Raw genomic sequence first — 115,343 nt, forward strand, 5'->3', positions numbered from 1 at the left:
ACAGCTGGGCGAAGATTAGAGAAAAGTCCAAGTTCTTTACGAATACCGAGCAATCCAGTCTCAGGTCGAAGTTCCTTAGGGTTGTTATCCCATTGAGGTCCGCCAACTGCTCCCAGTAGAACAGCATCTGCATTCTTACAAACATCCAATGTATGTTGTGGAAGCGGTGTTCCCAATTGATCAATCGCGATTCCACCGAATAATGCATGCTCCGTTTCGAAAGAATATCCAAACAGTTCTTCTGTACGTTTCAATACCTTTTCTGCTTCTGCAACAACTTCAGGTCCAATTCCGTCTCCAGAAATAACCGCTATTTTCTTTACTTCAGACATTATTATCGCTCCTCTTTTATCATCTGCACTGTTGTATTTCACCTATATATTGTTGTATCATACTTCATATTGATTTGACAAAGATATAGAATCTATGAGATTGATAGTTTATGCCTATAAGACACACGAAGATGCAGCTCCTGTCGATGATAAGCCATGACAGAGCCGCATTTATCGTGTCTTAGTTCAATGCAATGACTACAGGTTCACATTTTCACGATTACTAAAGGTCTTACGTTTATCTAACAGTTGATTCAATGCATCCACATAAGCACGCGCACTGGCCTCTAGAATATCTGTGCTCAATCCTCGTCCCTGTGCAGCAACATCATTTTGGGTTAGTAGCACATGCACTTCTCCAAGTGCATCCTTCCCATGAGAAACTGACTTTATCGAATAATCTGAGAGTGTTACATCTTCCTGTGTTGCTTTATCGATGGCATTATAGATCGCATCTACAGATCCATTACCTTCTGCCTCTTCGATAATTACTTGATCCTGTTCCTTCACGATACGTACTTTTGCGGTTGGAGTCGACTCATTTCCGTATGTTACATAAAGTGTTTCAAGCTTAAATACTTCTGGTGTATCCACAAGTCTTTCTTCTAACAGAGCAAGTAGATCATCATCAGATACTTCCTTCTTCTTATCTGCAAGGTCTTTGAATTTAGCAAAAGTATCATTCAAGCGTTGATCATCCAACTCATAACCTAAGTCGATTAGCTTCTCCCGGAATGCATGCCGCCCTGAGTGCTTACCAAGAACGAGCTTACTCTCCTTCAGACCAATGGATTCTGGCGTCATTATTTCATAAGTAGTTTTCTCTTTGAGCATACCGTCTTGATGGATTCCTGATTCATGAGCGAACGCATTCGCTCCTACAATCGCCTTGTTTCCAGGAACAACCATGCCTGTTAATTTACTAATTAAACGACTTGTACGAGCAATCTCAGTCAATTGAAGACCCGTTGTAGCATTAAAGAATGATTCACGTGTAGCTAACGCCATAGCCACTTCCTCAATGGCCGTATTCCCTGCACGTTCACCAATCCCATTAATCGTCCCTTCAATCTGGTCTGCACCGTTCTGAATGGCCGCCAATGTATTGGCCGTAGCCATACCAAGATCGTTATGACAATGCGCACTCAATTGAATCTTCTCAATATCCGGAACATTTTCTTTGAGAAACTTGAAGATCGCTCCATATTCAGATGGATTCAAATAGCCGACCGTATCTGGAATGTTAACGACAGATGCGCCTTCTTTAATGGCCATACTAACCATCTCAGCCATGAAGTCATATTCCGTGCGACCCGCATCCTCTAGTGAAAATTCAATCTTGGAGAAATACTTACTAGCATATCTTAGCGCAGATTGTGCAGTTTCTAGTACTTGTGACTTTTCCATCCGTAGTTTGTACTTTCTATGAATCGGTGAAGTTGCTAGGAAAATGTGTATACAAGGATCCTGAGCTCCGATCAACGCTTCACGAACAGCATCAATATCTGTTTCCCGTGAGCGGCTAAGTCCGATGACCGACACATCCTTAACGGCTTTAGCGACGGCATTTACCGCTGCAAGATCACCAGGGGATGCGGCTGGAAAACCTGCTTCCATTCGATCGATTCCTAACCTTTCAAGTTGGAGGGCAATTTCCACCTTCTCACGCGCATTCAAATTCACACCTGGAGACTGCTCACCATCTCTTAGCGTGGTGTCAAAAATATAAATTTTCCGCATAACCGACACCTCCTTCACAAGTATAAATCGTAACTATGAAAGAAATTCCAATGCGGATCACGCATATGTGCACGACCGCATTGGAATACCTTTATCACTTTATTACTCCAATGCCTTAAAGCATATATCTAGCACAAGGCATGCAGTTGCTGTACTATTTCTTACTCCAGTGCATCATTTCACGCAACTGCGATCCAACTACTTCAATTGGATGATTAGCTTCATTGCGACGTGTTGCATTCATGAACGCATTATTAGATTGGTTCTCAAGAATAAAGTCACGTGCGAATTTACCTTGTTGGATATCATTCAATACTTCCTTCATTGCCTTCTTCGTATCTTCTGTGATTACACGCGATCCAGTTACATAATCACCATATTCTGCAGTGTTCGAAATCGAATCACGCATACTAGCCATACCACCTTCATAAATCATGTCTACGATCAATTTCATTTCGTGTAGACATTCGAAATAAGCCATTTCAGGTGCATACCCAGCTTCAGTTAAAGTTTCAAATCCTGCTTTAATTAATGCTGTCACTCCACCACATAGAACAGCTTGTTCACCGAATAGATCTGTTTCTGTTTCTTCACGGAATGAAGTCTCGATAACACCAGCACGTGTACAACCAATTCCTTTAGCATAAGCTAAGCCGATTTGTTGTGCTCTACCTGTTGCATCTTGCTCAATAGCGATCAATCCAGGAACACCAAATCCTTCTTCATAAGTACGACGAACCATATGACCAGGTGATTTAGGTGCTACTAGAAGCACGTCATTTCCTTCTGGAGCAACAATTTGTCCGAAATGAATATTGAAACCATGAGAGAACATTAGTGTAGCGTCTGATTTAAGATTTGGTTTAATCTCATTATTGTATACAGAAGCTTGTGTTTCATCAGGCATAAGAATTTGTACGACATCTGCACGACGAGTTGCTTCAGCTACTGAAAGAACCTCGAAGCCATCATTTTTAGCTTTCACGGATGATTTACCTTCACGAAGTCCGATAACCACATTCACGCCACTATCGCGTAGGTTTTGTGCTTGTGCGTGTCCTTGGCTACCATAACCAATCACCGCTACCGTCTTTCCTTTCAATACGTTAAGATCTGCATCTTGCTCATAATAAGTTGTAACTGCCATGTTTATTAGTCCTCCTTTAATTTTTAAAGAACCCTCTATGATGAATTCAAAATTGTCATATATCAATTTTGAATTCAACTTTAAAGAACGGGTGTTTCAAAGATTCACTTCCAGTGACCCCTGTGAACCTCTCAAACGCCCGCTCTTTAAAAGCGGGTCTCTATTTTTTCATACTCATACTACACGTTTCCACGAGTCATTGCTGTAACGCCAGTTCGAGATAGTTCACGGATACCATAGGGTGTTAACAATTCAATCATAGCATCTATTTTACCCGAATCTCCAACCACTTGGACCATCAAACTATTCGAACCAATATCTACTACGGATGCACGGAACGTCTCCACTACCCCTAGAATTTCCGGGCGTTCAGATGTTTCAGCTTTCACTTTAATTAGAGCTAGTTCACGACCCACCATTGGTTTGGAACCCAAATTAATAACTTTGATGACATCGATTAACTTATATAACTGCTTCTCAATCTGTTCAAGTGTCTTGTCATCGCCAAGTGTTACAACAACCATACGTGATAATCCAACTTCTTCCGATTGTCCAACGGTGATACTTTCAATATTGAACCCCCGTCTTCCAAAAAGTCCAGAGACTCTTTGCAATACGCCTGGTTGATCATTTACAAGTATTGAAATCGTATGTCTCATACTCATATTCACTCATCCCCCATCAACATTTGATCAATGGTCGATCCTTGAGTAACCATCGGATATACATTCTCATGCTTGTTAACTACGAAATCCAATAGAACTGGACCTGGAGTATCAAGTGCTTCTTGCCATGCAATCCGTGCTTCCTCTTTAGTCGTTGCCCGAAGACCCTTCACACCATAAGCTTCGGCTAATTTCACAAAATCAGGGCTTCCAGCAAGGTCAATGTGACTATACCGGTTATCGTATATTAGCTCTTGCCATTGTCGTACCATACCGAGTACCTGATTGTTAATGATTACAATTTTAACAGGAATATTATTTATAGCACAAATCGCTAGTTCCTGCGAACACATTTGAATACCTCCATCTCCGTTTATGGAGATAACGAGACGTTCTGGTTGGGCCATCTGTGCGCCGATCGCTGAAGGAAGACCGTAACCCATCGTACCAAGTCCACCTGAAGTAATCCATGATCTTGGCTTATTAAATTTGTAGTACTGCGCTGCCCACATTTGGTGCTGTCCTACATCTGTTGTAACTATTGCTTCACCTTTGGTTGTTTCGTTCAACATTTCGATAACCCATTGTGGCTTCAATACATCTTCTGAATCCGTATATCTAAAAGGATATTCTAATTTCCATTGTTGAATTAGAGTTCTCCAAGCGTCCGCTTTATTAGCACGACTCACCATTGGATTGATCAGCTCAAGAACAGTCTTCACATCGCCGACAATAGGAATATCTACCGCCACATTCTTACCAATCTCCGCAGGATCAATGTCAATGTGAACAATTTTGGCATGTGGTGCAAAACCATTCAACTTGCCTGTTACCCGGTCATCAAACCGAGCTCCAATATTAATCAGAAGATCACATTGTTGAATCGCATTATTCGATGCGTAGGTACCGTGCATTCCTGGCATCCCCGTCCATAATTCATGGCCGCTTGGAAATCCACCAAGTCCAAGAAGTGTCGTCGTAATTGGAATACCAGTGCGGGTTGCAAATTCATACAGTTCATCGTGAGCCCCTGAGTAGATTACGCCTCCACCTGCTAATATATAAGGACGTTCTGCTTCACTAATCGCTTCCGCTAGCTTCTCTAATTGTAACTTATTAGGTACAGTGCGTGGGCTATATCCACGTACATTGGTAGTTTCACTTGGCTTGAACATCGTCATAGCCGCTGATACATCCTTAGGAATATCAATCAACACTGGACCTTTACGTCCTGTATTCGCTATATGAAATGCTTCATGAATCACTCTAGGCAAGTCTTCTACATCTCTTACTAGATAACTATGTTTGGTAATCGGTAGCGTGATACCTGTAATGTCAGCTTCTTGAAAAGCATCCGTTCCGATTAAAGTTGTAGCAACGTTCCCCGTAATAACTACCATAGGCACAGAATCCATATAAGCTGTAGCAATTCCTGTCACCAGGTTAGTTGCTCCTGGTCCAGATGTTGCAATACACACACCTACCTTACCGCTAGCACGTGCATACCCATCTGCTGCATGAATCGCTCCTTGTTCATGACGAGTCAATAAGTGCTTGAACTCTTTGTAATTATACATGGCATCGTAAATGTAAAGCACTGCCCCTCCTGGATAACCAAATACACATTCAACATCCTCCAGAAGAAGGCTACGTAGCAATATTTCCGAGCCGCTAATGACTTCCGGTTTCATCCATTTCTCTCGTAATTGCTCGATCGACGTCAGTTCAGGGTTTTTCTCGCTCATCAGTCATCCTCCTAATCAAGATTGTTATTATTTTGAAACAAAAAAACCTTCCATCCTCCACTACAGACTTATCTCTGTGTGAGGGACGAAAAGTTAGATTTTCCGTGGTACCACCCATGTTTGCCCTGTATTTCGCAACACAAAGCCTTGTCAAGTATACTTAAATATACCTGTAGCCCTATAACGTGGACCAGTCGATTCTCCCTAATAAGCATTCCTGCCTTTCAGGAGAACAGCTCCGAGGTGAGCTCGTATAAAAGGGGTTTTGGTGGAGGTTGCAGCAATTCCTCTCACTCTCTGAACAAAAGAGCCCTTAAAACTTCGTCCTCTTCATTGCTGATTAAATATACTCGTTAAAATGTTACAAGTATTATATGATTCATCTACCCGTATAGTCAATACCCTTAATTTATTAATTCATTTAATTCCGTCATCTTATCCCATTTCTACCCTCCAATTGTAGCACACAATCCCTGATATAGCACATATGATGAATTGGATTAACTCATCATAAACTGCATAGCGAAGGGAGAACATGTTGGATGATCCGATACAGAAGACCCAAGCAAGATGATGCTATTATTATACATTTAATTGAATCTGAACTTGTCCCATTATCTAGTATGAGTACTACACAAATTATTGAGATCAAGAATCATATTCCACAACGATTAACCCAAGGAGTAACTCTTGTAGCTTCTGTTTACTACGAAGATGACCCCGTAGGATTTGTTCATTTCATGTTACACGGCGACCTTCTTTATATCGATATGTTGGCCGTTGCACCCGCTGCGCAGCGTAAGCGCTGGGGGAACATACTAATGGCTCACGCAGAACGCTTTGCGCAATCACGTGGATGCAGACGGTCTAAAGTCATGGTAGACATTGTTAATAAAAACGGACTTGCTTTTTATAAAAAATTAGGATACTCCATTACCAAAGTACACTCATCAACGAAATATTATGAAATGGAAAAGTTACTACTCCATTAGGCAGGATCAAAAGAAATACCCAGGTGGATAAACTCCGCCACCTCAATAGTTATTTCCATAATTACCATAGTTAACGTAATTTCCATAAGGACTATAGTTGCCATAAGGACTATAGTTGCCATAAGGGCCATTTCCTACACCGTTTACACCGTTCACACCGCTCACACCATTTCCAAACCCGGTCACGTATGGTGATATTCCAATGGCCAATAAATCAAATAGCACCAAAGGAATGATAGCTTTAGTCTGCATTTTTTTTCTAGCATTACGCTGCAATATGAGACGATTCCCCGAAATCCTCAGCAATTTACCAGTAACGAGAGTTCCGTCCTTTTTGGTAGCTACAATATTTTTCCCTACCCATCTTTGCGCCTGAGCCTTCGTTACAGAATGTTTCATGTATTCCCTCCTCCTATGGCTTCCAATTCAGTGTATTCTTATAAATACTCTAACGCTTGTTCATTAGCCCTAATTATGTATTTCCTTAGCTATATTCCTTTTTGTGTGAACGCAAAAAAAGGATCACGCTAACTACACAGAATGAACAAGTATTTCTCTAGTTCAATCCAAATAGCTCTAGTTGTCCCTTATAGGTTCTTCATCTCTTCTGCGTTGCAGGTGCTTAAACATAGAACCCAATGCCATGTAGGCATTGGGTTCTATGTTTATTGTTACAATAAACTACGCGTTAATCTTTTCTTTAGCAACCGCTGCAATAGAGTTAAATGCAGTGATATCATGAACCGCTAGATCAGCAAGCATCTTACGGTTAATATCAACACCAGCTATTCTCAAACCATGCATTAACTTGCTGTAAGACAATCCGTTCAAACGTGCAGCCGCATTGATACGTACAATCCATAGTCTACGGAAATTACGCTTTGTTTGACGACGATCACGGTATGCATAAACCAATGATTTCATTACTTGCTCATTTGCTGTTTTAAAGATACGGTGTTTCGATCCGAAATAACCTTTAGCGAGTTTCAATACCTTTTTATGTCTACGACGAACGACAAATCCGCCTTTTACTCTTGCCATATTAGTAAACCTCCCGAATAAATGTTGTTAATTACTTCAAATTGGATAGACCTTGCTTCAAACGTCTAACGTCCCCTGCTGCCATTACTGGGTTTGTGCCAAGCACACGTTTTTGACGTTTGGATTTATGTGATAAAAGATGGTTTTTGAACGCTTTATAGCGCATTACTTTACCTGTTCCGGTAATCTTGAAGCGGCCTTTTAGACTGCTATGAGTTTTCATTTTAGGCATTATAGTTCCTCCTTAGGATTATTGAGTTTTAGGAGCCAATATCATAATCATACTGCGTCCCTCAAGTCTAGGGTGACGCTCAATAGTTGAAAGCTCAACTACCTCTTCTTTTACACGTTCAAGAATCTTCTGGCCAATGCTTGCATGTGCAATTTCACGTCCACGGAAACGCACAGAACATTTAACCTTGTCGCCTTCTTTTAAGAATTTAACGACATTACGAAGCTTCGTTTGGTAATCATGCTCGTCAATGTTAGCGCGGAACCAAACTTCTTTCGTATCCACGATCTTTTGGTTCTTACGAGCTTCTTTATCTTTCTTCTGCTGTTCATAGCGGAACTTACCGTAATCCATGATGCGGCACACCGGCGGTTTCGCCTGAGGCGCTACATTTACCAAATCGAGATTAAGATCCGTTGCCATCTGCAGTGCTTCACGAATCGGCGTAATTCCGATTTGTTCTCCCTCTGCTCCCACCAAGCGGACCTCTTTGGCCCGAATTTCGTCATTGATCATATGTTCCTTACTGATAACCGTCCACCTCCAAATTTAATTCAATTCCTATCTCCAAAATTCCATTCAAAAAAACAAATAAAGGGATGCTGGTTTTTCCTCCCAGCATCCCTATGATCAATTATTCATGAAATATCCCATTCATAAATCATCGGATCAAATACCAGCCAACATACGTTGGTCAGGTGAGAAGCTGGTGCCTCTGCTTAAATCCAAATATTCGTTTAACACGCTTGAATAATATATCATCTCACTCACAGTGATGTCAAGTATTATTGTTATACTTGCTTACTTTGTACTACCTCTTCCATTCTCATAACTCGAGTATGTTCCGTATGGCTCCACTGCTTGTTGTTCTGTGTAAAGAAAGCATAGACCGTAATAGGGTACCAAGAGATCAAGTAAATCGGAAAGAAGATTAGATATTGATAGACCTTTTTAAAAGTTACTTTCTCTAATACCAATGCAGCAAAGAATGTTAGAATATTAGCAGAAATAGCTACAACACTTAACCATATTGGTAAATAGCCATAGATATTGGCAATGTTAGGACCATTAAGAAAGGCCATATCCACCCACATCGTCGCTGTCATCAGAAACGTAAGAAGTACGATGTACACATTGACTCCATACAATGCTAAGTCAAATTTAACAAGGCTTCTTTCCTTAATACTTTGCCATAACAGTGGAAAGAAATATTTACGTGCCACTGTAAAGTGACCTTGCATCCAACGAAGACGTTGTCTTGATGAAGCTTTGAACGTGATCGGTTTCTCATCAAATACTTTGGCATCATAATTGAATTTAGGATAAACACCGTTTTGGACGCTACGCATTGTAAATTCTAGATCTTCAACCAAACTTGTCGCTCCCCAGCCCATTTCCTTTAACAATTTTGTTTCAAAGCACATCCCCGTGCCGCCTAGAAAGTTAGCCATATTCATATTGTGCCGAGATAGTTGCCACAAGCGATTGATGTACCAATATGAAATTCCGTACGCCGCAGTAATCCATGAATCTTCAGGATTCTTAGTATCAATATACCCCTGAACAACACGTGCACCTGAGTTCAAATCATCATTCATTTCACTCAAAAAGTTAGGAGCTGCCAAATTATCAGCATCAAACATAACAACTGCGTCATATTGACGCGGCAACTTCCAAAGCTCCTTCAACATCCATTCAATGGCATACCCTTTACCTCGAAGATTCTTGTTCGTACGCACACAAGCCTGCATACCATGCTCTCGCACGATAGCTGCTGTTCTGTCCGTGCAATTGTCGCAAATGACAAAAACATCATACAATTCTTTTGGATAATCTAAATTTTTCAGATTCTCCATTAGTGCCCCAACAACTTGTTCTTCGTTATGTGCTGCAACTAAGACAGCAAATGATTTGGTTGCTTGGAAAGATTCCTTTTTCTTTTTTCTGTGCAGACCTAATAAAGAAAAAGTAAATTGGTACAGACCTACAAAAGCCAAAATGATCTGAATCGCAACAAAAATAGTATCTAACAACATTCTTTAAAGCCCCCTTTTTTAACCCTTAGCACCTTTTTCTCTAATGATGCTATTTACTCTTTTCTTTATCTCTATTTGAAACTGTATTAATATTGTACGTTTTTGTTTCTTTTGTCAAAAAGTGTTTAGCTCATTCTTGCCCATTATTAATATAAAAATCGCTATTTACCGTTATAATAAGGTCACTATCTCATCTTCATGAAGATTTACTTCTTATTTTCGTCCATTTGCTTCTTAAATTTTGTTTCACATCCTAAATTTATTATTCTTTAATTGTTTAATTATTAAGTAGCTTATCCTATCTATACAGAGGTAACCAGTAACGACAAAATTGAAACATATTTGAACCTAGTATGTGAATATAATTATAAGTGTACTTTTTTATGAGGGCGGAAGTCAAAATTCACTGGACTTTATCATAGCTAGTTAAAAAACTTATCACAAAATATAACAGAAATTAAAAATATGATACAATGAATGTTGTCCGCATTAATTCATAAGGATGACCGCTTTCAAATAAACGCCATGGCCTCGAGCCATAGGGGAGAAATTACATGAGAGAACTCACCTATAAACTTCTAAAATTGGATCAACAGATATTTCAATGGATTAACGGTCGACTTCATAATCGCATCCTAAACTTTTGGCTATTTTATCTTACGAATTTAGGTGGAGCTACATTTACTATTGGTATTAGCTTATTAGCTTGGGTATTCGCACCACTGCCATGGAGTGTCGCTGGTTCACAGGCGGCTGTTGCACTTGCCATTAGTCATATTCCCGTTGCTATTGCCAAGAAACTATATCCACGAATCCGACCTTATCTCGCTATTCCAGAGACGCGCACATTCCGTAATCCTTTGAGTGATCATTCATTCCCATCGGGTCATACGACTGCAGCATTCTCTACAGCAGTTCCTTTCATCATAGCTTTTCCAGAAATGATGCCATTATTTCTTAGTCTCAGTGCAGTAGTCGGTTTCTCAAGAATTTATCTTGGGCTTCATTACCCTTCAGATGTCCTTGCAGGAGCAGTTATTGGTACTTCCATAGCGGCAATTACTGTTGCAATATGGTCTTAAAGTCGCTATGGTGATGATATGGAAAACCTTGCAGGAATAGGTGAGTTTAAATTGAATAAAAAAAGAGTATTGTTGTTATCAGAAGGTTTTGGTGCTGGGCATACTCAAGCGGCCTACGCACTCTCGAGCAGTCTGCGCAAACTATCTCCTGATGTGAACACAAAAGTAATCGAACTTGGAAGTTTCTTGAATCCCAGAGTTGCTCCCTTAATTATAACAGCATATAAAAAAACGATTACTTCCCAACCTCGGTTGATCGGGATGATGTATAAATACCAATATAAGAAATCACTTAATCGCTTGACAACATTAGCACTTCATCGTATTTTTTATACTCATACTAGAGTTGTTGTGAAGCAACTTCGACCTGATATCATCGTCTGTACTCACCCCATCCCAAGCGCTGTCATTTCTCGTCTGAAGCGTTTAGGCGTTACCGTTCCGTTATGCACCGTGATTACAGATTATGATGCACATGGCACTTGGATTAGCCCTGAAGTGGATCAATTTCTTGTTTCCACTCCTGAGGTGAAGTATAAACTAATGAGCAGAAATGTCCCGTCATCCAAAATACAAGTAACTGGAATTCCGATACATCCTAACTTTTGGGAACATCCAAGTAAGGAAAGCATACGGCAGAAATTCCAATTAAATGATATGCCTACGGTATTAGTTATGGCAGGTGGATGGGGAATCATTAGTGATGATGTTATCAATGACTATCTCGTACAGTGGAGCGATCGTATTCAAATCATATTCTGTCTTGGAAGTAACGATAAGGCTCTTCATAAAATGATGTCTAATCCTCAGTATAAGCATCCTAACATTCATATATTCGGTTTCATCCGAGAGATCGACCAACTAATGGAGATTTCAGATGTGCTTGTGACTAAGCCTGGTGGAATGACATGCTCAGAGGGATTATCAAAGGGTATCCCGATGCTCTTCCATCTCCCTATCCCCGGTCAGGAGGAAGAGAATTCTCAATACTTCACTTCGCTGGGATTAGGAGAAACCATTACCTCCGTCGGTGTTATGGAGAAATGGGTACATAAACTGATATATGAGTATCCAAAAGTCAGTACCGATAGACAGGAGAATCTCAAGACCATCGATAAGTATCATCCGATGCAAAGTGCTAAAAGTATCATCGAAATGCTTGAACAAACGGGTTGTCCCATTAGTCATTAATCATGGCTAGGGACAACCCGTTTGTTTGTTGGTGTAGGATACCGCTACCAGTGGTTATCAATCACTTATTTTGTATGATATTAAGCTTCAATATCGGGCTTGTTCTCTTGGAGACGGTATTTCTTCAATCGCTCCGCCTGATATCGCTGTAGCGATTGCTCCCCAACCATAACCTCACAGCGATAAATATTCATCCCTTGACCTACAAATTTCGATTCATACTCCGTCATGACGTTCCATTCCGGAATACCTTCACGGTGTAGATCAAGGGATATGTTGTTCATTTGCAATCCAACATCTGCAAATGAGTTTAAAGAAAATTCAAACAATGTTAGTGAATCCGTTTTGAGGTGGATTTCCCCATTTGAATTCAGAATCGAGGCATACTTTTCTAAGAAACGTGGATGTGTCAGACGACGTCTTCCGTGCTTAGCCTTTGGCCACGGATCACTGAAATTGAGATATACGCGCTCCAACTCATCTACTTCAAATACTTCATCAGCATACTCTGCATTAGCAAACGCCAATCGAAGATTAGGAGGAAGTTTAATTTGCTGCTCAGACCAAGCATCGATTGCTTTCTCACTCGCGCGTCGAATCAATTCATCGTACACATCAATACCTATAAAATTAATTTCCGGATTTTTTATGCTCATCTGACTAATAAATTGACCTTTTCCCATCCCAAATTCAACATGGATTGGATGATCATTTCCAAATAAGGATGCCCATTTCCCTTTATATTCTTTCGGATCCAGAATAACAAGTTCCTTCTGCTCTTCTAGATTTTCCCTTATACCTTTTCTACCACGTAAACGCATGTTTTCCCTCCGCTTTCAATATCTTCGCTATTGCAATATTGTGCCGAACTTCTAGCCAAATGTAAAGAGGTTGTCGAAAAAGGAACCCTATTTCTCTTGAGTTACAATAAAATACATAATTATCTATTATTTATATATGGAATTGGGGTCCAACAACTTCATAATTAACTTATTATGTTAACTTCCTTAGCATTGCTCACATTACTTTTATTCTTTTTTTTGATATAATAGTTGCGGCATGTCTTAATAATGTAAGTTCATAAAGGAGCAACTCATGAATCATTCAACAGCGGCTAACCCATTACTATGGGGGGATAAGAGATTTCATACATGGAACTACGAAATGCACCAACAGTTTAATGATAAAGTATTCAAAGTCATGCTTGATGCTGGTTTTACATGCCCGAACCGTGATGGCTCCATCGCTAAAGGAGGCTGTACCTTCTGTAGCGCTAGGGGGTCCGGAGACTTTGCAGGTAGTAGACGAGATGATTTAGTCACTCAATTCAATACGATACGTGATAAGCAACATCTCAAATGGCCTAACGCACAATATATTGGCTATTTCCAAGCTTATACGAACACTTATGCACCTGTAGAAGAGTTAAGGGAGTATTTTGAAGTTATTTTAAAACAACCAGGGGTTGTAGGATTATCCATCGCTACTCGTCCAGACTGTCTGCCAGATGACGTCGTTGAGTACTTAGCTGAGCTAAATGAACGAACTTATCTATGGGTCGAGATGGGGCTTCAGACGATCCATGATTCTACTTCTGAACTGATTAATCGCGCACATGACACACAAGTCTACTTAGACGCAGTTGAGAAACTGCGTAAGCACAATATTCGTGTTTGTACTCATATCATTTACGGGCTTCCGCAAGAAAACCATGAAATGATGCTTGAAACAGGGCGAGCTGTTGCTCAAATGGACGTTCAGGGTATTAAAATTCACTTATTGCATCTTATGCGCAAAACACCTATGGTCAAGCAATATGAAGCTGGTCTGTTACGCTTCTTAGAGAAAGATGAATACGTCAAGCTTATCATTGATACATTAGAAATATTGCCTCCCGAAATGGTCGTTCATCGGCTTACTGGAGATGCACCAAGAGATCTACTAGTCGGCCCGCTGTGGAGCCTGAAGAAGTGGGAAGTTCTGAATGCCTTCGATGCTGAGCTTAAAGAGCGAGATACTTGGCAAGGAAAGTATTGGAGGAACGTTTGATATGGGCTTTCTCTCCGTCCTCAGCTTCGCTCATAGATTAGTCTCCGAACGGCTACGACCAGGGGATATTGCTGTTGATGCTACTATAGGAACTGGTTCAGACACTCTATTTTTGGCGCAAGCAGCAGGCCTTAAAGGACATGTCTTTGGATTCGATATTCAGGCAGAGGCCGTTACCCTCACCGAGCAGAGACTAACTCAAAGTTCAGTCTCTGTCATAGCACCCGTCACTTTATTTCTTAAGAGCCATGCTTGCATGAATGATGTGATCCCACAAATCCATCATGGAAAGATTGCTGCCATCATGTTTAACCTTGGATATTTGCCTTCAAGTGCTTCTAATAAAGAGATTATAACGATGACAGACAGCACCATCACAGCACTTCAGGCAAGTCTTGAGCTGCTGCGTCCTGGAGGTATTATAACAGTCGTTTTATATCCGGGACATCCCGGAGGCGATTTAGAATCTGAGGCTGTACGACAATGGGCTTCCAATATCCCTCAATCTATCGCACAATCTATCATCTACCAACAACTACAGCGTTTAGATGCACCTTTTATCATAGCTGTAGAAAAGAAATCACATAACAAACTCAAATCGAGAGGATGATTTATTATGATTAAACCTTATCCATTACAATTCCAACCTGAATTTAAAGAGCGTGTATGGGGTGGTCGAGCACTCGAACAATTCGGTCTTGAGCTTCCAGACGGTCATATCGGAGAAGGATGGATGATCGCAGATCATCCAAATGGCACAAGCCAGGTCATGAATGGCGAACTTTCCGGATTAGGATTAGATCAAGTACGCGAACAATTGGGCAAGGAATGGTTCGGAAGCAAAGGGTTCTCCGAGGTCAACGGACGTTTTCCTCTACTTATTAAACTACTCGACTGTAATGACGACTTATCTGTACAAGTTCACCCAACAGATGAATATGAAGGACTACCAAAGGGTGAATTAGGTAAAACTGAAATGTGGTATGTGCTTGATGCCAAACCAGGTTCCAAAATTATATATGGATTAAACGATGGCGTTACACGAGAAAGCTTGCAACAAGCCATCACTAATGGAAACATTACAGATAGCCTCAGAGAGGTATCTGTCGCGGCAGGAGATACATTCTACATCCCTGCAGGCACAGTTCATGCGCTCTGTGCAGGCGTAGTCGTCGCTGAAATTCAGCAGAATTCGGACACAACATACCGTCTATATGACTATAATCGTCCAGGTCTCGATGGCAAACCACGCGATTTACATATTGAAGATTCCTTGAATGTTATAGCTTACGAGGGCTCAGGTGCCACAACCATGAAGACCGATTCTGCCGTACCTGGCGAATGGTTGGAGCTGGCCAATTCCCCCTATTTTATTGTTGAAAAAGGTATTGTATCTGGAAGTTGGCCCCTCACAACCACATCTGCTAGCTTTGCAATTCTTGTCATTTGTGAAGGCCAAGGGACATTGAAATGGAACGATGGATCTTTAGACTATAAAGCGGGACAATGTTTCTTATTACCTGCGAACTTACTTCATTATGAACTAGAGGGAAATGCAACAGTTCTACGCTCTTATCTTCCTTAAATCTTTAGAGGTACAATCGGTTATTGATTGATATTGTGGGGGTGGTATCTGTTGAACGAACGTTCATTTACGCTAATTAATCAGCAAGGAATGACCCTACACATCTACGAGTGGCTTCCTGAGGTATCCGTTCCATTAAAAGGTCTTATTCAGATTGTCCATGGTATGGCAGAAACGGCAGACCGCTATGCTAGAGTCGCTTCATCCCTTTGTGAATCAGGCTATGCCGTCTATGCTCATGACCAACGAGGTCATGGCAAGACTGCCAAGAGTATGGATGAGATAGGACATACTGGCGTGGATGGCTTCCATGGAATGGAGAAAGATATTCTTGAGGTAAGCTCTTTCCTTAAAGATAAGTATGCAGATATCCCTCATTATTTATTGGGACATAGTATGGGGTCATTTCTAACACAGCAAATCATCGAGAATCATGGCGAAGCATATTCAGGTTTTATATTATCGGGTACGAATGGCCCGAGCCCGAACCTTGGCATAGCTAAAATTTTGGCTCAGTTTCAGGTTAAACTCCAAGGTGCATCCCATCGTAGTCTGATGCTCAATGCAATCATATTCGGACGGTATGATCAAGGGATAACACCTGTACGCACCGCATTTGATTGGTTATCTCGAGATGAGGATGAAGTGGACAAGTATATTAATAATCCATATTGTGGTCAGGTATGTACCGCTGGATTCTTCCGTGACTTCTTCCAATTGTTACAGAACATACAGAAGCCAGCTAGTTATCGGAATATTCCTAGAGATAAACCTATCTATTTATTTGCAGGTGATCGTGACCCCGTTGGCTTGTATGGAAGGGGTGTCACTAAGCTTCATGAAATATACCTGAAGTTAGGAATGAAGGATGTCGAATGTCGACTATACCCTGGCGGAAGACATGAAATGCTAAATGAAATCAATCGTGATGAAGTTATTGCTGATCTGCTGGATTGGTTGGAACGACATACTTGATGAAAAGTTACTATTGTGGGTGGGAAGGAAGCTTATGCTTCCGATGCTAGCGATACTTCGTATCGCTTTCAGCTAGGGGCTACATCCGAAAGTCCCCACATCGATATGCTTTCTTATATTTTAAAAATAAAACAACGGCTGCATGTCCCTTAGGGAACATACAGCCGTTGTCTCATTCATAGCATATTCTTACGATAACGCCGCTGGTTCTAGCTTCCTCGTAAACCATCTAGGGCGCTGGCTCTCATCTTGCTGATAAAGAACAATCAACAATGTCTGCTGATCTCTTCTATCCGACACCACGCCATCCTCTTGCTGCAATAACTCATCCAGATCGAATGGGAGGACATCCATCACAGCATGTTTCAGTAGTCCTCGCTCATCTAACTGAAGTGCTTCAAATTCAGGGGATACTTGCTCTGGATACTCTACGAGTTCCTTCATGAACACCGACCATTTATCTTTGGTCAATCGAGAATCCCACCAAATGGTACGTGGCTTGTATTTGTGATTCAGGAAATAATCTAGCTTCATTAGGCCTAATATAATGTCCATCCGTCGGACGCCCCGGTGTTCGAGAAACTTATGAAGACGGAGGAACAGATCTTCCAGTTGATGTCCTATCTTCTGCCAACCTTGTCCTTCCCAGTAATCACCAAAGTCCTGGAAGAAGTCAAATGGAGAGTCGAATTCATTCTTCATAAGATACTTCAATGTGTGATCCATACGATGCGCATTCCAGTATTTCTCTAGCACATCTTCAAGTCGTTTCAAATGGATAATATCAGCAAAAGAAAGCTTATTGCTACTTAATATTTCATAAGGTGCGTATTCCATATACTTATACTCATATTTATCCGCATCAATCCGGAGTCCTGTCCCTCTTAGCATTTTGAGGAATCCGAGTTGTAGTTCTTCCGGCTCCATAGCAAATACATCATTGAACGTTGTACGGAATGTATCGTAATCCTCATCTGGTAATCCAGCAATAAGATCGAGATGCTGGTCAATATTGCCGCTAGCTTTGATAGTGTTCACCGTACGCGATAGCTTCGTGAAATTCTGACGACGCTTCACAAGTTCATTCGTAATATCGTTCGTTGATTGCACGCCAATCTCGAAACGGAATATTCCTGGTGGTGCATTTTCAGCTAAATAATCTAATACCTCTGGTCGCATAATATCAGCGGTAATCTCGAATTGAAATACACAACCCCGGTGGTTATTCATAATAAATTCGAACATTTCCATCGCATAGTTACGATTAATGTTAAACGTGCGATCCAGAAATTTAATAATCTTCGCACCATTGTCGATCAGGTAAAGAATATCTGACTTCACCCGTTCAATATCGAAATAACGCACACCAACCTCTATGCTGGATAGACAGAATTGGCAACTAAATGGACACCCTCTACTCGTCTCAAAATAGACGATGCGCTTGCCTAAATCCGGAATATCCTCAGCGAAACGATATGGTGTTGGGAGTGTATTCAAATCACTCTTCGGACGTCCAGGATTAATAATAATCTCATTTCCCTTACGATAGGTTGCACCATATACGAAATGAAACTTCCGATCACCTTGAATCGTCTGTAACAAGTGATGCAATGTCTCTTCGCCATCGCCCATAACGATGTGATCGACATTCTGAATACGCTCCATCCAGTGCTGGGTATCATAAGAGACTTCTGGTCCACCTAACACAATCGTTACCTCTGGCATGACTTGTTTAACAATATCAACAACCTTAATGGTCTCTTCAATATTCCAAATGTAGCAAGAGAACCCGATAACGTCAGGCTTCCTTTGATATAGATCAGATACGATATTTATTACGGGATCTTTAATCGTATATTCAGCAAGTTCGATATCAAACTCTTTCTGGCTATATGCTTTTAACAACCTGATCGCCAGTGACGTATGAATATATTTAGCATTTAACGTAGATAAGACGACTTTCATTATTCACACACCCCTCATTTATTCGTAATCATCTATGAGTCCGTCCTGATTCAAGTTTTGAAAGAAATCTAGGAACGGCTTACCATATTTACGGAATTTCACTTCTCCAACACCTTTAATCTTTAGTATCTCTGACTCTGTCTGTGGACATACCACACTCATCTCACGCAGTGTTGCATCATTAAATATGATGTAGGATGGAACACGTTCCTTACCTGCAAGTTCACGACGAACGAGACGTAATTGTTCAAACACCGTCTCATTAACGGCCGATGGCGAGTCATCACGACCTCTATTCCTGACATATCCTCCTGCTGCTGTTCCGCTCGTCCGCGTTGGACGGGCTACTCGCTGCATGACCTGTCGTTGCCCTTTGAGTACTTCTGCAGCTAGAGGTTGTAGCTTCAATACGGGATACTGTCCTTCAGAGAGGGAGAGATATCCGTCCGAAGCCATCACATTAATCACTTCCGAAATATCCTTCTCCGTTCGATTGGACATCATCCCATAGGTTGGTAAGCTTTCGAAACCGTACTGCAATACTTTTTTATTCCGAGACCCTTTGAGCACAGAGGCTACCATGGATACACCAAATCGCTCACGCATACGGTGGATGCAGGAGAATATCTTCTGCGCATCCACCGTCATATCGACTAGCTCCCTCTCATCCGTACAAGAACTACATGTACCGCAGGGCTTGTCCTCATGTATCTCACCGAAATAATCTAACATCGCATTACGCAAACAGCGGTTAGTATAACAGTAATCTAGCATCTGCTGCAATTTGCGATAATCATTATGTTTGCGCTCATCATCCATCTGGTTCTGCTCAATCAGAAATTTCTGGGTCATGATATCCTGCCCACTGAACAAAAGGATACATTGGCTCGGTTCACCATCACGCCCCGCACGACCGGCTTCCTGTACATAGGCTTCCATATTCTTCGGCATGTTGTAATGGATGACGTAACGAACGTTAGATTTATCAATACCCATTCCAAATGCATTGGTCGCAACGATCACTCGAAGATCATCGTATAGAAATCCTTCCTGACTAGCTGCTCGATCTGCATCACTCATCCCCGCATGATAGCGGCCTACAGCAATGCCAGCGCTCTGAAGCCGCTCCGTTAGTTGATCTACATCCTTGCGTGTCGCTGCATAGATTATGCCTGTTTCATGGGCATGCTCAAGCGTATAAGTCATAACAAACTCACGTTTGTTCTCACCTCGTAGTACGGACATAGCCAAATTATCCCGTCCCAGACCCGTAACAAATACTTGTGGTTCCTCGAGACGCAGCAATTTCACAATATCATCCATGACTCCGGGAGTAGCTGTTGCAGTGAATGCAGCTACGATTGGCCGTTGTGACAAACCCTCTACAAATGGGGCAACAGCCAGGTAACTTGTGCGGAAATCATGCCCCCATTGAGAAACACAGTGTGCTTCATCTACTGCTACACAAGAAATGGGGAGATAAGACATTTCTTCACGGAACCAATCCAACTCTAATCGCTCGGGAGCCACATACAACAACTTAAGTTCTCCCTGCGCAGCAGCTCGAATTACTTCATTCACTTCTTTTCCACTAAGCGTACTATTAATAAATGCCGCAGAGATGCCCGCTGTTGTCAGTGCATCCACTTGATCCTTCATCAAAGAGATTAGCGGTGATACGACTATCGTCAGTCCGGGAAGCATCAATGCTGGGATTTGGTAACAGATGGACTTCCCTCCACCCGTTGGCATAACGCCCAGTGTATCTCGGCTATCTAATAGGCTTGATACAATATTTCTTTGACCTTCACGAAAATCCGGATAGCCATAATATTTCTGCAGATAATCCTGCGCTCGATCCAATGTCATTGCTTCCATTATCATCATGATTAACTCCTTACTATTTTGCTTGGTCTTGCAATACCGAACAAGCTATTTTCCTAGTTATACAAGTTTACTGGGGTTTGATGGATTGAGCAACCTTAGTTGAGGATTATGACGTTCTCTTGCATGGCATTACACCATTACTCATGGTATTATTGGACAGTAAACCACATGAGGATGGAGAATTCACGATATGAAGAATAAACAACGTTCTGGCCAAGGCCAACAACAATCTTATAATAAAACTAAACCCAAAGCATCACATCACAACAAACAAGCTCCTAACAAGCATTATACAGTGAATGAAAACTCTGAACTATTGGCATTCTTGCTAAATACGTTAACCAATATCGGACGTAACTCTGTTAAATCCATGCTTGCACGGGGACAAATCTTCGTGAATGGACGTGCGGAGACAGCTTATAATTTCCCCCTTCAACCGGGTCATACTGTAATGGTCTCTAAAGATAAGATCGAAGAAGAGATTCCACTTATTGGACTTCGCATTATGCATGAGGATGAGGACGTTATTGTCGTATACAAGGAAGCAGGCCTACTGTCTGTTGCATCATCGAAAGAAACTGAGCTGACGGCTTATCGCCAAATTACCGCTCATGTTCGAGAAAACAATCCAAACAATCGTATTTTTGTCGTCCATCGTCTTGATCGCGACACCTCAGGTGTCATGATGTTCGCCAAGAATGAGGAAGTGAAGCAGAAACTTCAAGATTCGTGGCAGGATATGGTCAAGGAGCGTACTTACATTGCATTGGTTGAAGGTAAGATTAAGAAGCCTGAAGGAACAATCACATCATGGCTCAAAGAAAGTAGCACATTAAAAATGTATTCAAGTCCTTATGCTAATGACGGCCAGTTAGCCATTACACATTATACAACCATTCAGACTAACAGCTACTTCTCCCTACTAAAAGTGAACCTCGAAACAGGGCGTAAGAATCAAATTCGTGTCCACATGCAGGATCTCGGTCATCCTGTCGCAGGAGATAAGAAGTATGGAGGTAAGACGAGAACGATCGGAAGAATGGGCCTTCACGCACAAGTGCTAGCTTTTGAACACCCAACTACAGGTGAGGTTATGACCTTCAAAACAGAGATCCCAAAAACTTTCCTTCATCCTTTCCGAGCTACACCCACTAATTAATTTCATTCATGAGAAACATTATCAATTAGAATAGAGATATGATACAATAGTGTTCGAATCCACCTGGTTGAAAAGGAGTAGAACATATGAATACTGTATCTGCGCAACACATCTCTTTGCAAATTGATGACTATTTAGACCTATTGAATCTCGCAAAAAGAGTCGAAGATCTTAAATGGCAAAAAGAAATCATTCGCAAACTCGAAAGAATGAACCATTCTACCTCTTTTTCTAACATACATCATTTCGAGCGCAATCATGTTAACCATTAATTGAGACTTTATACTTTTAAAATATGCTGATTCACAATTCCAATCTATAGAAAGGAGCATGCCGTTTGTATAGGCATGCTCCTTTTTTTGTAATGAATATGCTCCGACCCTACGTTGAATGACTATAAACTGACCAATAACTACTGATCGTATGTAACAGGCCCATCCCACTCCAACATGCCGCCTGACATATTTATCACCTTGTATCCTAGCTCCGTGAGATATTCGCAAGCTCTAGCGCTACGGCCACCGCTTCGGCATACTATAAGCGTTAATTGATCAGAGTCTAGCTCTGTATGACGTACTGGTAACGTCCCTAGAGCGATGTGTTTAGCTTGTGGAATATGTCCTGATTCCCATTCATCATCTTCACGAACATCAATAATCTCAAACTTATCACCTTCATTTAACTTTGCCAGAACCTCTTCAACATCCCATTCTTGGATGGGTAAATTATTCATATTTTTCACTCCTATTAACTCTTGTTAAATTACTGTATATCACCTTTATCATCGTAACACAATTTGTTCTCATTCCAAAAGAGGCAGACCATGATTGGTCTGCCCCTCTTAAAGTTTGCTATTATCCTTCGAGCAATAACGATTCAGGATCTTCAAGCAATTCCTTCACTGCAACTAAGAATTGTACAGCTTCGCTACCATCCACGATCCGGTGATCATAAGAAAGTGCGATATACATCATTGGGCGATTTTCCATTGTATCTTGGTCAATCGCAATCGGCCGTAGCTGGATTTTGTGCATTCCCAGAATACCTACCTGAGGTGTATTAAGTATCGGAGTAGACAATAATGATCCGAATACCCCTCCATTAGTAATTGTGAAAGTACCACCTTGAAGCTCTGAAATACTTAGTTTATTTTTACGCGCCTTGCCTGCCAATTCACTGATTTGTCGCTCAATCTCCGGGAACCCTAAACGGTCCGCATCACGTACGACAGGAACTACCAAACCTTCTTTGGCTGAAACGGCAATTCCAATATCATAGTATTTCTTAACAAGAATATCTTCCCCATCAATTTCTGCATTCAGAAGAGGATGTGCTTTCAACGCACCTACAACAGCCTTTGTAAAGAATGACATAAACCCAAGATTCACATCATGCTTCTCTTGAAAAGCTTGCTTACGACGTTTACGAATATCAAGAATTGCAGTCATATCTACTTCATTGAAAGTCGTCAGCATAGCTGCAGTTCTTTGAGCTTCCACTAGACGTTTGGCAATCGTAACGCGACGACGAGACATCCGTTCACGTACCATTGGCTTGGAACTTGCAACTACAAATTCCTGTGCCGAAAGATTCACTCCACCTGTACCACCTTGTCCATCTCCAGAACGCTTCACCTGATCACTCGGAACTTCTGAATGATTACGAACGTTTTCTTGATAAATACGCCCCTTCGAATCTCTATCCTGTACTTGTTCAAGTTCAATGCCACGCTCACGTGCTAACTTTCGAGCTGAGGGTGAAGCGGCTAGAAAGTTAGCACTTTCATTCACCTGAAGAGGTTCTACTGATTTACTAGCAACGGTAGCAGAAGATTTCTCATCTGCTACTACCTTTTTCTTCTCATCGATGGACGTAGATTCTTCAGAAGCTACCTCTGCAGCAACACCAGCTTCTCCACCTGATTGAATCCGCCCAATCACTTCCCCAATTTGGACGGTATCTCCATTTTGTCGAAGTACCTTCTCTATAACTCCATCTATTTCTGCACTCATCTCTAAATTAACTTTATCCGTCTCAAGCTCTAAAAGGACATCACCTAACTTAACGGCCTCTCCTTCTTTCACATGCCATTTATAAATCGTTCCCTCGGTAATAGATTCTCCCATTGCAGGTACAATAATATTATTCAAATCTTCTACCTCCTCTTATAAATATCAAAGTTAATTATTCTGAGATTGGTTTAAACGGAGTGCCAACGAAATAATCTGTTGTTGTTCAAATAAATGAACTTTCTGATAACCACTAGCCGTACTAGAACGCTCTGGACGACCGTTATAAGCAACCGAAATCCCCTTAGGTGCAATAGCACGGATACGTGGTTCAATATAACGCCACGCTCCCATATTCTTTGGTTCTTCCTGTACCCATACGATCTCTTGTAGTTTCGTTAAGCGGTCTAATACATTCTTGATATCTTGCTCTGGGAATGGATACAGTTGCTCTACACGTACAATGTGTAACCAACCAGGACGCTTATCCGTTTCATTATCTAACGCCTCTTCCATTTCAACCGCGATTTTCCCCGAGCATAGAATTAAGCGTTCAACATTCTCTGGTATTTCTCCTAACCCACTTTGCTCCAATATCCGATTAAAGGTCCCCTCAGTGAAGTCCTGACTAGGTGACGTTACTCTAGGATTCCGAATTAGACTCTTCGGAGACATCATGACAAGCGGTCTTGCTTCCTCTGTATTCGTCAGTGCCGCTTGACGACGTAATAAATGGAAGTATTGAGCTGCAGTAGTCAGGTTCGCAACAATCCAGTTATCATCTCCTCCAAGCTGGAGAAAACGTTCAAGCCTCGCACTAGAGTGTTCTGGTCCTTGCCCTTCATATCCATGAGGTAGTAACATCACTAAGCTTGATTTCTGTGACCATTTAGAACGTCCTGCTGAGATGAACTGATCCATGATCACTTGAGCACAGTTAGAGAAATCACCATACTGCGCTTCCCAAATGACAAGCGTCTCAGGTGAGAATACGTTATAACCATACTCAAATCCTAATACGGATGCTTCAGATAAGGGGCTATTATGAATCGCAAAGGATGCCTTCGCTTGCGGCAATTCATGTATTGGACAGAATGTAGCGCCTGAATCAGGATCATGCAATACGAGATTACGATGAGCAAATGTCGCACGTTCCGCATCTTGACCACTAATTCGAATAGGTGTACCATCCGCAATAATTGTTGCGAAAGCTAGCGTCTCAGCAAGTCCCCAATCTACCTTTTCACCTTCATCCAGGGAATTCTCACGACGTTCAAGTATTCGCTGTAATTTAGGATAGACCTTAAATCCTTCGGGGCGCTTCAATAGCCCTGCATTAATCTCTTGCAGTTCATCTAATGGTACTGCAGTATAAGTTATCTGCGCCGGATCTGGCACCATGACAGCGATAGTCCGATCTGTAGCATTCTGCACATCATCGCGTTTCATCTGCTCGTAAGCTTCCTTCAAACGATTCAAGACACTTTCCTTAAGCTGTTCAGCCTGTTCTTCCGAAATCAAGCCCTTTTGAGATAGCTCAGAACGGTATAGAACGCTAACTCGTTCGTGACTTTTCACTTTTTGATATATTAAAGGTTGCGTTGTTTCTGGGTCATCTGTTTCATTATGTCCATAGCGACGATAACCGATAAGATCAATCAGGAAATCCTTCTTGAACTTATTGCGATACTCACTCGCCATGCGAACTGCCGCAATACATGCTTCAGGATCATCCGCGTTCACATGAATAATCGGAATTTCATATCCTTTAGCCAAATCACTAGCATAATGAGTGGAGCGAGAGTCCTTGCTCTCTGTTGTAAATCCTAAATTATTATTTACTATAATATGAATAGTTCCACCGTTCTGATAACCTGGCAACTTCGTAAAGTTCAACGTTTCTGCAACAATTCCTTCTCCAGGAAAAGCAGCATCGCCATGAATGAGTATCGTTGCCGCTTTATTCACATCTTGTCGAGGATATCCAGGCTGGGTGCGATCTTCCTGAGCTGCCCGTGAATAACCCTCAACTACAGGATTCACAAATTCCAAGTGACTCGGATTGTTTGCTAATGTGATTCTAGCTTCCAGCTGACTTCCTTCTTTCAATAGGCGATTAGCTCCTAAGTGATATTTAACATCACCCGTCCATCCATAACTAATACCTGTAGATCCCTCTGATGGAATCAATTTTTTATTTGGAGAATGGTGGAATTCCGAGAAAATATTCTGATATGGTTTGCCTAGTACATGGGCGAGTACGTTCAATCTCCCACGGTGTGCCATCCCCATCAAAACATGCTCCGTACCGTTATCTACCATAGATATCAACATTGCATCAAGCATAGGAACGAGTACATCGTTTCCTTCAATGGAAAAACGCTTTTGTCCAACAAATGTACGATGAAGGAACTCTTCAAACTGTTCTACTTGAAGTAACCGTCTTAAGAGAGCTGTCCGCTCATCTATGCTTAATTCCACTCGCGGAGATTCTGCTTGACGGTTTAACCAGACACGTTCTTCTTCCTCATGAATATGACTGAATTCATAAGCAATTGTTCCTGTATAAAGTTCACGCAACTTCACAATAGCATCCCAACCATTAGGTACACTCTCAGGCGCATGGTGCCATATTAAGGAAGATGGAAACGCTTTTAAATCCTCCTTTGACAAATTATACCTTTCCGATTCTAGCAAGCTCGTGTCCAGAGCAGGTCGAAGCCCTAAAGGATCAATATCTGCTGCTAGATGTCCATAGGCACGAATATTCCATACTAACTTCCCGGCGTCTACACCCTTTTTCAGCAGGTTGCGATCCCAAGATATCCGTTCTGTAGGTTCCTTGGGACTACTAACTTCATCAGCAATTGTAGGTGGTGCTCCCCATAAACTAAATAAATGTTGAAAGGTCTCATCAACAGATTGAGGATTTCTCAAAAATTGATCATACTGTTCCTGAACATAACCAAGATTGGGACCATAATAAGTTTGCCAAGGATCGCTTGTGTGTTGCTTATTCATTAGCATTGTCGGATATACCTCCGTTATGAACTATGATAGTTACATGGTGAATAGAAAATCTCATAAATCATTAATACATCTAGTATAGCCCTTTAAACACAATAGCTAAAATAGTCTTTTCATATTGTTATCATCTAATAAACAGATCAATCAAATAATGAGTACTTTGGCTTTATTTTCATTATTTGCTATACTCAACATTATCATCGACTACATTATGATTAATCCTTGTAAGCTTGAAAGGAGACGTTCAATCATGTCCTCATTCTTTAGCTCAGATAATACCCGTACTTTCCATGCGTACGCCACAGCACATCTAATTCAGATCAGCATTCTAATCGCTTTATCTCTGTTATTATTTATATTCAGAACTTCTATCAAAAGAGAGCCTTCCATCAAAAAGATAATTCGTTATTGGATCGCTGGAATTTTGATCGCTTCAGAAGTCGCACTAAATATTTGGTACGTTGCACAAGGAATATGGAATCCTCGAACAAGCTTACCTCTTGAATTATGTAGTATTACTTTGTTACTAGCTATAATCATGCTTTTTACTAGAAGCCGTTTATTGTACTCCATTGTTTTTTTTGCTGGAATTACAGGAGCGCTACAAGCTGTACTTACACCAAGCTTAGATTTTACATACCCGCATTTTCGTTTTCTACAATTTTTCGTAGCTCATTTCGCTATTATTCTCTCAGCACTATATATGACCTGGATTGAGGAATACAAACCCACATGGAAGTCAATTGGAACCGCCTTGATCTCCTTAAATATTCTCGCTGTTATAGTTGGTTCTATCAATTACATCATAGGTTCTAATTACATGTTTCTTATGCGTAAACCAGCCAGCGCATCTATTCTTGATATTTTGGGTCCGCATCCTTATTATCTATTGGCAGAGCAAGGAGTTGCGCTTCTTTTCTTCACCTTGCTACATCTACTATTCTTCGTATTACCTGATCGTTGGAAGCGACACACGACAAGGAGAAGTACGAAAGCCAATTTACCACTATGATAAAGGTAGTTCAAAAAGGACTATATTACAAAAATAGAGCCATGAACTTTATTTCGTTCATCGGCTCTATTCATTGATAGTCTTAACGTTTAGGAATAGATATTGTTACTTTATCATCCTTTAATGGCTCTCCGAAATTCGGTGTCCCATCATTATTCCAATTTAATATTTGAGCCCGTGTATGACGATTGGGATCGTATAAAGGATCTCCTACAATTTCTTTGTAGTTACGAGCGTGATAGACAAAAATATCTTGTTTGCCATCTGCCGAGACAGTAAAGCTATTATGCCCTGGTCCGTATTGCCCTACCTGCTCATTGGTTTGAAATACCGGTTGCTTCGACTTATCCCATGAAGCGGGATCAAGCAGATTCGCATCATCCTTTGCCGTAAGAAGCCCCATACTGTAATGATGGTCTGTAGCGCTAGCTGAATAACTCATGAATATCCGACCATTCCTTTTTAGTACAGCCGCCCCTTCATTCACCTTAAACCCAATCACTTCCCACGAATATTCAGGGGTACTAATCATCGCTTGTTCACCACTGAGAGTCCATGGATTACTCATCTCAGATATATAAAGGTTGGAATTACCCTCGATTGCTAGATCTTTCTGAGCCCATACATAATATAGTTTTCCTTTATGTTCAAATATCGTTGCATCGAGTGCGAAGCTTTCCCATTTCGTCCGAACCTGTCCCTTCTCTATCCATGTTCCTTCGAGAGGATTAGCAGATTCATTCTCTAATACATACATCCGGTGATCGAACAAACCTTCCTTCGTCTCACTTGTGTGTGCAGCAGCAAAGTAAATGTACCACTTGTTATTAATATAATGAAGCTCAGGAGCCCAAATATTAGCGCTTAATATTCCAGTATCACGCTTACGCCAAGCAACCACTTGCTCAGCACTCTCCAATTCTTGAATAAACTCCGCGCGACGAAGCTCAATACGATCGTACTCTGGTACCGAGGCGGTAAAATAGTAATATCCATCAGTATGTCTATACACCCAAGGATCAGCACGTTGCTCCACTATCGGATTATTTATGTGTCCACTCTTCTCCATGTCTTTCTCTCTCCTTCTATATATATGTTTCATGGATTTCTCTCAATCAATATACTTTATTAAGTGTCTAGTTTAACCTTTAATGCCTGAATTCAAATTAATGGATTGAACAAAATATTTCTGTGCAAACAAGAACAACACAAATGTTGGAATAATAGCTATAATCGCCGACCCCATTAATTGTCCAATCATACGATAATTCCCATAAATATCTTGCAATAAAAGTAATCCAGCTGTTATTGGCATTTTATCTACATCTGTATATACGATAACTGGCCAGAGAAAATCATTCCAAGATCCAGTAAAGGAAAATAAGGCACACACGATCAATATCGGTTTTATTAAAGGTACTATTACTGAATAATAAATTCTAAAGTCACCCGCACCATCCATTCGAGCAGACTCATCTAATTCTTTAGGAAGACCGTTCATGAACTGTCTGACCAAAAATATATTTCCCATTCCTGCTAAACCAGGGATAATCATAGCCCATGAGGTATTAACCCAACCTAACGCATCAATGATTTTATAGGACGGAATTAGATTAACAACACCTGGAAAGAAGGAGATACCCAGTAACGTAAAAAACAACATATCTCTACCTTTAAACTTCATTCGAGAATAACCATAACCCGTGATTGAAATAACAAAGACCACTAAAAGAGTATGCAAAGTTGCAATGAATACCGAATTCATTAACCAACGCATTATTGGTGCAGTAGATGTGTTGTTTAGGATGGTGACATAGTTATCAAAAATCCACTTTTCAGGTAATAATCTAAATCCGGTAGATACCACTTCCGTTTGTGATCTAAACGATGTAGCGACCCCATATATTACAGGAAATGCAAATATCACACAAAGTAAAATCAAAAATAAATATGCACAATATTTAGATATATTACCATCAGACGATATCTTCCCCTTGACCTTTGGCAATATAATCGGGTTATTATTCGATGCATGTGACACTTGGTTTGGCATTTGTTACACCTACCTTTTCTGTTTCCATTAAATTACTCACCGTAAATCTACGAAGCATTTCGATTCATCACATAATATTGCAGCGCTGAAATAACCAAAATAACTAATCCCAGTAATACTGCCATCGCTGAGGCCATTCCGGCAATTGATTCGCCGTTACCAAAAGCTAATTGACGAATATACATCATCAATACATGTGTACTTTGTTGTGGCCCACCCTTCGTCATCATTAACGGTTGACCAAATACATTAAATGCCCCAGCTGTTGTCATAACAAATGTGAAAATTAATGGAAAACGAATAGAAGGTAAGGTAATACTAAAGAATCTTCGAACTGGTCCCGCTCCATCCATTTCTGCTGCTTCATACAAATCCTGTGCTACACCGCTTATGGAAGCACGATAAATAATCATGTTTCCTCCGACTCCACCCCATACCGTTAGTACAATGATAATAAGCCAAGCATAAGGTTGATGTGCTGCCCAAACCGTATCCGAGCCCAATATATTCCCTGTAATCCCCAATTGCTTATTAAAGATCAAGGACCAGATGAGTGCAGCTGCAGATATAGAGATTAATCCCGGTATATAAATAATAGCTTGAATGACATTTTTCATTTTTACTTTTCTATGTTCTAATGCAACAGCAACCATTAACGGAATAATAATTAATAGGGGAACACTGGCTGCAACAAAGATTAACGTATTTTTCAGACCATTATTAAATTGAACATGGAAGGTTGATTTATTGTCAAAAAGGATCCTTTTGTAATTATCAAGACCTACCCATACCGGATCACTCATTAAATTCCATTTCGTAAATGAAGCATAAATCCCATAAATTGTAGGCAATAAGATGAAGATAGCAAATAAAATAACATGTGGACCTACAAAGAAAACAGGTGCTAAATTCAACTTCTTTTTCATAGGCATTCTATTTCTCCTTTTGTAAAAGTAATGTGCCATATCGGGCACATTACTTTACAATCTTTTCAGTTTCAGCTTACTTTGTTCCACTGCTACTTTCAGATATCTTATCTTCAACAAATTTTTGCATGGTCTGTAAAGTTTCGTCGATATCAACGTTACCACGAACGATATCCGCACAATACGTATCTACTGCCTCTGCAATATATGGATAGTATTCATAAGTATAAATGTAAAGGGATTGAATTTCTTTTTCATTTGATGTAAAGAAGGATTGCATATAGTTCTGGTACTCTGGACTATGGTTAACTACGTTACTTGCTACGTTTTGTCCAGCCTTAGCCCATTCCATTGAATTTTCACGAACATATTCTAAAAAACTAGCAATACCAACTTCTTTTTCATCTGTTCTTTTATCGTTCTTTAGCATAGCGAATAAATGTGAAGAAGATCTGTTAGTAAACTTATCAGGAGTAGGAGAATAAACATTTGTCACCCCGAAGTTCAATCCTTCAACTCCAGCATGTGCATTAGAACTCCATGTACCATCTGTTGAGAATAGTACGTTCTGAGATTGGAACATCAAGTATCCATCTTCACCAAATGGCGTCATCAAGCCAGCATCGGATATTTTTTTAACGTTTTCAAAGGCTTGTTTGAACACTGGCGTATTAACAGCTGGTTTACCATCTACTTGGACATCTCCGCCTAAGTTTTGAATTTGTGCCAAGATGACCCAGCCTAACAACGCATCATTAACGACATAGTCACCTTCATCCAATTTCCCTTGTAATGAAAGCATCTCATCAATCGTAACAACATTATCATCTAGGAAAGATTCCACATTATATTTTTTAAGCAAATCTTTATTGTAATACATTACATTACTATGAATATCTAGCGGGACTGAATATTGAGTTCCTTCTATCGTACCGGTTGACCAGGCTTGGGGTAAGTAATTATCTTGTTTTAATTCGGGTTGTGATGCCATTACAGATGTCATTGCTTCTAATGAACCCTGTTTAACAAATCCAGGAACACGGTCCGCGTGTATGATGGCTAGATCAGGTACACCTTTGCCAGATGCCAACACCGTGGAAACTTTAGTATACATATCTGATGTAATAACATGTTTAACTTTGACCTCAGGGTTAGTTGCATTGTAGTCTTTAACAATTTGATCCATGTTAGCGCCATCATCACCTGTTAGCGGAGTCCAAAAGGTAATTGTATTTCCCCCGCCATCACCACCACATCCAGCTAAGATTGTTGTAAATAATAAAATAAGTACTAATGAAGCCCCCAATTTTCTTCTCAAATATTTCTCCTCCTAAATATGTTGTATTTGTTTGGACAATCATTCACGAAAAGTGCCTTCGCAAATAATTACTTGAGCTAAGTATACAATCACGCTGAAAGCGTTGTCAATAACATTTATATGAATCATATTTATATTTGTATCATGTAAATTAACTTATTAGTTAATTAGATAATTGAAAATAAGTCCCTATAACATACTAATTAATATATACATTAATTAGTATACAACTTAATAATGTTTATGCTATTATTAGTAAGAGTTAATCATCTTTCTCAAATCAATGAAATAACTTGAAAGAAGTGAATAATATGCAACTGGAAATAGACAAGTCTTCTCTCATTGTTTACGAAGCTTTAGCAAGTGAAGTTCGAATAAAAATAATACAGTTACTCTCAAAAAACAAAATGAATATAAAAGAGTTGGCTCAGGAACTTGGATTAAGTAGTCCTATCATGATAAAACACATTCAAAAATTAGAAGATGCAGGGATCATTAAAACGGAGAAAGTCCCCGGAAAACCAGGCCAATCAGGCCACCAAAGAATTTCCATATTAAGAGTAGATCATATTGAAATTAATTTCCCTAAGAAAATATTCCATTCGTTTGCATCTTATGAGACATCGGTTCCTATCGGTCATTATACTGATTATGATTTGAAGCCAACTTGCGGGCTTGCTACGGAAAAGGAATTTATCGGAAGAGTTGACGAACCGAGGTACTTTATGGACTCCAAAAGAGTGGATGCAGAGATATTATGGTTCACCCAAGGATTCGTCCAATATAATATTGCTAACTTTTTGAAAAAGGAAGAAGAACTACAACAATTTGAGATTAGCTTGGAACTTTCTTCTGAATTTCCATTTTCAAATGATGTATGGCCTTCTGATATCACGTTCTCCTTAAACGGTTTGGAATTAGGCACTTGGACGAGTCCTGGTGATTATGCCGATGCAAGGGGGAAATTCACACCTGAATGGTGGCCACACAATATCAATCAATATGGATTGCTAAAAACGATTAGAATTACAAACCATGGAACATATATTGACGGTGACCCGATGTCTCAAGTTTTGATTGAGGATTTAGATACTACTTGCGACAGATGGACCTTTCGAATCGAAGTTAAAGAAGATGCAAAGCATGTTGGAGGAGCGACGATTTTTGGGAAAAAATTTGGGAATCATGATCAAGATATCATGTTTAAATTGTATTACCTTTAACATTACATTCTTCCTTGTGACCTATTGTTTGGCCATATCCGAGAAAACACGCTACCAAACGCACATAAAAAGGTTGAGCAGAATGACCCTGCTCAACCTTTTTATTATATTTCTCTAGCCATTCATTATTCACGTTCAATAATGATAGACTTCGTATAATTATTCCACTCTATTGTAGCACCTAACGCATCGGATATGAATCGAAGTGGTACATAATAAGTTCCTTCATAGTTCATAACAGGCTCAGCAAGCTTCACCTTTTCACCATCTACAAGTGCTTGGTTAGAACCGTTCTTAAGAACAATAGTTGAACCTGTCAAATCATCAATAACTGTAACTTGCTTCAACGTATTATCCCATTTCATCTCAGCATCCAACTGTTCAGCAACATGTCGAAGTGGTACCATCGTCGTTCTATTCACTTCGATAGGAAGAGAATAATCATAGTACCAACCATACTCTTCATCCACTAGCGTTTCTAGAATGACATACTTGTTTGTAATACTCATATCTTCTTTTAAGAAACGATACGCCTCAGATTGACCTTCAAAATTACGCAGAAGTGCTCCAGGAGTAATCTGATCCACAGCTAATACATCTAACTCCAAAGCTCCTTGAGTCGTGTCTACTTTATTTATAGTAACAGGCTCATTCACACTCCAGATTTCACTTCTAGAATGAATCTTAACTTGCTTCACTGGAATTCCTTCCATAATTGGAAGCTGAACGATAAGATCTACATTTTGCTTACGTATCTGTAGCTTGTTATCAAACATAATATCCATTGATAGTACTGTATCTTTACTAAAGACTTCATTCAATAATGGCTCTTCCTTAAAGATATCGTTTACGTCACTATCATAATCTGTAAGTAGTTCTTTCAGTGCCTTTTGTAATTGATTCGTCAAATAAATCACGGTCGCTTCTTTATCTTGGATAACACTTTCCCATGAAGCGAATGGTGATACTTCGTCCTCGAAATATTCTTCTTCTAAATATTCCTCGCTATACATGTTTAATCCAGATTCATAAATAGGATAGTACACATCATATAACGTACTAATTAATTCTTTGACCCCTTCTTTATCCTCAGACACACTCGTCAGGAAGGATTTAGCGAGACCCACCAATTCATCTCCACGAACATCCACATGAAGCTTCTTCAGGGTTAGTTTCTCTCCATACACCGTATCTGTTACGGATGACAAGGTGATTGACTCTGGGTTAGGCGCATTCTTGAAGAAGAAATCACCTACATCTGTTATCAATTTAAGAGATTGTTCAGTAGAGGGTTGCAGATTAGCTAACTCCACGCCATACTCTGAGTTCAATGTATCGAGAGCTATAGAGATCGGTTGTTTAGCTCCTTCGACCCAAAAAATCATTTCTTTCTTATCGACAGATACATGGAACGGCACCTTTTTTCCATCTAAGCTTAATGTTCCTTCTACAGATGCAGTTGATGCATCCTGCATTTTCACATGGTCAATACTTAATGAGAATGAGTTCAATAAATCAATTATTTCCTTATCTTCTTCACTAATTTGCCCGAGTGCAGGTACAATTTCAATTGAAAAGGTTTGTTTCGATTCTGAAGATTTGACCGCATAGCTATCTACCATACTTTTCTTAATATCCAATCCCCCGACAGATTGACATCCTGATAATACAACAAGCATGGATGCCAGTACTGAAGCTATTAACCATTTGATACGTTTCATTTCTTTCCTCCTCAGTAAACTTAAGTTACATCTATTTACCAAGTATGCCTGCGGATAATTATTCTGTAAAGAGAAATTCCCTTATTTATTTCCTCACTTCATATATAGTTCAAGTTGCTCTTCACTCCAACGCCATAAATGCTCGGCATCCTGCTTATTATTAGCACGCGCTGAAAGTTTCCTCATTTCTTGACGATAGAAATATTCCCCACTTACTCCCGTAACTTCAGGCGACGTTGCTAGATATATAGCTGATTGAGATCCTTCCTTTGGAGTCAGAAAGAATGGACGTAACAAGGAGTATACTTGTTTACCGAATCCCGTCTTACGGTCAATGCCAAGATTAGTCATGACCGCACCAGGGTGCAAGCAATTGGCTGTCACTTGAGAATCCTTTAACCTTTCAGCCAATTGCTTGGTAAACAGAATATTCGCCAGTTTAGATTGTGCATATCCTTTGACAACATGATATCTTTTCTTTAAAGTTGGATCATCGAAATGGATTTTCCCAACCTTGTAAACTCCAGAAGAGACATTCACAATTCGACCTTGTTCGGCATTCTTCAGTCTATCTAGCAACAAGTTTGTGAGTAGGAAATGCCCTAAATGATTAATACCCATATGTATTTCAAAACCATGCTGCGTGTATTCATGCTTCAATGAGACCACACCCGCGTTGTTAATGAGTACATCCAAAACATCAAATTTCCCTTTGAAATTAACCGCTAGCTTACGGATACTATCCAGATTGCCTAAATCCCCGAGCATCCATTCGATACTCTCTGACCCACTCTGTCTCATAGCCTCTTCATGAGCTAATCTAGCTCTTTCTTCATTCCGGCAGACCATGATGACATGAGCCCCTCTTTGGGCTAATTCAATGGATGTAGCAAGTCCCATTCCTGAATTAGCCCCGGTCACCATGACGACTTTATTTCGCATTTAGCATCATCCTCCTATTTAAGGGTAAAAGTAGAAGCAATACCTTAGTTTCTCTACATGCTAATTGTACACTACGAACTACCTGTATAGCGCTACTCTCTTCCTCATTTATAAGTAGAAGTTTATAATACAATTAGATATACGCGCTTTTCCACTTTGATATGAGAATACGAAAGGATGAATATAAAATGAATGAAAGATTGATTGAACTAGATACTGCTATGCATCAGCAAGGATTGGATGCCTTGATTATTACTGATCCTAAGCATATATACTACTTAACAGGCTTTGCTAGCGACCCGCATGAACGATTCTTGGGCTTAACGCTTATGCATGGAGAGGAACCTGTATTAATCGTACCCTCTCTTGATGCTGAAGCGGCTCATGCTGCATCCTCTGTTCAGAACATCATTACACACTCTGATACAGATCATCCATATACACTACTTAAGAAACAACTTAGAGAGAATATTCACGCCCTCGGCATTGAGAAAGATCAGCTAACAGTCTCTCACTTTGAGCTTCTTCAAGAATCTATTGGTGCACAGTCATACCATGATATTGGTCCTATACTCCAAAGCATGCGAGTAAAGAAGACACCCGAAGAAATTATCCGAATGCAACATGCCATCAACCTGATTGAAGAGGTTCTCCGTCAAAGCCTGACTCATGTTCAGGTTGGTGTAACTGAAATAGAGTTAGTCGCTGAGATTGAATATTTGATGAAGAAGCTTGGCGCAGACGGTCCCTCTTTCGAAACGATGGTGCTTTCTGGACCTAACACGGCTCTTCCCCATGGAATACCTGGACAACGGAAAATTCAGAATGGTGACTTAGTAATGTTCGATATGGGTGTATTTGCAAATGGCTATGCTTCTGACATTACACGCACATTTGCAATTGGAGACATCAGTCAGGAACTTACGAATATTTACAATGCCGTACTTGGTGCCAATCTACAAGGTATTCAATCCATTCGCCCAGGAGTAACATTAGCATCTGTGGATCAAAGCGCTCGTAGCGTTATTGAACGCGCGGGATATGGTCCTCAGTTCATGCATCGACTTGGACACGGACTAGGTATGGATGTTCATGAATATCCTTCCGTACATGGCAACAATATGGATCTAGTTCAAGCCGGTATGGTATTTACGGTAGAGCCAGGAGTCTATGTTCCCGGTATAGGTGGAGTACGAATTGAAGATGATATTGTCGTAACTGACGATGGGGTAAATGTATTAACCTCATTCCCTAAAGAGCTAACTATCATCGGATAATAACCACAAGAACCTGACGGAAAAACTACCGTCAGGTTCTTTGTTATGGAAATGGAGCAGAATATCAATGTATCTACAAAAGAAACCAATGCAACCCTCTGCTTTGGTTTCTCATGTATTGGATTATAAAGACCCTACTTACTTAAACTTGTGTAGCATCTAAATCTATATTACGGTTATTGTATACTTTCGGATCATTCTCTTTTAATATTTTGCTAGAAATAAGACCTGAAGTCATGGAATCATTCACATTCAGTGCAGTACGTCCCATATCAATTAGAGGTTCCACGGAAATTAGCAGACCCGCTAATGCAACAGGTAAGCCCATCGTAGAAAGGACAATAAGTGATGCAAAGGTAGCACCTCCACCGACTCCTGCCACACCAAAGGAACTAATCATAATAACCAGAATCAATTTCACAATAAAGCCCCAGCTTGTTGGATCTATACCTACTGTTGGAGCAATCATCACTGCGAGCATGGCTGGATAAATTCCAGCACAACCATTCTGACCAATGGTGGCCCCAAAGGTAGCTGACAGATTCGCGATCCCTGTAGATACTCCGAGTTTCCTCGTTTGAGTCTCTACATTAAGAGGAATGGTAGCTGCGCTAGATCGTGAAGTAAATGCGAATGTCAGCGTAGGTAGTACCTTTTTGAGATATACAAGCGGGTTGAATCTGAATAGCGTGATCAATATTAAATGAATAATAAACATAACGATCAAAGCTACATATGATGCGATTACGAAGTTAATCAGCTTTAATATTTCTTCAACATGAGTCGTAGCGATGGTTTTGGTGATCAACGCCAATATACCGTACGGAGTCAATCTCAATACAAGGGTAACCATTCGCATAACAACAGCATACACCGCATCGATCAAATCGCGGAAGACTTGTGCCTGCTTGGGCTTCTTACGATCTATTCCAAGAACTGCTACACCGATAAAGGCAGAGAATATAACGACAGCAAGTGTAGAAGAACTACGGGATCCCGTCATATCTGCAAATGGATTCTTCGGAATAAATTCAAGCATTTGCTGCGGAATAGATTTATCTTCAACAACACCAAGTCTATCCTCTAATTTCAAACCCTGTGCCTGTTCTCTGTCACCGCTCTGAATATCAATCGTCTTTAAATCAAAGCTCAGCGTGGTGATAATACCTACAGATGCCGCAATCGCAGTCGTAATTAGAAGAACTGCAATAATAGAAAAACTCATCTTCCCAAGGTTCTTAACACCGTTCAAATTCATGATAGCAGAAATGATTGATACCATAATTAGCGGGATCACGATCATTTGAAGCAAACTCACATAACCATAACCTACCAAGTTAAACCATTCCGTGGACTTCCCTATAACATCGGAATCTGGTTTAAAGAACAATTGTAGAATAACTCCAAATATAATTCCCAACCCTAAACCTGTAAACACTCGCTTCGTGAAGGAAATATGTTTCTTTTGCATCCATACGAGTAACCCGATCAGTAACAGCATGACTACAATGTTAATAATAATCCATAGCATTTCCATTAAATACTCCCCCAAAAAATTAAAATATATCGCTAAACAAATAAGTCACAGTATTAATATTTTTTATCATAACATATAGCTGAGTATTTTGATAGGATTAGTTTAATATCAAAATAACAGTTATACACACACTACTTAAAGGGTTAATTATTATTTTATTCTTTATCCTAATAAGTCATACCCTATAAATAGCGTCCATTTAATCTTCATCTTTAAATTTAAAAGAACGAGCTATATATAGAAATGGCGTTCCGGCAGCTATGAGTACAAATTTAATAATATAGGTGGTGAAGAGAATTTCCAGCCACACTTCCCAACTATATTTCGGTATGGAGAAGGCAATGGAGCAGAATATCAATGTATCTACAAAAGAACTGATCATCGCACTTCCGTTGTTACGAATCCAGAACTGTTCAGGTTTGGGATAAAATTTGCGAATCCAACTGTATAGCCTTACATCGAGGAATTGGCTTACGAAGTATGCTGTAAGACTTCCTAGCGCCAATCTTGGCATGAGTCCGAAAATAGCCTCCAGTGGAGCTTGAGCGAAATCTCCCTCTTGCGGAGTAAAGATGAGCGCCATTTGCATAATAACTGTTGTCATCAACAGAGTGAAGAAACCGAACCACACTGCCTTTCGGGCTTCCTCATGACCATACCTTTCATTTAAAAGATCACTGGTCATATATAAACTTATATACATCGTGTTGCCCAGAGTCATAACAATTCCGAACATATCAATAGTTTTAGTAACTTGAACATTGGCAATTACCGTAGCTACACCAATCCAAGCATAAAGTCCCTTTTTGCCGAAAAGGCGATAGCACAGTAAAAAGAGCGAAAAATTTACTACAACATAAAAAATACCCCAACTTAAATTAAACATAGTTATCCCCCTAGTTTTGTTACGCGGGATAGTTACGAACCGCGGCTCCAAACGTCTTAGACGTTCAAAACACGGTTTACTTTATCACAGAAGACTGCCATTGCCAAGCCTGAAAATGAAATAAATGAATGAATAAATTCACTAATTCGCGAAATTTACTGAAAATTTCCAAAATTGTTGAAAATAACGCTATTCAATTCTCTGTTCTTTCTGTAAAATCAATAGCAACCATAGACACAATATGTAAAGGGGACGTTTCACTATGTTTGGGATTAGAAATTCTATCAGTCGTAAGTTCATGTCCGTTGTTACTATCGTATTATTCATTATTTCTTTACTATTCAGTATTAGCTTCTATCTTGTTCTAATGAATATATTTAATCATTATGTATTACCTGAGGTTGAGAACAATCTTAAGATTAGTTCCAATGATACATACAAACACTTAAATACTTCTCAGGTATTGCAAACGCAGACGGGAAATGAAGGATCTCAAACCGCACTTTCCTATTACTTCGATGAGAAAATGAACCATTTTAGCTTACATAATATTTATCTCGCTAATGTAAAGGATCATGAAGTAGTCGTCCTAGCTACAAACAGTATATCAAGCCTAGAAGTAAATCAATCAATTCCATTCCTGGAAGAAATGCAAGCCGCAGTCGACAATAAGACCGCTACTACCGAAGTATATACTAACGAATATGGAACATTCAAAACTGACTTTATAGCTATTCCTGGGAGTACAATGATTCTGGCAGTTAGCTTAGATGCGAGCTTTATCTTGGAGGAGACTCAGTTTATTATCTGGATCTGTATAGGGATAACTCTTCTTGGAATGACAGTGGGTCTAAGTATTGCTTATTTCACTAGCCGGCGTATTATCCGACCTATCATTCAGTTAGCCGCACATAGTAACCGTCTCGCACAAGGTAATCTACAGCAAGATATTATCGTTACTGGACATGACGAGGTCGCCCAACTTGCTAGCAGTTTCCAACAAATGACCCATAATCTAAAAGAAATGATCGGACATGTCCAACTAACCTCTCATGAAGTATTAGCTGGATCTAATGATTTATTAAACCTTACAGAAACTATGAAAATGATGGTCGAACGCTCCAACTCAGTCCTTCAAGAGATTGACAAGGGTAGTGAAAGCATTGCCTCAACTTCCAAAGAAAATGCCATCGCAATGGAAGAGATCACCCAAGGAATCATGCACATTGCTAATTCCTCCGGTGATGTATCCGATCAAGTAGCTGCAGCAACTAATGAAGCAGTTAGTGGTAATTTACTAGCACAACGTGCTATAGAGCAGATGCAACGGGTAGAGCAGATCTCTGTAGATTCTCTAGAATCCTTTCGTTCTATGAATGAACGTTCACAAGTGATTGGAGAAGTGGTCACCTCGATCTCCGAGATTACGAAGCAAATACAAATGCTCTCGCTTAATGCATCTATCGAGGCTGCTCGTGCTGGCGAGCATGGAAGGGGATTCGCAGTTGTAGCAGGCGAGGTTCGTAAATTATCTGAGCAATCTCGCATTGCAACTCAAGATATTGGGGAACATCTATTAACGATCCAAAAAGATACTGAAGCTTCAGTTGCTACGATGGACCATGTCCATCAAGAAGTCCGTTCAGGTAAAGAATTAGTACAAAATGCTGGGAAAGCCTTCAATCAGTTAGATATTCTCATTCACAACGTTAATCAGAGCATACAAGCCGTATCCGCAACAACACAACAAGTATCAGCAGGCACGGAGGAAGTCAGCGCATCTGTCGAAGAGACGGCATTAATCACATCAAGATCTCGAATAAGTATGAGTGAAATTGCAACTACAAGTGAGCAACAATTGAATGAAATGGAGCAGCATCGTTCGACCGTTACTACTCTCCATGAGTATGCCGTTCAGCTACAAGAGGCTATCCAACAATTCAAAATATAATTGCCCATCCATCACATTAACTTTCTCACAAAAGACGCCGTCAGGCGTCTTTTGTCTGACTAACACCCATAATGTCGTAAATCTGATTCATATCGATATGGTTGCGGACCACCTCAGCGATTCGATCGAATTCCTGTTCCTTGAGCGTACTAGAAGTAAACGTCTGACCCAAAGGTCCCAAGCCTTTATTGACACGAATACCATCCAGCCAGGACCTGCGGAATGTATCGTTATGAAATACACCATGAACCACAATCTGTGAGAACATATCTTTCATTGGCTTGATAAGGATAGGATTCATATCCGTCGTAGCTTTAACACTACAGGCTTCAGCTTGAACTCCTTGCGCACGACCGATTTCTTTCCCATCCTCCATTACGTAAGAGTTCAGAGCCATATTTTGCGACTTATAAGGGGCTGTCCGATATCCATCCTGTGTAAAAATACGACATAAAGCAGTGGTAACGACACTCTTACCTACATCTGAAGCCGTCCCCTGCAGCATCAGCACTTGTCCAAAAGCACCCTTACTCCAATCGCGAGTTTCAGATTTCACCATATTCATTCTTGCCCCTCTCACATCAGATTGTGCAACAGCACTAGCATCAGCAACGCTACGACTTCAAGAAATTCATTAAGAGCGCCATAAGTATCCCCAGTTAATCCACCTAGCGTAGCATTCAGCTTCCGTGCTAACCACATTCCAGCGATCCAAGCCGCTAGAGGAAGCATAATGAATCCAACCCATGCTGTAGTCCATGATTGGCTGTCCAAATGAAATATTGGAGCAATCGATACAGCAACTCCGGATAACATAATCGCCATTAGCAACGTCACGTATGTCTGTCCTTTATTCAACCCATTCAATTGTCCAGCCATGCCATCCTTGCCACGAGCCGTAGGCCATGAAGATATAGCATGAACTATGAACCATCGACTCCAAATCAAAGGCAGTAGAAGAAGACCTGAGTAATCAAGTCCGTCCACTAATAGTGAATAGATTAATGAGAGTTTAAGCAGCAGAAGCAGAACGCATGCTATCACACCCATCGCACCCACACGGCTATCCTTCATAATCTCCAGTATTTGTTCACGAGAACGATAACTTAATACACCATCTGCTGTATCCATCCAGCCATCCAAATGAAGTCCACCTGTAAGACCGACCCATAATATAAGGGTTAGCACGGCAGCAGGTAATGGAGGAAGCAAATAGGCGAATCCGGCTGCTCCTGCCCACACAACCAATCCAATAACAGTACCTACGAGCGGGTAGAACTTCACACTTTGACGAAATAGTGTAGGTGAATAATCCAGATTAGCTTTCACAGGAAAGCGTGATAGAAATTGAAAAGCGGCCGCAGCCGCTTGTCCCAAATTGGTCATAGTTTATACTCCCTGCTCTTTAGCTCAATAGGAATCCCTGCCGTAACCAGAAACACTTGAGCGCAGTTTCTTGATACTGCCTGATTCATGATGCCTGCTAAATCACGAAATATTCTTCCTAATGAATATTCAGGTACAATCCCACTTCCAACCTCATTCGTTACTACAATCAAATGACCTGGATATAACTGCATCTCATCAACCAGTTGCATAATTTCAGCCTTAACTTGGTCAGACATATTCTTCTCTTCCTCAATGGACAGAACAATATTAGATAACCATAGTGTAAGGCAGTCCACCAGCACGGTAGGAGCAGAGCCTTCTTCAATCAGACTATCCTCACGCCAACGACTTAGAAGCTTAACGAGCTGCAACGGTTCTTCCACCGTACGCCATGGATAATTAGCCTCATCTCTCTGCAGCTTGTGAAGAGCAATTCGCTCCCTCATCTCGTCATCAAAAGCTTGAGCAGTAGCCACATATACTGCCTCTTGTGACATAGACATGCATAACTTCTCAGCGAAGCTACTTTTTCCACTTCGTGCCCCACCTGTGACAAGTGTGATCATTTCGTCTGTTCCTTCGATTCACCGGAAACGCCCGCACTTTCGAATGTTGCCATTTCACTAACAATCCGGCAAGCTGCATCTATAAGATGTAGACATATTACGCCACCAGTACCTTCGCCGATACGTAGATCTAATTCCAATGCTGGACGGAGACCCAATTCTTGTAGTAATAATCGATGTCCTTGTTCATGCGATACATGTGACACTATCATGTATTCAGCCGAAGTCGGGCAGATAGCTTTGGCAAGTAACGCTGCTGTACTAGAGATAAAGCCATCAATAATAACTGGGCAACCATTCGCAGCTGATCCAAGAATAACACCTACTAAACCGCCTATTTCAAGTCCACCCACCTTAGCTAGAACATCAAGGGGATCAGACCGATCTGGATCATTCACTTTCAGCGCCTGCTCCACAACGCCAATCTTATGTTGTAGACGAGAATCGTCAATGCCAGTCCCTCTACCAACGGCATCTTTAACGCTAATAGTTGATAGTGCACAAGTCACTGCTGAGCTTGCCGTCGTATTCCCAATGCCCATCTCACCCGTTATAAATAATTGTACGCCACGTTTAATAGCATCTTCGACAACTTCAACACCAACAAGGATCGATTGGATCGCTTCCTCGTAAGTCATTGCTGGGCCTTGCGCCATATTTGCTGTACCGTACCTGATTTTCCGCGATAGTAGATTAGGATGGGATAACTCACTATTCACTCCGATATCTACGCATACAACTTCTGCATCTGCTTGTCGTGCAAGGACGTTAACAGCTGCACCCCCTGCTAAGAAATTATGAATCATTTGTGGAGTCACTTCCTGCGGGAAGGCACTTACGCCCTCTTCACATACTCCATGGTCCCCAGCCATAACAATAACTTCCCTACGAGCAAAAGATGGCTTTATTTCCCCGGTAATACCAGCGAGTTGTATCGCCATAGCTTCCAATTTACCGAGACTACCAGGTGGTACCGTCAAATTACTTATATGTAATTTGGCTGCCTGCATCGCAGCCTGATCAAGCTCAGGGATCTCTCCAATACGATTCATAAGTTCCATCATTCTCTTATTCATTCTTCATCTCTCCTCTGATATCAGTTGTTACTATGATTGATTCAATAACGAGACAGTAGGATCTGCGGGACAGCGCTAACTGGATGCTGAACAACTGCTGGATCGACGCCATAGACTTGTCGGATATTATCTTCCGTTAGTATTTCAGCTGGCGTCCCCATCCCAACGACTTGTCCTTCTTGTAACACTAACAGTTTATCACAGAATTGAGCAGCTAAATTTAAATCATGGAGTACTGAAATAACGGTAATCCCTGTTTCTTTACGCCAAGTAGCTACCATCTCCATGAACTGAAGCTGATAGTAAATATCCAAATACGTTGTCGGTTCATCTAGCAATAGAATATGAGGCTCCTGTGCCATCACTTTACCCAACGCAACGCGTTGTCTCTGTCCACCACTGAGTTCATCCAGTGGCCGATCACCCAGATCACTAAGCTGTAATCTTGTCATGATATCATCAATAATAGCTGTAGCATTATTACTCACATCTCGTCCGAGCCAGTCCTGAAATGGATATCTACCCATCTCTATAATATCTCGAACCGGATAATGAATGGCGGGCAGACCATCTTGCTGAAGGACAGCTAGCATCTGGGATAGCTCACGTCGGCTATAGCTTGAGACATGACGTCCCTGAATCGTAAGCTTCCCACTGCTAATCTGGTCCACTCCAGATATTAATTGGAGGAGTGTTGATTTACCACTTCCATTAGGACCAATGATTCCCCACCACTCACCTTCTTGTATCGACCAATCCACATCTCGAAGTGCGGAGATTTCAGCATAACGCTTGGATACCTTTGTCACCTCAATCATATCATACCTCCGTTCCTATGCTTCTTATTACGATACAACAGATACGCAAAGAACGGAGCACCAATGAATGCTGTAACGACTCCAAGCGGAATCTCCGTAGGCGCGAGAATAGAACGGGCAACGGTATCACACCACATCGTGAATATCCCACCTCCAAGCGCAGATAATGGAATGATGAGTCGATAATCAGGTCCCGTAATTAATCTAATAATGTGCGGTATAACAAGTCCTACAAATCCAATTACACCTGATACCGATACAGCCGCAGCCGTAAGCAAAGTGGATACGATCAATGTTCTTAGCTTAAGCCTCTCTACATTCAGACCCATATGTGCTGCTTGACGCTCACCAAGTGCCATTAAATTTAGAGACCGTGCACTACCCCATATCACAGCAAGTCCAACTAATACGTATGGCATCAACATAAGTGTATATGACCAGCCACGGAAGCTGAGTCCTCCCATCGTCCAGAACATGATTTCATTAATCGTCTGCTTCGACATCACAGTTAAGAAGGATACGATTGCACCTAGAAATGATTGCATAACAACACCTGACAAAATCAGACTATTCGTCGGAATCTTACCTCCATCACGCGCTAAAGATAGAACTCCCCATAAGGTTAATATTCCGGTTAGGAAAGCAACCAAAGGGAGAGTCCATACACCTACAAGCGAATACTGCAATCCGAAAAAGATAATAACAGCTGCACCGACTGAAGCCCCAGAAGATACCCCAAGTGTGTATGGGTCAGCAAGAGGATTTCGCAGCACCCCTTGAAATCCAGAACCGGCAACTGCAAGAGCTGCACCGACAAGCATCCCTAGTATAATTCTAGGCAATCTCACTTTCAGCAGTATCTGTTCATGTGCAGAACTCCATGTTGGAGTGATTGCATCACCTACCCAAGGAAATCGGTGTAATAGAATTCCTATGATATCCTTGATCGGAAGCTCCACAGCCCCTATTCCTAGGCAGAGCAGGAAGCTCACGATAAGCAATATTATCCCAAGTCCTCCGTACCCAGCCAACTTTTTACTCATGGCTGCACTAGTTCAGGATATATCATTTTGGAAATTTGCTTGAGACCTTCAGTTACTCTTGGTCCTGGACGACTAATCAAGTTATCATCTAATGCATGAATATCATCATTTTTAACTGCCGTAATTTGATCCCAGCCACTGCGAGCTTTAATAATCTCGTCTAACGTTTTCTGTGTGTTCTCTTCAATCACATTCTTCGAATACAGAATGACGTCTGGGTTATCATTAATAATCTTTTCCTCACTAATTTCACTCCAACCCGTTGTATCAGCAGCGACGTTAACTCCGCCAGCTAGGGCGATTAACTCGTCCATAAACTCGCCACTACCTACCGTCCAACCTATAGAGAACTCGATATACACTTTCTTCTTCTGATCAGGGGTTAGTGATTTAACAGCTTCCGTCACTTCATCTCGCTCTTGCTTCATTTCATCTGTAACAGCCTTCGCTTCGGCTTGATGATCTGTAATCTGACCATACAATTCAATATTTGTGATAACATCATCTATTGATTTCGGATTGGTCTTGAAAATCGCAATTCCTAGAGCACGTAGCTTCTCAGTAGCTTCCGCACTCATAGAAATACCCGTAAGTACAAGATCTGGTTGCGCTGCTATAATCGCTTCTTCATTTGGATTGTACAGACCACCCATTTTAGGCTTAGTTGTTACGGCCGCTGGATAATCATCATAATCCGATACACCAACAACTTGATCATCTAATCCTAGCGCGAACAATGCTTCTGTCTCCGCTGGTGAGAGGGATACAATCTGCTTCGGAGCTTCTGTAAATGTAAATGTCTCACCTGTCGCATCCGTTACGGTTAGTGGATACTCCGTTGTCAGCTCATTAACTTGTTCTGCTGGTGGTGTGGCTTGTTCCGTTGGTGCTGGCGTAGGTTCGGATCCTTGCGCTGGTTCGTTATTATTACCACAAGCGGCAAGTGATAGTGCTAGCATCATTGCTAAGGCACCCGTAGTCCAATTCTTCCAAATCTGCTTCATTGTTCATTATCTCCCCTATTATCTATTGTACATACATGAGATGCTAGCCTTGTAATTTCAATGAATTCTCTCCGATAAAGGACATAAACATAGCAAAAAATCCTGATCCTCTATTGCTAGAAAGAATCAGGGATTACGTCTGTACAAACATCACATATTACTAATACGATATATGTATGCCAAGTGTTATAAGCCCGCAATAATACATCACAAGCACTTACACAAGCCAAACGTAATCCTTTCCTCGAAGGATCGCCGTACTTATTCTCACAAGGCAGGTCTCCTGACTCACAGGTTAACTAATAATCTCACCTTCCCATTCTGCTTATAGCAGTACAGTGGTATATGGAGAATATCCCTGATTCACAGTGGCGGGACCGTGTCGGATTTACACCGACTTCCCTTTTAACTAGAGTTAAAAGCTATTACTTCAGCTTCTAAGTTCCTAGACCTCATAAGTTTATAATATTCATTTAAATACAGATCTTGCTTCTCTATTCAAAATTATAGATCAAAAAGAGATACCTTACAAACCAAATGTTAATAATTCCTTATAGTTCGAGTTCAAAAAGTAAGCCCTTTGGACTTCCTCTAATCATAGGGCTACTTTAAGCGTCCTACCCATTGCCCCTCACGTATCGTAAGCTGCAGCGTTAACAAGCTTCCCGGATCAACCGAGATATCCCAGAACATCAAGTCAGGAATCGTCATCGTCGCGAGTTGTCTTATGACCCCTCCATGTGTAACCAGCAACATAGAATCAACGGAGTTATCATCTCCCTCCAAAACACACGCTAGACTATCCATGAAGTTCACCAGCCTCTGCTGAAAGTGTCCCCAAGATTCCCCCCTTGGAGGAGTCACTGTTTGAGGATTGTCCAGCCATTCTCGATACAACCTAGAATGCTTCAACTGATCGTAGGTCTGCCCCTCCCAATCTCCAAAATCCATCTCTCGCAAACGATGATCAAAGACTACCTGATCAGGTGATGTAGGATAGATCAAATCTAACGTTTCCCTACATCTCTTCAGATCACTGCAGAATACCTTTCGGAATATCCTTCCTTCAAGGGCTTCTTTCACTAATAAAAGCTCTGTCTGTGACTCTTCGAGTATTCCTATATCCGTATGTCCCAAATAACGTCGATCCTTATTCCACTGCGTTCTGCCATGTCGAATACATACCAATTCTAATTCCATAATGTTCCACCTAAACCCCGTATAGCAAGTGCACATAACATGAGGAATAACAACGATGCGACTAGCATCAAACGTATAGTTGACTGAATATCCCTCTTCACCATTGGACGTGAGAATTCCCCCATATAGGCACGAAAAGACACGACACCATTATACGTATTCTCACCTCCTAGCCGAACACCAAGAGCTCCAGCTACGGCTGATTCAGGGAATCCACTGTTCGGACTCGGATGGAGACGAGCATCATGTCTTACGGTATGATAAGACCTTTTATAATCTAGACGCATAACCCAACTACTAACGACCAGTAATGCACCTGTTATACGAGCTGGAATGAAATTAGCGACATCATCCAATCGGGCAGAGGCCCATCCTATGTTAATATATTTATCATTCTTGTAACCAACCATCGAATCTAAGGTATTTACAGCTCGATAAGCCATCGCCAGTGGTGCTCCTCCAATAAGTGCATAGAACAACGGCGACACAATAGCATCAACAATATTCTCCGCAACGGTCTCTACCGTTCCACGGACAATTTCAGGCTCATCCAAATGATCTGTATCACGTCCAACAATCATTCCAAGTGATCTACGAGCAGCAGGTAAGTCACCACAATTAAGATGATCATGCACCTCCATCCCCGCATCCTTAAGCCCTTTCGTAGCAATCGTCGTAGCAATTAATACGATCTCAACACCAACGGCAAGCCATGGATGAATCATATATAGACCTCTCAACAATGCCCACGTTATAAGCAGTGCACCTCCTACAACAATAGTTGGAAGTAGAATTCCATATTTTTTTAACTTGATCGGATCTGACACATGACTACGAATATTCCTCTCTATCCGTTTGATACAATTCCCCATGCCGATCACAGGGTGAGGTAGCCAGCGCGGATCTCCAATGATCAGATCCAATAGGTAGGCAGCCCATAGAATGAATATGGCCAATTCCATCATACTCGCTTCACTCCCGCAACTCTTAAACCCTCTTGCACTGTAGCATAAACTAGTCGTCCAATTGCAGCTCCTAGTTCAGTAGCTGTTCCACAGTATCGATGTTCAATAGTATGGATAGGAGATTGACTGACACCAAGAACAATAGAATCCGTCGTAGTTCCCGTAGCAATCAATCCATTCTCTGCATCCCGAATACCCAGATCCGATAGAGCAGCAGTCTTTGCCTCTACAGCTGTCATAATAGCATTTACCATCGCTGCTTGCGTCAGCTTCGCGTCAATCATGAGCATAATATTGATCGTTCCGGGTTGATAGGCTGGGAACGTAGTTCGCTCAGATCCAGCACGTGCACCGTTCGATACTCCCGCTGTTGTACAGCAGAACAAGGATCCGTCTTTACCGTCCTCTTCCAGAACTGCAGCATGTTCCAATCGAACAGCTGTCAACAATCCTGCTGTAGTTTGCTGTGGGTAGCCCCAATCCTTGAATAATTGCTCTATATCACGTTCTGGATCAGCACAGTTATAGAACCGATCTACATAAATATTAGCTATTCGATCGATTTTCCCTGTTCCTCCCCCATATATTGCACTACTAAGGCTATCCACAGGGCTTGGGCATTGGAGTAACAAATGACGTTCTTGTCGGGTAAGTGTTAGACCTGGCCAAACGATAGAGGAATACACGTTATTTTCATCATTGATAAAAGGTGTTGTTGTTGTCATCATCATCATTATTCTCCTATTCTTATACTATACTCTCCATCACATTCTGTATCTCGACCAGAAATAACCGATTAGCTTCCGCGCCTTTGACGGCGATTCGAATATATTCATCCCCCAGCCCAGGATACATCGCACAGCTTCGAATTAATATTCCTCGCAGACCAAGTTCACGTTGCATATCTATCGCATGCCATGGTTCCGGAAGCTCCACCAATAGAAAGTTCGCTTCGCTTGGACTGACATTACACCCCAGCCTGGTAAGCCCTTGGGTAAGGACTATTCGCTCATTGGATATTAATTCTAACGTACTACGCTCGAATTCCTCACCACTTTCCAACGCTGCTTCACCCGCTAACAGAGCTAGTCCATTTACACTCCACGTCACCTGCTTACTCTTCATAGCTTGGATGACATCCGGATGTGCCAATGTATATCCCAATCGCAAACCTGGAATCGCATAGAACTTCGTCATGGACCGTACCAGTAACATACGAGGATACTTTGTAAGTTCCGATAACAAAGATGCTTGCTGTCGTTGCGGAATGAAATCTATGAAGGCTTCATCTACGACCAGATAGGTGTTGAATTTCTCAGCAGTTTCGGCTAATATCCTCAGCTCCTCAAGCGTATATTGCACGCCATTCGGGTTGTTAGGCTGACCAATGAATAGCAAATCTACTTGCTGTATCAACTGTCCTATGTCTTCACATGTTGCCTTCCAATCATTATCTTGTCTACCAAATACCGAGATTACTTCCGTATTGAATTGTTCTGACAATTGCCTATATTCAGAGAAACATGGTTCGATAATACCGACCTTCTGTGGATGAAGTCCTAGTAAAATAAGCGACATACATTCAGCTGCACCATTTCCAACACAAATATTATCTTCACCAACACTTAGCTTGCGTCCAAGAATAGTTTTAAATCTTCTATGACCTGGGTCAGGATAACGAATAATTGACGATAATGCTCCCTCCAATTGCTTTAGCACTTGCTGAGGTGGGCCCAACGGATTAATATTAGCGCTAAAATCGAGGAATATTCCCTCATCTTGTCCATAAGCCTGTGCGGCACTTTCTAAATCTCCTCCATGACCGTAACGTTCTAGCATCCTAATTACCCCTCTGTCTTTAAATTGCCTAGGTATAGTTCCATTGTTGCTTAGGCTCTTCTATTGCGTCAATCCATCGTCCTTTGTTTCTATCTCATATTTAGTTTACAATTATACAAGATTCAACAATCATTACATACCTTTAAATAATGAAGGAGTAGAGTAAACTATGCTATTCATCGATAACCAAGGAATTCATGATCCTGCTATTAACTTAGCCATAGAAGAGTACGCTTTAAGACATCTTTCAATGGACGAGAGCTATTTGCTTTTCTATATTAATCAACCATCTATTATTATTGGTAAACATCAGAACACGATTGAAGAGATTAATCAGGAGTATTGCAAGGAGAACAATGTTCAAATCGTCCGTCGTCTTTCCGGCGGTGGTGCAGTATATCATGATCTTGGTAACCTTAATTTCAGCTTTATTACGAAAGATGATGGCCAATCATTCCATAATTTCTTGAAATTCACCCAACCTGTTATTGATGCTCTTCAAAAAATGGGAATAAACGCTGAGCTCACAGGGCGCAACGACATACAGGTTGGAGAACAGAAAATATCTGGTAACGCCCAATTCTCAACTCGTGGTCGGATGTTCAGTCACGGTACGTTGATGTTTAACCTGAACTTGGATAACGTTCAAGCTTCTCTCAACGTAAATCCAGAGAAATTCAAATCCAAGAGTACCAAATCCGTACGTAGTCGCGTAGCCAACATCAGTGATCTTATGGAAACCACTATGACGATCGAAGAATTCCGTGCTGAGCTACTTCGTTCGATATTCGGAATGGATGCGCAGGATGTACCCCAATACCACCTAAAAGAAGAAGATTGGGAGCAGATCAATCGAATTTCCAAGGAACATTATCAGAACTGGGATTGGAACTACGGTATATCACCTGAATCGAACGTGAAACATTCGAAGAAGTTCCCTGTCGGTATCATTGATCTGCGCATGGACATTAACGAAGGTAGAATTCGGAACATTAAGATTTATGGCGATTTCTTCGGCGTTGGTGATGTGACTGATATTGAGGATATATTACGGGGTAAAAGATACGATGAAGCGGAAGTGCGTGAAGCTTTATCTGATCTTGATATAAAGCATTACTTCGGTAATCTTGAAATGAACGATTTTGTTGGGCTTGTATTTCTGGAGGAGTAACAGTATTACATGTACACGAGAAGAAACCATATGACTTCACTAGTGTTGAGTAAATATTTTTGTGCGATGGCGGATTGTCCTTCAAAAGGCAATGTCGCCACCTTCACTACTATTGCCATTATCTTAAATATAGATATCTCACATGCTAGAAATAAACAACATGCAAAGAAACCACCGGATCTAGATAGACTCGCTAACTAATCTCGGTGGTTTCCTATATCTTATTTATATTTGCGCCAATCTTGTTTACTATTCTCGAACAAGTGTTCAAAATTGTTATCCAATTTCTTTTGCTCTTGCTTGCGTGCTTCTATCTTCTGCAGCTCTTGTTCTTCCTTCTTCTTCTTTTCCTCCGCTTTCATCGCATCCGCTTGAGACTTTAATTGCTCAAGTATTTCACCACTTAGTAAGTCCTTCAACGTAGTTGGTGTATAGTCAGAAGTTGGCTTGGGAGCTGGTGTAGATTGTTTTTTCTTAGCCATAGAATCATCTCCATTTCCAACTACATTATAGCAGTTTTTGATTACTCATTCTATGCTTTCACTTGATATAGTTCCTTAATCACTCTTTCGATGGGTAAGGCATTAATTGACATATCATGAATCGTATAGCGATCATTGACAATTCGAATGAACTCCTTAAGCTCTAGTTGTTCTGTATCTAGTTCAAGCTCAGCCTCGACTTCAGATACTTGCTTCAGAATTTTCACACCTTCAATTCCACTCCAATCTGCCTGTACTTCTGTCGTTAAGGTTACTGTCTTCTTAGCTCCAAGAAAGTTCCGTAGAACTCCCATTGAATCATCAAATACGATTTCCCCATGGTTGATCACAATAACCCGCTTCGCAAGCTTCTCTACATCTTCGAGATCATGGGTAGTCAGAATAAAAGTAACCCCCATTGCGTTCATTTCCTGAATAAAACTACGAATTTTCTCTTTAGCGATCACATCTAAGCCTATCGTCGGTTCATCTAGAAATACAACCTTCGGGCGGTGAAGCATCGCCATAATGAACTCGCATTTCATTCTCTCCCCCAGTGACAATTGACGTGTAGGTTTGCGCATCACTTCACTAACATCCAGCAGCTCCACTAGCTGATTCAGTGTTTCCTGAAAGGGTTCATCATCCAGCGCATAGATAGCTTTATTCATGTAAAATGCATCGATTGGGGGAATGTCCCATAGTAATTGCGACTTTTGCCCGAATACAGCACCAATATTCCGAACATATTTCTTCCTCTGCTTCCAAGGGGTGTACCCGAGAATCTTAACGTCCCCGGATGTCGGATGCAGAACACCTGTAAGCATCTTTAACGTCGTTGATTTCCCAGCTCCATTCGGACCAAGAAATCCCACAATTTCTCCAGCTTCCATCTCAAACGATAGACCTTTAACTGCTTGTACCTCTATGGGTTTACGTTTGAATAGACTCGCTAGGGTCTCCTTGAATGAAGCCCCGCGTTCATAGGTTGTATAATTCTTCTTTAATTGCCGTACTTGTATAATCAAGCTCTAGCCCCCCGCACTTGTATAGTTCTTCAACATATGATGCCAGAATGCTAGACCAGCCCCAAGAAATAATATACACATCCATGCAGCGATCCAAGTTCCCTCCGCAGGTCTTCCCAGGAGTGCTGCAGCTGGCAGGAATCCAATCATCGTGATCGGTATGACGTACGTCAGTATATTCTGAAAGGCTTTGGAGAAGATGGTTCCCGGATATAATCCGAACATCGAGACCGAATCAAAGATATCGTACACCCTACTACTCCCTACCCATTTAAACAACAGCCCTGATAGAATTAAGGAGACTGCAAACAGGACAAGCTGTCCACATAGAAACAATACGCCGAACTGAATCCACTCCAACCCATCAGGAAACGGTAAGCCAGATAACGCCCATGCCGTCAATACACCTCCACTAATCAACCTACCGAAATCATCAATATCAAAAGAACTGGTCATCGTAAGGAATAGAACCGGTCGTGGTTTAAGCAGAAATACATCATACGACCCCTCCCTCACATGATGAAGAGTCGTCGACACCATTCCGAAGAAGAATGGAAAGGCGATACCTTTCGCCAGAGTGAATATTCCTTGGATAAGAATAACCTCATGCAGTGTCCATCCAGGAAAAGAAGCACCTGAACGGTACACAAGTAACGTAATCAATGGGACCATTAAATCTCCAATCAGCATCATAAATACACTGATAAAGAAATCACCACGATATGCCATTCGTTCGGCAAGCTTCGTCCTCATCACCGCCACATAACAAGCAAATGCCGAACTCATACACCCACCCCCGTGAACTTCCGTAGCCCAAGATGAATGAGAACACTAGATATTCCCCACATCAGCAATACCGCTACTGCTTGCAAACCAACAATTTGCGGAATAGATAAGGTCATTCCAGCTAATTCATAGCTTCCAACGAAGACACGAACCGGAACATATTGCATGAATTGAAATGGAAGAAATATGAGCACTTTTTGCACAATCTCAGGAAAGAAGGTAAGCGGTACCAATACACCCGCCGTCACATCTCGTACAAGTAGAAACATGCGCCTTATTCCATCCGCATTCGTCAGCCAAAAGGCCGTCAAACCAATACAATAGTTCACTAGAAAGGTCATGATAAATCCAAGAATAACAGAGATAATAGCCCACAACGGCTGAGCGGGAATTAAATCAATATCTAGAATAAAGAAATAGATTAAGGACACTGGCAGGAATTCCATCCAAAATCCTAAGGAGCGATGACCTATCTTTTGAGAAAAGGCAAAGAAAATATGAGATACCGGTCTCAGTATAAAGGTGACATACTTCCCTGTCCGAATAAGCATCTGTAAATTCCAATCCGCAAAATCAAAAGTAAGATAGTTAATACATGACATAACTCCGTAATACACTAACATTTGCTCCAAGGTAAATCCGTTCAGTGTCTCTCTCGTCGAGAAGATGGACTGCCAGATGAAGTATTGAACTAAGAAATAAATAGGTCCGATGAGGATAGACACTGCCATATGGGAGCGGAAGGCTGCCCACTCTTTGTAGGTAGCCCATCCTACTGCCCGGATCATAGATAAAGATTTCCTCATTTAAGTCCAGACCAAATGATATTCTTCACATTAATGACGGATTCAGGTACCCAATCGACGTTCGAAGGTACAAAGAAGGCTACAACAAGATCCTCATCTGGATCTACCATCAGCGTACTTCGACCAGCCCCTTCATGAAAGATCGTATTCGGTCCACAAGAGTCATATTCTCTACCCAGAGAACTACTTAGCGCAAAGTGACTATGCTTTACTTGTTCTCCCCAACAGAATGCGGGTAACCCTTCAGGATAAGGTTCTCTTGACAGCATTTCAACAGATTTACGACCGAGAATTCGAACTCCATCATAAGTACCTTTATACAACAACATTTGTGCGAACTTATTCAGGTCCTCTAAGGTGGAAAAAAGCCCTCCCCCAGATCTTGGCGGATCGTAAGCCTGCTTATGGCTACGTGATAGGCGCGATAATTCCCAATCGTTAATAATACACACCTCATCATGAAGCTCTTCTGGTACGTTAAAAAAAGTACGTGTCATTCCAAGTGGTTCTAAAATAGTCTGCTGAATATACTCTTCATAATCTAGACCTGTAACTCGACTTATAATCTCACCAAGAATCACGAATCCATTCGTGCAGTAATTCCACTGTTCTCCTGGCGGACAGACGGGTGGGCCAGCTAGCATCGCCTTAATCCATTGAGATTTACGAAATGCTGTTTCTTCCTCTACAGTTCGTATCGTTGGTGCCTCATCGTCATCATCACCAAAGGCAAATGCGTAGTCGTACCATCCCATTGGATAGGGCTCCAGAAAATAACCTCCATCCGGGGCCAATCCAGAAGTATGTGTCAACAGATGTGTAATATTAATTCTCTCATAGAATCGATGGTCGAATTCAGGAATGAAATCTTTCACTTGCTGTCCTAGCGAGAGCTTCCCATCCTCCATTAACCGTAACACAGCCACCATGGTGAACCATTTCGTAATGGAAGCTATTCGCCGGATGGAATGTGGGGTGAATGGCTTCTCTTGCTCGGTATGGCGAAGCGCACCCATCGACTTCATGGCAAATGTCTTTCCACCTCGTGCAAGTAAATAAGATGCACTTTGAACTTTCTTATCCTGAATTAATTCTACAAAGAACTGATCTAATTGCTCAATAACCTGTGGACGAAATCCTGCTTCTTCCGACGTGATATCTGTATGAGTGCTATGTATGTGAATGTCCATATGGTTCCTTCCTTCCTATAATAAAAATGTTCTAGATAAGATTACGACAACGCCGACCAGATGATTGCCCGAGGATTAATGATAGCTTCAGGTACCCACCCCGTCTTACTTGGCACAAAAAATGCATATACAAGTCTTTCTATTGGATCAACATATAATCCGCTATGCCCATGTCCTTCATGTGAGAAGGTGCCCGGTGAACATATATCATTATGATTCAGATTCCAACCCAGAGACATTTTACAATCTTTCACATGGTCCCCCCAACATGTAGAAGGAATATGATGAAGCTGATTAGATACCATATTCTGAACCGTCCTCCGTCCAAGTAGATGAACCCCATTACGAGTAGTACCACCATTAAGTAACGTCTGACCTAATGTCCATAAATCATGCAGAGTAGAATACAATCCACTACCCGCATGAGCTGGAAATCCATTCATATCCTCCGGATTTAGGAGATACTTCTTCTCCCATTGATTCACAACGCATGTCTTCGCCTTCAGTTCCTCCGGTACCGTCATGAACGAATGCTCTAATCGGAGAGGTGCAAGTATCTTCTCCTGTATGAATTGCTCATATGGCATACCCGATACGCGAGCAATCAACTCACCTAGAATAACATACCCTGCCGTACAGTAATTCCATTGCTCACCTGGTTTACAGAACATCCGCCCACCAAGAAGAATCTTAATCCAATCACTATCACCCCAGCTTGATTGCTCCTCTTCCTTCTTCTTAGAAGCATGCCATTGAAAATAAGGAATCTCGTACGGTTCTGTCTGGCAACCTGGATCAGCCATCAGTCCCGATGTATGCGTTAGTAAATGCCATATCGTAATACCCCGATGCATATCAGTATCGAACTCTTGTATCAAAGAACTTACTGATTGCTGATAGAATACCTTTCCATCCTCCACTAGTTGAGCTATTGCAACTGCCGTAAACGCTTTCGTAATGGAGTAGACTCTTCGTATCGAATCTGGCATGAGATCGGGACTGTCCTCGTGATATGTAAGTTTCCCTAAAGAACGGTGAACAGCAATCTGCCCTTCACGTGAAATAAGATAACTTGCCCCTTGGATTCTCTTACTTTTAATTAGCCCTTTAAAATGCTCATCAAGTAATTGTAAACGCTGCGGATCAAAGCCAAGGCTTTGCGGTGAGCAATCTACTCTCGCATCGTGTACCGGTAAAGCTGATATCATGGTTCGTTCCTCCTTACAAATTGGTTTATTCTGTAACACACTATCTAGTTTATATGAACAATCGTTTCGGTGTAAATAGAAATAATGGTTTTAATTAAACGTTCCAATATTTACGGTATACGTGCAGAGCATTTTGGAGATACCTATATATAGCAGCTTTAGAAAGGAATTCAACCTATGAACTTATTCACACGGATCATCACAAAGATATTTAACGGATCCCTACAAGAACATTCGGATTCAACTGAGGAATTACATAAAGAGCGGTTAAACACAACCCTACAAGAAAATATTCAACATATAAAGAGTACGCTTGGAAATAGCACCGACATCATTATTAGAGAAATTCAGATCGGTCCGACACGACAGCTCAAAGCAGCCATCTTCTATACAGACGGTTTGGCAGATTCACAAATGATTCAGAATTTCATTATGGAATCGCTCATGTTGGATTTCCATGATACAAACACGAATGAAAGTAGACCTTCTAATGAAGATGCCTTTCAGCTAATAAAAGATAAATTTCTAACCGTTGGAGAGGTCAAGGATGTTGAGGAATTCGAACCTGTGTTGAAATCCATCTTATCAGGTGATGCTATTCTCTTATTAGATGGATATGATAAAGGCTTTACCCTCGGTATGCGCGGGTGGAAGGATCGTGGTGTGACGGAGACGACTACGGAAACCGTCATCCGGGGACCAAAGGAAGGTTTCTCTGAAAACATCCGTACCAATACCGCATTAATCCGTCGAAAAATAAGAGATCCCCGTCTTTGGATGGAAACAAAAGAAATCGGTAGAGTCACCAAAACCGATGTGGCGATCATGTACATCAAAGGGATTGTGGACGACCATACCGTGGAAGAACTACATCGTCGATTAGATCGAATCGATATCGACGGGATTTTAGAAAGCGGCTATATTGAAGAATTGATTCAGGAAGAAACTTACACACCGTTTCCGACAGTTTATCATACAGAACGCCCCGATGTTGTTGCTGCCAATCTGCTAGAGGGAAAAATTGCTATATTGGTGGATGGAACGCCGATAGTTCTGAACGTTCCTGTCACATTTAACTCTTTCATACAGGCTGCTGAGGATTATTATCAGCGTGCTGACATTAGTAGCCTTATTCGTATTCTACGTTTTATCAGTATTTTCATTTCTCTGCTAGGCCCATCTATATTTCTAGCCATCACTACTTTTCATCAGGAAATGTTGCCAACGCAACTCCTGATTAGTCTGGCAGCTCAAAGAGAGGGTGTGCCCCTACCCGCATTCATTGAAGCACTCATGATGGAGGTATCGTTTGAAATTTTGAGGGAAGCCAGCATAAGAATGCCCAAGGCCATAGCCCAATCGATATCCATCGTAGGAACTTTGGTTATTGGATCAGCGGCAGTTGAAGCCGGAATTGTATCCGCGGCCATGGTTATCGTCATTGCCATAACGGCAGTTTCGAGTTTCGTCCTGCCTTCCTACGACATATCCATGACAATCAGAATGCTACGATTTCCTATGATGGCACTTGCCGCATCTTTTGGTATGTTTGGTGTTATCCTTGGGGTCATTGCCATAGTACTTCACTTATGCAGCTTGCGTTCTTTCGGGATCCCCTATATGAGTCCGTTTGCCCCATTTATCCTTGAGGACATGAAGGATTCCCTTATTCGAATGCCCCGTTGGGCAATGTTTACCCGCCCGCGGCTCATCAATAAGAAAGATGTCATTCGGGAACAAAGTACTCCTCCGCAAAAACCAAAGGACGATACAGGAGGTTGACCTATGAAATATAAAAGAGTCTTACTTTGTATTTGCATCGTCTTAAGCTTATTCGTCACTGGTTGTTGGAGCCGTACGGAATTAAATGAACTAGCTATTGCCGTAGGAGTGGGGATCGATAAAGCCGGGAATGAATACAAAGTTTCCATTCAAGTTGCAGAGCCAGGCGAAGTTTCCGGAAAATCGGCTAGTGGCATAGCGCCGGTCACATTATTTCAAGCGACCGGAACTACTGTACTAGAAGCCATACGAAAAATAACAACGGTTAGCCCTCGTAGAATTTACTTTTCACATCTTCGAATTTTTGTCCTTGGCGAATCATTAGCCAGAGAAGGAATACGAAACTCTCTTGATCTCTTTGCTCGAGATCCTGGAACTCGAAACGACTTTCTCATTGTTGTAGCCAAGGGGTCTAGTGCCGAGGATACATTAACAGTATTAACAAACCTTGACAAAGTACCCTCCTCAAGTTTGTTTTCTACCTTGGATACATCTCAGAAAGAATGGGCATCCACAACAAAAGTTACCATGGATACACTTATATCTGAACTTGTGAGCGAAGGTAAGCACCCAGTATTAGCAGGACTTCAACTCAAAGGGCCTCTGAAAATAGGTGAAAGCAAGGAAAATGTAGAGCTCGTAAAGTCTCCTGCTCAACTACAGTATACAAATTTAGCTGTGTTTAAAAAAGATAAGCTCATTGGTTGGTTAACCGAAGAGGAAGGTATAGCGTACAACTATATTAACAATCATATTCACAATACAATGAACTACGTTACTTGCCCCGACGGAGGCAATATATCATTAAAAATTATTCGCTCAGAGACGAAAGTGAAAGGTAGCATTGTCGATGAACGACCGCGGATCGATATAGAGGTGGTTACAGAAGCGAATGTAGGAGAGATGCAATGCCATCTGGATCTGATAAAGACGGAAACCATTGCTGAAGTGGAGAAATGGGCGAACCGAAAGACGGAACAATCCATTGAGAAAACCGTTGATAGAGTACAACAAGATTACAAAGTCGATATCTTCGGATTTGGCGAAGTTATTCATCGTTCTAATCCTAAGGCCTGGAAAAATCTGAAACAAGATTGGGATCAAACGTTCATGAAGATACCTATTCATGTGAAGGTTAATACAAAGATTAAACATTTGGGAAAAGTGTCTAACTCTTTCCTTGAAAAGATGAAGGAGTAAAATGGAGTGAAACAAAAGTATGCCTGTGAAAGATAAAATCAACGTTCGTCAATTCACCGTTCTAGTCATACTACTCACCATTGGTGATTCGATTCTGGTGTTACCTTCTGTCTCCACATTCGAGGCCAAACAAGATGCATGGATATCCTGTTTGATTGGAATATTGGTAGGTTTATTAGCCGTTTATATCTTCAGTATAGTGGGGAATCTATACCCCCATTTGACTCTGGTTCAATCCATGCAGGAAATCTTAGGTATATGGTTTGGGACATTCATGTCTATGATGTTTCTGATTTACCCCTTTCTTACTTCTGTAGCATTTATAAGAGAGATTGGTGACTTTATAGCCATTGGAATGTTGCAGGAAACTCCAATTCAGATTATTCAAATCTTATTAATTTCTATTGTGATCATGGCGGTACGATTGGGTCTTGAGGTCATTGGACGTACAGGGGAAATGTTCTTACCCTGGGTTATTCTGTTCTTCCTCATACTAGTCATTTGCATTTCTCCACAAGCAGAATTAGATAAATTACTGCCTATTCTGGAAGATGGAATAAAGCCCGTATTACGCGGCTCTCTCTCAGCTATCACCTTCCCCTTTGTAGAGCTAGTTGTGCTATTGATGATATTCCCTTATGTGAAACAAGTGCAAAAAGTAAGAAGAGGGTTTATACATGGTGCACTGTTAGGTGGCATCGTATTATTCATTATTATCGTAATTTCTATTCTTGTACTCGGTCCTGAGCTGACCTCAAGAAGTTTGTATCCCACTTATTCCTTAGCAAAGAGGATAAGCATCGGTCACTTTTTGGAAAGAGTTGAATCCATATTAGCTCTTATCTGGTTGTTAACCACTTTTATAAAAGTAACTATTTATTTCTATATATTCAATCTGGGATTAGCACAATTGTTGAAATTAAAGGAATATCGCATGTTAACCTTACCTACAGGTATGCTCATGATTGTATTCTCATCGGTCATTGCCCCCAATATAACCTATTATAATAAAGTGATTTCCCAATACTGGCCGTATTTTGACATGACTTATGGTTTACTCTTACCATTATTATTGTTAGGGATATATTATATTTCGAAAAAACTTAAAAAATTGAACAATACTTGAACAAGAAGGAGTAATCCGCATGTTATCTGTAGCAGGGATTCTTGTAGTAGTCGCTATAATCATTGCCATTGATGTCCCCCCCCTTGTAAGAAAGAAATTGATAAAGGAACTATGGGTATTCTCTATTCTTCTGTTATTGGGAACCGTATTATCTATTGGTCAAGCACTTCATTTCAAGATTCCCAATCCTTTGGATTTGATGATAACAGTTTACAAGCCAGTAGCTGATATGGTTCATATATGGTTGAATTAAAAACTGAAATACTAAAGATGTTAATAACGTCAGAAATGGTGGATGTGTTACTATGTTAGACAATGGAAAAATAAGTTCACGTCAGTTCTCAGTATTGATCACTTTGTATATTATCGGTAGCGCCATATTGATTATCCCTGGATTGTTAGCCATTGAAGCAAAGCAAGATGCATGGATCGCAGCAGTTCTGGCGCTCACAGTCAGTTTATTGATTCTGCCCATGTACATTCATCTTGGTAAACGCTTCTCCCGCTCTAACTTTACGTCGTATATTGAGAAACTTCTAAGCAAATGGTTGGGAAAAGTAGTTGTCCTTCTATTTATTATTACTTTTCCATTCCTCGTTGCCGTACTAACACTTCGAAACATTGGAGATTTCATAACTACGGAAGTTTTGGAGTATACTCCAATTCAAGCGGTTTATATCATTTTCATCATTGTGGTTATCTTAGGTGTGCGACTTGGTCTCGAGTCATTAGCACGTGCAGCAGAAATACTTTTCCCCTTTATTATCTTTCTTTTCGTTCTTTTCTTTGTCATGGTTTCCCCGCAAATCAACTTTGATAATGTTCAGCCAGTGCTTGAGAATGGAATGAAACCCATACTAAATGCATCCCTCACCCTTATCGCATATCCCTTTACCGGGCCTTTTATATTAATCATGTTATTCCCGTTTATTAAACATACGGAGAATAACGGGAAGGCTTTATTTACAGGTATTTTTATCGGGGGAATCTTACTGGTCATGATTACGACGCTAACCATTTTATGTTTAGGAATAAATACGGCAAGTCTATCTTATCCAACTTACGCTTTAGCTAAAAAAATCAGTGTAGGATTATTTCTGGACCGAATTGAAGGCATCATGGCAATGATTTGGTTTATCACGATTTTTATAAGATTAGCTCTATTATTTCATATATGCGTTGTGGGTATTGCCCACATATTCAACTTCAAGGAATACCGCTTCTTAACATTTCCTATAAGTATTATACTGGTTGTCCTCTCCCAAGTCCTTTTTCCTAGTAATGCTTATTTCTATCAGTTCACACCCATTTGGACAATTCATGCGTTGATAATGGGTTTCTTGTTCCCTTTAATACTGTGGATAATCGGTAGTTTCAAGAAAAGCTAGATCCACGAGCACATGACAAGCGAAATAGATTACAATAGAGATAGACACACTATAAGAGGTAGTTCAAAAAGTCATCTTTTGATCACGAAGGTTAGCAAGAGGCCTATTCGACATCGAATATTGAATTCAGCCGGTCCTTCCGGTGCTCACGTAGGTACTGCCTACGCTCCGCTCCTCACTCCCTTGCTTCTTTCAATCTTCTCGGTGCTGAAAACCTGACTTTTTGAACCCGCATTATAATAATAATATTTAGGGAGAGATTCTCATGTACAAATTGATTGCTATCGATATCGATGACACACTGATTAATGATAATAAAGAGGTACTACCTTCTACACAAAAAGCTCTCGAGCAAGCTATTGCTAAAGATGTTGTTGTTACCCTTGCTACCGGTCGGGCTTACGCCTCTGCAAAGAACGTCGCACGTCAGACGGGTCTAAACGTTCCTATTATTACATATCAAGGTGCTCTAATTAAGAATCTGCTAGACGAAGAAGTTCTATTCGAACGCTTTGTTCCAGCCGATGCTGCTCGCAAGCTATTTGATTACTGTATCGAGCATGACCTACATGTCCAGACCTATATTGATGATAAACTATATGCAAGAGAAGAGAATCAAAAGCTGATCGATTATTGTGCGTTAAATGGGACGCCATATTTTATTGAGTCAGATTTCAGAAAATTAGTAGACCAACCTACACCCAAAATGCTAATTATTGATGATCCAGCTTATTTGGATAAAATATCACCGATCCTTCGTGAATTGCTCGGAGATCAAGTTCATATCACCAAATCCAAACCGCACTTTCTGGAAATCATGCATCATGAAGGTACAAAAGGTCATGCCCTGACCTTTTTAGCCAATCATTTCAACGTGGATCTCTCGGAAACAATCGCTATTGGCGACTCTTGGAATGATCACGAAATGCTAGAAGCCGCTGGTCTAGGTGTCGCTATGGGGAACTCAATTGATGCCCTCAAGGAAATAGCGGACTATATAACATTAAGCAATAATGAAGATGGTATTCAGCATGTCATTGAGAAGTTTGTGTTGAACGTTGAGTAGGTGAGTGGTCTATCTACACCATCCATCGCTTTCTGGAACACTGATATATCATAGATCCGTAAAAAAGGAGTTCATCATATGATGAACTCCTTTATTCATTATAGTCACATATTCCCTACACTATGAACCATGAACATCATTCCTAGCAACACGCCTGCAAGTAACGCATAACTAACCCCGAATTTAATGCGGGATGAGAGTGACACTTCGTAATACCTGTCATTCTCATAACGAGAATATTCCAACTTACAGTTTACTTTGACATGATATCCCTCTGGCAAGTGTTGATGCTCTAACCCCGTCACGTGGACTCTCTTAATGATTCCCTGCTGAGGCATAGAGATTTTCCCTCTGAAATCCATGCTTACCCACTCCGTCTTTACATACTGTCGTTGATCCTTAAGTTGACTATATGTCATGAAGGGCAGGTCTCTTTTATGCTCAGGTCCAGGAATCACATGTCCTTGGGCGTAGAGATGATCCACAGGAACTACAAATGTAGCTGATACAGACTCAATGACATCTCTTTTCCTACCCTTGACGTACTTCTTATACAAATCATAAGCAAATAATGCCCATATAATGAAGAAAAGAATGGAACCCATATAAATAATAACGCCTAACCCACCGATTAATCCTACAACCCATAACCAACGTGAGACCGCGGTGGCAATCCGTCCTCCATCTAGTGGATGAATCGGTAATAAGTTTATCAGGTTTAGAAAAAATCCAACATAAGCTAATGAATACAATAGCGGACTATCCATATAATAAGCAGCCGTAAAAACACCGATTGCCCCTAATGTTCCTAGTACTGGTCCACCTAATGCGATATAAGCCTCCGTCTTGGCATTTTGCGGATGTTTCTTCATCGCAATCATCGCTCCAAGAAAGGGAATAAACAAAGGTGCTGAGACTGGGAGTCCCTTCTGTTTAGCCGCGATCACATGACCCATCTCATGAACGAATAACAATAGCACTATTCCGATAGCAAATTGCCATGGATAGATCAGCGCATAAGCACCAATTGAAATTGCCATAGAGAATATAGCTCCACCTAGTTTACCGAATTTCAGAAGCGCTAATAATGACTTCCCTTTGAGTAGTATAAACGTCACTACACTTCCCAGATACCATAGCCGTGAATCTTTTTTCTTCTCCGTTTTCTGCAAAAGTTTACTCTCCTTCATTCTATGAAAATTTCCAGAACAATAAGCTCACATATAATATATGTAGTATCCCGATAGTATCATTTGGCATAAGATCAGTAAATTAAACGGATTGAGCCCGATATTCCCCTGGTGTTAACCCCGTCCACTTTTTAAAAGCGCTTTGGAATGCACTAGGCTCCGAATAATGAAGAAGATAGGCGATCTCCCCCACTCTATATTCTGGTTTAGCTAAATAACTTATCGCAAGTTCTTTACGAACTGTGTTAACTAACCGGTTAAAAGACATATTCTCCTGTTTCAACTTGGTTTGCAACGTCCTTGGACTCAAATTAAATGCCTTTGCTGTTTCTTCTAATGTCGGTGTGAAAGATGACATACATTCAATGATCCACTTATATAGTTGATCAGATAACTGTTGTCCACGAGTCAATTTATTTATGACTTCCTCCGCAACTGTCTCAAAGGTACTCAGTAAACGTGTATCTGCGTAAAGTATCGGATAATCCAGCACCTCTTTACCTATACGCATAAGATTATATTCTTGTTCAAACAGTGGCGTAATACCTAAGACGGAGTGATACTCGTTTACTTCAGTTGGAGCGGAATGTTGGAAGTGAATCTCTCGTATAGGAATCTTCTTACAACTTAATCTAAACATCAAATGATAAATGGAGCTAATGATATCTTCTACGCAATGTCGTGGAAATTGTCTTATCTGATGTTTAGATAGCAACCGAATGATAACCTCTTGCCCCTCCACTGTCCAGTTCAGGCTGTAATCATTAGATACGATAACATTATACTTCTGGTATGCCGTCAAAGCTTGGGATACAGTGCCTGAATGCAACATGACGTATCCCACAATACCCAAGTCAGCAATATCCAAGTTCTGTCCTTGATGTAAACCAAAGAAGTCATCCTTCATCAATGTAGCAGCCAGCTCATTTAAATATTCGAAATCTTCCTCAGATATACGAGCATCGGCATCTACCAAAAGATTTGCATCCATAGATGCGTATTTAAAAAGAGTATCTTTATCGCATCCATTGAGCATAAGCGTTTTGATTAGGGGATAAAGAAGGGATACGGATACACCATAATGACTCAACTTGAAATGCCTCCTTAGCACAAATGAACACAATTTTGGCGCATATCATCATATCCTTACAACTTCCTTCAGCTTATCATTTATATACCGCACTAAACAACACTCAAGGAGGTATCACAATGAATTCCAATATTGCCATTATCATCGGGCACCCTCATGCCGATAGTTATTGCACGGCATTATCAAAGGCTTATATTCAAGGTGCAATAGAGAGTGGAGCAACGGTTCGCGTCATTGACTTAGGCAGCATTTCGTTTGATCCTATTCTTAGGTATGGATATCACCAGAGAACGGAACTCGAAGAGGATTTGATTGTTGCACAAGAGACGATTCATTGGGCCGATCACCTTGTGTTCGTCTATCCTACGTGGTGGGGCACGATGCCTGCCCTTCTAAAGGGTTTCATTGATCGTGTATTCCTACCTGGTTTCGCCTTCAAGTATCGCCCAAACTCCTTACTTTGGGACAAATTACTAAAGGGAAAGTCCGCTCATCTCATTGTTACGATGGACACTCCCTCTTGGTACAATCGCTTCGTTTATAAACAAGCTGGTCATCGCGCCATGAAGCGTGCAACCCTACAATTCTGCGGTGTGAATCCCGTCCGTATTACCGAAATCGGTTCGGTTAAGTCCTTCTCAGAAGATCGTCGCAACATATGGCTAGACAAGATCCAAAAACTTGGATCGCGATTTGTTTGATATTTGACTCATGCGTGCTGGAATCCATATAAATTGATTAATTAACAAGGTTGGAGTTGAATATGCTCCTTCAATATGGTTTGTAATATGAACAAAGGGAGTCCTCCTTTATGTTCGAGAGTAAGTTCAGACATTTACTCATCTCGACATTTGGAGAGACTCCCTTTCTTTCTTTATTAAATTAATTCAACTGCAACGAGATATTACTGCTGTACTTTAGCTCTATCCTTACCTTTATCTGATTCGCCTGCATTCTTGTTAGCTGCATCACGATCCTGTTGCATTTCTTCTACTGTTTTCACCTTCAGGCGAGCTGCTCCTTGATAACCTTCCTTCGTTGGAATAAGGTTGCCTGCGGCGAGGCGTCCCTTCGATTCTTCGATCGCTTTACCGTACTGCGGAAGCCACGCTTCTTGAGCAACGAGCATCTCATCGACCATTTGCCATATCTCTTTAGGATTACAAACGGCCCCGACTAGAGGATCCATCATGAACGCCTGACGAAGAAGTTGATCATCACCGTGAACGGCTGCCTCTACTGCTAATCGTTGTACCGAAATACTCACGTTACATACAGCAGCTGGTCCTAGTGGAAGATCTCCCACTACAGGCATAGAGATACCATTACGATCCACATAACCTGGTGCTTCAATAATAGCATCATCTGGCAGATTAGAAATTATACCGTTGTTGACCATATTGAAATGCCCACGATATACTCTGCCAGTCTCAAGTCCCTCTATTATATACGAACCATGTTCTTCGCTGCGGTTCTCTTGCTTATAAGCATGCGGTGTATCTTTCATCCAGTTGGGGAAATCCGTCTCGAACCAATGACGTCCTTCTGTACAGACACGTAGATACCCACCAGTCTCTCCATTGATCCAATTTCCAAGATCAATCCATTCTTCAATCTCATTCGGGCGCTTTCTATACCAAGGTACATATTCGCTTAAATGTCCGTTCGACTCCGTGCTGTAATAGCCGAATCTACGTAACATATCAATTCTAACCTTTTCCGTCCTACTGAAATCAGCATGATTCTCAAAAGCTTCCAACAACTTACCCGTCAAATCTTCGCCTTTATGACCAATTTGTACGTACCAAGTTTGGTGGTTGATCCCTGCACAAATAATATCGACTTCTTTCTTGTCTAACCCGAATACTTCCGCAATTTGTGAATGTCCACCCTGTACACCGTGGCATAGACCAACGGTTTTAACCCCACCATACTTGTTACAAGCCCATGTAAGCATTGCCATAGGATTGGCGTAATTTAGTAGAAGCACATCTTCCGCTGCCACCTCGCGGATATCTTTACAAATATTTAACATCTCCTGAATACCACGTTGACCATACATGATCCCGCCTGCGCAAAGCGTATCACCTACACATTGATCAACCCCATATTTCAAGGGGATATCTACGTCCGTTGCAAATGCTTCAAGTCCACCCACACGGATCGTACAAATGACGTACTTAGCATCTTTCAGCGCTGCTCTACGATCTGTCGATGATTGGATCTTAATATCAAGACCATTCTCCCGTATATCTCTTTGACATAGCTCAGTTACCATGTCCAAATTGTGTGTATTAATATCAGTAAAAGCAACCTCAATATTATTGAATTCTGGAACTGACAGCATATCTCGCAACAGTCCACGCGTAAATCCTATACTACCTGCACCAATAAATGCAATTTTAAATGACATTGATAATGCTCCCTTCAAGGTATATTTCAAGGTGAAATATCAGGTTTATCTGATAGATTGATTATATCAACCCGCTTATAGTAAACGTTATCAAATTCATTACCTCTTTATTGGAAAGGTGTCAACAATCCTCACTTTTCTCGATTTCAAATTGACCGTCGGGTGGAGAAGATTTACGATATTCAACAGGTGTCATGCCCGTATATTTCTTAAACATCATATGTAGATACTGGCGACTACTAATCCCAACATAATCAGCAATGTCAGCTATTGGAATTTCTGTTTGCCGCAATAACATCTGAGTCTTCTCCATACGAAAAGTATTCAAATATGCCATAATGGACGTACCCGTCTTCAGCTTGAATACCCGTTGTAGATAGCCCGGATGTAAATTGATAGATTCGGCAATGTCATGAATCTGAACGTTGCGATCATAATTCTGTTGGAGGTACTGTATGCATTGTTGAACATACTTCCCCTGTATACCAAGTGCCCCCTTAGTCATGTTCTCTTGATGTAATCTAGCAATCCGAATAAGAAGCTGGGCAAGTAAAATTTGGACCATAGGCTCCAATCCCGTTGAACTAGCATCCAGCTCGAACACAAGACTCCTAAGAACATGATGAATATCATGAAACTCACGTAGTACGAGGAAAGAATCCATGTCATGAAACAATGCAGCGAGGGACTCCTCCTGCTCAGCTAATTGCTTCATAGAGGGAAACAAGCCATTAGATGTAGTCAATCGAAACTCTATATTAAGCATTCGACATGTATTCGCTACTAATAACCGATGAGGAACATTGCCATTCAGAATGATAAATTCACCCTTTTTTAGCGTCACTTCAGAATGGCTCTTCCTCTCAGTCAACAACTCAACGGAACAGACTCCGTCCATAACATACATGATCTCTGCAGACTCATGGGTATGATATGACATTTCGAAACCTTTCCATTCTTTATAATAATAAGCACTTATTTCTGGTTGGTAGTCCTTAACCATCAGTAACTCAGGAAATAAACCATGTCCATTCACTAATGATCATCCTTTCAGATTAGATCAACACTCAAACCCGTACGTGCTAGTGTCACTTCTGGTGGAAGGTGATAATCTTGATTCAGATCAACATCATGAGACATATGCGTATAGATCACTCTATGGGGCGTAATCTCTTGCAACAACAGTCCTGCCTCCTTCATATCATACACAGAACGCGTTGAGAATTCAGCCATTTCATAATAGAAGCTAGTCCCTAGCACCAGCAAGTCCAAACCAACTAATAATTGTTTCTCTTCAGAACTAAGGTTAATAGCATCCGAGCAGTATGCCCAGCTATACCCATCCTTCTCCAACCGATAGGCATACGAATACCCATTCTTTCCATGACAGACCTTCCAACCAATAATCTGCCATCCACCCAGTTGGATTCCATGGTCTATAGCTATCATGTCCAGTTGATTGTTCAACCAAGGGAATTGAGTCAAAATCGCTGTTATAACCTCGTTTGGCGCATACAACTGACCCTTTCTACCTGTCCAACGACAAGCATCAGCCCACTCCGGTAATCCAGCAATATGATCGAAATGAGCATGCGTTATCAGAATTTTCTCCGTCATTCGATAGCCTAGTGTTTCCATCTGAGTACGCCAATCAGGTCCGCAATCAATGAGAAAACAACCCCACTCCCCCTCAATCATAACGGATGATCTAAGTCTACGGTTCACACCACTCTCCCTTGCTTCCATACATACGTTACAACCGCAATACACCCGTGGAACGCCCATGGCGTCGCCTGTGCCTAGAAACATTAATCTATCCATGATGACCTTCTCCTTATCTAAGAGGAAGTTCAAAAAGTCATCTTTTGATCACGAAGCATACCAAGAAGCGTATTCGACATCGAATATTGAATTCAGCCGGTCCTTCCGGTGCTCACGTAGGTACTGCCTACGCTCCGCTCCTCACTCCCTATCTTCATCCAATCTTCTGAGGCGTTTCGAAGAAACGCAGCATCGTAAGCATACGCTTTAGTGCTGAAAAGCTGACTTTTTGAACTCGTATTTATACTTCTATTACAATTCACGCGTATATGTATAGTTCTATTATAATTCATAAATATTCTAACGCAAAAAAGGACACCTTACGGCGCCCTTGGTGGGGAAATTCGTGAGACAAATCCGGTAACATCGCTACTAGCTATATTCCGATGACTTGCATCTGTTAAATAGGAGCTTGAATACATGATTTATTTCACAGTCCCGCAAGCACCTGATACCATACACCACGCTTAGAGTATATCGTTTCACGTACATGTTCCCATCCACCGAGATATTCAATATCGAATAGTCCTTCTGGTATTGGAAATTCACTTTTGTTCTCATTGTATACTACTTCATTCACTGAACGGAATCCATGCTTTGCAAAGATTCTTTGCGCATCTTCACTCCATAAGTACTCCACGAAGGCTTCCGCCACCTCACGTGTACCATGCTTATCCGCATACTTACTGACCACTGCCGCTGGATTCTCGATAAGTATCGTATTTGTGGGAACAACGATATCATATTTCACACCCTTCGCAATACGAGCCCGCAGTTCATTCTCGTAGGTAACAATGACGTCTCCAACACCATATTCAAACGCCGCCATGGATGATCTACCACTTTTATCTAGCGACTCAATATTATGATGTACCTGTTCAAGAAATTGCTTAGCTGATTCTGGATCTTTCTTTCCCTGCTGCTCAGACAACTTTAGTCCTGCTCCATAAAGAGCATTAATATCCCATTGTGCTCCACCAGAAGTCTTCGGATTGGGATATACCACCTTGACCCCTGGCTTTGTTAGATCGGTGAAATCTTGAATTCCTAATGGATTTCCCTCTCGAGTACCCAGCACCACAATCGATCGGCTCACCATGCCGCTCTCAGGCTTGTTCTTCCAGCTTGCGTCCAATAGATTAGCTCTAATTAACTTTTCTATATCCCCTTCCATCGCTAGTAGGGTCACATCTGCTTCGAACCCACCTGCAATGGCACGTGCTTGTGTTCCAGAAGCTTCATAAGACTCTTGAAACTTGACGATCTGACCTGTCTTTTGTTCCCACTCCTGCTGGAAATGAGGTAAGATTTCCGTTAATGCATCCTTAGCTACGCTATAAGCACCGATGACAAGGGTCATCTCACCTGCTGGTACAGTTGGTTGATTTGGATCAAATGCAGAGTCTTTACTACAACCGACAGCAATAATTGAAATCATCATTAGCATACTCAAACCTATTTTGCGAATACTTAATCCCCTTGTCACCTTTAACCCCTCCATTTCCTACTATATCATCATCGGCATTGGATCTTCTTTTAACTTGTTCTCCATAATCCAGCTACGCTCGTCATTGAACAAATAGGCTCGGTGAACCAATACCCGAACTTCTTCCCCTATACTTAACGTTTCTTTCTCTAATGAACGATAAGTACTCAGCTTATGCCCGCCCACTTCTACCTCCACAAGCCACTGACTTCCACGAAAATGTAAATGTCGAATGATTCCCTGTTCTGTAGCAGAGAGTAGGATGAACTCATTCTTATGGCCTACTTCAATATATTCTGGACGAATGAGCGCGCGTGTTCCTGGAGACCTTCCCGCCTCTTCGAAGCCTTTCAATTCAGAGGCATCTTCAATGACAGTAGACTCCCCGATAAATGTCGCCACGAATGGTGTCTTCGGTTCTTTATAAATATCCCACGGCGTTCCTTTCTGTTCAACACGACCATGATTAATGATCATAATCTCATCCGCTACTTCGATCGCTTCATCTTGATCATGTGTAACAAATATCGAGGTGATCCCTACCCGTTCAATTAAGTCCTTAAGCCACGTGCGTAGCTCCTGGCGAATCTTAGCATCAATAGCTGCGAAGGGTTCATCCAACAGCAACAGCTGCGGTTCAGGTGCTAATGCACGTGCAAAGGCTACCCGTTGTCGTTGTCCACCCGATAATTGATGAGGATAACGCTTCTCGAATCCCTTAAGACCTGTCAATTCGACCAATTCCATAACCCGTTCCTTCACTTTGGCATGGGGTATCTTCTTCACTTTCAGACCAAAGGCGATATTCTCAAATACCGTCATATGCTTGAATAGGGCATAATTCTGAAATACAAATCCGATCCCACGCTCCTGCGGAGGTAATTCATTCACTAACTCTCCATGAAAACGAATTTCACCGGAATCGAGATGCTCAAGACCCGCCAGCATTCTTAATATCGACGTTTTCCCGCCGCCACTCGGTCCCAACAGTCCGATCAGATGTCCTTTCTCTATTTCAAAACTAACGTCCTTTACCGCATGGAAGTCTCCAAAGTGTTTATTCAAATTACGAACTTCAATATGCATATTAGGACACGCCCTTTCTTTTCTTCGTCCATTCCATCACGAGTAATAATCCCACCGATGTAGCCGCAAGTACCAAAGCTACACTATTTGCTGCCACCACATTGAAATTCTCCACATCCTGATAGACCAACGTAGTTGCCGTTTGAGTTTTATTCATAATATTACCTGATACAACAAGAACTGCACCGAATTCACCAAGTGAACGAGCGACCGTTAGAACAACACCATATAGAACTGCCCACTGAATGGAAGGCCATGTCACCTTCCAGAATGTTCTCCATCGATATGCACCAAGTGTAGAAGCAGCTTCTTCCTGTTGAGATCCTATCTCTTGTAGTACCGGCATCACCTCGCGAACCATCAAAGGAAACGTGACGAACAATGTAGCAATGATCATGCCAGGGAAGGCATATACTACCCGAAATCCAATATTTTCAAAGAAAGTACCCATAATACTTTCAGGTCCCATCAGCAGTACAATCATTAATCCTCCAATAACAGGAGAAACGGCATATGGAAGATCAACTACGCTATTTAAGAATCCCTTAACCTTATTACTAAGCCAATCACTTCTAACTAAGTAAATGGCCATCATCACTCCGAAGAACGTGTTGATACATGTGACGATTACGACGATCAAGCCAGTCATCATCAATGCATGCAAGGCCTCTGGTCTAATTAGAGCATTTGTCAAACCACTGAACCCTTCGCTAAAAGCGCCTGTCGTCATTTTGATCAAAGGGATAATAATTAATATCGTGAATACAGCATAGGTCAGTCCTATCAACCATTTCCTCATGATCTTCTCCCTCTCATCTGCACCAAATTAATGACCCACAGTATAGAGAAGGATAAGGTTAACAAAATAATAGACACCGCAGCAGCTCCGATCGCATTATCACTCTCTACCTCACCAAATATATAAACGGAGGCAACTAATGTTCGACCTGGAATATTTCCAGCTACTAATACAACAGCTCCGAACTCAGCCAGTGCTCTGGAGAATGCAAGCATACCTCCACTGATAATTCCTGGTGCCATTGAAGGAAGCAGAACTTTATGAAATACACGTAATCCTGTGGCACCCATCGTATACGCGGCTTCTTCCTCTGTAGGATCAATCTCCTCTAATAGCGGCTGTACCGCTCGAATAACAAAAGGAAACGTAACAAATACCATTGCAATTACAACTGCAGGCTGATGGAATACAATTTCAAATCCTAATGATTCAGCTAACGATCCAATCAAACTACCAGGACCTAAGAGTAGCAATATCATAAGCCCCCCTACAGCAGTAGGTAATGCGAACGGAAGATCTACCAGACTGTTCAAGAACGATTTACCGAAAAATTCATATCTGTGCATGACCCATGCGATCATCGTTCCTATAATGACATTGATTATTGTTGAAATAATAGCTAACTTCAGTGTTAATAGAATAGCTTTCCATGCGATAGGATCGCTGACACTCTCAATAAATGTTGCCCATCCAAGAGAGAACGAATTGAAATAAACACCTAATAGAGGCAACATAATTAATATTATGAAATAAAGTAAAACCGTACTTCGAAATCCCCAAATCCATCCCTTATGCCTCAATATAGTGTTCACTATTATTCGCCCCCTGCCTCCAATATTTGTATTGGTCGGCTTATTCTTTGTCTAATAAAAGAATTCCCATTAAAGTACTTGGTTTAACATAACAGTACTTTATCAACAAATGGCTATATCCGTCAATACATTTATTGTTAGCATCAAAAAAAGGCTTCAGAATAAGCTCTCATTCGCTTATTCTGAAGCCTAGTTAAGTTTTCGTTATACACTCCGACAAAGAAACTTTACATGCGAGAGCGCAATAGGTTGCACTTCTTCAAAGGTCATCCGATCCTGAATATAATAAGAAATGAAACCATGCAGGGACAGAAACAAAGCCCGAGCTAACGCCTTGGATTGCTCCTCAACACCCTCTTCTTGTAAGTAGCTAAGAACAATCGTCGTGAACAATTCGAAGCAACGCCCCTGTTCCGTACGGCAGTAGGATAATAATTCCTCATCACGAATCATAAACATAATCTCATATTGATGTGGATGGTCCATACCAAATGAAATAAATTCCATCAACAGATATTCCATTTTCGATAATTCTTCTGTTCCCTGTACCCCAGTGGCTTGAATCATACGATGAGCAAGATGGCCGAAGTCTTCAACTACAATCGCATAGAATAACTCGGCTTTTTCTTTAAAATGATAATATAATGACCCATGACTATAACCAAGATGCTGACCTATACTTCGCATTGAAATCGCCCGGTATCCTTTAGTAATAAATAAATGTCGAGCTGCTTCTAATATCCGTTCTCTCGATAATTCCTGCGCCACTGCTCTTCTTGCCATAGACATTATTCCCCTTCAATAAAATAAAGCTGTTCTCCATCTGATATCAGAGATTGACCTTGTGTGAAGTCAGTCATCCACAGCTTGAACTGCTCCACTTCATTATTCTTTGGAAAACATGTCAGCATGACCTTTTCTGTAAAGTAAGTTTCCCCTGTCCTAACCTCGCGGTTACGCAGTTCATTCTCTATCTTGCCTAGCCATGTATAATCTACTTCTACAAACACTTGCTGATGTAAAATGCGAGTGATCGGCTCTCCGGATTCAATCGCTATGACGGCTCCATCTGTATATGCCCGGATCAAGCCACCTGCCCCTAACATAATCCCACCGAAGTAACGAGTAACTACAATCGCAACATTCCTTAATCCTTGACTACGGATCACTTCTAGAATCGGCTTGCCTGCTGTACCGCTTGGTTCGCCATCATCCGATTGCTTCTGAATCTCATTTCTCTCACCGATCATGTAGGCGGAACAGTTATGCGTTGCATTCCAGTGTTTCTTCTTAATATCTTCTATAAATGAAGTAGCTTCAGATTCAGTCGTAACAGGCATAATATGCCCAATGAATCTTGACTTCTTGATGACGATTTCTTTAGATCCTGACCCTCTTACAGTCTTATAACTCTCATTCATAATAACACTTCCCTATATCATCACTAAGTTGAATCGGGACGAATCCTAACATTTGTATATTTCAAGAAAGCAGTTCCCCGAATATGGTGCAACCGGTGAACTGCTTCTTAGATATATGCGCTTATTCTACATCAACGATAAAGGCTATAACTTACTCAGTAAGTCTAGCTTCTAATTCAGCCTTTTCTTTCTCATAACCTGGTTTGCCAAGCAATGCGAACATGTTCTTCTTATAAGCTTCAACACCTGGTTGATCAAATGGATTAACACCTTGTAAATATCCACTGATTGCGACTGCCTTTTCAAAGAAATATACTAGGTATCCAAAAGAATATGGTGTCATATTCGGAATAGTTACAATCAGGTTAGGCACTTGTCCATCTGTATGAGCAAGCATCGTACCTTGGAATGCTTTCTTGTTCACGAAGTCCATCGTCTTGCCTGCCAAGAAATTCAGTCCATCCAAATCGTTAGGATCACTCTCAATCGTAATATGTTCAGCCACTTCTTCTACTTGAATAATGGTTTCAAATATATTACGGCTACCTTCTTGAATAAATTGCCCCATCGAATGTAGATCGGTTGAGAAGTCGACTGAAGCAGGATAGATTCCCTTGTAGTCTTTACCTTCACTTTCACCGAATAGTTGCTTCCACCACTCTGATACATAGTGTAGAGATGGCTCATAGTTCACAAGAATTTCAATCGCTTTACCTTTACGGTATAACGCGTTACGAACAGCTGCATATTGGTAACTCAGATTGTCAGCCACATTCGGATTACTGAATTCCTTAGATGCGTCTGCCGCACCTTGCATCATGTCTTCAATTTGAATACCTGCTGTAGCAATCGGTAACAATCCAACCGCTGTTAGAACAGAGAAACGTCCACCTATATCATCTGGAATAATGAAAGATTCATACCCCTCTTCATTAGCCAGGTTCTTGAGTGCGCCTTTTTCTTTGTCCGTTGTAGCATAAATACGTCTACGCGCTTCCTCTTTACCATACTTTTCTTCAAGAGCAGCACGGAAAATACGGAATGCCACTGCCGGTTCAGTTGTTGTACCCGATTTAGAAATAACATTGACGGAGAAATCTTTCCCCTCCACCAAATCTAAAAGATGCGTAACATACGTTGAGCTAATATTGTTACCTGCGAAATAAATCTCAGGCGTTTTGCGTTTGTCTTTAGGAAGCATATTGTAGAAAGAATGGGAGAGTGCTTCAATAGCTGCTCTAGCGCCTAGGTAGGAACCGCCAATACCGATTACGATCAGTACATCCGAGTCACTTTGAATTTTGCTAGCAGCTTTCTGAATGCGTGCGAACTCTTCCTTGTCATACTGTGTTGGTAGATCGATCCACCCTAGGGAATCAGATCCAACTCCGGTCCCGTTATGCAATTGCTCATGAGCAAGCTTGATCGGTTCCGCCAAATAATCGATTTCATGTTGATTGATAAAAGAAAGGGCTTTACTGTAGTCAAACTGGATATTCTTAGACATAGGTAATGGTAACCTCCTGATTTTTTTTCTTATACTCTCTAGAACTGCTTTAGATTAGAATACTTCAAAATGCTACCACTGGCAAGATTATACGCTACATCATTACAAATTATATGTGCTATTAATGGATTGTACCAACGTCTCATGTTAATATAAATGAAGTTTATTACATCAGATTGAGAGGATGATTTGTGTGAAAAAGATCGGCTTTATAGGACTTGGCACCATGGGTTTACCAATGGCATCCAATCTCATTAACAAAAACTTCGAGGTCACGGTCTATAATCGCACCGCTTCCAAATGCCAGTCCCTGATAGAACAGGGTGCCGCTCTAGCATCAACCCCGCGTGAAGCTACCGTGGGACAGAACGTCGTAATCACAATGGTGAGTAATGACGATTCAATCCGCAGCATTTATTACGGTGAAGACGGTATTCTGCAATCCATTCAGAGTGGTCACATCGTAATTGACTCCAGTACGATTTCACCAGAACTCGTCAAACAATTAGCTACCGAAGTAAACGAACGTGGTGGCCATTTTCTAGACGCTCCTGTTACAGGTAGCAAACCGGCAGCCATCGATGGAACACTTGTCTTCATGATCGGAGGCAGTGCTGATATCATCGCCCAGGAATCAGACATATTCGATACACTTGGTAAAAAAGTACTCCATATGGGACCCAATGGAAGCGGAGCAGTAGCTAAATTAGCTCATAATACGATGGTCGGTATCAACAACCTAGCCTTAGTTGAAGGATTGTCCATAGCTTCGAAAGCAGGCATTCCAGCGGATACCTTCTTAGAACTACTTCAGCTAGGGTCTGCAGGAAGTAAAGCTGCTGATCTCAAAGGTCGCAAGATAATCGACCATGACTTCAGTAATCAATTCTCGCTGCAGCTCATGCTGAAGGACCTTAAACTCGCTTCTTCACTTACCGATTCTATTGGTCTTCCTACACCTATGCTAAACCTAGCAAAAAGCTTATTCCAAACGGGGCAAAGCGAAGGCTTCGGTGAAGAAGATCTCTCTGCCGTTGTGAAGTGCTATGAAGCATGGATCGGACATACCATCGCAGGCAAACCGCTCTAAAAGAGGTTGTTCAAAAAGTCATCTTTTGATCACGAAGGTTACCAAGAAGCGTATTCGACATCGAAGATTGAATTCAGCCGGTCTTTCCGGTGCTGAAAAGCCGACTTTTTGAACTTCCATTGAAAGTAGGACCTAGTTTAGTAATTGTAGTAAAAAGGGTATGCCCGAAGTTACCTCCGGGCCTACCCTTTTTTTCAATGCACATTCGTTGATTGAATTATAATTGTGTTACCTATAATTCATTCAACATTCGTTGATTAAAATTAAGCCAATTTCACTTTATCTAATCAACATTCGTGTAATGAGATAAAGTCGAGTTCACTTAATCTCATTACACGTAAGAGCAACAGTAATCCGTTCACTGCTCCCTAATTCATGATAGATATTATACGATTACAGTAGCGCTTTGACACGACTAACAACATTCTCTACTGTGAAACCATATTCTTTCATAACGCGATCCCCAGGTGCAGATGCTCCAAATGTAGAAATACCAAGAATATCTCCTTGATCTCCAACGTATTTCTCCCATCCAAGTGGATAAGCCATTTCAACCGCAAGGCGGGCTTTCACTTCTGGCAAGATGACAGAATCTTTATATGCCTTATCTTGTTTCTCGAATAAATCCCAGCTTGGCATGCTGACAACACGTACTTCAATGCCTTCTTTAGCTAGCTCTACTTGAGCTTTAACCGCCAATTGGACTTCGGAACCTGTTGCAAGAATCTGTGCTACTGGTTTGCCATTCTTCGCATCTGCAACGACATAAGCACCACGTTTGATTCCTTCACGGGCACCCTCTACAGTTGCATCAAGAATTGGCAAGTTCTGGCGTGTCAACACCAACGCTACCGGATTAGAAGTATTCTCCACTGTGTAAGCCCATGCTGCAGAAGTCTCATTCGCATCCGCTGGACGGATAACAGTAAGACCTGGAATAATACGTAGGGACGCCAACTGTTCAATCGGTTCATGTGTTGGACCATCTTCACCTACTGCGATACTATCATGCGTTAATACATAAGTAACCGGAAGCCCCATAATAGCTGCTAGACGGATAGCCGGACGTAAATAGTCGGTGAATACGAAGAATGTTCCTCCGAAAATCTTGAGCCCTTTATGCAATGCGATCCCGTTCATGGCAGCAGCCATTGCGAATTCACGCACACCATAATACACATTGCGGCCTGCATAGTCTTCCGAATTGAATGTAGGTAAGCCATTCAGGTGAGTCATCGTTGAACTCTCCAAGTCAGCAGATCCACCTAGAAGCTGTGGAACACGTCCAATTAGACCATTCAATGCTTTACCGGAAGCAACACGAGTCGATACTGCGCTATCTTCAGTAGTATATTTCGGAAGGTCAGCATCCCAATCTGCAGGCAAGCTATCATGAATAGCATACTCAAATTGTGCTGCAAGCTCAGGGAATGCTTGTTTGTACTTCGCATACTGCTCTTCCCATGCTTTGTAAGTCGCGATCCCTTTTTCTTTTACAGTAGAGAAATGTTCACGAACTTCTTCTGGTACGTAGAAATCTTCTTCATATACCCATTTATAGTATTCTTTCGTTAACTTAGCCTCTTCAGCACCTAATGGAGAACCGTGAGTACCGCCACTTCCACCCTTACCTTGCTTATTCGGGCTACCGTAACCAATGACTGTCTTCACTTCGATCAACGTTGGACGCTCTGTGTCAGCTTGCGCTTCTTTGATCGCTTGCTCAATAGCTGATAGATCATTACCATCTTCTACGCGCAACACCTGCCAACCATAAGCTTCGAAACGCTTCTCAACACTTTCAGAGAAGGAAAGATTAAGAGCACCATCCAAAGAAATATCATTGGAATCATATAGAGTAATCAACTTACCTAATTTAAGATGCGCAGCCAAGGAAGCCGATTCACTTGAGATCCCTTCCATCAAATCTCCATCTCCACAAATAGCATACGTGAAATGGTCAACTACTTTGAAGTTATCTTTGTTATAAGTAGCACCAAGTTGAGCTTCAGCCATCGCCATACCTACAGCCATACCGATACCTTGACCAAGTGGACCTGTCGTAGCATCTACACCCGCTGTGTGACCGTATTCTGGGTGACCTGGAGTCAAGCTTCCCCATTGACGGAACTGTTTCAATTCTTCCATTGGAAGATCATATCCACTCAAATGTAGCAAGCTATACAACAACATTGATCCATGTCCTGCAGATAATACGAATCGGTCACGGTTGATCCATGAAGGTTCATCTGGATTGTGATTCATCGTCTTAGCGAATAATTGATATCCCATTGGTGCAGAACCCATTGGCATACCTGGGTGTCCGGAATTCGCTTTCTCAATGGCATCAATAGCCAAAGTACGGATTGTAGTAATAGATAAATTATCAATCTTGTTATTCTCTTCTTTGTTGATTACTTGATTGTTAGTCATCTTAATCCTCCTCTTACATCTGTAGAATCTTCATTGGCGGAGCCTTCTATAGCGTGTGTACCCGCGCTATTATGAAATAAATCCGCTTTGAAAGTCTCAATATGACTTATTGTAACACTTGGCTCTCTTCATTTCCATAACCTTGTTCAGTTTTCACCTTCCGGAGACGACTTATCCATTAATAAAATAAGATAATCCATAGCACAAAGCCTGTTCAGAACATAATTGACTTAGAAAAAATAACGCTTATGCCGTGGTGATACGGCATAGGCGTTATTTAGAAATCGTGAGTGAATCCTGGGAATACTCTAAGCGCATCAATTATTTATTACATTATAGTTGTAAGATACCCTATTGGAGTTACGGTGTGCTTAAACCTTTTCCATTTAGATTACTATGAGCAGATATGCGATCAACAACCTCATAATTTCCACCACTAAAAGAAGAAAAATCAATGATAGTCAATCCACAGAATTTTATGATAGACTATGAATATATATCGTGAGAATGAGTCGGAATTAATAACTCCCAACAAATAACTTACTGTGATGAGAAGATTTATGCGGAGGTTGATGGAAATGTCTAAGGAATATGAAGTCTATGTTCTATTAACAGATACAGGAACACTTCTTACAAAAACTATAAAGTGGTTTACCAAAGATCCTCTAAATCATGCATCGATCGCTTTTGATCGAGAATTAACGGAGGTATATAGTTTCGGTCGCAAGAATCCACAGAACCCTTTCTTCGCAGGTTTTGTAAAGGAAGATTTGAGCGGGGAATTTTTCAGACATGCTACATGTGCAGTTTACTGTTGTAAGGTTACCTCGAAGGAATATTACAATATTCGCAATCAAATTCTTCATATGGAACTTAATCATGAACTGTATAAATATAATCTGATTGGTATGCTTGGGCTCCTACTAAACATCCAAATAAAAAGAGATCATGCTTATTTCTGTTCTCAATTTGTAGCTTCTGTCTTTGAGACTAGCGGTGTTCAATTAGTCAATAAATCCTGCTTATTCGCTACTCCAGGTGACTTAATCAACGATACACATTTGCAATTAATTTATGCTGGGAAACTACGGCCGTACGTCCTACCTACTAAATTACCTTTCAAACGTATAATAACGGCTTAATATTTGAGAATAGTACACTTGCAAAAAGAAGCTCTTAAACAACAAGCTGACATCGGTATTCAACCGGTGTCAGCTTGTTTTATTTTGTATAGAGTACTTGATAGGACTATCCCGATGAAGAATCCAGAAATAGATGAAACGACCATAATCCCAATAAGATTAGTACTTGAGGTGAAGACTAACTTTAAAGTTATAGTTATTAGTGTTACAAGAAACACCACTGCCCAATATTTTATTTTGACTCTAGTATTTATGCTAACATAGCTATTATTCACCTGACGTTTATTGAGTATTCGCAAAAGAATGATTCCCTCAAGAAGCAATCCCACGATAGATAGCATATGTTGAAGGAGTTTATATACAGGTATACCCACCATGTACCCTTGCAGAATTGTATATCTAGTAACCATTAGTCCCGACTTATGAGTAAATGCATCTAATAGGACATGCGAGTAAAATCCAATAATGACAGAGATAATAAAAATAATCCAACTTCTTAACTTGTCCAATTTCCACTCTTGAATGATTCCTTGAGCTCTTGCATCCAACCGAAATAAAGAAGGTAAGTTATCAGTTAAAGGGATCTTGATCAAATAATGAAAGATAAATGCTAACATTATACTTAATGGAATACCTTGAATGACAAGACCTTTTAAAGAATGACCTATACTTTGATAAGGCTCGAGTGCTATGAAATATTCAAAATCTGGGGCCATACTCCCCAAAATGATCCCTGTTAAACTAATATATCGGGGTTTCAAAACCTTTAATGGTGCAATATACATTGGATGTGCAAACGTAAATGGCATATGTATTAGTCCTTTCAATAACATTTCCTTGGTCATTTCATAACATCCACCACCTTAAGACCTGCTAGGGATTTAAGGTGGTAGTCCCCGATAATCTTTTCTTCGAAATTACTGTGTAATCAAACCGTTAATCACTAATCATGAACGACTTCCGTTCCTGCTATGAAATCGTGGAGTGAGCGTTTATCTTCTCGTAAAGCAACCATAAATATGCTTACAATGACTCCGATTCCTAATGTAAGTGCATAAACTATTCCCCCCACAATATTACGTAATAACATCGTACCTATGCCAGGTGGGGAATGATCACTAAATTTCCTAATACGTATCCCGCAGATTCGCTTTCCTATTGTATATCCGCCCCATATTACGGGTAGGATCAATGAATACAACCCGCTCAAGAAATCTTTCAAATGTCCTTCACTGTCCCAACCTCCAAATATGATAGCTAGTGGAAGCCCGACGATAAGTCCATCTAGTAGTCCGGCCCCCAATCTAATCCAGAACCCTGCTTCTTGATTCATAAAAAAACTCCTTTCTTTATGATTAGACAGATTATTCTTCCGATCACTACTGATAACAGTTATGAACGTTTCTAGCGACAGACATCAAAACCAACTTTGAGCTGAATCGATTACAGTATAAAAAATGCACCCCCTAGAATTTCATCAGTTAAACAACCTAAAGGTTATTCCAATGTCTATTCTATGAGGTGCGCTTCAGCATACAGTACATATATGAACATACACTGTTTGTTTATTCTTGCGGACGTCCGCCTGGTTCCAAACCGGATTCGGAAGCTGTCATCAACGGTTTCACACATAAATCTGTATGTACACGAATCTGACATGATAGACGAATCATGGGGTCTGTAATTTCCTTTTTGGCAAGAAGTTCTGCTTCGATCTCCCCGATAGCCCCTGCGTCGCCCTCTAATACCTCGACACGGCAAGTTGTACATCTCGCGTTCCCACCACAACGGTGTAATATATCTATCCCATTATCTTCAAGAACGAGCACTAGTTTTCTTCCTTCTTCGGCTTGAAATGAACCTCTTCCTTCTACTTGAATCGTTGGCATATAAATCGCTCCCTTCGTTAGTACTCTTCTATGTTACCTGATCTTCACAAGGATATGTGAGAATCTATTTAATATTAACGCGAATTGCGTTTCTTCGCGGCTAGCAGGCGGTCCATCGAAGTGGACCGCTCTTGCTCCTGAAGCGGCTTGGCTGATGCCGCCGCTTCGTCGCTCGGCTGGGCCTGCGGCTGCCGAGCCTGTTCTACCGGCGGCGTAACACGCGCCGCCGGCACTGCCGAAGCCGGATTGCGTCCGGCTTCCTGCGGGCTTCGCCCGCCCGCACCGCCACGTTCCGTGGGCGGTGCTACTGGCGGTGTGGCTGCGCCACCACCGCCATAAAAGGCTGCGGCGCGATCCTTGCGCGCCGCAAGCCGGGTCATGCCGGCGGCTGGCGCAGCCTCGCCGGCAGGGACGGCCCGTCGCCGCAAGATAGCGGCGAGCCGGGCCCTCATCGCAGCCCATGGCAGCGCCAAGCGGCGCACAGCGATGTCTGCGACCCAGAGCAACAGCGCTGCTACAAGTAGCGCATAACTCAGATCGTGGAGCATACGGCTAGGTCTAGCCTTTGGCGCGAATAGCTCCTCTGGCTGATCCCATGATAACATGCGCCCTCCCGTAAGTTCAGCAAGACGACGAAGAACCTGCTTCGAATCGCCATTGGCAATCCGATACTCTGGAGAATAAGGTACGATAAATCCAGTGCCTGGCGCAACAATTTTGTCGACTTCACCAGTACTATCCACTAAAGACAACATAAATGCTCCAGGTTGATCGACCATCAACTCACCGGAATATTGACCCGGCGATTCTTGATATAAAGTCACTTCCCGCTCCTCCAAATCCTCTCCTGTCACGATTGCTGTCATTTGATCCGGTGCCGATTCATCTCCATTAGCAACTACCTCTAATTGAACTTGATTACCAGCTACCTCTGTCTTTATATCATAGGGAGAAGCTGTGAATTGCGGAAAGGTCCACTTTATCATCTGTGTAAGAACATCTGCGAAAGCTGACCATGACACCCATTCCTTAGACCATTTACCCGTGAGGTCACTACTCCATGCCACGCTCCGTCCTGATCCATACTGCCATCTAGCGAGTAGCGGATCTGGCTCTGGACTCACAAGTACCGTCTGCGCAGTCGATTTAGCAGTGGTCGCCACATAACCGTTCACTATCGGTAATCCAGCTTCGAATAACGCCCGCCAATCCCCCGCATCCTGCACAGCAGGAATGAATGGCTTATCTACAATATAAGATTGAGCCATCATTACCGCTTCACGACTGAAGATTGCGGGGATGGTCGATGGATCTTGCACGAAGTAATATCTTCCCTTGGCAGCATCAGCTAAGGTTTGTAATAATACCGTATCAGCATCCCCCCCTACAGCTACGGATGAGAGCGTCATATGATCGCCTTTCATCTGCTGTATAAGCCCATCATAAGCTCCATTGCCCGCTGATTGCCCATCCGTCATCAGAATAATATGCTTTCTTTGCGCTTCAACAAGCAGCAATTCTTGTACAGCGGAACTTAGCGCTGGATAAATATCCGTTCCACCTTCGGGTTGAATAGACTGAATCAGGCCAAGCACCTCATCTTTATTCGTCATTTTCTGAGGGGGGACTACCCACCATGGTTGACTGTCAAAAGCGACAACACCAACCGTATCCTTAGGACGCAAAAGCTCTACGGTTCTCATCGCCGCTTCTTTAGCAAGCTCTATTTTGTCTCCACCCATACTTCCTGAGCGGTCAATTACCAGAATCAGTCCTAAGGAAGGGATTTCTCGTTTCCCCACAAGATCCATTGATACAGGTAAAAGCTTCTCGATCGGTGTCTTAAAATAACCACCCATTCCAAAACTCTCTTCTCCGCCAGCCATCATGAACCCAATACCATAGCTTCTGACAGCCTGCTCAATGAGCTCCATCTGACGTCCACCCACTTGATTGCCTGATACATTATTGAACACGATACTATCGTAAGCTCCATATTTCGCTAGCTCAGAAGGTAACAGTTCAGGTGCAATCACGTCATATTGAATAAGTCCAGAAGATAGTGAGGACGTAATATTCCCCGATGTGCCTGCTTCACCTTCCACAATCAGCACTTTAGGAGGACCTTCCACTCGAGTAAACGTATATCCTGCATTATTGGCTGATTGCTCATCCCCATTCATGAAGATTTCAGCACGATAACGATGAAGCCCGGTCGTTTTAGCCAATCCTTTCATACCATAACGGTTATCCCCCGGCGTTACCTCTACCTTTTGTCTACCAATTTCACGATTGTCTTCATACAAACGAAGCTCTCCTGTGGCCTCATACGTACTTCGCAACATCACCTCGAAATAAAAAGATTCCGCTTGATACAGCTTATCTGGCACGATGAGCTCTTCAACGGCTACATCGTTCATTACAGGTTGTGGTGACTCCAATATATCCACAGCAATACCACGGTCCTTCAACAGCCTTCCTGCTGCGAGCATGCTACCCACATTCTCTTCTCCGTCCGTGATCATCACAATTCGTGAATCCCCTTCGTTACTCAAAAGACTGCTACTTAGCTGCATCCCAGATTCTAGATTACTGAATTCCCGCTTAAGCGAAGCATTCAGTTGAACTTGATCTATCTTTGATGCTGAGGGCTTACGCTCAACCGCAGCCCCCAATCCTGAAGACACAATTGAAATGAGATCTTCCTGTTCTTTATATGCAGCCGATTGCTGAATCCAATGCTGTAACTGCTCTCCATCAGACATACTGAAAGAACGATCAGCAAGGTAGACAACTTCTTTGTGATAGAGATCAGTATACGATTGAAGCCCTGATAGCATCAGAACAAGCAACAATAATATCGTTGAACGAATACCGATAGCCCATTTCTTGCGAGCAGCAGACAACCTGAAATCGGATTTATAGGCATATACCATAAGCCCGGCAAGCGGAATAAGTAATAATAACAGCCACGGATGACTAAATTGAACGCCCACGCTGATACACCCCCCATTCCAATAGCATGATCACGAGCGCAGCGGCAGCTGCAATCCACATCAGTGACATCGGCACCTGCCCCTCATCAGCCTTATTGCTCGTCCTGTCATTCTGCTCTGTTTCACCCATTGTTCCCTTGGAATCCGTTATCTCTTGAGCAAACGATAAAGCTGTCTTCTCTCCAATGGCTCCTTCGAAAGGATCAGCGGCTACATCTACCCAATAATTCGACTTATTCCCTTCTGCATCCTGTTGTTCAAAGGCATATAACCCAGGAATGGAAGGTGTCTTCTGAAGCGTTGTGTAACCACTTAATCCTTGATCAGCCTCTATTGGATCTATTCCCTTAGATAAGGCCAATCCACCTTTAGCAACCCATCGTGCCTTCGTAACTTCAGCAGATATTGGGATGTCTAAACTCCCCCCTGCAATTACTCTTCCAAGACCGTATCCTTCTCCACTAGTCAACCACGAGACAGCATTATTCACCATGATTGGAAATTCAGCAGACAATGGGAGATCCGTATTTTCTAGTTTAAAAAGAAAAGATAACCGCGAATGTCCACCCAACTTACCTGCAAAAACAGCCGGTTCACTCCCAATTTCTACAATCGGGTTCCCCCATTCAGGAGCGTCCCTCTCTATAGTGGCACCGAAATATATGCCAGATAGTGAAAGGTATTTGGTCATCTCGTGATTGTGTAGCTTAACCTTCTCTCCACCAACCTTCACTTCTTGTCCTATTCCACCAATCGTCCATAACGGTGTCTTACTAAGCATCTTCCCCCAATCACCTTTACTTACGAAATCCGGCATATCTCCATCTACAATAATCAGATCAGGTGCTTCCTTCGGAACAGGAGGTGATGACATATCTATCTCCCCATCTTCCTGCATAGGTGCATCCGCTCCTGTACCATGAATAACCATCTTAGTAATCTCCGCCCCGGTTAACTGTAGAGCTTTCTCCAAGAACAGATTCCCTGATGACAAGAACAATACCCGTGGAGTGGAACTCTTACTGCTGAATGCAAAAGAACTATTATCAGCTTCATAAGCATCCCCACCCTGTAACTCTAGACGATATACTTCCGCATCTTGTAGATTTTCTAGTCTGAGCGTAGCCGTGCCATCTTCATGCCACTCAGCAGTCTGTGTTACTAATAACTGATCGTCCCCATATATGCTATATTCTATCGGTCCAGTCTCGACTACCGTATTTTCTAAGACAGCTACCACTATACTCCCCGTAGATTGATGCTGTACACCGAATTGTTTGATCGCAACATTCCGTAGTGGTGGCGCTTCAATACCAACGACTCGAACAGGTACTTGAAAAGATATCTCTTCCCCATCGCCCTTCCACTGGCCGTCTGTAAACACAATAACTTCAGCATCTTGACCATCCCGAGTTAATGCCGAAGCAAGCGAAATGGTTTCTTGATAAGCCGATTTACCGTGATAAGGTTGAAGACCATCCAGAGCTTCCTCAACACGAGTATGGCTCTTCTCCCGAGACAAGATGACTTGCGGCTCCGAATCCATGCTTAGAAGCGTGATTTCACTCCCCTTGGCATGGTCCTTCAAATAACCTTTTACCTGCGACTTCAAAAGATCCATCCGCGTCATCTCTACATTCGATTGTTCACCCTCAGCATTAGGCTCTGCTATCTTTGCACTCATGCTGCCTGAGGTATCAGCAACAATGACCACATGACCTTTAGCGTTATCGGACACCCACCCGTATGGCTGCATCAATGCAAACACAAGTAAAGCCGCTACTATGAGCTGTAACCACAGCAATAACCTGCTCTGTAATTTCTGCCAAGGACGATTAGCCTCGATATTCCGCAGAACTCGCTCCCATAGAAGATGACTCGGTACTAACGTATCTATAAATTTCCATTTCAACAAATACATCAGCAGTATAGCCGGTATGCTTAGACCGAACACCATCCCAAGCCATGACCCGATCCCCACATTAAGTTCCTCCTCAAGAGCTTTGCGTAGCATGACTCATCACTATGTCTTTACTAGCCCCGACTCCGCTAATATTCCAAATACAGCTTGCTGCAAGGGCGTATCATTAGGAATAAGAACATAAGAAACCCCTCGTTCTGCTGCATAACTTGATAGATTGTTCCTGTATTTATCCCATTCTGTTCGATATGCCTGTAATACTTTCCCGGTTAAAGCTACATCCTTACCTGCGCCAATCTCGCTATCTACAAGTCTCAAGTCTCCGCTCAACGATGGGTCTATTTCCTCTCGTGACACGATATGTACAAGTACCACTTCTTGACCAGCACCAGCAAGACGGGATAACGCATTTGCAATCTCCTCTTCTCCATCACGGAGCCAGAAATCCGAGAAGATCCACGTCATTCCCGATAATCGTGGAATTGCCCCAGGCTCACCGAGACTTGTAGCTAAGCTACCTTCTCCACCTACGGCTGCGTCTTCTAGAAACTGAAACAACCGATGAAGTGATCCACGTCCTCTTAATACTGGAAGACGAGAATCTAATGAATTACTGTAGCAAGCTGCTTGTACACGCTCATAAGAACATAATGCGATATACCCTATACTAGCTGCTAACTGTTTGGCATATTGTAGCTTACTCGGAATGTCATTGTTGCCTCCTGAAATCCCTTTTACTGTTACTTCACCGAAATCCATTGATTTGGAGCAGTCTACATACACACTAACCATCAATTCCTGTTCATCCATGAATTGTCTAATAAACGGCTTGCCGGTACGTGAGTACACACCCCAATCGAACCGCCGGATATCATCTCCAGCACTATATGGACGATAATCAGCAAATTCAAGCGATGATCCCAAACGGCGAGAACGACGTTTCCCCTGCAATGTACCCGCTACTCTCCTACCCGCACCCAAACTCAATCTCTCTAGCCGAGGGAGCCACTCCGGTGGAAGTAAATATTGCCCATTCATGCTTTACCTCCAAGAGTATCCAGAATTTCTTGAATGATCTGATCTGTCGTAATCCCCCTTGCCTGTCCTTCGAAATTCAAAAAGATACGATGTCTTAGTGCAGGAATAGCTACAGCATGAATATCCCCCGTAGATAGGTGCATTCTACCATGGCATATAGCACGAATCTTCCCCGTAGAGATCATTGATTGGATTCCACGTGGTCCAGAACCAAACCTTACATTCTTACGCACACCTTCCGGAGCTGAATCTTCTTCAGGATGCGTCATCATCATCAGTCTAACGGCATAATCAAGCACTTCTTCAGCAACCAACACTTCTCGTGCCCCTCGCTGAATTTCCAAAAGCTCCGCAGCGCTTGCCTGTTTACTCACGACTGCCTGATGCGAGGAAGTCGTTCTCCGTACGATTTCCTTTAGTTCTTCTGCATTGGGATAAGGAACTAGTATTTTCAACTGAAAGCGATCTAGTTGTGCTTCTGGTAATGGGTAGGTCCCTTCATTCTCCAATGGATTCTGTGTAGCCAATACAAAGAATGGCTGTGGTAATTGATGCGTGTCATTACCAATCGTAACGGTATGTTCCTGCATCGCTTCTAGCAAGGCACTTTGAGTTTTCGGTGTAGCCCGATTAATCTCATCTGCAAGGACGATGCTACTGAATATCGGTCCGCTTTGAAAAGTCATCCCTGTCACACCTTGATTCCCAAATGAGAGCACTTGCGTCCCCGTAATATCACTCGGCATCAAATCCGGTGTAAATTGAATCCGTGAAAAAGATAAATCCAAACTATCGGCTATCGTACGTACTAGCATCGTTTTGCCAAGTCCAGGTATTCCCTCCAACAAGGCATGTCCCCCTGCGAAGATGCACCATAACATCTGCTCAACCACCTCATGCTGGCCAACAATAATTTCTCCAATCTGCTCACGTACACGGGAAATAGTATCTTTCCACACCTCAGGCTGTATCTTCACTTCAGGCATATTCTCTCTGTCCTCCTCAATAGTCTTGTTCATGGATTAGGATTAATCGAAGTGAAATAGCTTTCTACCAATCCCTGCATTTGCTGGGGCAGATCACTTCTACCAATCGTCTTCTTGGCTTCTGTTGCATAATCCTCATATACTTCGTCATAGGGACGACTAGCACCATCAATCATGGGAGATGTTCCACCTTTCTGAATATCTCCACCCCCACCTTGAGTAGGGCCGCCGTCACTTTGTAACCCATCTTTCCCATCCAAAGAACGCGGTGTTGTCACTAGCTCACGGTTACCTGCTCCTAACCCTGCCCCCGAACCCGTTCCTGTTCCAGCACCTCCGCTACCACCTTGCCCTGAGCCACTTCCCTGGCCCGCACCACTACCACTTCCTTGACCAGATCCACTACCCTCGCCCGTACCCGATCCAGGTGTACTTCCTTCCCCTGGCTCTACTCCTTGCCCTTCGCTTGACTCACTTCCACCCGGGTTCCCCGCCGCTGACGCTTGAGCAAGCATCTCAGCACTGCCTCCACTACTCCATGTATCCGAGTAAGCAAGACCTGCTGCAGCCATTTGATCAGCAAGACCTAATCCCTGTTGTGCTAATGCTGCGCTGAGTGTAGAAGCTAGATCTGCTTGCTCTAAAGCTTGCAACTTCGCTTCAATTGCTTTGGATAACTCATCTGCTAGCTGTTGCAAAGCTTGTTCTTGCTCCGCAGCATCGCCCTTCTCTAACGCCTGTTCCAATTGCTTCAACGCATCTTTTATCTGCTTATTCTCAGCATTTGTAGGTGTTTCTTTAGATAGTTTATTTAAAGATTCCCGTAGCTTTTCTTTATCTTCTGAAGACAACTTACGCATCTCACTCTTCAAAGTGCTCATCGATTTCTGAAGCTGGTCTTTACTATGATTTAATAGACTCTTAGCAACCGAAGACAACTGAGATACCTGTCGCATCTTCTCTGCCATCTCAGATAAGGATTTCTCCTTCATCTCCTGTTGCTTTGCCAATTTCTCCATTGCCTTCATACTTTTCTCCATTTGATCAAGTGCCTGCGTAGGATCCTTCTGTCCATTTAAGTCCTTTTGCAGCTGATCTAACTGCTCTTGAAGAGGTTGCTTGACTAGTGATGCAAGCTTGGACGTCTGCAACTTCTTAGCTAACTCTTCAACTTGTTTCTCTTGTGTCTTAACCCATTCTTGTTGCCGCTTATCTTCAGCAAGCACCTTATCTTGTGGGTTCGGAAGGATGGCAATGATCAGAGCGACGATAAACATCGAAGCACAGATGATCCAAAGCTTGCGTCTTCTCGGTCGAGGAAGCCGTTTCTTCATAGTTGAAGTAAACTGTTGCCCATACTTTGCAGCCTGTTCCCTCTGCCAATGAACTGCTGAGTTCTCCATATTCTTGAACGACAAGGCCGTTACCATCATGTCACTGCGTTCTTGTCCAAGAGTGAACTCATCCATCGTACTCGCCGCTTTGGTTACGTTAATACGATGGATCCAGCCCCATATTAGTCCTACAATGACGCATAAAGCAAATACACCAACAGCCCAATATCGCACATATTCAATAGGGAATATTCTAGCTACCAATAACAAGACAAGTCCCAATATTAATCCACAGAGACAACCATAACCTCCATAAATCAGGACACGGAAAAACTGCAATCTCCTACGAGTCATAGCTACGGAATGTTGAACCACTTGCATATGATCTTGCCTCTGCCCAGCACGGGTTACATCATTTCCGACCTGCTGATGACGGTCAGCATTTACCGGATCATTCTGTTCTTTCATTCTTCTCACCCCCCTTTTTTCGAATACAACTATTCCGTGCTACATATTCAAGCTAGTTCAGTTGATCAAATCAGCATTGGGCTCCAACATCTCTTCTACTTGCTTATGCTTCTTCCGTCTACGAACGGGTCGGATAGAACGAATACTAATCCATAATGAGCCGATAATGACAACGGTATAGACAAGAACGAACTCAACCCACAGTTGTATTGGAGCTTCTGTATTAATGGATGACCCTCTCACATAGAACACAGACTCAGAAAATTCAGGCTGGAACAAACTTAACATCGCTCCCGCAGGATTCAACCCTAATATAAAACCTACCCATGAATAGGCAGGAGACGAAACTGCACCACTATAATTACGTTGCCACATACTAATAAGGAATATATATAGAAGTCCTGTAATAAGAAAAATAAAGATGCCCACACTGTACGTAACAATGATCGAAATAATCGTCCGTTTAAATATCGTAGAGAACATGATTCCAAGTGATCCTAACAACAACATGATAAATAAATAGAATAGGAATAATGCTATTAACTGCCTTGGTGAAATTCCCCCAAACAAAAATACGATACTATAGACCGGCAAAGTTGCAATCACGATCAAAGCCATAAAGCTTAGTGAGGATAACAGCTTACTTAGAATAATCGTCGTTGAGCTCTGCTGTGTTGTAAGTAACATACTTAAGGTTTGCTTTTCACGTTCGCTACTGATTACCCCGGCAGTCAGAGCAGGTGCCATGAAGGCAATCATCAACAATTGTGCGAAACTCAGCACATAGAACATCATCTGACTCATACCCGAATTAAACTGTTGATTTCCACCGTTACCATTATCCAAGTACATCGTCATATAAATGAAGCCCATGGCTATGAATCCCAATGCTAATATGTACAGCATCACAGATAACATTGAACGAGAGGTCCGCATACGGAGTCTAAATTCCTTATCAAGTACGGGATTGATCCATTTCTTACTCCAATTCATTGTCCCATCCCCCCTTTGGTAATCTCCAAGAAGACATCTTCTAAGTTGGTCTGAGCCTCATGGTAAGAGAGAACTGGAAATCCCCAAGATATCATTTGTTGAAGTAGATGCGCTTGCTCCTGTTCCCCTCCATTGAAATGAACATGTACTCCTGTATTGTCGCCAAGTACGCCACTTACGTAAGGCTCATCACGAAGTCGTGCTGCTAACTCCTCTTCTCTTGCCATAGTGCGGATATGCAATATTTTCTTGACGCGCAGGCGGCTTTGAATATCTGCAACTTTCCCTTGAGCTATCATCACACCATGTTCAATAACTCCAATCTCATCCACCATTTCTGCAAGTTCTGGAAGGATATGCGAAGAAATAATGATGGTCTTCCCCATTGATTTTAATTCTTTCAATATTTCCCTCATCTCAATACGTGCACGAGGATCAAGACCCGAAGCCGGTTCATCAAGAATCAACACTTCAGGATCATGAACTAAACATCGAGCTAGACAAAGACGTTGCTTCATCCCCCTTGAAAGGCTATCGACATAACTATCAGCCTTATCACTCAGGTTCACTAGATCTAACAATTGTGGAATAAGCTTCTCCCGTTCATTACGAGGAATATGATAACTAGCACCATAAAAGTGTAAATATTCTGTCGTCTTTAATTGATCATATACTCCAAAGAAATCAGGCATATACCCAATTTTCTTCCGTACTTCCTTAGGGTATTCCGTTACTTCATAGCCATCTACTTTAGCCGTTCCTGAACTTGGTAACACCAATGTTGCTAGAATCGACATCGTAGTTGATTTACCCGCACCATTCGGACCTACGAAACCGAATACCGTTCCTTTCGGAATGGTGAGATTGATATCTTTCAATGCATCGAAATTACCGTATCGTTTACTAAGATGTGAGATTTCAATCATGGTTTCACCTTTCCTTTCAGTCTTACGTCCGGCAGAGCAAACGTCGTCTCATTCTGAACAGTTACCGTCATTCTCAACATCTTACCATTCAGTAAATATTGTTCTACATTCGAATGAATCGTGAATCCACTACTTTGCCAAACAACAACTTCCCATTCTAGGTTGTTCTCGTTCCAAATTTTGAAATCCGTATTCTGCCCAGGATTCGTTCCACGTAAAGTTAGTTCTTCATAAACTCCATCCTGATCTAGTCGTGGTAATTCATATTCAAATGAAGCCGTCCCTTGTGACATATTGATCAACCCGTTCGAATCCTGATTCCACGAACCAGCACTTACTTGCGTCATCGTCGGCACGACATAACCAAATGGAATATTGATCACATCATTTTGAATTAAATTCATCGTTACAGGCTGTGTCCATAAATTCAATTGATTACTGGAAATGGCTTTCCCTTTATGCGTATACGTTAAGATCGGATCTTCACTCCATGCAATAACGTACGATCCTTGCTGAGCCCAAGATGCATACTGCGCATAATTCATTAATAATTCACGCTCACGATTGAAATTATCGCGATTATTGTTCGAATAAGGAAATAGTAGAGACCCAAGATTCCCCCCAAATATGTTCATGTTCTTTCCTGACATTGTTGGAAGGATGCTACTTTTCTCGTTCTTACCTAGATCCCCAAGCTCATACACCTTTCCTCCAATGACCAGTACAACTTTCGTTAGATCACTCGTCGTTTCGTTAACTACCTGTCCATTAATATTTCCTTGGTCGTCAAGAGATACAGTTACGTTCAATTGTCCAACCTGTCTATTGTCACTCTGCTGTACCCAAAGTTTAGCAAGCGACCACTGTGGCATATTCAATAGATCCACCTTAGTCTCTTGACTACCAACTTCTATAAAACTATTATTCGCTCCATCTCCTCCAAATCCACCACTGTCACGTTGAAGTCTTACGTATGAATTACTAGGTAATTCAAGGGTATAATCTCCACTACTTGGTGTGAAGAAGGCCGTTGCACTCGTCGTAGTCGAACTACCTCGCCCATTCAATTCAAGTATATTCAGCGTATGAGCCAGTTCCTTGGTCTTATCCGCCGATCCTACGGTGTATACTGTTCCGCTCGCTATAATAGCAATTAGTGGTATGATCCACCAAGCCCATTCTCGCTTATCTACCTTTCTTAATATCCAATACAGCACCGGTGCAACCACCACCACATAAATCAATAGCATCCAGACTAATCCACTGAAGCTAGGCATGTTGAGATTAGGAAAATAATTAAGTACATATCCAAGATTATTCAAAGTGTTCTCCCGAGACATCATGCCATTTTGATTCATTAAGGGGAGTTCTGTTTTCAAAAGATAAGACCATACTTTAGGATGTCCATTCCATGAAGCTATGGGCATCATAGCTAGATCATAAGCTGCATAAAGGACGTTACCTTGCTCCATTTGACGTGTAGCAAATAGTGGTTTATTGCCCGCGCGATACAAAACCTCACTATCCTCTAGTACTTGTGCGCTAGATAACGTAAATTCCCCTTCTAAGTTGAGTGGTTTAGCACCAAGTGCAGCTAATTCCGGTAGTGTGGATACTGAGAATGTTCCCTCATATTGTACTGGGGATATATCTGCAAATGCTGCCGCGGTCTTTGAATACCCCGCTCCACCAGCAAGTACTAACGTACCTCCCGATTTCACCCATCCCGAGATTCCGTTGATCTGTGACTTGCTCAATGTATCCGATGAGAATCGATTCATGACCAACACATCCAGACCATTAAGTAACATAGAATCCTCTGGAATGCTAGTGGATTGCATTGGAATGACATTGAGGTCATATCCATCAGCACGAAGAACATTCATGAAATTCATCGTATCCGGATCATCCGACAATACCCCAATGATTGCACCATTTACGGGCATGCTCTCAATATAAGATTTCCCTGATGCAAAGGGTATGTTCTTCCCCTTTTTAACGGAGTCTTTAAAGAACCTAATCTGATTATTATCCTTGTTATATACCGTTCCTGGTATTCCAATCGTGACTTCTTTAGGTGTATTCCGAGGCAATTCCACATGTTGCACATAGGATGCAGCCCCTGAATAACGGTCCGCGCCTTGAATTACAATATCCCCCGAAATGTCGGTGTCACTTGTTAGTATAATTTTCACTGGATTCCACATGCCATTCTTCATCTTCCCGTTGTAACCAAGTTCCGTCTTGATTGTGATCGATGGTCCATCTGCATGAACCGCGTTTGGAATCATCCACACCTGAAGAAGAACGGCTAGTACTAGAATCGGTAGAATCAACTTTCTTGTATAGCTAGAATGAATAAACAAGATCTTAACTTCCCCTCTCTCTTATAAAGAACTTTCTCTACTTAAAATTCTCTCCTTAAAAACTATTGACGTGATGAGTGAGTAAAAAGTTTACAATTACATTCAAAAGAATCTCCTTAATAAATAACTTTAAAGGACATATATGTATATTAACACAGAAATCCCGCTCCATTAGGGCGGGATTTCTATGTTAATATAGCAATTCACTTATTTAATCGAAGACCACCGTTTTATTCTCATGAAGAAGCTGATTAAGCTTCTCTACCAGATCGATGAGCTCTAGCGGGTTATTAATCGTATAATGCGGAATTTCAAGATCATCTGCCGGCAATTTCGGATATCGTGGCGTCCAGCTTAAGAATACGCTCGTGATTCCCATTTGATTGGCCCCTCTTACGTCCCTACTTAGGTTATTGCCTACCATAATAATTCTGGAGCAGTCTCGTTCATTGAGATCCATCGCACCAATCGCTGCCTTGAACATACGTGGACTTGGCTTGGAGGCTTTAATCGTCTCCGAATAGATCATCGCTTCAAAATAATCATACAAACCGTTCTGAGTTAAAATGTTTTTAAAGGATTGTGCAGTACCATCGGCTACGATAGCCAGCCTGTACCCCATTTCGGCGAGTGTCTTGACCATCATGTCGGCTCCAGGAATGACGTTTGCATAAATGACCGTACCCTCTTCATCACGTATTTCGGTCCCCTCGTCGATAATTGTATCTCCGCAATCCAAAAAGATGATTAAGTCCTTTTGCTCCGTATTATCCATATTTTCAATAGATTTCTGATTCATTCGTAACACCCCTTAGCTTTAATTCTTCAGAATAATGACAGGCCGCAAAATGGTTATTGTCAACTTCACGAAGTTCCGGTACTTCCTGCACACATTTGTCGGTTCGATAAGAGCATCTAGGATGAAAATGACACCCACTTGGAGGATTGGCCGGGTTTGGCACTTCTCCTTCTAATATAATTCTATTCTTTTTCTGATTAGGATCAGGCTGGAGTACGGCAGACATAAGAGCCTCCGTATAGGGATGCTTGGGCTGCTCAAACAACGATTCCGTGGATGCCAATTCTACGATTCTTCCGAGGTGCATGACCGCTACCCTATCGGATATATTCTGAACGATCGATAGATCATGAGAGATAAAAATATATGTTATTTTATACTGCTCCTGTAAATCCTTCAAGAGATTAATGATTTGTGCTTGAATCGAAACATCCAATGCAGATACCGCTTCATCACACACGATCAGCCTTGGCTGGGTTATAAGTGCTCGCGCAATAGCGATACGTTGTCTTTGCCCTCCAGAGAAGGCATGAGGATAGCGTCCAAGATAACTAACATTTAATCCTGTTTTCTCCGCGATCGCTGTAACCTTATCTTCCAATTCTGATTTATTTAATTTAAAGTTGGCCATTAGCGGTTCGGAAATGATATCAAATACGCTCATTCGTGGACTCAGCGATGAATAGGGATCTTGAAAGATCATTTGAATATCTTTTCTATATATTTTGGATTCTTTCCCTTTCAATTTTAGAAAATCTACTTTCTCTCCACCTTCGGTATGATAAACTGCCTCTCCAGAGGAAGCATTCATCCCCTTTACGATACACCGACCTAATGTCGTTTTTCCGCAGCCCGACTCCCCTACAATACTCAAGGTTTCGCCTTCAACCAGCTCAAATGAAATATTGTTTAACACCTGAACGGGAGATGGCTTACGGAATATAGCCGTCTTTGATTTCACTTGGAAATACTTGTTGAGTTTGATAACATCTAGTATTGGTTTGCTCATTGTCATTCTCCTTCAGGCTGATCGGGATATAGGAAGCATCTGACCATATGATTATCGGATATGCTGGTTTTTGGTACTAGCTGCACATTGCATACTCCTTCAATCCGATCATTGCAGCGATCGTAAAATCCACACATAGGCGGCATATTAATAGGAACTGGTACAGATCCATCTATTGAATCCAATCGTTTCCTTTTATTACCACCCAATCTTGGCATCGATTTGAGTAGGCCCTTCGTATAAGGATGCTTAGGGTTACGGAAAATTTCCTTCACTGGTGCTTGCTCGACGATCTTACCAAGATACATAACCGCGACTTCATCACACATTTCTGCTATGATGCCAAGATCATGTGTTACAAGCAGAATGGCCATTCCCAACTCCTGCTGGAGCGACTTCATTAATTCTAGTACTTGGGCTTGAATCGTCACATCTAACGCCGTTGTCGGCTCATCGGCGATTAATATTTCCGGGCTACAGGATAATGCCATTGCTATCATCGCCCGTTGACGCATACCTCCCGAAAACTCATGCGGATATTGGTCAAATCGCTTCTCCTCATCCGATATGCCAACCTTTCTCAGCATTTCAAGTGCAATCTTCTTTGCTTCTTTTTTGTTCTTCGTGCGGTGAATCAAGATCGCCTCCATGATCTGATTCCCAATGGTATACATCGGCGAGAAAGCCGTCATGGGCTCTTGAAAGATCATGGCGATTTTCCTGCCTCGAATCGAACGAATTTGTTTGCCTCTTGGATCCAAAGACAATAGATCTACATGGTTCAACGACCTTTCCGAAGAGGGTTGGTATACAATACTTCCTGTTGTTTCACACTCCTTCGGATTGATGCTGATAATCGACCTGCTTGTCAAACTTTTCCCGCAGCCTGATTCACCCACTAGACCCAATGTTTTTCCCTTTTTTATTTCAAAATCAACCCCATCTACCGCATTCATAACTCCGTTATCCATTTTTATTCTAATGTTAAGATTTTGAACAGACAGAAGGGGCAGTTCGATTTGAGCCCTTTGAGATGTCATAATATTACCCCCCATTTGCCTTAGATTTAATGACTTATTTCTTGTATGGATCGGCAGCATCACGTAATCCATCACCAAGAAAGTTAAATGTTAATACTGTTAAAATCACGACACCTAGTGGAATCAGCTTCCAAGGGTACAACGCAACATTCTCAATCTGTTGGGCTTCTTGTAGCAATACACCCCAACTGGTAGCCGGCGAACGAACCCCTAGTCCAAGAAAACTCATAGCGGTCTCGCTAAGTATCATGCTGGGAATGGCTAAAGTGGTAGACACAACTAAATAACTGATGAACCCGGGTATGAGATGCTTTACAATAATCTTTATATCGCCCACGCCTGCAATTTTCGCAGCCAGGACATAATCTTCGTTTTTCAACGAAATGAACTTCCCCCTAACCACCCTTGCTAGATCCGTCCACCCGATAAGGGCGAATATAATAACGATATAAAAGTACATCGTAACTACGGGTATTCTCGCAGGCATTGCAGCGGATAATGCCATCCATAACGGCAATGACGGAAACGAGCGTATAATTTCAATAATCCGTTGTATCAATGAATCCAACCAGCCTCCGAAATATCCAGATACTCCGCCTATAACTAAGCCCAACACGAGGCTGATGGCAACTCCGACAAGCGGAATACTAAGAGATATTTGACTGCCCAATACAATTCGAGAAAATAAATCTCTGCCCATTCCATCTGTACCTAGCAGGAATAAACGTCCAGGCTGTTCTACTCCAAATAAATGTGTTGTCGTTGGAATCAACCCAAGAAATTTATACTCTTCACCTTGAGTGAAGAACTGTAGCGTATATCGTTTCTCCATATTCGGCACAAATATTTTACGCATCGTCTCCGGATCTCTTTCTGAGTTCAGCTCATATACAAACGGTTTCAGATGAAAATTATTATCCGCATCCACGAATCTTAGCATCATGGGCGGCGCATTTACGTATTTACTGTCATAGCTTTGTAGCCCATATGGAGCTATGAACTGAGCGAATAGTGCACCAAGATAAAGAGCGGCAAGAACAATCAAGCTGATACGTGCCAATTTATGCTTCTTGAACCTCAGGTACATGAGCCGCCATTGCGAGCTGTAGTTGGCATCCTTGATTTTGGCTGGATTGATGGTATCCGTTGTCTGTCTTCTGAATGCGGGAAATGTTCTCATCATTAGCTTCCTCTAAATTCTGTACGAATTTTTGGATCAAGCCATGCTAGTAAAATATCTGAAATCAAGGTCCCTAAGACAGTTAATAGAGCCATAAACAATAACCACGTACCAGCCAGATACATGTCTTGTCCTAATAAAGCATTATGCATAACGGGACCCTGAATCGGCAGATTCAATACGATCGCGGTAATAGTTGACCCTGTAAATATAGTGGAAAGCGACCACCCCAACGTACTGACGATCGGGTTTAAAGCAGCTCGCGTCGGATATTTAAGCAATATCTTCATTTCTGACAACCCCTTGGATCTAGCCGTTACCACATAAGGTTTATTCAGCTCATCCAGCATTTGCCCTCTCATCACGCGAATCAGATCCGCCGTGCCCGCAAGTCCGATAACAATAACAGGAATGATCATATGTTTCATGAGGTCAATTGCCTTGTCTACTGACCATGGGGCATTCACATATTCACTTGAGAATAAACCTAGTAAAGGATCGCCAAACCACGTGTAGGATAGATACATTAATATGATGGCGAGTAAAAAGTTAGGCGTTGCCATTCCTAGAAAACTCAATCCGGAGAAGAAATAATCACCTATAGAATATTGTTTGACAGCAGTATATATACCGACTGGAATGGCTACAGCATACTGAAATACCATCGTCACCAGTGATACAACGAGCGTCAAGCCCATGTATTGTTCAATGACTGCCGTTACAGGTTTGTTGTAGTTAAATGAAAAACCAAAGTCACCATGCAAAATGATACCTTTCATCCATACAAAATATTGTTCATAAATCGGACGATCTAAACCTAAATTCACTCTCATTTCATCCATATCTTCCTGTGTCATAACGTCCCCTGCTACCGACATTTGAGCCGAATAAGTAGAAACATAATCGCCTGGCGGAAGCTGAATGATATAAAATACGATGATTGAAATAAAAAACACAACGGGTATCACCATTAGAATTCTTTTCAATATATATTGAAACATTCCTTATCCTTCCCTCTCCGCAACCATTCGTAGATATGATGAAGGCAATAAAAGGGTAGAATTCATACCCTTTTATTGCCTTCTCTATCCTGTGTGTAGTTATTACTTAATGAAGAATTGTGACGGATGAGCCTGACCTAGCGATCGGAATTCATCGGCAAACACAGCATCCGTCGGTACGTTACGGAGCTTATTGGATGCTACAACCAAATTTGGTGTAGGTCCTGCGTAACCGATGATCCATTGATTTTTCTGGTGAAGTTTAATAATTTCATGCCCCATTCGATTGATTTCGTCGGCATCTTTACTCGCTTTGACCTTGTCCCAATATTCTAGAATCTTGGCCACGTCACCTTCAGGTTTAATCCCTTCTGTGCCTCCCGAAGATGTATACAAGCCGTAATGTCCCATCCATGGAGTAAGAACGCGAAGCGGTACAAGTGTATCTGGACGGAATGCCACATTAACAACTCCAATACTCTCCGCAGTAGCCTGTATCTGATTCGAGTACTTTAATTCTTGATGGGTACCTGCATCTACTACCTTTAGGTTTGTTTTGATTCCCAATTCCTCGTAGTATTTCTTCAACAGTTCTAGGAAAGACGCAGTTTCGGTGCTGGGCTCAGTAATCGTCATTACTAATTCTGATCCATCCTCAAATAGACGGAAATTTTCTTTATCTCTTTTCGTTAATCCAATTTCGTCAAGTAGCTGATTCGCGTGCTCCGGATCATATTCAGCCCATTGATTCGCCCAACCTTCTTGATAACCTATTAATTCTTCTGGAACGGAGGCCTGTATAGGCTCAGCAATGCCGTTCGTAACGATCTCAGTAATTTCCACACGGTCTACCCCTACGGAAAGTGCTTCTCTGAATCGAATATCTTGGAACAATTTACGAAGGTTAGGTTCCGTTGTAGTCTGATTCAATTGAATTCCTAAGCTTGACCATGCCGCAGTTGTCCAAGGAATGACCCGGAAATCCCCTTTTTGCTCATTTTCCTTCAACACGGTGAAATCTTTGGCACCAAATGAGACTAAATTAAAATCTCCTGCTAAGGTGCCCAGTACGGATTGACTTGGATCTTGAATTTTCGTTGCAACGATGCGATCAATATAAGGAAGCTGTTTACCCTCTGTATCTGTTTTCCAGAAATAAGGGTTACGTTCCATGATGAACTGTTCGCTATTAGGGTCATTACTAGCTACCCATGCGCGAAGTGTAGGTATTTGCGGATATATCCAATAATAATAGCCCGTTTCCTTTAAGAAGGATGTCGTATCCTCGAAGCCCCATTCTTTTGCGATCTCGAGCGCTTTCTCTTCGCCTATAAACTCCGGCAAAATAGTTTTCTGGAAATGTGCCGGCGCGAAGAACCACTTATTATCAATTGCAACACGCTCCAGGAACTGCACGCTCGGATATTTATGAGTGACCGTAAAGGTGTAATCGTCAACCTTCTTCACTTCAGCCAACGCCTTCTCGCCTGTTACTGGATCAACCGAATAGTACGCATCATATATGGCTTTCCCGAAAGTTTCTTTCGTTAGCATATGCTCCCAATAAAAAAGGACATCATCAGATGTAAATGGCATACCGTCAGACCATTTCATGCCTTCTCTTAATTGGATGGTGAATACCGTAGAATCAGCATTGACCTCATAGCTCTTGGCCACGTTAGGCTCAACCTTGCTGCCGTCTTGGTTAAATCGGAAGAGCGCTTCCTCTGTCGGTTGACCAACAGACCAACGGTCGCTGGGTCCCGTCCATGGCATTGTCCAATCACCACCATATTGCCCGATCTCTTCTACAACCTCTTGCACCATGATATCTGAAGAAGTAGGCATACGCTCAGCCAAAGCCGGTAGTGTGCCTGCGCTAACAAGCGATTCCAGCATCGGAGCTTCTTTAGAAATCGTACCCGTGGTAGAGACAGATGTCTCCTTAGCGATCGTGGTCTCTGTTGGGTTCTCGACTATGTTGGTTTCAGCAGAGTTACTTTCACAACCTGCAACAATAACGGCAAAGATGATCAACATAACATAAAGAAACTTCGGCTTCATCAAATTAACTCCTCCATACAATATTCTCTCTTTCAACTATTAGTATAGTTGTAGATTGTAAAACAGGGCTTAGATCCATGTAAAGAATATGTTGACCCATTTTACAATCAAATATTGGGAGTACGGCTGATAAGGCACATTAACATAATATACAAAAAGAGGCATCTCGCTCCAACGGAACGAAATGCCTCTTTTTGTATATTATGAATCTCTGGATCTACCAATGTACTAAATACAATATCAAATACAGTAACCTTTACATTGGAGAGTTCTTTACCTATGCAAGCTGACTGATCGGCCCCTAATCCTGAGGAAATGACCAGACATAGCTATTCACTTATTTAACCGAAGACCACCGTTTTATTCTCATGAACTAGAATACGATCTTCAATATGCCATTTCACAGCTCTAGCAAGAACTACACGCTCTATCGTCCGACCAATTCTCTTCAATTCTCTCACGTCATCACGATGACTCACTCGCTGTACGTCCTGCTCAATGATCGGTCCGCCATCAAGCTCTTCTGTCACATAATGTGCAGTTGCTCCAATGATCTTCACACCACGTTGATAGGCTTGTGCATAAGGTTTCCCTCCAACAAAAGCAGGCAAGAAAGAGTGATGAATATTAATAATCCGATTTTGATATTGTTGAATAAACGTTGGTGAAATAATCTGCATATATCGTGCAAGAATAATGACATCAATATGATCGCCCACCACTTCAAGTTGCCGTTTCTCTGCTTCTTTCTTCGTATCTGCCGTTACTGGAATATGATGATAAGGTATGCCGAAAGACTCCACATAGTCCTTCATGTCTGGATGATTACTAACGACCATCGCAATTTCACCATCGAGATCTCCAGCCTGCCATTGCCATAGCAGTTCGACTAAACAATGGTCTTCTTTTGAAACAAAGATAGCAAGCTTCTTCTTACGACTTACATTATTAATTTTCCAATCCATTGCAAACTTTGAAGCTACCTCTTGAAATTTCTTTTTCAACTCAGCTATTCTCTGATCTAGGTTTGTCAGATCAAATTCGATACGCATGAAGAACATGCCACCCTCAGGATCCATCGTGTACTGATCAGATTGAACAATATTAGCTCCATGCTGATGAAGAAAATAGGACACTGCAGCAACAATACCCGGCCCATCTGGACATGATATGAGCATCCTTGCACGCTCTTTGTACGGATTCTCTGATAATGACAAGCTCTTATTGATATGCACTTCCATTGTATTTACAGACCTCGCTCTCTCCAATTTCGCTTTGTTATTCCTAAAGGTTCGTGAGGATATCTCGTCCAGCCAACCATGCTACAATACGATGGTTTACACCTTCTTCACTTAACTCTGGGAAAAGATTGTCTTGCATCACCATATCATATAGACGCTCTAATGGTTCACGAGGATCTGCCTTTTTGGCCTTCGCATCATTCTTCAGCAAGTTCCAAGTATCTAGAACAAATTCCCGAGAGTTAATTTGCTTCTTAGCGAAATAGGAATGAAGTTCATCCACCTGATTCAGAAACTCAGCTCCAAATCTTTCAGCCACATTTCCTCTCAACATGGCGATCTCAACTTCATACATCGGGCGTTGAGTTTTAGCATCTTTACCGATCCAAGGAGTCTCTAATATAAAAGGCAACCCTTGTAAACGTTCATGATGTACTATTCGGTTAATAGTATCGAATCCGATAAATCCACTTCCTACAGGAGTATGACGGTCCTTACTTGCTCCCCGTGGATTCTTGCTATCATTTAAATGAATTACTCCAATTCGGGATAGTCCAATAATCCGGTCAAACTCCTCTAGCACGCCATCTAAATCACCAACAATATCATATCCTGCATCATGAATATGGCAAGTATCTACACATATCGTTAGACGTTCATTATGTTTTACCTTATCAATAATTTGAGCTAGCTCCTCGAAGCTACGTCCGATTTCTGTTCCTTTGCCAGCCATTGTCTCTAAGGCAATGTTAACATCTGTCTCCTTCGTACCTTCGAGCACTTCATTTAATCCGTCAGCAATACGCTGAATACCAAAGTCAGCATCCTTGTCTGTATATGCACCAGGATGTAACACGATATTCTTCACACCAATAGCATGTGTACGACGAATTTCTTCCTGTAGAAAACTAACACCAAGCTCGAATATACTATCTTTGTACGAACCTAAATTAACAATGTAAGGTGCATGAACGACGATTTCCTCAACACCGTTCTTGTGCATCTGCTCCTTACCCTCTTCAAGATACATCGATTCCATCGGCTTACGGCGCGTATTCTGCGGTGCACCTGTATATATCATAAATGAACTAGAACCATAGTTATTTGCTTCATCTGCAGCACTTAGTAGACCCTTGCCCGAAAAAGACACATGAGAACCAATTTTCAACATGTTGTATCCCCCTTTATTACGAATAGCCTCTATTTTAACTTGAATAGCGAAAAAAATCTAGAAATGCGCTATAATCAAAATGTAATGGCTTAATTAGTGATTAATATCATTGAGGTGAACATATATGAATACCACACTTGTGGTCAATTTACTGTCAAGTAGCACTCCAAGCAGATGGTTCATGAACTCGATTGCCTTCTGGACCATTGTTATGGTCGGAGCGATGTGTATCGGGGGTTTCTTCATGTTCCGCAAGTTCCTGAAGGTGCTTCCCAAAGCCGATGGAAAATCTAAACTGGATTGGCAGAATTATTGGGTGGAGCGGAGTCGCCCTATGTGGACAGACGAATCGAAAGCTCTATTAAACACATTAGTTAGTCCCGTACCCTCCGCATTTCGAGATATAGCCAAACACTCCATTGCAGCCGAGATTGGTAAAATAGCCGTTGAAAGCAACGCAACCGAAGTAACAAGAGACCATTGCATCCGAGGGTACATTGTTGCCACGCCTGCACGCGATTATAAATTCCTGATGAAGTTCCTAACGAAGAATCAGATTGACTACAAGCCTTATGAACATCTGTTAAATAAATAACACTTGAAATGACAGTTACATTTGGGGAAATAGTGAAAACTAAGAGCTCTCCTATTATTAGATGTACTTCGGTCACCTACAATTAGCGCTGAAAGAAATTCGCTGAATTTAGGTGACCTTTTTGCAACTGTTGGTGATTTGTAGGTGACGGAAGGGGGAGTTTGTGATCATGAAGATTGCCATTTGTGGGGGAACGGGATTTATCGGAAAAGCGTTACAAGAACATTGGCTCAAAGAAGGCCATCACTTGATCATCATAACTCGAAAGATTCCTACACATACTACAACGATACAATCTCAAATAGAGCACATCACTTGGGACCAATTAGAACATCACCCGGAGTTACTAGAGAACGTGGATGCACTTGTTAACTTAGCCGGAGCATCTCTCAGCCAAAGATGGACAACGAAGGCCAAACAGCGGATTATCGAATCGCGTCTAAAGACAGTCTCAGCTGTCAGTAATTTAGTCTCCCAGTTGAAGAATAAACCCGCTGTCGTGATTCAGGCTTCTGCCATTGCTATCTATGGTACTTCAAATGATGGAATATTCGAAGAAACTTCACCAACGCGTGTAATGGACTTCCCATCAGGTGTTGTCCAACAATGGGAAGATGCAGCAGATACGATTCAGGACGTTCGATTAGTGAAACTGCGGGTAAGTGTCGTGCTTGGAAGCCATGGTGGTGCCTATCCGATGATGAAGCTTCCTTTTAGACTTGGAGTAGGCGGAAGAATAGGTAGTGGTCTGCAATGGATGTCATGGATCCATATCACCGATATGGTGAGATTAATTGATTTCTGCATCCTTCATCCAGATGTCGATGGACCTGTGAATGCAGCAGCACCAGAACCCGTCACGAACGACCAATTCGGCAGAACCGTCGCAGCTGTCTACCATCGCCCATATTGGTTTCCCATTCCAAGCTTTCTGCTAAAGGCAGTCGTTGGCGAATTATCGCTAATTCTACTACAAGGTCAGCGAGTAATCCCAAATAAAGCTCTTGAGCATGGATTTGAATTTACTTATCCAGAAATCAAAGATGCCCTTCAAGATCTGAAGTGATACGTATACTCCCCCCTAACAATCGTAAATATATCGCCATCATTGAGCGGATATTCTTTATAGGGAATCATTAACTCTTTATTTAGAATGGTGCCATTCTTCGATCCCAGATCTTTAATGACGTATCCCTCACTCCCTTTAGAGATTTCTACATGAGCCCTTGACGTACCAGGCATTTCTTCTACAAATTGGGCAACTTCTGCTGCTCTACCAATAATGAAGTGCGGGTGATTCAGTTCGATTACAACGGGGGGCAGCTTCCCTTGAGCAGAATCACTATGTATTAGTTCACCCTTAACTACTTGCCCTGTCTCTCTTCTTTCTAGGTAGGGGTTAGAGTGATGATTCGCCCCATTGTTTCCCTGAACTGTGCTTTTCTCGGGTTTCAACAAAACGGTTGCATTCACTCGAGGTGAAGATAATATTTCTGTTCTGTGACCAAGCTTGGCATAATAATCAGCCTCGACATCCCCATCACTAGAAAAGCCCACATCCTCTAGTTGATTTACATCATCTGTTTGCGTATGCTCAGTCTTTCGTGAATCTGGAAATACCCATCTTTCGCGCGATGGTTCCAATTCCTTATCCTTAGATGATGCCCTATCGAAGAAGCCTGTTAAACGTTCTACTTGAAATGATGCCCTTTTTCGGATCAAGCTAGATTCTCCTAATCCTCCTGAATCAAATAGAGCAACTGATTCTATTGAAGTATCCGTTCCCTTCATGGGCATCCGAATCTTTCCCTTCCAACCCATCCATGCGATAACTCCGAGCAGACCTGTGACGAATATACTTATAATTAGCATGCCTGTTCCTGGGTATGCCATATAAAGATATCGCCATGCTAAAGCACAAGCGACTAGACAACCCAAAGATACATATGTTGCCATGGGCCCTGGCTCATTTTCTTCATCTTCATCCATTAAATCGTTATCACGATAACGATCTATCTCAAATGAATCTGCAGACAAGCTCACTTTTCGTTCACAAGGTACACCCTCAGCCCTTTTAGGTACTGCTTGGGGGACTGGATCAGGCTGATGTAGCGTAGTAGAACGAGTTGGTATTGAAGTTCGATATAGAATCGAATTGGTTTTAGGAGTTGGATCAAGATCCGATCGATATAAATGAGATGGAGACATACTATTGTGAGTAGGCTTGAATGGCGAATTCTCTCCAGCCTTAGCTAACAAATTCAGAAGCAAACCTCTCATGCCGGACAACGCATACCCCTCAATACTCATATATTGAAGTAACGTTTGAATCCCGTTTCCTTGTAATTCAGATACTGATGTCATTAGTCTTGTGACCAACTGACTTAGTGATGACTGTAATAATTCTGTATTCTTCAATGATTGAATGGGGCAATACGTTAAATATAATTTCCCAATATGAAGAGGACCCTCCACAAATATATAATCTTCCTGAATAATATATTTATCCTGATCTAGCATATACGAAGTACTCTCTTCTAGCGCATCCACTAGTTGAAGTAGCAGAACATAGAATTCTTCCATTGTTAACTTTTCACTCTTGAGTAGATGTGTTAGCATCTTCTTATCTGTAATATCATACTGGAGACTCACCTTGAAGTTTATTTCCTTCAACCGAAGAGGTAATAGATGAGGAATCTTTGTCGCAGTAATCATGCTAGTCTGTACTCTGTTTAATTCAGATGAAGCAAGTCCCTCTCCGCTGTCCAGAATCATATAATTACCACCATTGTGGATGAAATCCTGTGTTAATCCAAACATTCTATTCACCCCTTTCTAATAAGGAATAGCGTAGATATACGCACAGATCATTGCTGGCACAACGGCAAGCATAAATGGAAAACGAATTTGCTCTTTGCTCCAATTCTTTAATATATCAATATCCTTTAGTAGAAAAAAACCTGCTATTCCACGCGCTACTTCTCGTAGACGGGATAGCGTCTCTCTTCGCCACAACAGAATCATAATCCCAATGAATCCCGCGAATAATATGGAATACAATAACGCCTGAATCGTGAATATCATTCCTGTCCAAGCACCAATTCCTCCGAATAGTTTGACATCTCCCGCTCCTACGGCCCCGATCCAATACATCACAAAGAGTATACTAAATCCAACCGCTAATCCTTTGCCAGCAAACAACGCTCCATTCCAGCCAGAAGCTACGACGTGATAGGTTATTCCACAAAGAATAGCAGGGATCGTCAGCTTGTTCGGTATCTTCATCGATTTAATATCAGTAATAAAGGCAGCCGCTACGAGCAGTCCGCATCCAACCAAAGCAATCTCCACATCTCTTCCTCATTTCCTATAAGTTGTTGTTCAAAAAGTCACCTTTTGATCACGAAGTATAAAATACTAATCTCGATCAATAACGGTAAACGTCACTTCCATGCGTTCTCCATCCTCTAATGTAATAATGAAGGGCCATGTTCCCGGTGTTGTATTGGTTCCAACAAACCATTCCCATTCGATATATCCGTTAGCATCTGCCTGACTCCATCCTAGATACTTGGCGGTACTCTCACCACTCTTATAAAAAACAGATAATTGCGCCATAGCATTCGGACCTACCTTTATCCTGACCTTAGCCTTCTTTCCGACAATGGCAGGATTCGGCTTCTCCAGTATTTGTATAGAAGATGCATTCTCTTCACCAACAGCCCCTCCAATTCCCTCCGAAGTATCTCCAATCCACAGACGTTCTTGTGCCTTTGCTTGTAATACAATTTCTTTATTGATAAAAGGTACCTTCACAGGTAACGCATAGCTGACTTCAATACCGAAATACGGATTTTCTCTAGTCTTCATATCAGGAAGATATATATTAGAAATATGAATCCGATCATAGCTTAAGTAATCACTTTGTATGAACGGCTTAAGTAGAGGCTTAACGACAGGATCAAGAACAGCCTCCGCCATATTATTCTTCACTTCCTGTAAAGGCTCATCTCCCTTTGTTGCAGCATCCATCATCCATTGTGATAACGGAGGAGGGAGGGAGTTGCTATACTGAGATACCCAATCTGTCACAGATAGCTTAGGTATGATCCAGTTCCCAGTTAATTGCGAGTCCTTATCTTCCTCTGATGGAACCTCTTTCTCTACCATTAAAGCAATAGGGTACATATGGGAAGACACCATCTTCACGGTATCGGATACGGTGCTTTGGAGCGCAGTGGATATCAATGTCATTTGAACAATATAGATTAGAAAAACAATGAAAAAGATAAAGAAGGGAAATACCAAAGCAGCTTCAAGTACGATACTACCTTTTTCATTCTTCAATCGATCAATAGGAAAAGTCCGCTTTCTTAGTAGCATAGTAACGGTTTCCTTCCACTTTATCTTCATTGTTTGCATTAGAACCGATCATTCTCATCACTCCCGGAAGAAACCACAGCCTCATACCGAACACAACTTCACCAGAGGAATAGGTCGCTCTCTCATTAGGATTAATTCCTGTATTAAACCGGATTAATGATAGCATTCTCGACATCTTCTTCTCATTATTACTATGAATAAAGAGGAACATTCTCAAGTAATCGCGGTAAGTCATCTCCACTTTTACATAGGCCGATAACTCAATTGATCCCTTGTGACACAGTTGAATCATATCTACGATAGCCATCTCAATCCCATACAATAATCCCGTAGCGAGAATTAATAAGGGATTTCCCAACTTACTACTCTTCACTAAACCTTCCATCGTTCGTATGGCTAGTCTCACTCCGAATATTTCTGCGTAAGCGGCAGATATATTGCCTACGGGATTATGAAAGCCATATAGAATATACTCTAACTCCTGATTATGGACACTTAGTTGCTCTACTAATTCATCTCCAATTGAACTATCCGGGTTACTTACGATATCTCCCAGACGAGTGATATCAAAATGATGAAAATAAAGCGCAGCATATTCATTCTGATAAAATTCATTTTGTAATCCTGACAACATGCCACTCATAGAACCATATAAATCATCCACATCGTCCATAGCTGATTTACTAGCATCGTAAGGATCACTATCCAGTTCAGCCCCTTGATATGATCCATCTACTGATTGTTTATTAAATGTAATACTTTCATCATAATATTGTTGTAGTGTACGATATTCTTCCATATATCCCTGTGCTTTCTCATTCAATCGATTAATACTTGATAATATGTTCGTTGCATCCTTCAATTTCGCCTTAGATTTCTTCTCCGTTAACTTGCGCTCCTTATCAGAGGAACGGTTCTCTTCTAACTTACCTAGTGCTGAATCAAGAATATTTCCCGCACCGGATGTTACATACTTCTGCATGTACTGGTCTACATTGTTCCTTGACTGAATAACAGTTGACTTCATTTGATCACTACTACCACTTTGGCCAAAAGCCATTCCCAATGCTGTATTAAAAGAAGTTATCCCACTATCTACTATCTGAAATTCCATAGTCTGATCTTCAATCCCCTGCTTGAGATCTTGCAACAACGTTTCGGAGAGGATTAAACTTTGAGTTTGTTCTCTAATTTTTCGAATGGCATCCGCATCTTCAGTACCTATGTCTGTACTTCCAGGGCTATCTTCACGTGATACATGGTCATATCCATCACCGACTGAGCGGTTCTCGGACTCCGCGATCACTTGTTTCATTTGTTCATTCATGTTGTATGCTTCCTCCCAAAGTTCAAGCGCTTGAGGTCCCATCTTCATATGATCTGAACGCGATGAACTTTGCTTATTAGATACATTAGACAACAAGCTCGAAGCCCCTTGATGATATCTACTAATTAAATCCGTAAGTATATTTATAATCTTATCCTCTTCATCTTCGTCGTCATTATCGTTATCCTCATCGTCATCACTATCACTATCACTATCACTATCACTATCACTGTCACTGTTGGTGTTATCTTGCCTGTTTTGTTTATCGGCGATTCTTTGCTCCAGCACGATTGCTGTGGCAACATAGTCATCATATTGAGCCGCAATATCAGCACCCGAATCGATGCTACCCCCTAATGATTGATTAGAGATGTGATTAGTAGCTTGAGTTATGATCAGATTGGGTATAGTTTCTACGCTTTTAGCAGTCTTTTTCTGCTTCGCTATCAGTTCATCTAATGCATCTTCTCGTTTGTCATACAGCTTCTGTAATTTTCTAAGTACATCCATCGTGTTCGAAGCTTCCTTCATGGATTGAGATAACGGTTTGAACTTATTCAATATTTCTAGCGTGAAATCAATAGGTGCCTTATATTTCATTTCTTCGCTAATTTGACGATTGAATACTTCGTATTCTCCGAGCATACGGTCCATCTGCAGTGAGGATGAATCTAATGTGAGATTAAGCAAAGAGAATGCATCTCCTCGGTCACCATGATCTATACTTCCATTCAATACCCCGGACATAATCTGATCTCCATTACTCTCTCCATAGGCGAATATTCCATATTCCTGCTGTAATTCTGGTTCATAAGCAGACATCACAGAGCGAACTGCAGACCGTACTAGTCGCTCACTTTGAACTTTCATTGCAGCAATTCGAGCGTAGTCAATAAACACAGCAACAAAACTAAATACAACGGCTAGAATCAAAATAAGAAAAATGGAGACTGAGCCCCTCTGATCTGCATGCCATTTACCAAACATGCCACTCCCCCTTTCTTCCTTTATTTACTCTTAGATCCGTACTTCTGCAATACTTGACCAGCGTCGCCCTTATTCGTAGCACTGCCACTAGCTCCTTTGAATTTGGCACCATAATATCTCATTAGATCTACCGTGCGAATGAATTCTACAGGTTCAACGATGATAGATTGTGCACTCACTTCTAATTCGGATCCACCCGATAATATCTGATCTAATGGAGGCAAGTTGATGAGCTGGTGTAATTCGCTACTCACTTTTCGCAATAACAGTTTATTCTCATAAGAAATCTTCCCGTTTATTTCACCTGTCACAAGTATGCTTACTTTGGATAGCTTCGCAGTTGGCAGCGATCCTGATATCTCACCTTCGGGTAGAGAAATAGACTCCTCATTACTAGCACCTGCCCAGCCGAACATCGTTCCCAGCATCCTATCATCTGTCAGTCTCCAATACAGCGAATCATATTGCCCCTGTTGAAAAGCCCCATCAGAGTATTCCTTA

104 protein-coding genes and 2 riboswitches (2 of these 106 running past the window's edge) are annotated in these 115,343 nt (G+C 41.6%); of the genes, 26 read left to right on the forward strand and 78 right to left on the reverse strand.

Going from position 1 to position 115,343, the window contains the following annotated elements; genetic code table 11:
• From leuB to ilvB, 5 genes are all read right to left on the reverse strand, one after another.
• On the reverse strand, positions 1-332 hold the beginning of the coding sequence (gene leuB, locus AC1TO9_RS11820; protein ID WP_482059261.1) for a 3-isopropylmalate dehydrogenase. It extends 748 nt beyond the left edge of the window; only the first 332 of its 1,080 coding nucleotides appear in the window; it begins with the start codon at positions 330-332; its stop codon lies off the left edge, out of view.
• A 198-nt stretch (positions 333-530) separates the two neighbouring features.
• On the reverse strand, positions 531-2,072 hold the full coding sequence (locus AC1TO9_RS11825) for a 2-isopropylmalate synthase (RefSeq protein WP_482055440.1): 1,542 nt from the start codon (positions 2,070-2,072) through the stop codon (positions 531-533).
• Between the two features lie 154 nt (positions 2,073-2,226).
• Complete coding sequence (ilvC, locus tag AC1TO9_RS11830) at positions 2,227-3,219, reverse strand: ketol-acid reductoisomerase (RefSeq protein WP_482055439.1); 993 nt, start codon at positions 3,217-3,219, stop codon at positions 2,227-2,229.
• A 179-nt stretch (positions 3,220-3,398) separates the two neighbouring features.
• Positions 3,399-3,884: an acetolactate synthase small subunit gene (ilvN, locus tag AC1TO9_RS11835; protein ID WP_482055438.1), complete on the reverse strand. Its 486-nt coding sequence runs from the start codon at positions 3,882-3,884 to the stop codon at positions 3,399-3,401.
• Positions 3,885-3,886: 2 nt separating this feature from the next.
• Entirely contained in the window at positions 3,887-5,629 is a 1,743-nt protein-coding gene (ilvB, locus tag AC1TO9_RS11840) for a biosynthetic-type acetolactate synthase large subunit (RefSeq protein WP_482055437.1), read from the reverse strand.
• Between the two features lie 542 nt (positions 5,630-6,171).
• Between ilvB and AC1TO9_RS11845 the strand changes: the two genes are divergently transcribed.
• Positions 6,172-6,621, forward strand: a complete 450-nt coding sequence (locus tag AC1TO9_RS11845) for a GNAT family N-acetyltransferase (protein WP_482059262.1) — start codon at positions 6,172-6,174, stop codon at positions 6,619-6,621.
• A gap of 42 nt (positions 6,622-6,663) precedes the next feature.
• Here AC1TO9_RS11845 and AC1TO9_RS11850 read toward each other — a convergent pair whose 3' ends face one another.
• The 5 genes from AC1TO9_RS11850 to AC1TO9_RS11870 all read right to left on the reverse strand — a co-directional run bounded on the left by AC1TO9_RS11850 (position 6,664) and on the right by AC1TO9_RS11870 (position 9,927).
• The gene (locus AC1TO9_RS11850) at positions 6,664-7,020 is read right to left on the reverse strand and encodes a hypothetical protein (protein ID WP_482059263.1); all 357 of its coding nucleotides are present in this window, start codon (positions 7,018-7,020) and stop codon (positions 6,664-6,666) included.
• 282 nt (positions 7,021-7,302) lie between these two features.
• Positions 7,303-7,662, reverse strand: coding sequence for a 50S ribosomal protein L20 (gene rplT, locus AC1TO9_RS11855; RefSeq protein WP_482055434.1), 360 nt, complete (start codon positions 7,660-7,662; stop codon positions 7,303-7,305).
• Between the two features lie 31 nt (positions 7,663-7,693).
• Positions 7,694-7,894: a 50S ribosomal protein L35 gene (rpmI, locus tag AC1TO9_RS11860; protein ID WP_482055433.1), complete on the reverse strand. Its 201-nt coding sequence runs from the start codon at positions 7,892-7,894 to the stop codon at positions 7,694-7,696.
• Positions 7,895-7,912: 18 nt separating this feature from the next.
• Positions 7,913-8,410: a translation initiation factor IF-3 gene (gene infC / locus AC1TO9_RS11865; protein ID WP_482055432.1), complete on the reverse strand. Its 498-nt coding sequence runs from the start codon at positions 8,408-8,410 to the stop codon at positions 7,913-7,915.
• 275 nt (positions 8,411-8,685) lie between these two features.
• The gene (locus tag AC1TO9_RS11870) at positions 8,686-9,927 is read right to left on the reverse strand and encodes a glycosyltransferase family 2 protein (RefSeq protein ID WP_482059338.1); all 1,242 of its coding nucleotides are present in this window, start codon (positions 9,925-9,927) and stop codon (positions 8,686-8,688) included.
• Positions 9,928-10,484: 557 nt separating this feature from the next.
• On the opposite strand from AC1TO9_RS11870, the gene AC1TO9_RS11875 reads away from it, so the two are divergent.
• Both AC1TO9_RS11875 and AC1TO9_RS11880 read left to right on the forward strand, forming a co-directional pair.
• Entirely contained in the window at positions 10,485-11,012 is a 528-nt protein-coding gene (locus AC1TO9_RS11875; protein WP_482055431.1) for a phosphatase PAP2 family protein, read from the forward strand.
• A 51-nt stretch (positions 11,013-11,063) separates the two neighbouring features.
• Positions 11,064-12,203: an MGDG synthase family glycosyltransferase gene (locus AC1TO9_RS11880; protein ID WP_482055430.1), complete on the forward strand. Its 1,140-nt coding sequence runs from the start codon at positions 11,064-11,066 to the stop codon at positions 12,201-12,203.
• An 80-nt stretch (positions 12,204-12,283) separates the two neighbouring features.
• On the opposite strand, the gene trmB is transcribed toward AC1TO9_RS11880, so the two are convergent.
• The gene (gene trmB, locus AC1TO9_RS11885; RefSeq protein ID WP_482055429.1) at positions 12,284-13,024 is read right to left on the reverse strand and encodes a tRNA (guanosine(46)-N7)-methyltransferase TrmB; all 741 of its coding nucleotides are present in this window, start codon (positions 13,022-13,024) and stop codon (positions 12,284-12,286) included.
• A gap of 274 nt (positions 13,025-13,298) precedes the next feature.
• Between trmB and mnmL the strand changes: the two genes are divergently transcribed.
• The 4 genes from mnmL to AC1TO9_RS11905 are packed head-to-tail and all read left to right on the forward strand — an operon-like array spanning position 13,299 to position 16,812.
• Complete coding sequence (gene mnmL, locus AC1TO9_RS11890) at positions 13,299-14,252, forward strand: tRNA modification radical SAM protein MnmL/YtqA (RefSeq protein WP_482059264.1); 954 nt, start codon at positions 13,299-13,301, stop codon at positions 14,250-14,252.
• Between the two features lies 1 nt (position 14,253).
• The gene (gene mnmM / locus AC1TO9_RS11895) at positions 14,254-14,862 is read left to right on the forward strand and encodes a tRNA 5-(aminomethyl)-2-thiouridylate-methyltransferase MnmM (RefSeq protein ID WP_482055668.1); all 609 of its coding nucleotides are present in this window, start codon (positions 14,254-14,256) and stop codon (positions 14,860-14,862) included.
• Positions 14,863-14,868: 6 nt separating this feature from the next.
• Complete coding sequence (locus tag AC1TO9_RS11900) at positions 14,869-15,837, forward strand: type I phosphomannose isomerase catalytic subunit (protein WP_482059265.1); 969 nt, start codon at positions 14,869-14,871, stop codon at positions 15,835-15,837.
• A gap of 51 nt (positions 15,838-15,888) precedes the next feature.
• The gene (locus AC1TO9_RS11905) at positions 15,889-16,812 is read left to right on the forward strand and encodes an alpha/beta fold hydrolase (protein WP_482055426.1); all 924 of its coding nucleotides are present in this window, start codon (positions 15,889-15,891) and stop codon (positions 16,810-16,812) included.
• 189 nt (positions 16,813-17,001) lie between these two features.
• Here the strand turns inward: AC1TO9_RS11905 and AC1TO9_RS11910 are convergent, their stop codons facing one another.
• Both AC1TO9_RS11910 and recQ read right to left on the reverse strand, forming a co-directional pair.
• The gene (locus AC1TO9_RS11910) at positions 17,002-18,777 is read right to left on the reverse strand and encodes a B12-binding domain-containing radical SAM protein (RefSeq protein ID WP_482055425.1); all 1,776 of its coding nucleotides are present in this window, start codon (positions 18,775-18,777) and stop codon (positions 17,002-17,004) included.
• An 18-nt stretch (positions 18,778-18,795) separates the two neighbouring features.
• Entirely contained in the window at positions 18,796-20,661 is a 1,866-nt protein-coding gene (gene recQ, locus AC1TO9_RS11915) for a DNA helicase RecQ (protein WP_482055667.1), read from the reverse strand.
• 193 nt (positions 20,662-20,854) lie between these two features.
• Between recQ and AC1TO9_RS11920 the strand changes: the two genes are divergently transcribed.
• Both AC1TO9_RS11920 and AC1TO9_RS11925 read left to right on the forward strand, forming a co-directional pair.
• Positions 20,855-21,823 carry an RluA family pseudouridine synthase gene (locus AC1TO9_RS11920; protein ID WP_482059266.1) on the forward strand — a complete coding sequence of 323 codons (969 nt, stop codon included), beginning with the start codon at positions 20,855-20,857 and terminating at the stop codon, positions 21,821-21,823.
• 86 nt (positions 21,824-21,909) lie between these two features.
• Positions 21,910-22,095, forward strand: coding sequence for a hypothetical protein (locus AC1TO9_RS11925; RefSeq protein ID WP_482055423.1), 186 nt, complete (start codon positions 21,910-21,912; stop codon positions 22,093-22,095).
• A gap of 140 nt (positions 22,096-22,235) precedes the next feature.
• Here the strand turns inward: AC1TO9_RS11925 and AC1TO9_RS11930 are convergent, their stop codons facing one another.
• The 3 genes from AC1TO9_RS11930 to AC1TO9_RS11940 form a co-directional block, all read right to left on the reverse strand.
• The gene (locus AC1TO9_RS11930; protein ID WP_482055422.1) at positions 22,236-22,556 is read right to left on the reverse strand and encodes a rhodanese-like domain-containing protein; all 321 of its coding nucleotides are present in this window, start codon (positions 22,554-22,556) and stop codon (positions 22,236-22,238) included.
• Positions 22,557-22,677: 121 nt separating this feature from the next.
• Positions 22,678-23,973, reverse strand: coding sequence for a 2-oxoglutarate dehydrogenase complex dihydrolipoyllysine-residue succinyltransferase (gene odhB / locus AC1TO9_RS11935; protein ID WP_482059267.1), 1,296 nt, complete (start codon positions 23,971-23,973; stop codon positions 22,678-22,680).
• A gap of 30 nt (positions 23,974-24,003) precedes the next feature.
• Positions 24,004-26,859, reverse strand: coding sequence for a 2-oxoglutarate dehydrogenase E1 component (locus tag AC1TO9_RS11940; RefSeq protein WP_482055420.1), 2,856 nt, complete (start codon positions 26,857-26,859; stop codon positions 24,004-24,006).
• Positions 26,860-27,109: 250 nt separating this feature from the next.
• On the opposite strand from AC1TO9_RS11940, the gene AC1TO9_RS11945 reads away from it, so the two are divergent.
• Positions 27,110-27,871, forward strand: coding sequence for a YwaF family protein (locus tag AC1TO9_RS11945; RefSeq protein ID WP_482059268.1), 762 nt, complete (start codon positions 27,110-27,112; stop codon positions 27,869-27,871).
• Between the two features lie 82 nt (positions 27,872-27,953).
• Here AC1TO9_RS11945 and AC1TO9_RS11950 read toward each other — a convergent pair whose 3' ends face one another.
• The 4 genes from AC1TO9_RS11950 to AC1TO9_RS11965 all read right to left on the reverse strand — a co-directional run bounded on the left by AC1TO9_RS11950 (position 27,954) and on the right by AC1TO9_RS11965 (position 32,168).
• Positions 27,954-28,940 carry a glycoside hydrolase family 43 protein gene (locus AC1TO9_RS11950; protein ID WP_482059269.1) on the reverse strand — a complete coding sequence of 329 codons (987 nt, stop codon included), beginning with the start codon at positions 28,938-28,940 and terminating at the stop codon, positions 27,954-27,956.
• A 72-nt stretch (positions 28,941-29,012) separates the two neighbouring features.
• Positions 29,013-29,924, reverse strand: coding sequence for a carbohydrate ABC transporter permease (locus AC1TO9_RS11955; protein ID WP_482055417.1), 912 nt, complete (start codon positions 29,922-29,924; stop codon positions 29,013-29,015).
• Positions 29,925-29,971: 47 nt separating this feature from the next.
• Positions 29,972-30,850: a carbohydrate ABC transporter permease gene (locus AC1TO9_RS11960; RefSeq protein WP_482055416.1), complete on the reverse strand. Its 879-nt coding sequence runs from the start codon at positions 30,848-30,850 to the stop codon at positions 29,972-29,974.
• Positions 30,851-30,926: 76 nt separating this feature from the next.
• Positions 30,927-32,168 (reverse strand): extracellular solute-binding protein, encoded by a 1,242-nt coding sequence (locus tag AC1TO9_RS11965; RefSeq protein ID WP_482055415.1) that lies wholly within the window; start codon positions 32,166-32,168, stop codon positions 30,927-30,929.
• A gap of 311 nt (positions 32,169-32,479) precedes the next feature.
• On the opposite strand from AC1TO9_RS11965, the gene AC1TO9_RS11970 reads away from it, so the two are divergent.
• Complete coding sequence (locus AC1TO9_RS11970; RefSeq protein WP_482059339.1) at positions 32,480-33,391, forward strand: ArsR/SmtB family transcription factor; 912 nt, start codon at positions 32,480-32,482, stop codon at positions 33,389-33,391.
• Between the two features lie 125 nt (positions 33,392-33,516).
• On the opposite strand, the gene AC1TO9_RS11975 is transcribed toward AC1TO9_RS11970, so the two are convergent.
• Positions 33,517-35,112 carry a copper amine oxidase N-terminal domain-containing protein gene (locus AC1TO9_RS11975; protein WP_482055414.1) on the reverse strand — a complete coding sequence of 532 codons (1,596 nt, stop codon included), beginning with the start codon at positions 35,110-35,112 and terminating at the stop codon, positions 33,517-33,519.
• A gap of 93 nt (positions 35,113-35,205) precedes the next feature.
• Entirely contained in the window at positions 35,206-36,054 is an 849-nt protein-coding gene (locus AC1TO9_RS11980; RefSeq protein ID WP_482055413.1) for an SDR family oxidoreductase, read from the reverse strand.
• Positions 36,055-36,242: 188 nt separating this feature from the next.
• On the opposite strand from AC1TO9_RS11980, the gene AC1TO9_RS11985 reads away from it, so the two are divergent.
• Positions 36,243-37,331: a M24 family metallopeptidase gene (locus AC1TO9_RS11985; protein WP_482059270.1), complete on the forward strand. Its 1,089-nt coding sequence runs from the start codon at positions 36,243-36,245 to the stop codon at positions 37,329-37,331.
• Between the two features lie 142 nt (positions 37,332-37,473).
• On the opposite strand, the gene AC1TO9_RS11990 is transcribed toward AC1TO9_RS11985, so the two are convergent.
• Entirely contained in the window at positions 37,474-38,868 is a 1,395-nt protein-coding gene (locus AC1TO9_RS11990) for an L-cystine transporter (RefSeq protein WP_482059271.1), read from the reverse strand.
• 199 nt (positions 38,869-39,067) lie between these two features.
• Entirely contained in the window at positions 39,068-39,754 is a 687-nt protein-coding gene (locus AC1TO9_RS11995) for a queuosine precursor transporter (protein ID WP_482059272.1), read from the reverse strand.
• A 4-nt stretch (positions 39,755-39,758) separates the two neighbouring features.
• A riboswitch (PreQ1 riboswitch) is annotated at positions 39,759-39,803 on the reverse strand.
• Positions 39,804-40,016: 213 nt separating this feature from the next.
• On the opposite strand from AC1TO9_RS11995, the gene AC1TO9_RS12000 reads away from it, so the two are divergent.
• Complete coding sequence (locus tag AC1TO9_RS12000) at positions 40,017-41,705, forward strand: methyl-accepting chemotaxis protein (RefSeq protein WP_482055409.1); 1,689 nt, start codon at positions 40,017-40,019, stop codon at positions 41,703-41,705.
• A gap of 40 nt (positions 41,706-41,745) precedes the next feature.
• On the opposite strand, the gene AC1TO9_RS12005 is transcribed toward AC1TO9_RS12000, so the two are convergent.
• The 11 genes from AC1TO9_RS12005 to cobD all read right to left on the reverse strand — a co-directional run bounded on the left by AC1TO9_RS12005 (position 41,746) and on the right by cobD (position 51,605).
• On the reverse strand, positions 41,746-42,210 hold the full coding sequence (locus AC1TO9_RS12005) for a nucleotide-binding protein (protein WP_482059340.1): 465 nt from the start codon (positions 42,208-42,210) through the stop codon (positions 41,746-41,748).
• 71 nt (positions 42,211-42,281) lie between these two features.
• On the reverse strand, positions 42,282-43,091 hold the full coding sequence (cobS, locus tag AC1TO9_RS12010; RefSeq protein ID WP_482055408.1) for an adenosylcobinamide-GDP ribazoletransferase: 810 nt from the start codon (positions 43,089-43,091) through the stop codon (positions 42,282-42,284).
• On the reverse strand, positions 43,088-43,660 hold the full coding sequence (gene cobU, locus AC1TO9_RS12015; RefSeq protein ID WP_482059273.1) for a bifunctional adenosylcobinamide kinase/adenosylcobinamide-phosphate guanylyltransferase: 573 nt from the start codon (positions 43,658-43,660) through the stop codon (positions 43,088-43,090). Before cobU ends, cobS begins: the two co-directional genes overlap by 4 nt.
• The gene (gene cobT, locus AC1TO9_RS12020) at positions 43,657-44,736 is read right to left on the reverse strand and encodes a nicotinate-nucleotide--dimethylbenzimidazole phosphoribosyltransferase (RefSeq protein ID WP_482059274.1); all 1,080 of its coding nucleotides are present in this window, start codon (positions 44,734-44,736) and stop codon (positions 43,657-43,659) included. Before cobT ends, cobU begins: the two co-directional genes overlap by 4 nt.
• Before the next feature lie 41 nt (positions 44,737-44,777).
• A complete protein-coding gene (locus AC1TO9_RS12025) occupies positions 44,778-45,554 on the reverse strand; it encodes an ABC transporter ATP-binding protein (protein WP_482055405.1) in 777 nt (258 codons plus the stop codon).
• Positions 45,551-46,597 (reverse strand): FecCD family ABC transporter permease, encoded by a 1,047-nt coding sequence (locus tag AC1TO9_RS12030; protein WP_482055404.1) that lies wholly within the window; start codon positions 46,595-46,597, stop codon positions 45,551-45,553. The genes AC1TO9_RS12025 and AC1TO9_RS12030 overlap by 4 nt, the downstream gene beginning before the upstream one ends.
• Positions 46,594-47,601, reverse strand: a complete 1,008-nt coding sequence (locus AC1TO9_RS12035) for an ABC transporter substrate-binding protein (protein WP_482059275.1) — start codon at positions 47,599-47,601, stop codon at positions 46,594-46,596. Before AC1TO9_RS12035 ends, AC1TO9_RS12030 begins: the two co-directional genes overlap by 4 nt.
• A 256-nt stretch (positions 47,602-47,857) precedes the next feature.
• A riboswitch (cobalamin riboswitch) is annotated at positions 47,858-48,071 on the reverse strand.
• Between the two features lie 133 nt (positions 48,072-48,204).
• On the reverse strand, positions 48,205-48,801 hold the full coding sequence (locus tag AC1TO9_RS12040; RefSeq protein ID WP_482055402.1) for a histidine phosphatase family protein: 597 nt from the start codon (positions 48,799-48,801) through the stop codon (positions 48,205-48,207).
• Complete coding sequence (gene cbiB, locus AC1TO9_RS12045) at positions 48,792-49,763, reverse strand: adenosylcobinamide-phosphate synthase CbiB (RefSeq protein ID WP_482059341.1); 972 nt, start codon at positions 49,761-49,763, stop codon at positions 48,792-48,794. The genes AC1TO9_RS12040 and cbiB overlap by 10 nt, the downstream gene beginning before the upstream one ends.
• Positions 49,763-50,494 (reverse strand): adenosylcobinamide amidohydrolase, encoded by a 732-nt coding sequence (locus AC1TO9_RS12050; protein WP_482059276.1) that lies wholly within the window; start codon positions 50,492-50,494, stop codon positions 49,763-49,765. Before AC1TO9_RS12050 ends, cbiB begins: the two co-directional genes overlap by 1 nt.
• Before the next feature lie 19 nt (positions 50,495-50,513).
• Positions 50,514-51,605, reverse strand: a complete 1,092-nt coding sequence (gene cobD, locus AC1TO9_RS12055; protein WP_482059277.1) for a threonine-phosphate decarboxylase CobD — start codon at positions 51,603-51,605, stop codon at positions 50,514-50,516.
• A 169-nt stretch (positions 51,606-51,774) separates the two neighbouring features.
• On the opposite strand from cobD, the gene lplA reads away from it, so the two are divergent.
• Both lplA and AC1TO9_RS12065 read left to right on the forward strand, forming a co-directional pair.
• A complete protein-coding gene (gene lplA / locus AC1TO9_RS12060; protein WP_482055399.1) occupies positions 51,775-52,776 on the forward strand; it encodes a lipoate--protein ligase in 1,002 nt (333 codons plus the stop codon).
• A 9-nt stretch (positions 52,777-52,785) separates the two neighbouring features.
• Entirely contained in the window at positions 52,786-52,977 is a 192-nt protein-coding gene (locus AC1TO9_RS12065) for a hypothetical protein (protein WP_482055398.1), read from the forward strand.
• Between the two features lie 20 nt (positions 52,978-52,997).
• Here the strand turns inward: AC1TO9_RS12065 and AC1TO9_RS12070 are convergent, their stop codons facing one another.
• Genes AC1TO9_RS12070 through AC1TO9_RS12095 form a run of 6 tightly spaced genes read right to left on the reverse strand, consistent with a single transcriptional unit; the run spans position 52,998 to position 58,276 of the window.
• Entirely contained in the window at positions 52,998-53,258 is a 261-nt protein-coding gene (locus AC1TO9_RS12070) for a YqkE family protein (protein ID WP_482055397.1), read from the reverse strand.
• Between the two features lie 50 nt (positions 53,259-53,308).
• Positions 53,309-54,286: an ABC transporter ATP-binding protein gene (locus AC1TO9_RS12075; RefSeq protein WP_482055396.1), complete on the reverse strand. Its 978-nt coding sequence runs from the start codon at positions 54,284-54,286 to the stop codon at positions 53,309-53,311.
• Between the two features lie 3 nt (positions 54,287-54,289).
• Positions 54,290-55,072 carry an ABC transporter permease gene (locus tag AC1TO9_RS12080; RefSeq protein WP_482055395.1) on the reverse strand — a complete coding sequence of 261 codons (783 nt, stop codon included), beginning with the start codon at positions 55,070-55,072 and terminating at the stop codon, positions 54,290-54,292.
• Positions 55,069-55,860, reverse strand: a complete 792-nt coding sequence (locus AC1TO9_RS12085) for an ABC transporter permease (RefSeq protein ID WP_482055394.1) — start codon at positions 55,858-55,860, stop codon at positions 55,069-55,071. The genes AC1TO9_RS12080 and AC1TO9_RS12085 overlap by 4 nt, the downstream gene beginning before the upstream one ends.
• 14 nt (positions 55,861-55,874) lie before the next feature.
• The gene (locus tag AC1TO9_RS12090) at positions 55,875-57,068 is read right to left on the reverse strand and encodes a serine hydrolase domain-containing protein (protein ID WP_482059278.1); all 1,194 of its coding nucleotides are present in this window, start codon (positions 57,066-57,068) and stop codon (positions 55,875-55,877) included.
• Between the two features lie 41 nt (positions 57,069-57,109).
• Positions 57,110-58,276: a serine hydrolase domain-containing protein gene (locus AC1TO9_RS12095; protein WP_482059279.1), complete on the reverse strand. Its 1,167-nt coding sequence runs from the start codon at positions 58,274-58,276 to the stop codon at positions 57,110-57,112.
• 177 nt (positions 58,277-58,453) lie between these two features.
• Between AC1TO9_RS12095 and AC1TO9_RS12100 the strand changes: the two genes are divergently transcribed.
• The 6 genes from AC1TO9_RS12100 to AC1TO9_RS12125 all read left to right on the forward strand — a co-directional run bounded on the left by AC1TO9_RS12100 (position 58,454) and on the right by AC1TO9_RS12125 (position 64,838).
• Positions 58,454-60,058 (forward strand): spore germination protein, encoded by a 1,605-nt coding sequence (locus tag AC1TO9_RS12100; RefSeq protein WP_482059280.1) that lies wholly within the window; start codon positions 58,454-58,456, stop codon positions 60,056-60,058.
• Between the two features lie 3 nt (positions 60,059-60,061).
• On the forward strand, positions 60,062-61,258 hold the full coding sequence (locus tag AC1TO9_RS12105) for a Ger(x)C family spore germination protein (protein ID WP_482059281.1): 1,197 nt from the start codon (positions 60,062-60,064) through the stop codon (positions 61,256-61,258).
• A gap of 25 nt (positions 61,259-61,283) precedes the next feature.
• The gene (locus AC1TO9_RS12110) at positions 61,284-62,384 is read left to right on the forward strand and encodes a GerAB/ArcD/ProY family transporter (RefSeq protein ID WP_482055389.1); all 1,101 of its coding nucleotides are present in this window, start codon (positions 61,284-61,286) and stop codon (positions 62,382-62,384) included.
• Between the two features lie 19 nt (positions 62,385-62,403).
• Entirely contained in the window at positions 62,404-62,637 is a 234-nt protein-coding gene (locus tag AC1TO9_RS12115; RefSeq protein ID WP_482055388.1) for a hypothetical protein, read from the forward strand.
• 52 nt (positions 62,638-62,689) lie between these two features.
• A complete protein-coding gene (locus AC1TO9_RS12120) occupies positions 62,690-63,772 on the forward strand; it encodes a GerAB/ArcD/ProY family transporter (RefSeq protein ID WP_482055387.1) in 1,083 nt (360 codons plus the stop codon).
• Between the two features lie 265 nt (positions 63,773-64,037).
• Positions 64,038-64,838 carry a Cof-type HAD-IIB family hydrolase gene (locus AC1TO9_RS12125; protein WP_482059282.1) on the forward strand — a complete coding sequence of 267 codons (801 nt, stop codon included), beginning with the start codon at positions 64,038-64,040 and terminating at the stop codon, positions 64,836-64,838.
• 104 nt (positions 64,839-64,942) lie between these two features.
• On the opposite strand, the gene AC1TO9_RS12130 is transcribed toward AC1TO9_RS12125, so the two are convergent.
• Both AC1TO9_RS12130 and AC1TO9_RS12135 read right to left on the reverse strand, forming a co-directional pair.
• Positions 64,943-66,028, reverse strand: a complete 1,086-nt coding sequence (locus AC1TO9_RS12130; RefSeq protein ID WP_482055385.1) for a site-2 protease family protein — start codon at positions 66,026-66,028, stop codon at positions 64,943-64,945.
• A gap of 82 nt (positions 66,029-66,110) precedes the next feature.
• Positions 66,111-67,118, reverse strand: coding sequence for an AraC family transcriptional regulator (locus AC1TO9_RS12135; RefSeq protein ID WP_482059283.1), 1,008 nt, complete (start codon positions 67,116-67,118; stop codon positions 66,111-66,113).
• Positions 67,119-67,237: 119 nt separating this feature from the next.
• On the opposite strand from AC1TO9_RS12135, the gene AC1TO9_RS12140 reads away from it, so the two are divergent.
• Positions 67,238-67,819 carry an NAD(P)H-dependent oxidoreductase gene (locus AC1TO9_RS12140; protein ID WP_482055383.1) on the forward strand — a complete coding sequence of 194 codons (582 nt, stop codon included), beginning with the start codon at positions 67,238-67,240 and terminating at the stop codon, positions 67,817-67,819.
• A 203-nt stretch (positions 67,820-68,022) separates the two neighbouring features.
• Here AC1TO9_RS12140 and melA read toward each other — a convergent pair whose 3' ends face one another.
• The 10 genes from melA to AC1TO9_RS12190 form a co-directional block, all read right to left on the reverse strand.
• Positions 68,023-69,531 (reverse strand): alpha-galactosidase, encoded by a 1,509-nt coding sequence (gene melA / locus AC1TO9_RS12145; RefSeq protein WP_482055382.1) that lies wholly within the window; start codon positions 69,529-69,531, stop codon positions 68,023-68,025.
• A 121-nt stretch (positions 69,532-69,652) separates the two neighbouring features.
• Positions 69,653-70,567: an AraC family transcriptional regulator gene (locus tag AC1TO9_RS12150; protein ID WP_482055381.1), complete on the reverse strand. Its 915-nt coding sequence runs from the start codon at positions 70,565-70,567 to the stop codon at positions 69,653-69,655.
• Positions 70,568-70,581: 14 nt separating this feature from the next.
• Complete coding sequence (locus AC1TO9_RS12155) at positions 70,582-71,352, reverse strand: MBL fold metallo-hydrolase (protein ID WP_482055380.1); 771 nt, start codon at positions 71,350-71,352, stop codon at positions 70,582-70,584.
• A 430-nt stretch (positions 71,353-71,782) separates the two neighbouring features.
• Positions 71,783-72,793, reverse strand: coding sequence for a sulfate ABC transporter substrate-binding protein (locus AC1TO9_RS12160; protein WP_482055663.1), 1,011 nt, complete (start codon positions 72,791-72,793; stop codon positions 71,783-71,785).
• A gap of 66 nt (positions 72,794-72,859) precedes the next feature.
• Positions 72,860-73,924 (reverse strand): sulfate/molybdate ABC transporter ATP-binding protein, encoded by a 1,065-nt coding sequence (locus AC1TO9_RS12165; RefSeq protein ID WP_482055379.1) that lies wholly within the window; start codon positions 73,922-73,924, stop codon positions 72,860-72,862.
• Position 73,925: 1 nt separating this feature from the next.
• Positions 73,926-74,723 (reverse strand): sulfate ABC transporter permease subunit, encoded by a 798-nt coding sequence (locus AC1TO9_RS12170; protein ID WP_482055378.1) that lies wholly within the window; start codon positions 74,721-74,723, stop codon positions 73,926-73,928.
• Positions 74,720-75,535 (reverse strand): sulfate ABC transporter permease subunit CysT, encoded by an 816-nt coding sequence (gene cysT, locus AC1TO9_RS12175; RefSeq protein ID WP_482059284.1) that lies wholly within the window; start codon positions 75,533-75,535, stop codon positions 74,720-74,722. Before cysT ends, AC1TO9_RS12170 begins: the two co-directional genes overlap by 4 nt.
• Before the next feature lie 204 nt (positions 75,536-75,739).
• A complete protein-coding gene (locus tag AC1TO9_RS12180; protein WP_482059285.1) occupies positions 75,740-76,318 on the reverse strand; it encodes a TetR/AcrR family transcriptional regulator in 579 nt (192 codons plus the stop codon).
• Between the two features lie 5 nt (positions 76,319-76,323).
• Positions 76,324-76,956: a YigZ family protein gene (locus AC1TO9_RS12185; RefSeq protein WP_482055375.1), complete on the reverse strand. Its 633-nt coding sequence runs from the start codon at positions 76,954-76,956 to the stop codon at positions 76,324-76,326.
• A 151-nt stretch (positions 76,957-77,107) separates the two neighbouring features.
• Positions 77,108-78,463 (reverse strand): glucose-6-phosphate isomerase, encoded by a 1,356-nt coding sequence (locus AC1TO9_RS12190; RefSeq protein WP_482059286.1) that lies wholly within the window; start codon positions 78,461-78,463, stop codon positions 77,108-77,110.
• A gap of 193 nt (positions 78,464-78,656) precedes the next feature.
• Between AC1TO9_RS12190 and AC1TO9_RS12195 the strand changes: the two genes are divergently transcribed.
• Entirely contained in the window at positions 78,657-79,553 is an 897-nt protein-coding gene (locus AC1TO9_RS12195; protein WP_482059287.1) for an NAD(P)-dependent oxidoreductase, read from the forward strand.
• A 393-nt stretch (positions 79,554-79,946) separates the two neighbouring features.
• Here AC1TO9_RS12195 and tkt read toward each other — a convergent pair whose 3' ends face one another.
• Positions 79,947-81,986, reverse strand: a complete 2,040-nt coding sequence (gene tkt, locus AC1TO9_RS12200) for a transketolase (protein WP_482055372.1) — start codon at positions 81,984-81,986, stop codon at positions 79,947-79,949.
• A gap of 578 nt (positions 81,987-82,564) precedes the next feature.
• Here tkt and AC1TO9_RS12205 point away from each other — a divergent pair.
• Positions 82,565-83,128, forward strand: a complete 564-nt coding sequence (locus AC1TO9_RS12205; RefSeq protein ID WP_482055371.1) for a hypothetical protein — start codon at positions 82,565-82,567, stop codon at positions 83,126-83,128.
• Positions 83,129-83,187: 59 nt separating this feature from the next.
• On the opposite strand, the gene AC1TO9_RS12210 is transcribed toward AC1TO9_RS12205, so the two are convergent.
• The 19 genes from AC1TO9_RS12210 to AC1TO9_RS12300 all read right to left on the reverse strand — a co-directional run bounded on the left by AC1TO9_RS12210 (position 83,188) and on the right by AC1TO9_RS12300 (position 107,550).
• Positions 83,188-83,973 carry a DUF4184 family protein gene (locus AC1TO9_RS12210; protein WP_482055370.1) on the reverse strand — a complete coding sequence of 262 codons (786 nt, stop codon included), beginning with the start codon at positions 83,971-83,973 and terminating at the stop codon, positions 83,188-83,190.
• Positions 83,974-84,071: 98 nt separating this feature from the next.
• Positions 84,072-84,461, reverse strand: coding sequence for an RDD family protein (locus tag AC1TO9_RS12215; protein WP_482055369.1), 390 nt, complete (start codon positions 84,459-84,461; stop codon positions 84,072-84,074).
• A gap of 232 nt (positions 84,462-84,693) precedes the next feature.
• Positions 84,694-85,017: a 2Fe-2S iron-sulfur cluster-binding protein gene (locus tag AC1TO9_RS12220; protein WP_482055368.1), complete on the reverse strand. Its 324-nt coding sequence runs from the start codon at positions 85,015-85,017 to the stop codon at positions 84,694-84,696.
• 74 nt (positions 85,018-85,091) lie between these two features.
• Entirely contained in the window at positions 85,092-88,013 is a 2,922-nt protein-coding gene (locus tag AC1TO9_RS12225) for a VWA domain-containing protein (RefSeq protein WP_482059288.1), read from the reverse strand.
• Entirely contained in the window at positions 87,997-89,994 is a 1,998-nt protein-coding gene (locus tag AC1TO9_RS12230) for a vWA domain-containing protein (protein ID WP_482059289.1), read from the reverse strand. The genes AC1TO9_RS12225 and AC1TO9_RS12230 overlap by 17 nt, the downstream gene beginning before the upstream one ends.
• 42 nt (positions 89,995-90,036) lie before the next feature.
• Entirely contained in the window at positions 90,037-90,972 is a 936-nt protein-coding gene (locus AC1TO9_RS12235; protein WP_482055365.1) for a DUF58 domain-containing protein, read from the reverse strand.
• Positions 90,969-91,958, reverse strand: coding sequence for an AAA family ATPase (locus AC1TO9_RS12240; RefSeq protein ID WP_482059342.1), 990 nt, complete (start codon positions 91,956-91,958; stop codon positions 90,969-90,971). Before AC1TO9_RS12240 ends, AC1TO9_RS12235 begins: the two co-directional genes overlap by 4 nt.
• Before the next feature lie 29 nt (positions 91,959-91,987).
• The gene (locus AC1TO9_RS12245; protein ID WP_482059290.1) at positions 91,988-93,760 is read right to left on the reverse strand and encodes a phage tail tape measure protein; all 1,773 of its coding nucleotides are present in this window, start codon (positions 93,758-93,760) and stop codon (positions 91,988-91,990) included.
• 57 nt (positions 93,761-93,817) lie between these two features.
• Entirely contained in the window at positions 93,818-94,753 is a 936-nt protein-coding gene (locus AC1TO9_RS12250) for an ABC transporter permease (RefSeq protein WP_482059291.1), read from the reverse strand.
• Complete coding sequence (locus AC1TO9_RS12255; protein ID WP_482059292.1) at positions 94,750-95,679, reverse strand: ABC transporter ATP-binding protein; 930 nt, start codon at positions 95,677-95,679, stop codon at positions 94,750-94,752. The genes AC1TO9_RS12250 and AC1TO9_RS12255 overlap by 4 nt, the downstream gene beginning before the upstream one ends.
• Complete coding sequence (locus AC1TO9_RS12260; RefSeq protein WP_482059293.1) at positions 95,676-98,045, reverse strand: hypothetical protein; 2,370 nt, start codon at positions 98,043-98,045, stop codon at positions 95,676-95,678. Before AC1TO9_RS12260 ends, AC1TO9_RS12255 begins: the two co-directional genes overlap by 4 nt.
• Positions 98,046-98,256: 211 nt before the next feature.
• A complete protein-coding gene (locus AC1TO9_RS12265) occupies positions 98,257-98,844 on the reverse strand; it encodes an HAD family hydrolase (protein ID WP_482055360.1) in 588 nt (195 codons plus the stop codon).
• The gene (locus AC1TO9_RS12270) at positions 98,825-99,853 is read right to left on the reverse strand and encodes an ABC transporter ATP-binding protein (RefSeq protein WP_482055359.1); all 1,029 of its coding nucleotides are present in this window, start codon (positions 99,851-99,853) and stop codon (positions 98,825-98,827) included. The genes AC1TO9_RS12265 and AC1TO9_RS12270 overlap by 20 nt, the downstream gene beginning before the upstream one ends.
• Positions 99,854-99,855: 2 nt before the next feature.
• Positions 99,856-100,893: an ABC transporter ATP-binding protein gene (locus AC1TO9_RS12275; protein ID WP_482059294.1), complete on the reverse strand. Its 1,038-nt coding sequence runs from the start codon at positions 100,891-100,893 to the stop codon at positions 99,856-99,858.
• A 34-nt stretch (positions 100,894-100,927) separates the two neighbouring features.
• Positions 100,928-102,076, reverse strand: a complete 1,149-nt coding sequence (locus AC1TO9_RS12280; RefSeq protein WP_482055357.1) for an ABC transporter permease — start codon at positions 102,074-102,076, stop codon at positions 100,928-100,930.
• The gene (locus AC1TO9_RS12285) at positions 102,076-103,074 is read right to left on the reverse strand and encodes an ABC transporter permease (protein WP_482059295.1); all 999 of its coding nucleotides are present in this window, start codon (positions 103,072-103,074) and stop codon (positions 102,076-102,078) included. The genes AC1TO9_RS12280 and AC1TO9_RS12285 overlap by 1 nt, the downstream gene beginning before the upstream one ends.
• A gap of 102 nt (positions 103,075-103,176) precedes the next feature.
• Entirely contained in the window at positions 103,177-105,138 is a 1,962-nt protein-coding gene (locus tag AC1TO9_RS12290; RefSeq protein WP_482059296.1) for an ABC transporter substrate-binding protein, read from the reverse strand.
• Between the two features lie 341 nt (positions 105,139-105,479).
• Positions 105,480-106,379, reverse strand: coding sequence for a formyltetrahydrofolate deformylase (gene purU, locus AC1TO9_RS12295; protein ID WP_482055354.1), 900 nt, complete (start codon positions 106,377-106,379; stop codon positions 105,480-105,482).
• 43 nt (positions 106,380-106,422) lie between these two features.
• Positions 106,423-107,550 (reverse strand): deoxyribonuclease IV, encoded by a 1,128-nt coding sequence (locus AC1TO9_RS12300; RefSeq protein ID WP_482055353.1) that lies wholly within the window; start codon positions 107,548-107,550, stop codon positions 106,423-106,425.
• 124 nt (positions 107,551-107,674) lie between these two features.
• Between AC1TO9_RS12300 and AC1TO9_RS12305 the strand changes: the two genes are divergently transcribed.
• Together AC1TO9_RS12305 and AC1TO9_RS12310 are read left to right on the forward strand one after the other, a co-directional pair.
• A complete protein-coding gene (locus AC1TO9_RS12305) occupies positions 107,675-108,145 on the forward strand; it encodes a DUF2621 domain-containing protein (RefSeq protein WP_482055352.1) in 471 nt (156 codons plus the stop codon).
• 169 nt (positions 108,146-108,314) lie between these two features.
• On the forward strand, positions 108,315-109,211 hold the full coding sequence (locus AC1TO9_RS12310) for a TIGR01777 family oxidoreductase (RefSeq protein WP_482059297.1): 897 nt from the start codon (positions 108,315-108,317) through the stop codon (positions 109,209-109,211).
• Here AC1TO9_RS12310 and AC1TO9_RS12315 read toward each other — a convergent pair.
• From AC1TO9_RS12315 to AC1TO9_RS12335, 5 genes are all read right to left on the reverse strand, one after another.
• Positions 109,196-110,965, reverse strand: a complete 1,770-nt coding sequence (locus AC1TO9_RS12315; RefSeq protein WP_482059298.1) for a DUF6382 domain-containing protein — start codon at positions 110,963-110,965, stop codon at positions 109,196-109,198. The two genes, AC1TO9_RS12310 and AC1TO9_RS12315, sit on opposite strands and share 16 nt — an antisense overlap.
• 15 nt (positions 110,966-110,980) lie before the next feature.
• Positions 110,981-111,496, reverse strand: a complete 516-nt coding sequence (locus tag AC1TO9_RS12320) for an A24 family peptidase (RefSeq protein WP_482059299.1) — start codon at positions 111,494-111,496, stop codon at positions 110,981-110,983.
• Positions 111,497-111,562: 66 nt separating this feature from the next.
• Positions 111,563-112,528, reverse strand: coding sequence for a pilus assembly protein (locus AC1TO9_RS12325; RefSeq protein ID WP_482059300.1), 966 nt, complete (start codon positions 112,526-112,528; stop codon positions 111,563-111,565).
• A complete protein-coding gene (locus AC1TO9_RS12330) occupies positions 112,497-114,842 on the reverse strand; it encodes a hypothetical protein (protein ID WP_482059301.1) in 2,346 nt (781 codons plus the stop codon). The genes AC1TO9_RS12325 and AC1TO9_RS12330 overlap by 32 nt, the downstream gene beginning before the upstream one ends.
• A 20-nt stretch (positions 114,843-114,862) precedes the next feature.
• Positions 114,863-115,343: the 3' portion of a TadE/TadG family type IV pilus assembly protein gene (locus AC1TO9_RS12335; RefSeq protein WP_482059302.1), read on the reverse strand. 185 nt of this gene lie beyond the right edge of the window; 481 of the gene's 666 nt are visible here — the last part of the coding sequence; its start codon lies off the right edge, out of view; it ends in the stop codon at positions 114,863-114,865.

Source organism: Paenibacillus sp. Y916 (assembly GCF_056786435.1).

What these genes read in the sequence shown, in the direction of transcription:
- AC1TO9_RS12030 (WP_482055404.1), bottom strand. Translation starts at nt 46,597, where the DNA reads ATGAGTAAAAAGTTGGCTGGGTACGGAGGACTTGGGATAATATTGCTT.
- AC1TO9_RS12160 (WP_482055663.1), bottom strand. Translation starts at nt 72,793, where the DNA reads ATGATGATTTCAATTATTGCTGTCGGTTGTAGTAAAGACTCTGCATTT.
- AC1TO9_RS12180 (WP_482059285.1), bottom strand. Translation starts at nt 76,318, where the DNA reads ATGGCAAGAAGAGCAGTGGCGCAGGAATTATCGAGAGAACGGATATTA.
- AC1TO9_RS12130 (WP_482055385.1), bottom strand. Translation starts at nt 66,028, where the DNA reads ATGAAGGAGAGTAAACTTTTGCAGAAAACGGAGAAGAAAAAAGATTCA.
- AC1TO9_RS12115 (WP_482055388.1), top strand. Translation starts at nt 62,404, where the DNA reads ATGTTATCTGTAGCAGGGATTCTTGTAGTAGTCGCTATAATCATTGCC.
- AC1TO9_RS12250 (WP_482059291.1), bottom strand. Translation starts at nt 94,753, where the DNA reads ATGAATTGGAGTAAGAAATGGATCAATCCCGTACTTGATAAGGAATTT.
- AC1TO9_RS12155 (WP_482055380.1), bottom strand. Translation starts at nt 71,352, where the DNA reads ATGGATAGATTAATGTTTCTAGGCACAGGCGACGCCATGGGCGTTCCA.
- AC1TO9_RS12325 (WP_482059300.1), bottom strand. Translation starts at nt 112,528, where the DNA reads ATGCTACTAAGAAAGCGGACTTTTCCTATTGATCGATTGAAGAATGAA.
- AC1TO9_RS12315 (WP_482059298.1), bottom strand. Translation starts at nt 110,965, where the DNA reads ATGTTTGGATTAACACAGGATTTCATCCACAATGGTGGTAATTATATG.
- AC1TO9_RS11940 (WP_482055420.1), bottom strand. Translation starts at nt 26,859, where the DNA reads ATGCTAATGAATAAGCAACACACAAGCGATCCTTGGCAAACTTATTAT.
- AC1TO9_RS12165 (WP_482055379.1), bottom strand. Translation starts at nt 73,924, where the DNA reads ATGCATATTGAAGTTCGTAATTTGAATAAACACTTTGGAGACTTCCAT.
- AC1TO9_RS12100 (WP_482059280.1), top strand. Translation starts at nt 58,454, where the DNA reads ATGAACTTATTCACACGGATCATCACAAAGATATTTAACGGATCCCTA.
- AC1TO9_RS11950 (WP_482059269.1), bottom strand. Translation starts at nt 28,940, where the DNA reads ATGGAGAAGAGTGGACACATAAATAATCCGATAGTGGAGCAACGTGCT.
- AC1TO9_RS12025 (WP_482055405.1), bottom strand. Translation starts at nt 45,554, where the DNA reads ATGATTGAGGTGACAAAGGTATCCAAGCGTTATGCTGAAATCTCCGCA.
- AC1TO9_RS12275 (WP_482059294.1), bottom strand. Translation starts at nt 100,893, where the DNA reads ATGACATCTCAAAGGGCTCAAATCGAACTGCCCCTTCTGTCTGTTCAA.
- AC1TO9_RS12065 (WP_482055398.1), top strand. Translation starts at nt 52,786, where the DNA reads ATGTACACGAGAAGAAACCATATGACTTCACTAGTGTTGAGTAAATAT.
- purU (WP_482055354.1), bottom strand. Translation starts at nt 106,379, where the DNA reads ATGGAAGTGCATATCAATAAGAGCTTGTCATTATCAGAGAATCCGTAC.
- ilvB (WP_482055437.1), bottom strand. Translation starts at nt 5,629, where the DNA reads ATGAGCGAGAAAAACCCTGAACTGACGTCGATCGAGCAATTACGAGAG.
- mnmM (WP_482055668.1), top strand. Translation starts at nt 14,254, where the DNA reads ATGGGCTTTCTCTCCGTCCTCAGCTTCGCTCATAGATTAGTCTCCGAA.
- cbiB (WP_482059341.1), bottom strand. Translation starts at nt 49,763, where the DNA reads ATGGAATTGGCCATATTCATTCTATGGGCTGCCTACCTATTGGATCTG.
- rplT (WP_482055434.1), bottom strand. Translation starts at nt 7,662, where the DNA reads ATGGCAAGAGTAAAAGGCGGATTTGTCGTTCGTCGTAGACATAAAAAG.
- AC1TO9_RS12220 (WP_482055368.1), bottom strand. Translation starts at nt 85,017, where the DNA reads ATGCCAACGATTCAAGTAGAAGGAAGAGGTTCATTTCAAGCCGAAGAA.
- AC1TO9_RS12140 (WP_482055383.1), top strand. Translation starts at nt 67,238, where the DNA reads ATGAATTCCAATATTGCCATTATCATCGGGCACCCTCATGCCGATAGT.
- AC1TO9_RS11975 (WP_482055414.1), bottom strand. Translation starts at nt 35,112, where the DNA reads ATGAAACGTATCAAATGGTTAATAGCTTCAGTACTGGCATCCATGCTT.
- mnmL (WP_482059264.1), top strand. Translation starts at nt 13,299, where the DNA reads ATGAATCATTCAACAGCGGCTAACCCATTACTATGGGGGGATAAGAGA.
- AC1TO9_RS12270 (WP_482055359.1), bottom strand. Translation starts at nt 99,853, where the DNA reads ATGAGCAAACCAATACTAGATGTTATCAAACTCAACAAGTATTTCCAA.
- AC1TO9_RS12330 (WP_482059301.1), bottom strand. Translation starts at nt 114,842, where the DNA reads ATGTTTGGTAAATGGCATGCAGATCAGAGGGGCTCAGTCTCCATTTTT.
- ilvC (WP_482055439.1), bottom strand. Translation starts at nt 3,219, where the DNA reads ATGGCAGTTACAACTTATTATGAGCAAGATGCAGATCTTAACGTATTG.
- AC1TO9_RS12245 (WP_482059290.1), bottom strand. Translation starts at nt 93,760, where the DNA reads ATGAAAGAACAGAATGATCCGGTAAATGCTGACCGTCATCAGCAGGTC.
- AC1TO9_RS12290 (WP_482059296.1), bottom strand. Translation starts at nt 105,138, where the DNA reads ATGAAGCCGAAGTTTCTTTATGTTATGTTGATCATCTTTGCCGTTATT.
- AC1TO9_RS11875 (WP_482055431.1), top strand. Translation starts at nt 10,485, where the DNA reads ATGAGAGAACTCACCTATAAACTTCTAAAATTGGATCAACAGATATTT.
- lplA (WP_482055399.1), top strand. Translation starts at nt 51,775, where the DNA reads ATGCTATTCATCGATAACCAAGGAATTCATGATCCTGCTATTAACTTA.
- cobS (WP_482055408.1), bottom strand. Translation starts at nt 43,091, where the DNA reads ATGACCAATTTGGGACAAGCGGCTGCGGCCGCTTTTCAATTTCTATCA.
- AC1TO9_RS12190 (WP_482059286.1), bottom strand. Translation starts at nt 78,463, where the DNA reads ATGTCTAAGAATATCCAGTTTGACTACAGTAAAGCCCTTTCTTTTATC.
- AC1TO9_RS11955 (WP_482055417.1), bottom strand. Translation starts at nt 29,924, where the DNA reads ATGCCAAACCAAGTGTCACATGCATCGAATAATAACCCGATTATATTG.
- AC1TO9_RS11910 (WP_482055425.1), bottom strand. Translation starts at nt 18,777, where the DNA reads ATGAAAGTCGTCTTATCTACGTTAAATGCTAAATATATTCATACGTCA.
- AC1TO9_RS12170 (WP_482055378.1), bottom strand. Translation starts at nt 74,723, where the DNA reads ATGAGGAAATGGTTGATAGGACTGACCTATGCTGTATTCACGATATTA.
- AC1TO9_RS12050 (WP_482059276.1), bottom strand. Translation starts at nt 50,494, where the DNA reads ATGATGACAACAACAACACCTTTTATCAATGATGAAAATAACGTGTAT.
- AC1TO9_RS11825 (WP_482055440.1), bottom strand. Translation starts at nt 2,072, where the DNA reads ATGCGGAAAATTTATATTTTTGACACCACGCTAAGAGATGGTGAGCAG.
- AC1TO9_RS12185 (WP_482055375.1), bottom strand. Translation starts at nt 76,956, where the DNA reads ATGAATGAGAGTTATAAGACTGTAAGAGGGTCAGGATCTAAAGAAATC.
- cobD (WP_482059277.1), bottom strand. Translation starts at nt 51,605, where the DNA reads ATGCTAGAACGTTACGGTCATGGAGGAGATTTAGAAAGTGCCGCACAG.
- AC1TO9_RS12095 (WP_482059279.1), bottom strand. Translation starts at nt 58,276, where the DNA reads ATGATATCAGCTTTACCGGTACACGATGCGAGAGTAGATTGCTCACCG.
- AC1TO9_RS12005 (WP_482059340.1), bottom strand. Translation starts at nt 42,210, where the DNA reads ATGCTGCAGGGGACGGCTTCAGATGTAGGTAAGAGTGTCGTTACCACT.
- AC1TO9_RS12300 (WP_482055353.1), bottom strand. Translation starts at nt 107,550, where the DNA reads ATGTTGAAAATTGGTTCTCATGTGTCTTTTTCGGGCAAGGGTCTACTA.
- AC1TO9_RS11990 (WP_482059271.1), bottom strand. Translation starts at nt 38,868, where the DNA reads ATGGAAATGCTATGGATTATTATTAACATTGTAGTCATGCTGTTACTG.
- AC1TO9_RS12085 (WP_482055394.1), bottom strand. Translation starts at nt 55,860, where the DNA reads ATGATCCGGGCAGTAGGATGGGCTACCTACAAAGAGTGGGCAGCCTTC.
- AC1TO9_RS12205 (WP_482055371.1), top strand. Translation starts at nt 82,565, where the DNA reads ATGTCTAAGGAATATGAAGTCTATGTTCTATTAACAGATACAGGAACA.
- AC1TO9_RS11980 (WP_482055413.1), bottom strand. Translation starts at nt 36,054, where the DNA reads ATGCGAAATAAAGTCGTCATGGTGACCGGGGCTAATTCAGGAATGGGA.
- infC (WP_482055432.1), bottom strand. Translation starts at nt 8,410, where the DNA reads ATGATCAATGACGAAATTCGGGCCAAAGAGGTCCGCTTGGTGGGAGCA.
- AC1TO9_RS12000 (WP_482055409.1), top strand. Translation starts at nt 40,017, where the DNA reads ATGTTTGGGATTAGAAATTCTATCAGTCGTAAGTTCATGTCCGTTGTT.
- AC1TO9_RS11920 (WP_482059266.1), top strand. Translation starts at nt 20,855, where the DNA reads ATGAAGAATAAACAACGTTCTGGCCAAGGCCAACAACAATCTTATAAT.
- AC1TO9_RS11985 (WP_482059270.1), top strand. Translation starts at nt 36,243, where the DNA reads ATGAATGAAAGATTGATTGAACTAGATACTGCTATGCATCAGCAAGGA.
- AC1TO9_RS11930 (WP_482055422.1), bottom strand. Translation starts at nt 22,556, where the DNA reads ATGAATAATTTACCCATCCAAGAATGGGATGTTGAAGAGGTTCTGGCA.
- AC1TO9_RS12280 (WP_482055357.1), bottom strand. Translation starts at nt 102,076, where the DNA reads ATGATGAGAACATTTCCCGCATTCAGAAGACAGACAACGGATACCATC.
- trmB (WP_482055429.1), bottom strand. Translation starts at nt 13,024, where the DNA reads ATGCGTTTACGTGGTAGAAAAGGTATAAGGGAAAATCTAGAAGAGCAG.
- AC1TO9_RS12215 (WP_482055369.1), bottom strand. Translation starts at nt 84,461, where the DNA reads ATGAATCAAGAAGCAGGGTTCTGGATTAGATTGGGGGCCGGACTACTA.
- AC1TO9_RS12255 (WP_482059292.1), bottom strand. Translation starts at nt 95,679, where the DNA reads ATGATTGAAATCTCACATCTTAGTAAACGATACGGTAATTTCGATGCA.
- AC1TO9_RS12310 (WP_482059297.1), top strand. Translation starts at nt 108,315, where the DNA reads ATGAAGATTGCCATTTGTGGGGGAACGGGATTTATCGGAAAAGCGTTA.
- AC1TO9_RS11850 (WP_482059263.1), bottom strand. Translation starts at nt 7,020, where the DNA reads ATGAAACATTCTGTAACGAAGGCTCAGGCGCAAAGATGGGTAGGGAAA.
- AC1TO9_RS11900 (WP_482059265.1), top strand. Translation starts at nt 14,869, where the DNA reads ATGATTAAACCTTATCCATTACAATTCCAACCTGAATTTAAAGAGCGT.
- AC1TO9_RS11960 (WP_482055416.1), bottom strand. Translation starts at nt 30,850, where the DNA reads ATGAAAAAGAAGTTGAATTTAGCACCTGTTTTCTTTGTAGGTCCACAT.
- AC1TO9_RS12125 (WP_482059282.1), top strand. Translation starts at nt 64,038, where the DNA reads ATGTACAAATTGATTGCTATCGATATCGATGACACACTGATTAATGAT.
- AC1TO9_RS12090 (WP_482059278.1), bottom strand. Translation starts at nt 57,068, where the DNA reads ATGGACATTCACATACATAGCACTCATACAGATATCACGTCGGAAGAA.
- AC1TO9_RS12105 (WP_482059281.1), top strand. Translation starts at nt 60,062, where the DNA reads ATGAAATATAAAAGAGTCTTACTTTGTATTTGCATCGTCTTAAGCTTA.
- AC1TO9_RS11925 (WP_482055423.1), top strand. Translation starts at nt 21,910, where the DNA reads ATGAATACTGTATCTGCGCAACACATCTCTTTGCAAATTGATGACTAT.
- AC1TO9_RS12285 (WP_482059295.1), bottom strand. Translation starts at nt 103,074, where the DNA reads ATGTTTCAATATATATTGAAAAGAATTCTAATGGTGATACCCGTTGTG.
- AC1TO9_RS11945 (WP_482059268.1), top strand. Translation starts at nt 27,110, where the DNA reads ATGTCCTCATTCTTTAGCTCAGATAATACCCGTACTTTCCATGCGTAC.
- AC1TO9_RS12240 (WP_482059342.1), bottom strand. Translation starts at nt 91,958, where the DNA reads ATGCCTGAAGTGAAGATACAGCCTGAGGTGTGGAAAGATACTATTTCC.
- ilvN (WP_482055438.1), bottom strand. Translation starts at nt 3,884, where the DNA reads ATGAGTATGAGACATACGATTTCAATACTTGTAAATGATCAACCAGGC.
- cobU (WP_482059273.1), bottom strand. Translation starts at nt 43,660, where the DNA reads ATGATCACACTTGTCACAGGTGGGGCACGAAGTGGAAAAAGTAGCTTC.
- AC1TO9_RS11845 (WP_482059262.1), top strand. Translation starts at nt 6,172, where the DNA reads ATGATCCGATACAGAAGACCCAAGCAAGATGATGCTATTATTATACAT.
- AC1TO9_RS12235 (WP_482055365.1), bottom strand. Translation starts at nt 90,972, where the DNA reads ATGAATGGGCAATATTTACTTCCACCGGAGTGGCTCCCTCGGCTAGAG.
- AC1TO9_RS12265 (WP_482055360.1), bottom strand. Translation starts at nt 98,844, where the DNA reads ATGAATCAGAAATCTATTGAAAATATGGATAATACGGAGCAAAAGGAC.
- AC1TO9_RS12305 (WP_482055352.1), top strand. Translation starts at nt 107,675, where the DNA reads ATGAATACCACACTTGTGGTCAATTTACTGTCAAGTAGCACTCCAAGC.
- AC1TO9_RS12070 (WP_482055397.1), bottom strand. Translation starts at nt 53,258, where the DNA reads ATGGCTAAGAAAAAACAATCTACACCAGCTCCCAAGCCAACTTCTGAC.
- AC1TO9_RS12040 (WP_482055402.1), bottom strand. Translation starts at nt 48,801, where the DNA reads ATGGAATTAGAATTGGTATGTATTCGACATGGCAGAACGCAGTGGAAT.
- rpmI (WP_482055433.1), bottom strand. Translation starts at nt 7,894, where the DNA reads ATGCCTAAAATGAAAACTCATAGCAGTCTAAAAGGCCGCTTCAAGATT.
- recQ (WP_482055667.1), bottom strand. Translation starts at nt 20,661, where the DNA reads ATGATAATGGAAGCAATGACATTGGATCGAGCGCAGGATTATCTGCAG.
- AC1TO9_RS12120 (WP_482055387.1), top strand. Translation starts at nt 62,690, where the DNA reads ATGTTAGACAATGGAAAAATAAGTTCACGTCAGTTCTCAGTATTGATC.
- AC1TO9_RS11970 (WP_482059339.1), top strand. Translation starts at nt 32,480, where the DNA reads ATGCAACTGGAAATAGACAAGTCTTCTCTCATTGTTTACGAAGCTTTA.
- melA (WP_482055382.1), bottom strand. Translation starts at nt 69,531, where the DNA reads ATGTCATTTAAAATTGCATTTATTGGTGCAGGTAGTATAGGATTTACG.
- cobT (WP_482059274.1), bottom strand. Translation starts at nt 44,736, where the DNA reads ATGAATAAGAGAATGATGGAACTTATGAATCGTATTGGAGAGATCCCT.
- tkt (WP_482055372.1), bottom strand. Translation starts at nt 81,986, where the DNA reads ATGACTAACAATCAAGTAATCAACAAAGAAGAGAATAACAAGATTGAT.
- AC1TO9_RS11995 (WP_482059272.1), bottom strand. Translation starts at nt 39,754, where the DNA reads ATGTTTAATTTAAGTTGGGGTATTTTTTATGTTGTAGTAAATTTTTCG.
- AC1TO9_RS12210 (WP_482055370.1), bottom strand. Translation starts at nt 83,973, where the DNA reads ATGACCAAGGAAATGTTATTGAAAGGACTAATACATATGCCATTTACG.
- AC1TO9_RS12080 (WP_482055395.1), bottom strand. Translation starts at nt 55,072, where the DNA reads ATGAGTTCGGCATTTGCTTGTTATGTGGCGGTGATGAGGACGAAGCTT.
- AC1TO9_RS12035 (WP_482059275.1), bottom strand. Translation starts at nt 47,601, where the DNA reads ATGAAGCAGATTTGGAAGAATTGGACTACGGGTGCCTTAGCAATGATG.